Origin of the sequence: Streptomyces sp. NPDC051561, assembly GCF_044454195.1 — a bacterium.
Lineage (GTDB): Bacteria > Actinomycetota > Actinomycetes > Streptomycetales > Streptomycetaceae > Streptomyces.
Genome location: NZ_JBITDM010000005.1, coordinates 173,014 through 284,828, shown reverse-complemented (window position 1 = coordinate 284,828; position 111,815 = coordinate 173,014). Strand labels below are relative to the sequence as shown.

Sequence of the window (111,815 nt, the reverse complement as noted above, 5' to 3'; positions counted from 1 at the left end):
GCGCACATCGCGTGGCGCGGGCGCGGCCACGGGGAGGATCCGCGCTACGCGAAGATGCTGGCCAAGGCGCCGGAGGGCCGCCGCAACCTGTATGCGTTCCGGATGGTGTACCTGCTCCAAGGGGCACTGGTGTGGCTGGTGTCGCTGCCGGTGCAGATGGCCATGTATGTGCCGACCGGGCTCGGGTGGGTCGCCTGGGTGGGATGTGCACTGTGGGGAGTGGGGCTGTTCTTCGAGGGGGTGGGGGACCGGCAGATGGCCCGCTTCAAGGCCGACCCCCGCAACAAGGGGAAGATCATGGACCGGGGCCTGTGGAGCCTCACCCGGCATCCGAACTACTTCGGTGACTTCTGCGTCTGGTGGGGCATCTTCCTCGCCGCCGCGGGGAGTTGGACGGTCGCCGGGGCGAGCGTGGTCGGCCCGCTGATGATGAGCTATCTGCTGATCTTCGGGAGCGGCAAGCGGCTCCTTGAGCGCAGCATGGCGGACCGGCCGGGCTTCGCGGAGTACGCGGCGCGGACCAGCGGGTTCTTTCCGTGGGTACCCAGGGGGTAGGCGGGAGGGGGGACCGCGCCGGGCGGGCCCCACCCGCACGGGTCGCGCAGTACGGACCGTGGGGCCCGCCCGGCGCGGCCGTCCCTCACTCCCGCGCCCGCTCGAACCTGGCCCGTGCCTCCGCCAGGTCCACGATCGGGTCCGGGTAGTCGAAGCGGGCCCGCTCCGGACCCTCCAGCCGCCACGGCTGATGCACCGCCGAGCCCTCGAACATTGCCAACTCCGGTACCCAGCGCCGCACATAGTCCCCGTGCGGGTCGAACCGCTTGGCCTGGGCGAGCGGGTTGAGGATGCGGTTGGGGCGGGTGTCGGTGCCGGTGCCCGCCGCCCACTGCCAGTTCATCTGGTTGTTCGCGAGGTCGCCGTCGACCAGCAGCGACAGGAAGTGGCGGGCGCCCACCCGCCAGTCCACGTACAGCGTCTTGGTCAGGAAGCTCGCCACCAGGAGCCGCCCCCGGTTGTGCATCCACCCCTCGTGCGCGAGCTGCCGCATCGCCGCGTCGACCACCGGGAACCCGGTCAGCCCCGCCTTCCAGGCCGCGATCTCCTGCGCGTCCGAGCGCCAGCGGTCGTGCCGCTCACGGTAGTTGGACCAGGCGGCCGCGGGCCGGGCCGCCAGTACCTGGTGGTGGAAGTCCCGCCAGGCCAGCTGCCGTACGAACGCCTCCGCACCCGCACCGCCCTTGTGTTCCGCCCGGTGCACCGCCTCCACCGGCGACAGACAGCCGAAGTGGAGGTGCGGGGAGAGCTTGGAGGTGGCGTCGCCCGAAAGGTCGTCGTGCCGGTTCTCGTACGCCTCGATGCCCGAGCTGCCGTGCGCCAGCCAGGCGCTGAACTGCTTGCGGGCCGCCCGCTCGCCGCCGGCCGCCAGGCCCGGCGAGGTGTCCGCCACCTTCTTCCGCGCCGGTACGGGATCGCTCGCCACCGCCTTTGGCACCCGCACCACCCTCGGCGCCGCCAGCACCGCACGCCGCCGGGCCGCCGCCCACCGGCGGTGGTACGGGGTGAACACCGCGAAGTGATCCCGGTCGGAACCCGTCGGCGTCTCCGCACCCGGCGGCAGCACCGTGATCACCTCATCGTGCACGGCCAGTTCGCAGCCGTACGGGGACAACGCCTCCCGCAGCCGCTGCTCACGGCGCAGCGCGTACCCACTGACCCCGCCCGCCACATGCACCACCGTGGCCCCGGTGTCCGCGACCACCTTGGCCGTCTCCCGGACCACCTCACCGCTGCGGACGACCAGCCGGCCACCCCGCTCGCGCAGCGCCGCATCCAGGTCGGACAGGCAGTCGGCGAGGAACGCGCGCCGGTTGGGCGCCGCGAAGCCCGCCTCCCGTACCCCCTCGTCCAGCACGAACAGCGGCACCACCTCCTCGGACCCGCGCAACGCGGCCCGCAGCACCGGCTGGTCGTGGACGCGCAGATCGGAGGTGAACAGGACGACCGCGGTCCGTGCGGTGTCCGCGGGCTTGCTCGTGCTCATGCGGGGAGCTCCATGGGTGCGACAGTCTTGCGGGTGCTCTTGCGGGTGCTCTTGTGAGTGTTCGTACGGGTGCTCGTCGGGGTGCCCGTAACGGCGCTCGTACGGTTGCTCACGCGGGGAAGTCCATCAGTGCCACCGGATCGGATGTCGGAGCGGGCGAACCACCGGCGGGTTCGACGGTGATGCCCATGCCGGACGCCGAGCCGACCGGCCCGTCCATCAGTACGGAGTCGGTGCGGGCCGCCGGGTTCAGCAGCCCCGCCGCGCGCATCGCGCCGCCGTCGTTGAACCACAGCTGGTAGACCTTGCCCGCCGGAGGCTGCGGCAGCCCGGCCGCCACGAACGCCGCCCGGTTCAGGCTGCGGGAGACCACCACCGTCGCCGAGGCTCCGTCCGCCACCTTGCCGGTGGTCGCCTTCGCGTCCGGGGCGGCCAGCACGGCGGCCAGCGCCTCCGCCTGCAACTGGGAGGCCTCGGCCTGCTGCCTGGCGTCCTGGGCCTCCTGGTGCTGCCACACCGCGACCCCGCCGAACCCGGCCGCGGCGACCAGACAGGCGGCCAGCGTGAAGCGGGAAGCGGCCCGGCCGTAGCGGCCCCGCACCCGCCCCTGTCGTGCCGTCACCGGCGGATCCTGGCGCTCCACGGCGATCCGCCGCAGCACCTCCGCCTTCATCCGCTCCGGTGGTGTCTCGGTCATCGCACGCCCCAACCGGGCCGTGGTGGAGGCAAGTTCGGCCACCTCCTGGGTGCAGGAGGGGCAGTCCGCGAGATGCCGCTCGAAAGCGGCGCGCTCGTCCTCGGGCAGCGCGTGCAGGGCGTACGCCCCGGTCAGCGTGTGCAGTTCGGCGGTACTCATGCGCCCACCCCCAAGCAGTCGCGCAGCCGGATCAGACCGTCGCGCATCCGGGTCTTGACCGTCCCCAGGGGCACGGAGAGGAGTTCGGCGACCTCGCGGTAGGCGAGGCCCCGGTAGTACGCCAGGGTCACCGACTGGCGCTGCAACTCGGTGAGGGTGCGCAGACAGCGGCGTACCTGCTCACGTTCCAAACGGGCCTCCACCTGTTCGGTGACTTCGTCGTACGCGGGCGTACGGTCGAGCAGCGCGGCCCGCTGCTCCCGGTCGGTGGATGCCTGCGCCGCACGCACCCTGTCCACCGCCCGCCGGTGCGCCAGGGTGAGCACCCAGGTCATCCCGCTGCCCCTGGCCGGCTGGAAGCGGGCGGCCGTCCGCCACACCTCCACCAGCACCTCCTGGGTGACCTCCTCGGACTGCGCCGGATCGCGCAGTACGCTGCGGACCAGACCCAGGATCGGCCCACTGACCAGGTCGTACACCCGGCCGAAGGCCTCTTGGTCACCCCGGGCGACCCGGCTGATGAGCTCCTGGAGATCCGGCCCCGGCGGGATCGCTCCACTGAGCTGGACGGCTTCATTCACGCGGGTCGAACCTTCTTTCTGACGTCACGGACACTGAGAGCCTGGGCCCGGACCCCGGCCGGGGTACAGACACAGGCTCCGACTCCCACAGGGCATTCGGAGCCGGAGCGCATCCGGATTGGTCAGCCTGCCGCACCTTTCGTGCGGAGGTCCGCAGGGCCGCCCCGGTGTGTCCGCGCGCCGCCGGACTTCGCCGCCCGTACCGCCAGGAAGATCAGCAGGCCGATCGGCGAGAGCAGGATCGTCAGCACCAGCAACGGGCCCATCAGCAGCGGATGCAGGCCCAGCCGGCGGGCTTCCAGGAACATCCACTGGCCGAGCAGCAGGTCCCAGGCGATGACCTGCGCCCAGATCGCCCCGGCCCCGTCCGCCAGGACCATCAGTGCGCGGAACCCGTCCAGGCTCGGGCTGCTGACCGCCGCCCACAACTGGGGGAAGACCGGGATCGCCATCGCCAGATAGACGGTGAGGATCGGCAGGACGGTCAGCGGCGAGCGGGCGGCCTTCAGCGTCCAGCTCCAGCGTGGTGCGAAGACCATCAGCAGCCAGAAGGGGGCGGCGAGGAGAAAGGCCAGGTCGAAGAGGGTGGGGGTCATGCCGCGAGCTCCTTGTCCTGCTGCGTCTGGGACACTGGGCCGGGTCGCAGGGCGTAGAGCACGCCGGCCGCCGCGGCCAGGACGAGGCCGCCCGCCGCGCTCAGGGTCGTGACGTCCGGGCTGACCGGCGCCTGGCCTCGCAGTGCCTGCCAGGTGACCAGGCCGAGCAGGGCGGCGTACGACCCGGAGGCGACCGCGGTCAGCCGCAGCCGCACCCGGGGGTCGGCGAGACGGGCGACGCGCGGGGCCAGCGCGAGCAGCAACAGGGCCACCAGTGGCAGGAGTTGCAGCGAGTGCATGCCGACGAAGTGCGGGATGCGCAGATCGCCGCCGGTGGTCGCCCAGCCGGTCACGGCCATCGAGGGGCCGCCGTCGGGGACGCCCACGCCGTGTGCGCCGGCCGTGTCGGTGATGCCCGCCCTCAGTTGGGCGGCGGTGGGCCGGGTCATCAGGAAGCCGAGGCCCGTCCCGGCGAGGGCGAGGACCGTGCCCGCCTTCACGGCCAGCGAGGTGGCCCGGTCCAGGATCTTCGTCCGCAGCAGCAGGAGGGCGATCGCCAGGCTGCCGAGCCACAGGATCACCACCGTGACGCCCATGACCGCGAACACCGTGGTGTCCAGCGGGGTTTCGACATTGAAGTGGCTGCGCTTGCCGCGGGCGGCCTGGCCCACGATCAGCACCATCTCCGCCAGGCTCGCCACCGCGACCACCGTCCCGGCCCACCGGCCGATCCGGGCCCGCCTGCCGTCCGGGATCAGCGAGAGCATCCAGGCCAGTGACAGGCCGTACGCGGCGAACGACACCGAGAACTTGAAGGGCTTGAACCAGACCGGCGAGTTGCTGACCGTCCGCCCGTCGAGAAGGAGGCCGAGTCCGGTGGCCACGGTTAAGAAGAGCATCAGGGCAGCGAAGACGACCAGCGGCCGGTGCCAGGTGCGCCAAGTGTGCATGAGAGTCCCCAAGTCGAATGGAATGGATAGTGGCACTTGCCGCTATCGATAGGGGAACTATCCATGAGAGGATGGGTGCTGGCAAGAGGGATTCCCGGGAACGCCCGGATCGCTGGATTCGGCACGCTGGAAGGTGAACGCGCGGTGCGCATAGGGGAGTTGAGTCGCAGGACCGGGGTGCCGGTGCCGACGATCAAGTACTACGTCCGCGAAGGGCTGCTGCCGTCGGGGGAGTTGACCAGCCCGAACCAGGCGAGTTACGACGACGCGCACGAGCGCCGACTGCGGCTGATCCGCGCACTCCTCGGCGCGGGCGGGCTCCCGCTGGCGCGGATCGCGAAGGTGCTGGAGGCGGTCGACGACACCTCGCAGCCGGCGCACAAGCTGCTCGGGACGGTGGCGGGGTCGGTGGCCGCACCGCTGGTGCCGCCCACGGGCGGCAGCGAGGAGCCCTCGGAGCGTGCGCGTCAACGAGTGGCGGAACTGGCCGAACGCCGGGGCTGGCTGGTCCCCCCGGGGAACCCGGACGGCGACGCGCTCGCCCTCACGCTGTCCGAGGCGGAGCGCCTGGGCCACGAGGAATTCGCGGGCACGCTGGATGCGTATGCCGAGGCGGCGGAGAAGGTGGCCGGGGCGGATCTGGCCTATGTCACCGGGCGGGGAGCGTTCGAGGACGTGCTGGAGAGTGTGGTGGTGGGGATGGTGCTGGGGGATGCGATGTTCGGGTCGCTGAGGAGGATCGCGCAGGCGGAGGAGTCGCGGAGGGTGCTGGGGGGCGGCGGGGAGTAGAGGGCGGCTGCGCCTGCGGTGGGCTTCTGCCCCGCCCCGCCCCTTCCCTGAACCGCTCGCCGCGGGGCGGGTTTGGGGCGGTGCCCCCGGTTTCGGGGAGGGGCGGGGTGGGGGAGAGGCCCGCGCGAGCGGGATGGTGCCGGGCCCGTGCCGTCAGCCCGCTTCCTGCTCCCGTTCGACCTGCTCGTTCCATTCGCGCTTGACCGCGCGCCACGAATCGTCGTCCTGGCCCAGGCGCCAGTAGCCGGAGATGGAGAGGCGTTCGCGCGGGATCTCACGATCGATGCGCAGATGGCGGCGCAGCTCCTTCACGAAGCCCGCCTCGCCGTGGACGAAGGCGTGGACGTCACCGGCCGGGAAGGCCAAGTCCCGCACCGCCGCGACCAGTTGCTCGCCGACCGGCCGGTCGTCACGGTGCAGCCAGGTGACCGTGACCCCGTCAGGGGTGACGATCTTCTGCTCCTCCGCGGCGTCCTGCACCTCGATGAAGGCGTACGCGACCGCCCCCTGGGGCATCCGCTCCAGAGAGGCCGCGATCGCCGGCAGCGCACTCTCGTCGCCGACGAGGAGGTGCCAGTCGGCGGCCGGGTCCGGGGCGTATCCGCCGCCGGGGCCCAGGAAGCGGACGGTCTCGCCGGGCCGGACCCCGGCCGCCCACGGTCCGGCCAGGCCCTCGTCGCCGTGGACCACGAAGTCGATGGCCAGTTCGCGGGCCTCGGGGTCCCAGCTGCGGACCGTGTAGGTGCGGTTGACCGGCCACTGCTCCGCGGGGAACTCCTCGCGGATGCGGGCCATGTCGAAGGGCTCCGGGTAGGTCACCCCGGGTGCCGGGAAGAGCACCTTGACGTAGTGGTCGGTGAACTCGTCGGCGCCGAGCGTCGCGAGCGCCTCGCCGCCGAGGACGACGCGCACCATGTGCGGAGTGATCCGCTCGGTGCGCACCACCGTCGCCTCATGGGCTCGCGGTGCCTTACGGGCCGGTCGTTCTGCCACGGTGCTCTCCCCAGGTACGACTACATGTGCTTAGGCTTACCTAAGCTAGCAGTTCACTTCTGGAGTACCGAGAGCAGCCGCTGCAAAGAACCTCCCAAGCCCCACCGCTCTGCGAGCGCGTCCAGCGCGGCCGGGTCGTGCGGCGCGGAGGGCAGCGCCGGGTTGAAGGGCGGCAGCGGTACGTCGTCGGCCACCCGCACCACCTTCGGCGCCACCGCGATGTACGGCCGGGCCTCGTCGAGGCGCTTGCGCTGGGACGGGGTGAGCTTGGCGGCGGGGTCGTCGACGGCGGCCATGATCCCGGCCAGGTCCCCGTACGCGTCGAGCAGCTTGGCGGCGGTCTTCTCGCCGATGCCGGGGACGCCCGGCAGGCCGTCACTCGGGTCCCCCCGGAGCAGGGCCAGGTCGACGTACCCCGGACCGTCCACCCCGTACCGCTCGCGGAGCCACGCCTCGTCGGTGAGCTGGAGGGTGCCGACGCCCTTGATCGGGTAGAGGATGCGGCGCTCGCGGGCGTCGTCGACCAGCTGGAAGAGGTCGCGGTCGCCGGTGACGACGTCGACCGGGCCCTTGGCGAGGTGGGTGAGGGTGCCGATGACGTCGTCCGCCTCGTACCCGTCCGCGCCGACGCGGGCGATGCCGAGCGCGGCCAGCACCTCCACGATCACCGGGACCTGCGGGGAGAGCGTGTCGGGGGTCTCCTCCGCGTCCGGGGCGCCCTCGATCTCCTCGGCGACGCGGTGCGCCTTGTAGGAGGGGATCAGGTCGACCCGCCACTGCGGGCGCCAGTCGTTGTCCCAGCAGGCCACCAGGTCGTCGGGGCGGTGGTCCTGGACGAGGCGGGCAATGAAGTCGAGCAGGCCGCGGACCGCGTTGACGGGCGTACCGTCCGGGGCCCTGACCGAGTCCGGAACCCCGAAGTAGGCGCGGTAGTAGAGGGAGGCGGTGTCGAGAAGCATCAGGCGTCGGGTCACGTTCCCGATGATGCCGTACGGCACTGACAGCGGCCCGGAGCGAAGCCGCACCGGGCCGCCGACCAGGGCGGATGGCGCGTAGGTGTCCCATAAGTGAACTGGATCACTTTCCGTTTGCCTCGTGTCACCACGGGCAGGGGCGCACTCGGAGCGGACCTCGTCCGAAGTTCAACATTTGGAAGGGTTAAGCGGGCCGAATCCGCGCCACTCCACGACCTGCCCACGGGGGTGGCCGGTCGTCATCGGTTCAATACGTGAGGTGTATGTGTCCAGGCTCCAGGCCGAGAACCTGTACAAGGTGTTCGGCAGACGACCCGGCGAGGCGGTCAAGCGGCTCGAAAGCGGCACCGACCGCGACGAGCTGCGCGCCGAAGGTACGACCGCTGCGGTGATCGACGCCTCGTTCAGCGTCGAGCCCGGCCAGATATTCGTGGTGATGGGGCTCTCCGGCTCCGGCAAGTCCACGCTGCTGCGCATGCTCAACGGTCTGCTCGACCCGACCGCCGGTCGTGTGCTCTTCGACGGGCAGGACCTGACCGCCCTGTCCGACAAGGATCTGCGCGAGGTCCGGGCCAAGAAGATCTCCATGGTCTTCCAGCACTTCGCGCTCTTCCCGCACCGCAGTGTGCTGGAGAACGCCGCGTACGGTCTCGAAGTCCAGGGCGTCCCGCGCGAACAGCGCGAGAAGAAGGCCACCGAGGCACTGGAGATGGCCGGCCTCAAGGGCTGGGAGAAGTCCTGGCCCGACGAGCTGTCCGGCGGTATGCAGCAGCGTGTGGGCCTGGCCCGCGCGCTCGCCACCGACGCCGACCTGCTCCTCATGGACGAGTCCTTCTCGGCGCTCGACCCGCTGATCCGCCGCGACATGCAGGACCAGCTGCTGGAGCTCCAGAAGTCGCTGAAGAAGACCATCGTCTTCATCACCCACGACCTCAACGAGGCCATGCGTCTGGGTGACAACATCGCTGTCATGCGGGACGGCCGTATCGTCCAGCAGGGCACCGCCGAGGACATCCTGGTCACGCCGGCCAACGAGTACGTCGCCTCCTTCACCCAGGACGTCGACCGCTCCCGCGTGCTGACGGCCGGCGCCATCATGGCCGAGCCGCACACCGCTGTCGGCACCAAGGACGACGCCGGCAAGGAACTGCGCAGCGCGCAGGACGTGCTGGCCGCCGCACCCGCGAAGGTCTCCGCGGACACCCCGATCATCGAGCTGTTCACGCCGTGCTCGACCAGCGGCGTGCCGGTCGCGGTGACCGACGCGAAGGGCTCCCTGATCGGCGTCGTACCGTGCGCCCGGCTGCTCGCCGTGCTCGGCGAGCCGATGGAGCCCACGGATTCCGCGCCCTTCAAGGACGCAGCGGAGAAGGACAAGAAGACCGTGAACGCGAAGAAGGTGGCAGCCGATGCCTAGGCTGAACCTCGGCCAGTGGGTCGACTCCGCCGTCGACTGGCTCACCGCCAACCTCGGTTGGCTCTTCGACTTCATCTCCACCGTCGTCGGTGGCATGCAGGAGGGCATCTACGCCGTCCTCGGCGCCCCCAACGCACTGCTGATGGCGGGCATCTTCGCCGTCATCGCGTTCTGGCTGCGCGGTCTCACCGCCGGTGTGCTGTCCTTCGCGGGCTTCGCGCTGATCGACTCCATCGAGCTGTGGGACGACGCCATGTCGACCCTCTCGCTGGTCCTGGTCGCCACCATCATCACGATGATCATCGCGATCCCGCTGGGCATCTGGGCCGCGCGCTCGGACAAGGTCAGCGCCGTGGTCCGGCCGGTCATGGACTTCATGCAGACCATGCCCGCCATGGTCTACCTGATCCCCGGCATCCTCTTCTTCGGCGTCGGCGCCGTCCCCGGCATCATCGCCACCATCATCTTCTCGCTGCCCCCGGGCGTGCGCATGACCGAGCTGGGCATCCGGCAGGTCGACGGTGAACTGGTCGAGGCGGCCGAGGCGTTCGGCACCAAGCCCGGTAACATCCTGCGCCGCATCCAGCTGCCGCTGGCCCTGCCGACGATCATGGCGGGCATCAACCAGAAGATCATGCTCTGCCTCTCGATGGTCGTCATCGCGGGCATGGTCGGCGCCGGCGGCCTCGGTGGCGCGGTCTACCGCGCCATCGGCAACGTCGACATCGGCCTCGGCTTCGAGGCGGGCATCTCCATCGTCATCCTGGCGATGTACCTGGACCGCATGACCAGCTCGCTGGGCACCGCCGTCTCCCCGGTGGGCCGCCGCGCGCTGGCCAAGGCACGCGCCATGGCCGGTGGGTCGAAGTTCCTGACGTACCGCCCCCAGCCTGCTCTCGCCATCTCGGGCATCGTGATCCTCGCGCTGATCGCGGGCAGCATGAGCATGTTCGGCGGCAAGAGCTCCGAGACGGCGGGCAGCGACCCGTCGCAGATCGGCAAGGGCAAGAAGATCTCCATGGGTTACATCCCGTGGGACGAGGGCATCGCCTCCACCTTCCTCTGGAAGGAGATCCTGGAGCAGCGCGGCTTCGAGGTCGACGCCAAGCAGTACGAGGCGGGCGCCCTCTACACCGGTCAGTCCACGGGTCAGATCGACCTCAACACGGACGCCTGGCTGCCCACCACGCACGCCCAGTACTGGTCCAAGTACAAGGACAAGCTGGAGGACATGGGCGCCTGGTACAGCCCGACCTCGCTGGAGCTCTCGGTCCCGGAGTACATGACCGGCATCGACTCCATGGAGGACCTCAAGGGCCAGGCCGACAAGTTCGGCGGCAAGATCATCGGCATCGAGCCCAGCGCCGGTGAGATGGGCCTGCTCAAGGACAAGGTCCTCGGCGCCTACGGCCTCGACAAGGAGTACAAGCTCGTCGAGGGCTCCACGCCGGGCATGCTGGCCGAGCTGAAGCGCGCGTACGCCAAGAAGGAGCCCATCGTGGTTCCGCTCTGGTCGCCGCACTGGGCGTACAACGACTACAAGCTCAAGAAGCTCAAGGACCCCAAGGGTGCCTGGGGCAAGGGCGACGGGGTCCACACGCTGGCCGCCAAGGGCTTCTCGGAGAAGAACCCCGAGGTCGCCAAGTGGATCAAGGACTTCAAGCTGGACGAGAAGCAGCTCACCAGCCTGGAAGCGCAGATCGTGAAGTCCGGCAAGGGCCAGGAGCAGGAGGCCGTCCGCACCTGGCTCAAGTCCCAGCCCGGTCTGGTCGACAAGCTGGCCCCGGTCGCCAAGACGCCCAAGGCCTCCAACGGCAAGGACGAGCGGGACCGTGCGGTCGAGATGGGCTGGTTCCCCTGGGAAGAGGACATCGCCGCCACGTACCTGTGGAAGAACGTCCTGGAGCAGCGCGGCTACAAGATCAACCTCAAGCAGTTCGAGGTCGGTCCGATGTACGCGGCCCTCGCCGCCGGTGATGTCGATGTCCAGCTGGACGGCTGGCTGCCCTACACGCAGAAGAACTACTGGGACAAGTACAAGGACAAGCTGACCGACGTCGGCTCCTGGTACGGACCCACCTCCATCGAGGTCGCCGTCCCGTCCTACGTCAAGGACGTGAAGTCCCTGGAGGACCTCAAGGGCAAGGCGGACAAGTTCAAGGGGAAGATCATCGGCATCGAGGCGGGCACCGCCACGATGAAGAACCTCAAGGAGAACGTCCTGCCGGGCTACGGCCTGGACAAGGAGTACGAGGTCGTCGACAGCTCCACGCCGGGCATGCTGGCCGAGCTGAAGCGCGCGTACGCCAAGAAGGAGCCGGTCGCCGTACTGCTGTGGACGCCGCACTGGGCGTACAACGCGTACGACATGACCAAGCTGAAGGACTCCAAGAAGCTCTTCGGTGAGGGCGACCGCCTGCACATCATCGGGAACAAGGACTTCGGGTCCAACTACCCGCAGCTCACCAAGTGGTTCAAGGACTTCAAGCTGAACGAGAAGCAGCTCGCCAGCCTGGAGGACGAGATCCAGAAGCGCGGCACCGGCCACGAGCCGGAGGCCGTCGAGGCCTGGATGAAGGTCAACCCGGGAATCGCCGAGAAGATGGCGCCTGCGGCAGGCTGAGAGCCAACTGCCCCAGTGGGCCCCTCCGTTCGCGACTGGCGAGCGGAGGGGCCCACTTTTTCGCGGGTGCGGTCCAAGACCTTCGCCCCTGCACGGTCCCCGCCCGGGTCCTGAGAGGCACCCCTTCCCCGTACACGATCGACAGCCTTGCGCAACGCAGGTGTGACATGTGTACGAAACGATGGCGTGAAGCTGCGTAGTCTGCTGTGCGTCGGTGGAAGAACGCTCTGGGGAAGGGAGACGGGCCGCTGTGATGTCGAAGGGCGAGAAGGCAGTGACATCTGAGGCAGTGACATCCGAGCCAGTGACATCCGAGGCGTCGACGTCGAAGGCAGTGACGCCGAAGGACGAGAAGGACGACAAGGAGATCCTCCGGGTCGGTACGGCCGTCCGCAGGCGCCGTCGTGCACTGGAGCTCACCCTCGCCGTGGTCGCACGGCGCAGCGGACTGTCCGTGCCCTTCCTCAGCCAGATAGAGAACGAGCGTGCCCGCCCCAGCCTCCGCTCGCTCCAGCGGGTCGCCGAGGCCCTGGAGACCACCACCGACAAACTGCTCGCCGCCGCCGACTCCGCGCTCTCCGTGGATCTCGTACGGGCCGCCGAGGACCCGGGCCTCGAACCGGGTTCGGGGGTACGTCCGCTGGTGCGCGGCCACCACCAGCTGCACGCCCTGGAGTTCACCGGCATGCAGGACGCGGGCCGCGAGTACCAGCACCGCAACGACGAGCTGATGTACGTCGCGGACGGCGCGGTCGAGGTCGAGGCGGAGGGCCGCGCCTACCGGCTCTCGCGCGGCGACTCCCTGCACCTCTCCGGCGGGGTGCGTCACCGGTGGCGGGCCACCGAGCCGGACACCCGGCTGGTGATCGTCGCGGTCGGCGAACACATCGACGCGGCGGACGACTCCCGGCGGTGACCGCGCGGGGGTGCCGCTGTCAGCCGAGCGCGGGCCGGACCGGACGCGGTGCGGCGAGCAGCGTCCCGCCGGCCAGGCCCCGTACGGTACGGATGGCCGTCACCGCCCACGCCAGGACCAGCAGCACGTACAGCCCCGCCGCCAGCCATCCCAGCGCGTCCAGCCCGGTGTGCCTGGCCAGTCCCGCCGCACCTGTCACACAGGTGCCGACGGGGAAGGTGAACCCCCACCAGGTCATCGCGAACGGCATCCCGGCCCGCGCCGCCCGCACCACCAACGCCGTCGCCAGCGCCAGCCACAGCAGCGCGAAGCCGAGCACCGGGATCCCGTAGACCACCGCGAAGGCCTGGAAGCCGTGGGCGTACGTCGCACCTATCGCGCCCGGCGCGACATCGGCGAGCTGGTTGACCGCGGTGGTCGACTGGCCGAGCGGGCCGAGCACCAGGAACAGCGTCGGGGTCAGTGCCAGCGGCAGCGGGCCGTGCACCAGCAGCCGGGTCAGCACCAGGGGGAGCAGCAGCAGACTCGCGAGCAGGCTCAGCCCGAACATCGCGTAGCAGCCGAGCAGCATCGCCGTCCGCCCCTGCCCCTGGGGCAGATGCGGGATCAGCTGCGGCCCCAGCGCGGCCGAGACCATCGGCGCGACCACCGGCAGCAGCCAGACCGGCGAGGCGCTGTGCGCGCCGTCGATCCGGTGCCGGACGACCATCAGATACGGGATCCCGGCGGCGGCCAGCAGCGACAGCACGGTCCCCACGCTCCAGAGCGCGGCGCCCATGACGAGCGCCGCCCCCTCACCGATGACGTCCGGCCCGACGGCCAGGGTCGCCCCGCCGACGGCGAGCACGGCCATCGCGAGACAGCCGTAGAAGGGGGCCACCGCCGGGTCCAGCAGATGGGTCCGTGCCTGGTCGCGATGGCGCCGCCAGTGCAGGGCGCGGCTCACCAGGATGACGGCCAGGAGAGCGACCGCGAGTATCCAGACGCCGGTCAGCGCGGTGCGCGCGGCGGGGGAGTGGTACGGGAGGGCGGTACCCGCGGTGACCAGGATGGCAGTGCCCATGACGGTCGCGTACCAGTTGGGACCGAGATGACGCAGCGCGGAATCGGCGGGGGCGGGGACGGGCGTGGGAGTGGGGGCGATGACGGTGCGGGTGGGGGGCTGCGTGCTGGTGACCATGCTGAGAGCTTGCGCGATCGGTGGGGCTCCCACCAGGGACTATGACTCTATGAGGGCATAACCTGAACTTATGAGCACCGACCCCGCTCCCTCCTCCTCTTCCTCCTCCTCGTCTGCGTCCCCCCTTCCCGCCGCCTCCTCGTTGCTGTCCCACCGGGTGCCGGACCTGGCCGCCGTGGAACTGCTGCTGGCCGTGGCCAAGCTGGGCAGTCTGGGGCGGGCCGCAAGGGAGGTGGGCATCTCGCAGCCCGCCGCGAGCGCCCGGATCCGCTCGATGGAACGGCAGCTCGGAGTCACCCTGGTGGAGCGTTCGCCACGCGGTTCCCGGCTGACCGAGGCGGGCGCGCTGGTCACGGACTGGGCGCGGCGCATCGTGGAGGCGGCCGAGGCCTTCGACGCGGGGGTACGGGCGCTGCGCGGCCGGCGCGATTCGCGGCTGCGGGTGGCGGCGAGCATGACCATCGCGGAGTACCTGCTCCCCGGCTGGCTGGTCGCGCTCCAGTCCCAGCGCCCGGGGACGGCGGTCTCGCTGCTCGCGGGCAACTCGGCGGCGGTCGCCCGCCAGGTGCTCGACGGTACGGCGGACCTCGGTTTCGTCGAGGGGGTGGCGGCGCCGGAGGGGCTGGACGGGGTGGTCATCGGGCACGACCGCCTGGTGGTGGTGGCGGCACCCGGCCATGTCTGGGCGCGCCGCCGGCATCCGCTCGACGCGAGCGAGTTGGCGGATACGTCTCTGATCCTCCGGGAGGAGGGATCGGGAACCCGGCAGGTGCTGGACGCGGCGCTGGTCGCCCACGGCGGGTTGAGTACCCCGCTCCTGGAGTTCTCCTCGACCACGGCGGTCAAGGCGGCGGCGGTGAGTGGGGCGGGGCCGAGCGTCCTGAGTGAACTCGCCGTACGCGAGGAGATCGCGGCGGGACGGCTGGTGCGGGTGCCTGTCGAGGGCGTCCGGCTTCGACGGGACCTGCGCGCGGTGTGGCCGGTGGGGCCGGGACCGGTGGGGCCGGCGCGGGATCTGCTGGGGCTGACTCGGCGGGGTTGAGGGGGGGCGCCATCCCCGGTCGGTGCTGGCGGCGGGGGACTTCGCGCACGACGCAATCATCACCTCGTCCACGACCGGAGACGTACAGGACTCGCTCCGAGAGCATGCGTGCGAACCCGCAAAGCGTTCACCCGTGGTTGTTTGTGGTGCTCACTAGCGGTTACCCGCAGGCCATGACCACACAGAATCCGAACGCCAAGTCCACTGCCGCCGACGCCAAGGCCACCGCGGCCAAGGCCACCGCCTCCGACGCGAAGAAGACCGCCGCCGGTGCCACCACCCAGGCCAAGGGTGCCGCCGACAAGGCGAAGGAGGCCACCGGGAAGGCCGGCGGTGCGGCCCAGACCGCGACCACCGCCGGTCTCAAGGGTGTCCAGGCGGGCAAGCAGGCCCTGGAATCCGCTTCCGGGAAGGTGGTCTCGACGGCCACCACCGCATGGACGCTGATCGCCAACCGCAAGGCCATCGTCGCCGGAGCGGGTGCCGGTGTCGTCGCGCTCGGCGCCGTCTCCTTCGCCGCCGGCCGCAAGGCCGAGCAGGCCAGCCACGGCCCGCTCACCAAGCTCCTCGCGGGCGGGAAGCTCTGAGGGCCGGTGCTCCTGATCCCCGGCCCGCCCGTGCGGACCCCCGGTGACGGACGGCCGCGACCCGGCACGACGTACCGCAGAAGACGCACTTCGCGTCGCTGAGGTGACGTCGCCGGTCGCGGCCGGCGTGCCGTCCTGGCGGCCTTCCCTACCTGACGTGCTCGCCGCCGTGCGGTGCTCCCTACGCGCTCGCCGCCGCAGCGATGTTGCGCACCATCCCGCCGAAGACCACCCCGTGGAACGGCGCCACGCTCCACCAGTACGCGTGCCCGGCCAGCCCGTGCGGATGGAACACCGCCCGCTGCCGGTACACGGTGCGGCCCTTGTCGTCCTGCTCGACCCGCAGCTCCAGCCAGGCCAGGCCAGGCACCCTCATCTCGGCGCGCAGACGCAGCAGCCGACCGGGCACGATCTCCTCGACCCGCCAGAAGTCGAGCGAGTCACCTACCCGCAGCCGGGCCTTGTCCCGTCGCCCGCGCCGCAGTCCCACTCCGCCGGCCAGCCGGTCCATCCAGCCGCGCACCGCCCAGGCCAGTGGGAACGAGTACCAGCCGTTCTCGCCGCCGATCCCCTCGATCACCCGCCACAACCGCTCGGGCGAGGCCTCCACGACCGCTTCCCGCACGTCGGTGTAGAGGCTGCCGCCCGCCCAGTCCGGGTCGGTGGGCAGCGGGTCGCTGGGTGCGCCCGGCACCGAGGCCGACGACCAGCGGGTGGCCACATCGGCGTCCTGGACGCGGCGCAGCGCCAGCTCCACCGCCCGGTCGAAGCCGACCGGCCCCTCGGCGGGGCCCGGCACACAGGTGTCGATGTCGTGCTCGGCGCACACCACCTCGTGCCGCAGCGACTCCGCGAGCGGACGGGCGATGGAGGCGGGCACCGGGGTCACCAGGCCCACCCAGTGGCTGGACAGGGCCGGGGTGAGCACCGGCACGGGCAGGATCAGCCGCCGCGGGAGACCGGCCGCGCGGGCGTAGCGCTGCATCATGTCGCGGTAGGTCAGGATGTCGGGGCCGCCGACGTCGAAGGTGCGGTTGAGGTCCTCGGGAAGCTTGGCGCAGCCGACCAGCAGGCGCAGTACGTCGCGTACGGCGACCGGCTGGATCCGGGTACGGACCCAACTGGGCGTCACCATCAGCGGCAGCCGTTCGGTCAGATACCGCAGCATCTCGAAGGAAGCGGAACCGGAACCGATGATGACCGCCGCGCGCAGGGCCGCCGTCGGCACCCCGGAGTCCAGCAGGATCCGCCCGACCTCCGCGCGCGAGCGCAGATGCGGGGACAGCTCGCGCTCGGGGACCCCGGCAGGGGTGAGCCCGCCCAGGTAGACCAGCCGGCCGACACCGGCCCGGTGCGCCTGCTCGCCGAAGGTACGGGCGGCCTCGCGGTCGGTCCGCTCGAAGTTCTTGCCGGTGCCCAGGGCGTGCACCAGGTAGTACGCGACGTCGATGCCCGCCAGCGCCTCACCGGTCGACTCCGGGTCCGTCACGTCGCCCCGTACGATCTCGACCTCACCCGCCCACGGAAAGTCCCGCAGCTTCGCCGGGGTGCGCGCCAGACAGCGGACCTGATGGCCCGCCGCCAGCAGTTCCGGCACCAGCCGTCCTCCGATGTAGCCACTCGCCCCGGTCACCAGACACCGCATGCAGTCCTCCTCGTTCCTTCCACTGTGCCCTCCTGCCCCGGATCGGCCCGTGGTGACGCCGCCGGACGGGTGGTCATGCGAAATACCTTGCGCGGTGGGCCGCCCGGCGCCGAACATGAGCCATGGAGACACCGTCATCGCAGGTCACAGCCCCTCCCGCGGCAGGGGTGCGGTACGAGTGGCAGGCCCTTCCGGCCCAGGTCCGCGCCCGTGTCGGCGAACTGCTCGGCTCGCCGGTCGTCGAGGCCGTCACCCAGCGCGGCGGATTCTCGCCCGGTGTCGCCGCCCGCGTCCGGTGCGCCGACGGACGGCGGGCCTTCGTCAAGGCCGTCAGCGCCGCGCTCAACCCGCACTCCCCGTCCCTGCACCGGGCCGAGGCCCGCAACACCGCCGCACTGCCGCCCGGCGTCCCCGCGCCGCGACTGCTCGGCTCGTACGACGACGGGGACTGGGTGGCGCTGGTCCTCGACGACATCGAGGGCACCCAGCCCCGCATTCCGTGGCGGCGCGAGGAGCTCGACCGGGTGCTGGACGCGCTGACCCGGCTCAGCGCCACGCTCACCCCCGCCCCGTACGACGCACCGCGCACGGAGGACGTCGACGCGCGGATGTTCCAGGGGTGGCAGCGGAGACTCGACTCGGGTGCGGTGGCGGGGCTGGATCCCTGGGTGGCCGGCCAACTGCCCCGGCTGGCCGAACTCGCCTCGCGCTGGGACGAGTTCGCGCACGGCGAGACGCTGGTGCACGGGGATCTGCGGGCCGACAACATCCTGCTCACCGCCGACGGCGGGGCCGTCTTCGTCGACTGGCCGCACGCGGTGCGCGGCGCCCCGTGGTTCGATCTGCTGCTGATGCTGCCGTCGGTGGCGGCACAGGGCGGGCCGGACCCGCAGGAACTGTTCACCGCGCATCCGCTGGGCAGGGCCGCCGACCCGGAAGGCGTCACCGTCGTACTCGCCGCGCTCGCGGGCTACTTCGTCCACCAGTCGCTGAAGCCGGCCCCGCCGGGACTGCCGACGCTTCGCCCCTTCCAGGCGGCCCAGGGGGCGGCGGCTGTCGCATGGTTGCGGCGGCGACTGGGGGAGGCCGGGTGAGAAGCGGAAGGGGATCATGTGCGCGGCCGATGACCGGACGGTGAGATACGGACAGTGACGGGACCCGGCGCAGCGCGCACCGGGGCACCTCCCTAGGTTCATGACAACTGTCGTCTGCCGAGGAGTAGTTCCGTGTCGTACCGCACCAGGCTCGCCCTGCGCGCCGCAGCCCCCGTAGCCGTGCTCGCCCTCGCCCTCTCGGGCTGCAACGGCGACGACCAGTCGGGCGCCAAGAGCGACTCCGGCGCGGCCAAGCAGGACGCGGGCAAGGAGACCCCCGGAGAGGCGGCGGAGGGCGGCGACAAGGCCGGCGACTCCGGCGCGGGCGCCGGTTCCGGCAAGAAGGAACTGGCCGCCGGCGAGTCCGTGACCAGCCCCTTCAAGGAGAAGGAGGCCGGCCAGGTCACCTATGACATCGCCGCCCAGAAGGCGGTCGTGGGCACCGAGGCCGACGCCAAGAAGATGATCAGTGACCCGGCGAAGGCCAAGGGTCTGGTCCCGGTCGTCGCCCATGTGAAGTACACCCACAAGGGCGGCAAGCCCGTCGCGTCCTACCCGGACGTCGCCGACAACGTCGAGATCTACGCCGACGGCGCCCGCGGCGGCCTGCTGATCGGCGCCGCCGAGGACGCCAAGGGCTGCGAGGACGACGGCGACATCGAGAACTGGACGCAGGGCCAGAGCCACACCTTCTGCCAGACCTACATGGTGCCGGTGGGCGCCAAGTCGATCGAGGTGCGCTGGGCGGCCGACGAGGACTCCGAGGACCCGTACGTCTGGAAGTTCCCGGGCGCCTGAACCGGTGACCGGGCCGGTTCCTGAACCGGTGACCGCGGCGGGTCCCGTGCCCGGGTTCGGCTAGCCGACCGGGACGGGAGCGGCCTGGGCCCGGCCGGCCGAGGCCCGGTCGGCCGCGGCCGACACCAGGGCCTGCGTCACGCGCAGGTCCTGGCCCATTTCCGGATGCCACTGGACGCCCAGCACCCAGGCGGGGCCCGGGAGTTCGACGGCCTCCACGGTGCCGTCCGCCGCGTGCGCCGACACCACCAGGCCGTTACCGAGGCGGTCGACGGCCTGGTGGTGGTACGCCGGTACGTCGCTCCCGCCGGGCAGGATCTCCGCGCAGCGGGTGCCCGGCACGGTGAGGACCGGGTGCTGTCCGAAGACGCCGACGGACCCGAGGTGGCCGTCGAGGTGCTGGACCAGGGTGCCGTCGAGGGCCACGTTCAGCAGCTGCATGCCCCGGCAGATGCCCAGCAGTGGGGTGCCGCTCGCCAACGCCGCCCGGATCAGCGCGAGTTCCCAGGCGTCCCGCTGCGGGGCGGGCGGGCCGCAGCGTGGCCCGCGCTCGGCGCCGTACCGTACCGGATCCACATCGGGCCCACCCGCGGTCACCAGCCCGTCCAGCCGGGCCACGACCTGGGCCGCGTACTGCGGCTCGTCGGGCGGCAGCATCACGGCGCTGCCGCCCGACGCCTGGACGATCCTCGGATACCCCGCAGGAAGCAGCGCGGCGGGCATCTCCCACACCCCCCACTTCACGGACTCTTCGAGGTAGGTGCTGACGCCGATGAGGGGCTTGATGGGCACGGGCGGATCCTTCTGTGGTGACGTGGGTCTGTGGTGACGTGGGTTCGATCTGCGGGTGGGGCGGGTGGGACGCGGCCGGTGTGGACGGCCTGCTCAAGGAGGAAGTGGGCTCAGCCGCGTTCGAGTTCGGCCTCGGCCGCGGCCAGCGCCGCGAACTCCTCCTCGGGTGCGGACGCGACGAGACGGTGCGACGAGTAGAACGCGAAGTAGGCGAGTGCGACGACGTACACGCCGAGCGCGATGAACGCCGCGTCCTTGTCCACCAGGAACGTCGCCACCAGCGCGAACAGCGCCAGCACGAACGCCGTGGACGAGGTGGCGATGCCGCCGGGCGTGCGGTAGGGGCGCGGGAGTGCGGGCTCGCGGCGGCGCAGCACGATGTGCGAGAGGGCCATCAGGGCGTACGAGATGGTGGCGCCGAAGACCGCGATGTTGAGCATGCGGGCGCCGTTCCCGGTCGACGCGGCGAGCGTGAAGCCGATCGCGCCGGGAATCAGCAGCCCGAGGTACGGGGCCTTGCGGCGGCTGGTCAGGGACAGGAACCGGGGGAGGTATCCGGCCCGGGACAGCGCGAAGAGCTGGCGGGAACCGGCGTAGATGAGCGAGAAGAACGAGGCGACGAGACCGGCCAGACCCGCGTAGTTGACGAAGCGGCTGAGCCCGGTGGCCGGACCGTCACCCTGGAGCGCCACGACCAGCGGATTGCCCGCGTCCATCACGGCGGCCGAGCCGCGCGCACCGGTCGCCGCGAGGAAGGTCAGCATCGCCAGCAGCACCAGGATGCCCATCGAGACCGACAGCGCCCGCGGCATCGACCGCACCGGATCCTTGGCCTCCTCCGCCGCCAGCGGCACGCCCTCCACTCCGAGGAAGAACCACATGCCGAACGGGAACGCGGACCAGATCCCGATCAGCCCGAACGGCAGCCAGGAGTTGGCCCCCAGGGCGTCCTTGTCGACCGGGATGTCATTGAGAGCGTCCGCGTTGAACTCGGCGAACGCGCCCACCGCGAAGATGAGGAGGGCCGCCACGGCGATGGCGGTGACGACGAGGCTGAAGCGGAGCGCCTCGCCCACACCCCACAGATGGATCCCGATGAAGATCACGAAGCAGGCGAGGAAGACCGGCCAGCCGGAGTCGAGCCCGAACAGGTTGAGCGACTCGACGTAGTCGCCGATGAAGATGGAGATCGCGGCGGGCGCCAGGATGTACTCGATCAGGATCGCGGTGCCGGTGAGGAACCCGCCCCAGGTGCCCAGCGCGCGGCGCGCGAAGCCGTAACCGCCACCGGCGGTGGGGAGGATGGCGGACAGTTCGGCGAGCGCGAAGACCAGGCAGGCGTACATCACGCCCATCAGCAGCGTCGCGATGGCCAGCCCGCCGAAACCGCCCTTGGCGAGGCCGACGTTCCACCCCGAGTAGTCCCCGGAGACGACGTACGCGACCCCGAGCCCGGTCAGCAGCAGCCAGCCCGCGCTGCCCCTGCGCAGGGCCCGCCGCTTGAGGTAGTCGGCCTCCGGGCCGGCTGCCGGTTCCGCTGGACTCCTGGGTTGCTCCGTGGCCATGGGCCGCTCCCGCCGTCGCCTGGCAATGGTGTGAGCCCACACCATTGCGGGAGGGGCCGCCGATGCGCAACCCCCTTGCCGTTACGGGGGAGTTACGTCGACCGAGGGGTGGGACGGGCGCACCCCACGCCGCCCCCGTGCCCTCACGCCAGAAACCCCCGCAGCAGTGCCGCCGTCCCCGCGCAGTGCTCGCGCATCACCTCCCGGGCTCCCTCAACGTCCCCCTCCAGCACCGCCTCGACCAGCCCCGCGTGCTGCCGCTGCGAGTGCTCCAGATTCCGTACGAGCAGCGGGATGCAGTCCAGCAGTTCATTCACCTCCGCCCGCACCGCGGCGTACTGCGCGGCCAGCCGCGGCGAGCCCGCGAGCTCCGCCAGCGTCAGGTGCAGCAGCGTGTCCAGCCGCCGGTACTCACCCAGCGGCGCATCGTGCGTGGCGCTCAGCGCGGCCCGCAGCCGCTCTGCCTCCGCACCCGCCAGAGCGCGCTCCGCGCAGAGCCCCGCCGCCCCGACCTCCAGCACCTCCCTGAACCGCAGCGCGTCCTCCACGTCCAAGGACGCCACCCGCCGCCGCAGCTCCACCTCCCCGTGCTCCTCCGCGCGCCGGCACACGAACGTCCCCCCGTACCGCCCCCGTCTGCTCTCCACCAGCCCCTGCTCCTGAAGCACCTTCAGCACCTCGCGGAGCGTCACCCGGCTGATCCGCAGCCGGTCCGCCAACTCCCGCTCGGCAGGCAGCCGTTCACCCACTCCGACCAGCCCCAGCCGCAGCACCTGCAGCACCTGCTCCAGGGCCTCCTCGAATCCGTTCCCCGCCCGCACGGGGCGCAGTATCGGCGTCAACCGGTCGGCCGTCATCTCATCCCTCACGTCATCCGCCATCTGCCCGAACCCCCTTCCCAACCAATGGTCTTGGGTAATACCTTATGGCTCCCGGCCGACCCAGGAGGCATTTCCCGTGGCAGACCGCACACCCCCGCTCCCGCTCGAAGAGCTTCGCGCCCTGGTCGCGAGCGGTGAGATCGACACCGTCGTCCTGGCCTTCCCCGACATGCAGGGCCGGCTCACCGGCAAGCGGTTCGCCGCCCCCTTCTTCCTGGACGACGTCCTCACCAACGGTGCCGAGGGCTGCAACTACCTCCTCGCCGTCGACGTCGACCTCAACACCGTCGACGGCTACGCCATGTCCTCCTGGGACAGCGGTTACGGCGACTTCGGCATGCGCCCCGACCTCGCCACCCTGCGCCGCGTCCCGTGGAACGACGGCACCGTGATGCTGATGGCCGACCTGGTGTGGCACGACGGCTCACCGGTGGTCGCCGCCCCCCGCCAGATCCTCCGCCGCCAGCTGGAGCGCCTCGCCGGACTCGGACTCACCGCCCATGTCGGCACCGAGCTCGAATTCATCGTCTTCAAGGACACCTACGAGCAGGCCTGGGACTCCAACTACCGCCATCTGGAGCCGGTCAACCAGTACAACGTCGACTATTCGATCCTCGGGACCGGGCGGGTCGAGCCCCTGCTGCGACGTATCAGGAACGAGATGGCGGTGGCCGGACTCACCGTCGAGTCCGCCAAGGGCGAGTGCAACCCCGGCCAGCACGAGATCGCCTTCAAGTACGACGAGGCCCTCACCACCTGCGACCAGCACGCCATCTACAAGAACGGTGCCAAGGAGATCGCCGCCCAGGAGGGCGTCTCGCTCACCTTCATGGCGAAGTACAACGAGCGCGAGGGCAACTCCTGTCACATACACCTCAGCCTGCGCGACACCGCCGAGCACAGCGCCATGGCCGGTGACGACCCGCACGGCATGTCCGAGCTGATGCGCCACTTCCTGGCCGGACAGCTCGCGGCGCTGCGTGAGTTCTCCCTGCTGTACGCGCCGAACATCAACTCCTACAAGCGCTTCCAGCCGGGATCGTTCGCGCCGACCGCCGTGGCCTGGGGCAACGACAACCGCACCTGCTCGCTGCGGGTCGTCGGCCACGGCCCGTCGATGCGGTTCGAGAACCGGCTGCCGGGCGGCGACGTCAACCCGTACCTCGCCGTGGCGGGACTGATCGCCGCGGGTCTGCACGGCGTCGAGCAGAAGCTCGAACTTCCCGAGCCCTGCACCGGGAACGCCTACACCGCCGACTACGAGCACGTCCCCACCACCCTGCGCGAGGCCGCCGCACTGTGGGCGGCCAGCCCCATCGCCCGCAGTGCCTTCGGGGAGGACGTGGTCGCGCACTACGGCAACATGGCGCGGATCGAGCTCGAAGCGTTCGACGCCGCGGTGACCGACTGGGAGCTCCGCCGCTCCTTCGAACGCATGTAGGAGCGCATGTTGGAGCGCAGGTAAGAGCCGTGTCCGCACCCTCGTCCAAGGAAGATCCGCCGTTGTGCTGAAGGTTCTCAATCCGGCGACCGAAGAGGTCGTCGCCACCGTCCCCGCCGCGACCCCCGACGACGTCGACAAGGCTGTCGTACGAGCCGTCGCCGCCCAGCGCGCCTGGGCCGCCACCGCCCCCGCCGACCGGGCCCGCGCGCTCCGCCGCTTCGCCGCCACCGTCGACGGGCACCTCGAAGAGCTCGCCCGGCTGGAGGTGCGGGAGGCCGGGCACACCCTCGGCAACGCCCGCTGGGAAGCCGGCAACGTGCGTGACCTCCTCGACTACGCCGCCGGGGGAGCGGAACGCCTCAACGGCACCCAGATCCCCGTCCCCGGCGGCCTCAACGTCACGATCCTCGAACCCCTCGGCGTCGTCGGCGTGATCGCCCCGTGGAACTTCCCCATGCCGATCGCCGCCTGGGCCACCGCCCCCGCCCTCGCCGCGGGCAACGCGGTGCTCCTCAAGCCCGCGGAGACCACCCCCCTCACAGCCCTGCGGCTGGCGGAACTCGCCCTGGAATCCGGCCTCCCCGAGGACCTCTTCCAGGTCCTGCCGGGGGAGGGCGCGGTCACCGGCAACGCGCTGGTCGAGCACCCCGACGTGGCGAAGATCGTGTTCACCGGCTCCACCCGGGTCGGCAAGCAGATCATGGCCAAGTGCGCGGAGCGCGTGAAGCGGGTGACCCTCGAACTCGGCGGCAAGAGCCCCAACATCGTCTTCGCCGACGCCGACCTCGAAGCGGCCGTCGCCGCCACCCCGATGTCCTTCCTGGACAACGCCGGCCAGGACTGCTGCGCCCGCACCCGCATCCTCGTCCAGCGCTCCGTGTACGACCGCTTCCTCGCACTCCTCGCCCCCGCCATCGAGGCGATCGTCGTCGGCGACCCGTCCGACGAGAGGACCCAGATGGGCCCGCTCATCTCCAGGTCCCAGCTGGAGAGGGTCCGTTCGTACGTCGCCGACGACGCCCCCGGCATCCGCGGAACGGCCCCCGCCGGGCCCGGGTTCTACTTCCCGCCGACCGTCCTCACCGGCCTCGAAGCCGACGCGCCCGCCGCCGCCGAGGAGATCTTCGGACCCGTGGCCGTCGTGCTCCCCTTCGAGGACGAACAGGACGCGATCCGGCTGGCCAACGCCACCGCTTACGGCCTCTCCGGCTCGATCTGGACCCGTGACGTGGGCCGCGCCCTGCGCGTCTCGCAGGCGGTACGGGCGGGCAACCTGTCCGTCAACTCCCACTCCAGCGTCCGCTACTGGACCCCCTTCGGCGGCTACGCCCAGTCCGGCCTCGGCCGCGAACTCGGCCCCGACGCACTCACCGCATTCACCGAGACCAAGAACGTCTTCCTGAGCACGGAGGCATGAGAAGCACCATGAGCGACAGCACCACGAGCAACGAGAACGAGATCATCTGCCGCCGCCTGGTCGGCCGCAGCGCCGTCATCACCGGCGCCGGCAGCGGCATCGGCCTGGCCACCGCCCGCCGCCTCGCCTCCGAGGGCGCGAACGTGGTCTGCGCCGACATCGACGAGACGGCCGGAAAGGCCGCCGCCGAAGCGGTCGGCGGCCTCTTCGTCAAGGTCGACGTCACCGACGCCGACCAGGTCGACGCCCTGTTCAAGGCCGCGTACGACACCTACGGCAGCGTCGACATCGCCTTCAACAACGCCGGGATCAGCCCGCCCGACGACGACTCCATCCTCACCACAGGCCTGGAGGCCTGGAAGCGCGTCCAGGACGTCAACCTCACCTCCGTCTATCTCTGCTGCAAGGCCGCCCTCCCCTATATGCGGCGCCAGGGCCGCGGCTCCATCATCAACACCGCCTCCTTCGTGGCGATCATGGGTGCCGCCACCTCGCAGATCTCCTACACCGCCTCCAAGGGCGGCGTGCTCGCCATGTCCCGCGAACTGGGCGTCCAGTTCGCCCGCGAGGGAATCCGGGTCAACGCGCTCTGCCCGGGACCGGTCAACACCCCGCTCCTCCAGGAGCTGTTCGCCTCCGATCCGGAGCGGGCCGCCCGCCGGCTCGTCCACATCCCGCTCGGCCGGTTCGCCGAGGCGAACGAGATCGCGGCAGCCGTCGCCTTCCTCGCCAGTGACGACTCGTCCTTCGTCAACGCCACGGACTTTCTGGTCGACGGAGGCATCTCGGGCGCCTATGTAACCCCCGTATAAGCCTTCCCCTTAAGGTGACGGGATGAGCATGACGACCCCGCCCGGCTGGTACCAGGACCCCAGCGCTCCCACCCAGGAGCGCTGGTGGGACGGGGCTGCCTGGAGCGCCCAGACCCGTGCCCCCGGCGCGCAGCAGCCCCCGCCGCCGCAGCAGTTCGGCCCGGCCCGGCCCACCCAGCCGCAGGGTTACGGATACCCGCAGGGTGCGCCTGGCCAGCCGCAGGGCTACGGCTATCCCCAGGGCGCCCCGCCGGCCCCGCCCGGCGCTCCCGGCAGCGGCGGTGGTGGTCTCGGCGGCAGCAAGCTGATCGTTCTCATCGCGGCCGGGGTCGTGGTGGTCGCCGCGATCGTGCTGGGCGTGATCTTCCTCGGCAAGGACGACTCCCCGCCGCCGGCCCCGGCCCCCACCGTCGCCGGCCCGGCCCCCGGGCAGAGCACCCCCGCCGAGCCGTCCGCCCCCGGCCCCTCGGCCCCTTCGGCGGCGCCCTCGGTTCTCTCCGACCAGCTCAACGGCATCACGCTCCCGCTCCTGGAAGGCTGGGAACTGCCGGACTTCGGCGGCGACCGGGACGCGGCGACCATGACCACCAAGGACACCTACGACTGTCCCGCGGGCGGCGGTTTCTGCCGTCACGGCACAGTCACCTCGCGTACCGCCCCCGCGGGCCAGACCACCGCGGAGGCCGCCGCCAAGGCCGACATCAAGACCGCCACCGACCTCTCCTACGGCAAGGACTACCTGGACCGCGAGCAGTTCGGCGGCGTCAAGTCCCACCAGGAGGTCAAGTCCGAGCCGGTGACGGTCGCGGGCAAGCAGGGCTACCTGGTCCGCTGGAAGGTCGTCACCGGCAAGGGACCCGGCGGCTACGTCCAGTCCCTCGCCTTCCCCAGCAGCATCGGCCCCGGCTCGCTCGTCCTGGTCCGCTTCGCCTTCGACGCGGGGCCCGAAGGACCGCCGCCGGCCGGCATGGACCAGATCACCCAGGGGATCCGCAACGCCAACTGATCCGGCACCGCTTGAGGGCCCGTCCACCGGACGGGCCCTCAGTCGTGGCGCAGGTGGAGAGGCGCTCAGGAGTGCTGCCGGGGCACCTGCAGGAACTTCCGGGGCGCCTACAGGAAGGTGTGCCCCTCACCCCGGTACGTCGGTACGTCGCCGACCACCCGGTCCCCCTCGATCAGGTGCAACTTCTCGAAGCGCTCGCACAGTTCGCCCGCCTTGGCGTGCCGGAACCACACCTTGTCGCCTATCAGCAGATCGTCCGCCGCCGACCCGATCAGCGGCGTCTGCACCTCACCGGCCCCCTCGTTCGCGTCGTACCGGAGTCCCTCGGGCAGGTACGGCACGGGGGAGCGGTCCGCCCCGGCCACCCCGGACGCCGGGTAGCCGCCACCGAGCACCGTCACCACCCCGACGCCCGGACGGCGCACCACCGGCATCGCGAAGAGCGCGGCGGGCCGCCCGCTGAACGCCCGGTAGTGGTCGAAGAGGCGGGGTACGTACAGTCCCGAACCGGCCGCCACCTCCGTCACCGCGTCCTCCGCGACGGTGCTCTCCACGCTGCCGGTGCCGCCGCCGTTCACGAACTCCAGGTCCGGCACGACCGCCCTGACCGCCCGCACCACGGCCGCCCGCCGTTCGGCCAGCTCCCGGCGCGCCGCCCCCTGCATCACCTGCACCATCCGGGACCGGAAGGGCCGGCCCGCGATCATGTCGCCGACGCCGGCCACATGACCCTCGTACGCCATGATCCCGACCAGCCGGAACCCGGGACGCCGGTCGACCGACCTGGCCAGCTCGGCCAGTTGCGCGGCGGAGCGCAGCGGGGAGCGCAGGGAGCCGATCCGTACCCGCCCGCCGAGCAGCCGCAGCGAGGTGTCCAGCTCCAGACAGACCCGGATCTCCTCACGCCCGCCGTCCCGCGCCCGGTCGATCAGCTCCAGGTGGGCCGGGTCGTCGATCATCACGGTCACCGCCGCGGCCAGCTTCGGGTCCGAGGCCAGCTCCGCGTACGCCGCCCGGTCGGCCGACGGATAGGCGAGGAGTACGTCCTCGATCCCGGACTTCGCCAGCCAGATCGACTCGGCCAGGGTGTACGACATCACCCCGGCGAAACCTTCCTTCTCCAGCACCCGGTCCAGCAGCGCCCGGCACCGCACGGACTTGCTCGCGACCCGCACCGGCTTGCCCTGCGCCCGGCGCACCAGGTCGGCGGCGTTGTCGTCGAACGCCTCCAGGTCGACCACGGCGAGCGGTCCGTCGAGATGCGCGGTGGCCCGGTCGTAACGGGAACGGTCGGCGGCCCGGGGAGCGGTGCGGGCAACTGCGCGAGTCACACGGGGAGTCACACGAGGAGTCATGCGCGCAGCTTGCCAGAGTCGTTTACCGACCGGTAGGTCCGGCCGTCCGATCGGCCCACCACTGCGGCCCGGCGACCCTTCCGGGCGTCGCCGGACGCCCTTTGAGGGACGTTCCGGTCAGATCCGTCCCACGGTGCGCTCCGGTTTCCCGCCCCGGCCCGGCAAACCGTAGAGTGACGGAAATCCGCTGGAAGCCCGGGGCGCCGGGGCTGCCGCGGGGCACAAGCCGCGAGTACGCACAGCGACGGACCTGGGGGGCCGGATGACCACCGAACCGCACAGCCCCGCCGCCCCGCCCCACCCTCCGTTCCCGCCCGCCTCGCCCCCCGCGCCCGGCATTCCGAGCCGCCCCGCCCGCCCGACGGCGGAGCCCCGCCAGGGCCCGGGCCGCACCGCACCCCCGCGGCCGCCCGCCCGCCCTGCCGCGTCCTCGCCACGGGAGGAGACGCCGGCCCGGGGAGGGGCCCGGGTACGAGTGGAGCATCAGGTACGGGGAGTGGAGCATCAGGTACGGGGAGTGGCTCCGGTACGAGTGGAGCCTGCGGTACGAGTGGAGCCTGCCGTACGGGAAGGGAGCGCGCCCCGGACCGGTGCCGACGACGTGGGCATCCCGCCCCTCCCCGCGCAGCCTCCCCCCGTACCCCCGCCGCCGCCCGGCGTCCCGGGCTCCTCCCTGCCCCCGCCCCCGTCTCCTTCCCCCTCCCGCCGACGCCCCGTCGGTGCCGTCGACCTGACGCCCCGTGCCGACGGCGCGCAGCCCCTCGCCTTCGCGCCGCCGCAGCACTGGGCCCGCGACGAGGACGACGCCCCCGCGGAGACCACCACCCGGCTGCGGCCCGTCGGGGCCCGCGGGACGGCGCGGATGGCCGCCGTCGCCGCCTGCGTGGTCCTCGGCGGCGGGCTCATCGTCGGTGCGGCGGTGGGGAGTTGGCTCGCGGACGGCAGCGAGACCCCCGTGAGCAGTGGCTTCTCCGACGCCCGTACGGCCTGGCACAGCACCCCCGTCGACACCCTCTTCCCCCGCACCCTCAAGGGCGCCGGCGCCGGCCCGGGCGGCGCCGACCGGGCCTGGACGCGGGTCGCCGTCGCCCCGGACGGTGAGTGCCGGAACGCCCTGGACCCCCTCCTCCTCAAGGCCCTCGGCCCGGTCGGCTGCGAACGTCTGCTGCGCGCCACCTACACCGACGCCACCAGCAGCAGCGTGACCACCGTCGGCATGGTCTTCACCCGCGCCGACGAGAGTGTCACCAACTCCCTGCGCGCCCGCTTCACCCGCGAAAAGCTCACCGAACGAAGCGACCTGATGCCCCGCACCTTCCCGGTACCCGGCACCGTCGCCGCCGGATTCGGCGACCGGCAGCGCGCCAGCTGGACGATCAACGTGCTCAAGGACGCCCCCGTGATCGTGTACGCGGTCTCCGGCTTCGCCGACGGGCGCACCGTCACCGACCCCCAGCCCGCCGGGGCCGCCACCCTCGACGGGGCGACCACCACCCCGGGCCAGTCCGGCCTGGGCCACGAGGCCAAGGGCATCGCCGACCGGATCGAGCGCGGCCTGCGCAAGACGGTCAACCCGCCCACGGAGCAGCCCGGATGAGCCCCCGAAGGCCCCCGCGCCCACCGGCGGACCCCGCCCCGCCCTCCGGCCTGCCGCCCACCGCCGGAACACACCTGGGCTCCCGCCCCGCCGCCTTCCGCCGTACCGCGGCCGCCACCTGCGCCCTCACCACCCTCCTCACCGCCGGAATGCTCGCCGTGCTGCCGGTGTCCGTCGCGCACGCCGACGCCATCCGGGACAAGCAGTGGGGCCTCGCCGCGCTGCACACCCAGGACGCCTGGCGCACCACCAAGGGGGCGGGCATCACGGTCGCCGTCCTGGACACCGGCGTCGACGACCAGCATCCCGACCTGCGGGGCAACGTACTGCCCGGCAACGACCTGGTCGGCTTCGGCGCGAAGAGCGGCGACCGCTCCTGGGCCCGGCACGGCACCGCGATGGCCTCCATCATCGCGGGCCGCGGACACGGCCCCGGCCGGGGCGACGGCGTCCTCGGCATCGCCCCCGAGGCGAAGATCCTGCCCATCCGGGTGATCCTCGAAGGCGGCGACCCGGCCCGCGACAAGGCCCGCGAATCCCGGGGCAACGCCCTTGCCAAGGGCATCCGTTGGGCCGCCGACCACGGCGCCGACGTCATCAACCTCTCGCTCGGGGACGACAGCGAGTCGGCCCACCCGGAGGCCGAGGAGGACGCGGCCGTCCAGTACGCCCTGGGCAAGGGCGCCGTCGTCGTCGCCTCGGCCGGCAACGGCGGCGAGAAGGGTGACCACATCTCCTACCCGGCCGCCTACCCCGGCGTCATCGCCGTCACCGCGGTCAACGAGGCGGGCAGCCGCGCCTCCTTCTCCACCCGCCGCTGGTACGCGACCGTCGCCGCCCCCGGCGTCAACATCGTGATCGCCGATCCCGACCGCAGCTACTACCAGGGCTGGGGGACCAGCGCGGCCTCCGCCTTCGTGTCCGGTGCGGCGGCACTGGTCCGGGCCGCCCACCCCGGCCTGCCCCCGGCCGAGATCAAGCGCCTGCTGGCGGCGACGGCCAGGGATGCCCCGCCGGGCGGCCGGGACGACGCCCGCGGCCACGGCACGGTCGACCCGGCCGCCGCCATCGCCGCGGCCGGACGCGGCACCACCGCCCGCTCCTCGGCCACCGGCTACCCGGGCCGCTACTTCGGCCCCGGCCCCTCGCACGAGGACCCGCCCTCGACCGGTCCCGAGACCTGGGCGTGGGTCGCCGGCGGGATCGGTCTGCTGGTGCTGGGCGTGGGAGTGGTGGTGTGGCGTGGCGGACGCGTGAGGTAAACGGGGCCGGGCCGGGGAGGCCGGCGCTTCCGGGCCGGGGCGGGAGCTTCCGGGCCGGAGATACGGGAGCGTCCGGGCCGAGCAGACCGGACCGGAAGGGACAGGGGCGCCCTGCGGAGGGCCCGGTCCGCAGCGATACCCTCGGGGCGTGCTCAAGAACATTCCGGACCCCGGCTTCTCCGACGACGACGGCACCGCCGACCCCGCCCTGGCCGAGGCCCTCGCCGCCTGGGCGAAGGGCCCCCGGAACGGCCCCGCCGAGCAACGGGTCCTCGACGCGCTCCCCGCCGCCCGCCTCCTCGTCCCCATCGTCGCCGTCCTCGGCGAGGTGGAGACCGACCCGGAGACCGGTCTCAAGCGCGAGAAGACCAGCGACATGGCCGTCCCCACCCTTCGCGCGGGCGACCGCAAGGCCCTGCCCGCGTTCACCTCCATCGAGGCGCTCGCCCTCTGGGACCCGGCCGCCCGCCCCGTCGCCGTACCCCTGCACCAGGCCCTTCGGGCCGCCGCACACGAGCAGGCCGACACCGTGCTGATCGACCTGGCGGGGCCGGCCCCCTACCAGCTGACCGGGCCCGCCCTGCTCGCCCTCGCGGAGGGCCGCAGCAGCGCCAGGCCGATCGACGACCCGGCGGTCATCGAGGCCGTCCGCGCGCTGGTCGCCGCCGAGCCCGCGGTGCTCCGTGCCCATCTCGGCCCCGGCGAGGCGGACGGAGTGCTCGCCCTGGTGCTGACCCCGGACGCGGCCCCCGCCGATGCGGTCCGCCGCCTCGCACAGGGCCTGGCCTCCCACGACGTACTCCGGGCCCGTCTCGTACGAGGTCTGGACCTGGCCCTGCTGCCCGCCGGAGCCACCCCGCCGGGAGAGCCGCTCTTCTCCCGCTGAACAGGCGCCGCACCTCTGAACAGGCGCCGCACCGCTCCCCGGCAGACAATGCGAAGACGGTCCACGATCTTTGGGTCCACGATCTTCGTGAGGTGAGTCATGGACAGACGCACACTCGTCTCCGAGTTCCTCGGGACGCTTCTGCTGGTCTTCTTCGCGGTCGGCTCCGCCGTACTCGCCGAGGCCTACATCGGAACCCTCGGCATCGCACTCGCCTTCGGCTTCACCCTGCTCGCCCTGGCGTACGCACTCGGCCCGATCTCCGGCTGCCACGTCAACCCGGCGGTGACGCTCGGGATGCTGACCGCCGGGCGCATCAACGCCCGTACCGCGGTGGGCTACTGGGTGGCCCAGCTCCTCGGCGGCATCGCCGGAGCGGCACTGCTCTTCCTGCTCGCCAAGCAGGTGCCCGGCCTGCAGACCAGTGGCGCCTTCGGCTCGAACGGGTTCGGCGACCGGTCAGCCGTACACCTCAACATGGGCGGTGCGTTCCTCGCCGAAGTGGTGCTGACGTTCCTGCTGGTGTTCGTGGTGCTGGCGGTCACGCACAAGGTGGCCGTCCTCGGCTTCGACGGGCTGCCGATCGGTCTCGCCCTCGCCGTCATCCACCTGGTGGGCATTCCGCTCACCGGTACCTCGGTCAACCCGGCCCGCAGCCTCGGCCCGGCCCTCTTCGCAGGGGGCGCCGCGCTCTCCCAGCTGTGGCTGTTCCTCGTCGCCCCGCTGGTCGGCGGAGTGCTCGCGGCGCTGGTGCACCGGCTGACCCACCCCACCGACAGCGCCCGCATCCACGCGGACGCCGCCGCGGCGGAGGGGTAAGCACCCCGTCCTCCCCTCCCCGGGAGGGGAGGACGCTTCTCAGCCGTAGACGGGGCCCGTGTACTTCTCGCCCGGGCCCTGCCCCGGCTCGTCCGGCACGATCGACGCCTCGCGGAACGCCAGCTGCAGGGACTTGAGCCCGTCCCGCAGCGGAGCGGCGTGGAAGGAGCTGATCTCGGTCGCGCTGGCCGTGATCAGGCCGGCCAGCGCCTGGATCAGCTTCCGCGCCTCGTCCAGGTCCTTGTGCTTGTCGCCCTCCTCGGCCAGGCCGAGGTTGACGGCGGCGGCGCTCATCAGGTGGACGGCGACCGTGGTGATCACCTCGACCGCGGGGACGTCCGCGATGTCACGGGTCAGGTCGTCGAAGCCGGGGTTGTGCTCATCGTTGCCGTCCGGGACGGCGTTGCTGCTGGTCGCGTCGCTCATGGAGTCCACGATAGGTCCCCGTGCGGACCGGAATTCCACGGCCCCTGAACGGGTGGTTTACCGCGGTTCGCACCGGTGACGCTTGACGGGTATAGTGGTTCGCACGACCGGCCGGACACATCTGTGCCCGGCCCACAAGTGGAGGCTCCGATCTCCCACCTGACCGTCCCCCGGGACGGCGGGTCACCGGTCAGACGGTCCCCATCGTTCCGTACGGACGATGGAACTGTCCGATGTTGCGCCCCCGCGGTTTCAGACGCGGCGGTGCTCCGGTATTTCCAGGAGCCCTGCCTGTGTCCCGTCCGGGGCATTTTTTGTGTTCCGAAGCGGTTGGTCCAAAGAAATAAGACGTTACGTGGCTGTCTGCCAGACAGCCGTGTGGTGCTACTTAGGAGGATCCATCAGCGCCGAGCCCCGCATCAACGACCGGATTCGCGTTCCCGAGGTACGGCTTGTAGGCCCCAGCGGCGAGCAGGTCGGAATCGTTCCCCTCGCAAAGGCCCTTGAGCTGGCGCAGGAGTACGACCTCGACTTGGTCGAGGTCGCGGCGACCGCCCGTCCGCCCGTGTGCAAGCTCATGGACTACGGGAAGTTCAAGTACGAGTCGGCCATGAAGGCCCGTGAGGCGCGCAAGAACCAGGCGCACACGGTCATCAAGGAAATGAAGCTCCGCCCGAAGATCGACCCGCACGACTATGACACCAAGAAGGGTCACGTCGTCCGGTTCCTCAAGCAGGGTGACAAGGTCAAGATCACGATCATGTTCCGTGGTCGTGAGCAGTCCCGTCCCGAGCTTGGCTTCCGGCTGCTTCAGCGACTCGCCTCCGACGTGGAGGAACTGGGCTTCATCGAGTCCAACCCGAAGCAGGACGGCCGGAACATGATCATGGTTCTTGGCCCGCACAAGAAGAAGACCGAAGCAATGGCCGAGGCCCGCGAGGCCCAGGCCGCCCGCAAGGCGGAGCGTCAGGGCGTCACCGCCCAGGACGACGAGCCCGCGGCCGAGGTTGCCGACGTCGCCGCCGAGGCTCCGGCCGAGGCAGCACCTTCCGAGGCGTGATCCACGGGGCCGTCACCCAGACGGCCCCCGGATTTCCACCGGAAACCCCCAAACCACAGACCTGACGCTCCCGAAGTCCGGTGCCCGCACCGGGTGCCGGGGGAGCGGCACTGACGAGGAGATACGGCGCGATGCCGAAGAACAAGACGCACAGCGGTTCCAAGAAGCGCTTCAAGATCACCGGCTCCGGCAAGGTGCTCCGCGAGCGCGCCGGCAAGCGCCACCTGCTCGAACACAAGTCGTCCCGCGTGACGCGCCGCCTCACCGGCACCGTTGAGCTGGCCCCGGGCGACGCCGCGAAGATCAAGAAGCTTCTCGGCAAGTGATCCCGCCGCCCTCGGTGGGTTCACCGCGGGCACTGCTGGATCAAGACCGGGACCAATTCGTTTTCGGGTCGTGTGAATACCCCCCACGGCCCCGCTACAAGGAGTCAAAGTGGCACGCGTCAAGCGCGCAGTAAACGCCCACAAGAAGCGCCGGGCAATCCTCGAAGCCGCCAAGGGCTACCGCGGCCAGCGTTCGCGCCTGTACCGCAAGGCCAAGGAGCAGGTCACCCACTCCCTGGTCTACAACTACAACGACCGCAAGAAGCGCAAGGGCGACTTCCGCCGTCTGTGGATCCAGCGCATCAACGCCGCTGCCCGCGAGAACGGCATGACGTACAACCGCCTCATCCAGGGTCTGAACGCCGCCAACATCGAGGTGGACCGCAAGATCCTCGCCGAGCTGGCCGTCAACGACCCGAACGCGTTCGCCGCGCTCGTCGAGGTCGCCCAGAAGGCGCTTCCGAGCGACGTCAACGCCCCGAAGGCCGCCGCCTAGTCCTCAGGCAGGCAGAGCTCTTCTTGGCTTGAAGCCGGACCCGCAGGCGCATTCCGCGCCTGCGGGTCCGGTGCGTTCCGCCGCCCCTTTTAGTTCAGTTACGTACGAAGAAGTGAGCCGCACGCCCATGGGCACTCCCGAGCTGATCTCCCCGCGTTCCCCCCGCGTCGTCGCCGCCAGACGGCTGGCCAGGCGCAGCTTCCGGGGCAAGGAGCGCCGGTTCATCGCCGAGGGACCGCAGGCCGTGCGGGAGGCCGTCGACCACCGGGGGCCCGACGGTACCCCGACGCTGATCGAGCTGTTCGCGACCGTGGAGACCGCCGAGCGGTACGCCGACATCGTGGAGGCGGCGCTCGCCGCCGGGGCCCGGGTGCACCTCGCCGAGGCGGACGTGCTCGCGGAGATCTCGCAGACCATCACCCCGCAGGGCATCGTCGGCGTCTGCCACTTCCTGGACTCCCCGTTCGAGGAGATCCTCGCCGCCAGGCCGAAGCTGGTCGCGGTCCTCGCGCACGTACGCGACCCCGGGAACGCCGGTACGGTGCTGCGCTGCGCGGACGCGGCGGGTGCCGACGCGGTCGTCCTCACGGACGCCTCCGTCGACCTCTACAACCCCAAGTCGGTGCGGGCGTCGGTCGGTTCGCACTTCCACCTGCCGGTGGCGGTGGGCGTGCCGGTGGAGCAGGCCGTGGCCAAGCTCCAGGGGGCAGGGGTACGGATCCTGGCCGCCGACGGCGCCGGGGACCGCGACCTCGACGACGAGCTGGACGCAGGCACCATGGGCGGCCCCACCGCCTGGGTCTTCGGCAACGAGGCCTGGGGACTGCCGGAGGAGACCCGCGCACTCGCGGACGCCGTGGTGCGCGTCCCGATCCACGGCAAGGCCGAAAGCCTCAACCTCGCCACCGCGGCCGCCGTGTGCCTCTACGCGTCCGCGCGCGCACAGCGGGTACGCACCACTGCCTGAGGGGCCTCCTTGCGGAGTAGGGTGACGTGCTCGGGGGCCCACTGCCTCACGCGGAGAGGTGGGGTACGGGGAGATGGTCGCGGAAGTGTCTGAACAGGCCGTGCGTGCAAGGGAGTTCGACGCGTCCGGGATCGGGGCGGACGACCTCCCCGACGGCCTCGTGGTGGCCGACGACACCGGCCGGGTGGTCTGTTTCAACGCCGCCGCCGCCCGCATCACCGCCGTCCCCGCCGACCTCGCGCTGGGCCGCCCGCTCGTCGACGTACTCCCGCTGGAGGACCTCAAGGGGCGGCGCTGGTGGACGCTCACCGATCCGTACGGCGGACTCGCCATCCGGGGCGGACAGCCGGAGCGGAACCTGCTGCTGCCGGGCGGGCGCGAGGTGCTGGTGTCGGCGCGGTACGTCCGTGCCCAGCCGCGCGGTCCGGTGTGCCGGGTGGTGGTGTCGCTGCGCGGCACCGAGGCGCGCAGGCGCACCGAGCGCAGCCATGCCGAGCTGATCGCGACCGTGGCACACGAGCTGCGCTCGCCGCTGACCTCGGTGAAGGGCTTCACCCGGACCCTGCTGCGGAAGTGGGAGCGCTTCACCGACGCGCAGAAGCAGATGATGCTGGAGACCGTCGACAACGACGCGGACCGTATCGCCCGGCTGATCGCCGAACTGCTGGACATCTCGCGGATCGACGCCGGGCGGCTGGAGCTGAGGCGGCAGCCCGTCGATATCGCGACCGCTGTGGGGCGCAATATCCACGCCCACATCTCCGCAGGTCAGAGCCCTGACAGGTTTCTGGTGCACCTGGCGCACCCGCTGCCCGACCTGTGGGCCGACCCGGACAAGATCGACCAGGTGCTCGGCAACCTGCTGGAAAATGCGGTGCGGCACGGCGAAGGAATGGTCACCATTGAGGTCGCACCCGCGCAGGCCAAGGACGACCGGGAAGGAACCGCCGTGACCGTCAGCGACGAGGGCCCCGGCATCCCCGAGGAGTCGCTCGGCCGTGTCTTCACCCGCTTCTGGCGGGGCTCCAAGCGTGGCGGGACCGGTCTCGGCCTGTACATCGTCAAGGGCATCGTCGAGGCGCACGGCGGCACCATCACGGTCGGCCGCGGCCCCGGCGGCGGCGCCGAATTCCGATTTATCCTGCCCGTGGGGGCCCCGGCCTATCTGGCCTGAGCCGCCCGCGGGCTGCTTCGCATCCTGCGTCCCTTTAGACTCGACCTTTGGCACCTTTGCGTCCTCATGTGTCGAGCGGGGCCGCCCACCAGCCATCGGAAGTACGGGAAGAGATGTCCGCACCCAATAAGTCGTACGACCCTGTCGAGGTCGAGGCGCTGAAACCCGAAGAGATCGAGCGCATGCGGGACGAGGCGCTCGCCGCCTTCGCCGAAGCCGCCGACCTCGACGCGCTGACGCACGCCAAGACCGCGCACACCGGGCCCACCTCGCCGCTGTCCCTCGCCAACCGCGAGATCGGGGCGCTGCCGCCGCAGGCCAAGGCCGAGGCGGGCAAGCGCGTCGGCATGGCCCGCGGTGCCGTCAACAAGGCCCTCGCGGCCCGGCTGACGGTCCTGGAGGCCGAGCGCGACGAGCGCGTACTGGTCGAGGAGGCGGTGGACGTCACGCTGCCGTACGACCGCACGCCCGCCGGCGCCCGCCACCCGCTGACCACCATCATGGAGCGCGTCGCCGACGTCTTCGTGGCGATGGGCTACGAGGTCGCGGAGGGCCCGGAGGTCGAGGCGGAGTGGTTCAACTTCGACGCCCTGAACTTCGTGCCGGACCACCCGGCCCGGCAGATGCAGGACACCTTCTTCGTGCAGGGCAAGGACGGCGCGAAGACCGACGAGTCCGGTGTCGTGCTGCGCACCCACACCTCGCCCGTGCAGGCGCGTGCGCTCCTTGAGCGCCGTGAGCCGCCGGTGTACGTGGTGTGCCCCGGCCGCGTCTACCGCACCGACGAGCTGGACGCCACGCACACCCCGGTCTTCCACCAGATCGAGCTGCTGGCCGTCGACGAGGGCCTCACCATGGCCGACCTCAAGGGCACCCTGGACCACATGGTCCAGGCGCTCTTCGGCGAGGGCATGAAGACCCGGCTGCGCCCCAACTACTTCCCCTTCACCGAGCCGTCCGCCGAGATGGACATGGTCTGCTACGTCTGCCGCGGCGAGTCCGTGGGCAACCCGGACAAGCCCTGCCGCACCTGCGGCAGCGAGGGCTGGATCGAGCTCGGCGGCTGCGGCATGGTCAACCCGAAGGTCCTCACGGCCTGCGGCGTCGACCCGGAGAAGTACAGCGGGTTCGCCTTCGGCTTCGGCATCGAGCGGATGCTGATGTTCCGGCACAACGTGGAAGACATGCGAGACATGGTCGAGGGTGACGTGCGTTTCACTCGGCCCTTCGGGATGGAGATCTGATGCGGGTCCCGCTTTCCTGGCTGCGGGAGTACGTAGACCTCCCCGCCACCGAGACCGGCCGTGACGTACAGGCCAAGCTGGTGTCCGCAGGACTTGAGGTCGAGACGGTCGAGCAGACCGGCGCCGGCCTCAAGGGCCCGCTGGTCGTCGGCCAGGTCCTCACCATCGAGGAGCTGGAGGGCTTCAAGAAGCCGATCCGCTTCTGCACGGTGAACGTCGGCTCCGCCAACGGCACCGGCGAACCGCAGGAGATCGTCTGCGGCGCCCGTAACTTCGCGGTCGGCGACAAGGTCGTCGTGGTCCTGCCGGGCGCGGTGCTGCCCGGCGACTTCGCGATCGCCGCGCGCAAGACGTACGGCAGGACCTCGCACGGCATGATCTGCTCCGGCGACGAGCTGGGCATGGGCGACGACGGCACCGGCGGCATCATCGTGCTGCCGATGGAGTACGAGCCCGGCACCGACGCCATCGAGCTCCTTGAGCTCGTCGACGAGGTGCTGGACATCGCGGTCACCCCCGACCGGGGTTACGCCCTGTCCCTGCGCGGCATCGCCCGCGAGGTGGCCACCGCCTACGGTCTGCCGCTGCGCGACCCGGCACTCCTCGACGTCCCGGCGCCGAACTCGTACGGCTACCCGGTGAAGATCAGCGACCCGCAGGGCTGCGACCGCTTCACCGCCCGCACGGTCACCGGCCTGGACCCCGAGGCCCGCTCGCCGATCTGGATGCAGCGACGCCTCCAGAAGGCCGGCATGCGCGCGATCTCGCTGGCCGTCGACATCACCAACTACGTGATGCTGGAACTCGGTCAGCCGCTGCACGCCTACGACCGCACCAGCATCCAGGGCACCATCGGTGTCCGGCGCGCGGAGCAGGGCGAGAAGTTCACCACCCTCGACGGGGTGAAGCGCACGCTCGACGCCGAGGACCTGGTCATCACCGACGAGCGCGGGCCGATCGGCCTGGCGGGCGTCATGGGCGGTGCCAACACCGAGGTCGCCGACGTCGAGACCGACGCGGAGACCGGCGAGGTCAGGGGCACCACGGAGGTCGTCGTCGAGGCGGCGCACTTCGACGCGCTGACCATCGCGCGCGCCTCCCGCCGCCACAAGCTCACCTCCGAGGCGTCCAAGCGCTTCGAGCGCGGCGTCGACCCCCAGGCCGCGTCCGCCGCGGCCCAGCGGACCGTCGACCTGCTGGTGCTGCTCGCTGGCGGCACCGCCGAGGCCGGGGTCACCGAGGTCATCGCGCCCTCCGCGCCCCGCTCCATCGCCATGAAGGCCGACCACCCGGACCGCGTCGCGGGCGTCGCCTACGGCCGCGAGACCGTGGTGCGCCGCCTCCAGCAGGTCGGCTGCGACGTTTACGGGCAGGACGACCTCACGGTCACCGTGCCGTCCTGGCGCCCCGACCTGGCGTTCCCCAACGACCTCGCCGAAGAGGTCATCCGGCTGGAGGGCTACGAGAACCTGCCCTCCACGCTGCCGACCCCGCCGTCCGGCCGCGGTCTCACCGAGCGCCAGCGGCTGCACCGCCGCGTCGGCCGCGCCCTGGCGGGCGCCGGCTTCGTCGAGGCGCTGAACTACCCGTTCGTCGGGGACGCCGCCTTCGACCAGCTCCAGCTGGCCGCCGACGACGAGCGCCGCACCACCGTCAAGCTGGTCAACCCGCTCGCCGACACGGAGCCCTCGCTCCGTACGACGCTGCTCCCTGGCCTGCTCGGTGCGCTGCGCCGCAACGACGGCCGGGGCAGCCACGACCTGGCGCTCTTCGAGACCGGTCTGGTCTTCCTCCCGTCCGGCGAGGAGACCAAGGCCGTGCGCCTGCCGGTCGACCGCCGCCCGACCGACGAGGAGATCGCCCAGCTCAACGCCTCGCTGCCCGCCCAGCCCCGGCACGCCGCCGTCGTCCTCGCGGGCGCCCGCGAGCAGTCCGGCTGGTGGGGCAAGGGCCGCCCGGCGACCTGGGCCGACGCGATCGAGTCCGCCCGCACGCTGGCCCGCGAGGCCGGTGTCGAGCTGATCGTCGCCACGGGAACCATGGAGCCGTGGCACCCGGGCCGCTGCGCCGTGCTCGCCGTCGTCATCGACGACGCGGTACACAACATCGGCTTCGCCGGTGAACTGCACCCGCGCGTCATCAAGGCGATGAACCTGCCCGAGCGCACCTGCGCGATGGAGCTGGACCTGGACGTGCTGGAGAAGGCCGGTCAGGGTGTCCTCCAGGCGCCCCGGATCTCCGCCTTCCCGGTCGCCACCCAGGACGTCGCGCTGATCGTCGACGCCGACGTCCCGAACATCCGGGTCGAGAGCCTCCTGCGCCAGGGCGCGGGTGAACTCCTGGAGGACATCCGGCTGTTCGACGTCTTCACCGGCGAGCAGCTCGGCGAGGGCAAGAAGTCCCTCGCCTACGCGCTGCGCTTCCGTGCGGGCGACCGCACGCTGACCGTCGAGGAGGCCACCGCCGCCCGCGACGCGGCCGTGGCACTCGCCGCCGAGCACACCGGTGCGGTGCTGCGCGGGGCGTAACGCACAGATGAGCAACCGCTGTTGAGCGCGTTGCGGAGGGGCACATCCGGGACACGGGTGTGCCCCTCACTCATTTGGGTGAGATGTGCGGGCGATGTACCTATCCGGGCGCGAACGCAGAACAGAATCATTCCGGCCGACGGGCCGCAGCAGGTGGTGCGGTGCCGCCGAATCGCTGACCGAGGTGCTCTGAGGGGGCCGTCCGGAATGATCCATGACAGGACGGGGCAGCGCATCCGCCGCCGCACACGGCCCGTTCGGTACGTGCGCGACGCGGTGCTCCTCGGCCTCTGGCTCACCCTGGTCACCGGCTGGGCACTGATCTGCCCGCTGTCCGACGCGGGCGGTCTCGTCCCGGACCTCGTCACCTGCCTGGGTTTCCTGCTGGCCGTTCTCGCTCTGGTGGTGGGGGTACGCCGGGGGCCGCTGCGTGAGCTGCGGCGGGTGACCGAGGTCGCCAGGGCCGCCCAGGACGTACTGCTGCGCCCCCTGCCCGCCCGCCTCGACGGCCTCGCGCTCGCCGCGGGGCAGCTCTCCGCCAGCGAAGGGGCGTCCGTCGGCGGGGACCTGTACGAGGCGATGGCGACCGTGCACGGGGTGCGGGTGGTGATCGGTGACGTACGGGGACACGGGCTGTCCGCCATCGGGGCGGTCGCCGCCCTGCTCGGCAGTTTCCGGGAGGCCGCCCACGACGAGCCCCAACTCGGCGGCGTACTGCGGAGGCTGGAGCGGGCTTTCCAGCGGCAGCTGCGCGAGCGGGCCCGGGACGAGCACCCCTCGTCGGGCGGCGGCGAACCGGACAGCCCGCTCGCCGAGGAGTTCGTCACCGTACTGCTCCTGGAGATCCGGCCCGACGGGGAGGTGCTGGCCCTCAACTGCGGTCACCCGTGGCCCTACCGGCTGCGGGGGAAGGCCGAACCGGTGGGCGTCGGGGAGCCGTTGCCGCCGCTGGGGCCCTTCCCGCTGCCGGCCGAGCTGACGCCGCACCGGTGCGTACGACTGCTGCCGGGTGAGCTGCTGGTGCTGCACACGGACGGGGCCGAGGACGCGCGGGACGCGGACGGGGCGTTCTTCTCGCTGCGCGAGGCGCTCGCCGTGGCCGCCGCCGTACGGCCGCTGTCGCCCGCCGGGATCGTCGACCGGGTGCAGGGTGCCCTGCTGCGGCACACCGGGGGGCGGGTGTCCGACGATGTGGCGCTGCTGGTGCTGCGCAACGACCGGCTGCGGGTGCCGCAGCAGGCGGGCGAGCCCGGTACGGACTCCCGCCGGCCACGCCCCGAACCGTCCCGCCGGTAGCGATCCGCCGGAACCGGCTGCCGGTGGGAGGGCCTGCTCGGTCCGGGGCGCGGCAGCGGCTGCCGTCCGCCCTGCCCGGGGGGATGTCGGGCAGACAGGGCAGGGCGGACGGGGGTGAGAACGGGCCGCCGCGCTTGTGGAGGGGGAGCCGACGGCCCGGCCGCCTCTTGCGAGGCAGTTCAGTCAACCGATTCGGCGCCCGGGGCGGGAGTGGGTGAGGGAGACGGATGCGGGCATTCCGTTCACCCCCCGTGTGAAGACGCCGGTACTACGCTGTCCACGACTTCAGTCAGCCGGAGGCGCAACGACATGCAGCCCAACGCACTCCTCGACGCACTGCTGGACGAGGCCGGAATCTCCCAGGCGGGACTGGCCGCGCACGTCAACCAGGCAGGAAACAAACGCGGGTTGGCGCTGCGCTACGACCACACGGCGGTCCGCCGGTGGCTCAAGGGGCAGCGCCCGCGAGGCCAGGTACCCGACCTGATCTGCGAGGTGCTCACCACCAGGCTGCACCGGCAGGTGGTCCTCGACGACATCGGACTCGGAGGATTCCAGGGCGAGTTGATCTCCCCGAGCAGCGGCGGTGCCGGTTCCACCCTCTCCGGGTTCGTCGAACGGGCTACCGCGCTGTGGCGTTCCGACGAACAGCAGCGCCCGCATGTCCTCGGCGCTCCGGCCGTCACCGGTACGCCCGCCGTGATGCCGGTCTGGGAGTGGGAAAACCCGCCCGAGGACAGCGATGTGTCGCGGTCCGGGCAGACCCCGGTGAATCTCTCGGACATCGAGACCCTCAAGGGTGCCCGGGCACACTACGAGCAGATGTACCGCAAGGCCGGCGGCATCGCGACCCGCTCGCGCATCGTCGGCTTCCTCAACTCCGAGACCGCCCCGCTGCTGCGCGGCGGCTACAACGACGCGACGGGCCGTCAACTCCACCGTGCGACAGGCGGGTTGGTGGCCATCGCGGGGATCTGCGCCTACGACTCCGACGCTCAGGGGCTCGCCCAGCGCTACTTCCACCAGGCGCTGCGGCTGGCCAAGGCGAGCTGCGACCGGGGGCTCGGCGCGTATGTCATCGCCCTGCTGGTCAACCAGTCGCTGTTCATGCGGGAGTACCGGCAGGCGGTCGCCTTCGCCGAGGCCGCCCTGCGCACCGCCGGGCGTGAAATCACCCCGGCGCTGGCCGCCGACCTGTATGCGATGCAGGCCAAGTCGTACGCCCATCTCGGCGACGGCACCAGCGCGTTGGCGTGCATCCGGCGGGCCGAGAAGGCCGCCGACCGTATCCGCCCCGGCCGCGAGCCGGATGAGACCGGCTACGTACAACCGGGGCTGGTCAATGTGCAGGTGGCGGAGGCACTGCTCAGCATGGGGGACCTGTCGACCGCGCGGGAGCACGCGGCGGCGGCGGTCGACACCCGCGCACACGACCGTGGCCGGGTGCACCGGCTCGCGATCCTCACCCATGTCGAACTGCGGCAGGGCGAGGCCGACCGGGCCGTGGCCACCGCGGTCGAGATGGCCGAGCAGGCGCGGGGCATGGAGTCCCAGCGGCTGAGAGACCGGCTGAGGGCCGTGCGTGAACACCTGGCGGCCAGCGGTTGCGCCCAGGCCGACGAGGCGGCCGAAATGATCGACGGAGCTCTGCGCATTCCCCTGTAGGTATCCCTGCAAGGAGCTGCGCATTCCGCCGTAAAGCTCCACCGGGCGCTGGTTCCCCCAGCGTGCCCCTGCTGCGATGTTGCCATCTACGTGCATTCAATTGCCGGAAGGTGGCAGAAACGTGCAGTGGACGAACCTAAACGAACAAACTGTGTATGAAAACCCGTGGTTCCGGGTCAATCTCGCGGACGTCGAACTCCCGAACGGCCGACACCTGGACCACTTCCTCATCCGCCTCCGCGCGGTCGCCGTGGCGACCGCCGTCAACGAGGCGAACGAGGTGCTGATGCTCTGGCGCCATCGCTTCATCACCGACAGCTGGGGCTGGGAACTTGCCGCGGGTGTCGTCGAGGACGGCGAGGACGTCGAGGAGGCCGCGGCGCGCGAGATGGAGGAGGAGACGGGGTGGCGGCCGGGGCCGCTGCGCCACCTTCTCACCGTCGAACCGTCCAACGGCCTCACCGATGCCCGGCACCACCTCTACTGGGCGGAGGGGGCCACCTACACCGGCTACCCGCAGGACGACTTCGAGTCCTCGCGCCGCGAGTGGGTACCGCTCAAACTGATCCCCGACATGATCGCCAGGGGAGAGGTCCCGGCCGCCAACATGGCGGCCGGGCTGCTGATGCTGCATCACCTGCGGCTGGGGTAGCAGGAGTTGACCTCACCATGGGTGGCTAATGCCCGAAGGCCTGCCACACGGCGACGGCCAGCGCGCCGAGCGCGGCGAGTGCCGCCACCGCCGGCAACGGCCAGCGGGAGTGCTCCAGGGCACTGACGCGGACGATCAGATCGGCAAGATCCTTGTCGTTCTGATCGTCACGCAGGGTGTGCAGATCGAGCCGTCCCTCGATGCGGGCCATACCCACATCGAGGTGGCGGCGTACGTAGGCGAGCTCTTCTACGACCACGTTCTGCTCGGGGTCGGTGGTCACGGCTTCCGCTCCTTCGGGGACAGTCGACTCGAATGTTGTGACGGTGAGTCAACTCCCTTTGCCTGTAAGGCGGGAGAGTGTGTGCGGGGCATATGCGGGCACACCCCGCACACCGCGCGCGCCCCCGCACACTCCGTGCGAATCAGGAGTGCGGACGGGGGCGCGGCGGGGCGGTCACACTGAGTGGGACGCCGGTGGGGTCGGCCGTGGGTCAGCCGTACGGGTAGAAGCCCGAGCCGGTCTTGCGGCCGAGGCGGCCCGCGTCGACCATCCGCTGGAGCAGCGGCGGGGCGGCGTACAGCGGCTCCTTGAACTCGTCGTACATCGAGTCGGCAACCGAGGCGACGGTGTCCAGGCCGATCAGGTCCGCGAGCTTCAGCGGGCCCATCGGGTGGGCGCAGCCCAGCTCCATGCCGTTGTCGATGTCCTCGCGCGAGGCGATGCCCGACTCGAACATCCGGATCGCGGAGAGCAGGTAGGGGATCAGCAGCGCGTTCACCACGAAGCCCGAGCGGTCCTGGGCGCGGATCGCGTGCTTGCCGAGGATCTTCTCCACCATGGAGTGCGCCCGGCTGATGGTGCCCTCGGAGGTGGTGAGCGCGGGGATCAGCTCGACCAGCTTCTGCACCGGCGCCGGGTTGAAGAAGTGGATGCCGATGACGGCGTCAGGGCGGGACGTGGCGACGGCCAGCTTCACCAGCGGAATGGAGGAGGTGTTGGACGCCAGGATCGCGTCCGGGCGGGTCACCACCTGGTCCAGGACCTGGAAGATCTCCGTCTTTACCTGCTCGTTCTCGACGACGGCCTCGATCACCAGGTCGCGGTCGGCGAACTCACCGAGGTCGGTGGTGAAGCTGAGGCGGCCCAGCGTCGCGTCGCGCTCCTCCTCGGAGATCTTGCCGCGCTCGGCAGCCTTCGAGAGGGAGTTGTAGAGGCGCGTGCGGCCGATCTCCAGGGCCTCGCCCGTGGTCTCGGCGACCTTGACCTCAAGGCCGCTGCGGGCGCACACCTCCGCGATGCCGGCGCCCATCTGGCCGCAGCCCACCACTCCGACGCGTTCGATGTCGGTCACATCGTGCCTTTCGCTCTACGGTCAGCTCAACGCCGGGCTTCTCGGTCTCTTCGCCGAAAATCCCGGACTTCTCGGTCCCGGCGGGCCCGCCCGGTGTCTCCGTCGGCCCTGCCACGAATCCCCGACGTTACTCCGAGCCTGCACGGTGATGACGGGGAGGGGCGGGCATGCTGTCCCCGAAAGCAGGTCCGGACGGACAGTGTGAGGACGGTTTTGTGGGACATGTCGCACGAAGAAGGATTCTGGCGGGCGCGGCCGGAGTGCTCTCCGCGATGACGCTCGGCGGGAGCGCGGCGGCGCGTGAGGAGGGCGGCGGAGCCCACCGGATGCGAGGGGTCTGGCTGGCCACCGTCGCCAACCGGGACTGGCCCTCCCGCAAGGGGCTCAGCGCCGCCGAACAACGCGCTGAGCTGCTGGTTCACCTGGACAACGCGGTCAAGGCACGGCTGACCGCGGTGGTCCTCCAGGTGCGCCCGACCGCCGACGCGCTGTGGCCCTCGCGGTACGAGCCCTGGGCCCAGTGCCTCACCGGCGAGCAGGGCCGCGACCCCGGCTGGGACCCCCTCGCGGTGGCCGTCGAGGAGGCCCACCGGCGGGGTCTGGAACTCCACGCCTGGTTCAACCCCTACCGGGTGGCGAATCACACAGACGTCAACCGTCTTTCCGCAGCTCATCCTGCCCGGCTGCACCCCGAGTGGGTGGTCCCGTACGGCGGCAGGCTCTATTACCACCCCGGGCTGCCGGAGGTCCGCCGCTTCGTGCAGGACGCGATGCTGGACGCGGTCCGCCGCTACGAGCTGGACGCCGTCCACTTCGACGACTACTTCTACCCGTACCCGGTGGCGGGCAAGGTCTTCGACGACGCGGACGCCTACGCGCGGTACGGGGCCGACTTCGCGGACCTGGGCGACTGGCGCCGCCACAACACGGAGCTGCTGGTACGGGAGATGGGCGAGCGGATCCGCGAGGTCCGCCCCGGGGTGCGCTTCGGCGTCAGCCCCTTCGGGGTGTGGCGCAACGCGTCGGCGGACCCGGAGGGCTCGCGGACGCGGGCGGGTGTCGGCACCTACGACGACCTCTTCGCGGACACCCGCAAGTGGGTGCGCGAGGGGTGGGTGGACTACATCTGCCCCCAGTTGTACTGGCACGTGGGCCTGCCGGAGGCGGACTACGCGGAGCTGGTGCGGTGGTGGGCCCAGGCGGTGCGGGGAACGGGCGTGGACCTGTACGTCGGTGAAGCCCTCTACAAGGCGGGCGACCCCGCCCAGCCGGCGGCCTGGCAGGACCCGGCCGAGCTCTCCCGCCACCTCACCCTGGCCTCGGACTTCCCTGAGGTCGGGGGCCATGTCTTCTTCGCGGGCAGGGAGCTGGCGAAGGACCGGATCGGGGCGATGGGGAGGGTGGTGCGGGACCACTACGCGTAGGGGGCGGCTGCCGGGGGCCGGACCTCGGACGCGCATGCCCGTGGCCCGCTCCGGTGGCGGCGGGGCCGCGCCCCTTCCGTTCTCCGGCCCCCGGTCCGCCTACGCCCCGATACCCAGCCCCGCGCACGCCGTGCGCAGCCTCCGTACCCCCTCCGTGATCTCGCTCGTGCTCGCCACCGCCGCGAAGCTCAGCCGGAGGTGCCCGGCGGGGGGTTCCGCACTGAAGTAGGGGCGGCCGGGGGTGACGGCGACGCCGGCCAGGAGCGCGGCGGACACCACCGAGGGCTCGTCCGTGCCGTCGGGCAGCCGCAGCCACAGGTGGTATCCGCCGGACGGGACGTGGGCGGGCGCGAGGCCCGGCAGGTCACGGCGGAGCGCGGCGGTCAGGGTGTCCCGGCGGGATCTCAACTCGGTTGCCACGGTACGCAGATGGCGCGGCCAGGCGGGCGTGCCGACCAGCTCCGTCGCCGCCTCCTGGAGGGGGCGTGGCACGAAGAAGTTCTCCACCACCTGGATGGCCCGCAGTCTCTCCAGGACCGGCCCCCGGGCGACCAGCGCGCTGACCCGGAAGCTCGGCGAGGTCGCCTTGGTGAGCGAGCAGACATGGACCACGACCCCGTCGTGGTCGTCGGTGGCCAGCGGACGCGGCAGCGGCCCGGCGTCCTCGTGGACCAGCCGGCGTACGAAGTCGTCCTCGACCACGAACGCCCCCGCCGCGCGTGCGATCCGCAGCACCTCGGGCCGCCGTTCGGCGGACAGCACCGCCCCGGTCGGATTCTGGAACAGCGGCTGGCAGACGAAGACCCGCGCCCCGGTCGCCCGGAACGCCTCTTCGAGCAGCTCGGGGCGCACTCCGTCCCTGTCCACCGGTACCGGCACCGGACGCAGTCCGGCGGCCCGGGCGATGGCGAGCATGCCGGGGTACGTCGGCGACTCGACCAGTACCGGTGCGCCGGGCGGCGCGAGCGCCCGCAGCGTGGTGGTGAGGGCGCTCTGGCCGCCCGAGGCGATCAGTACGTCGGCGGCGGTGATCGCCCCGCCGATGCCCCGGGCGAACCACTCGCGCAGCTCGGGGATGCCGTCGATGGGCGGCCTGCCCCAGGCCCCGGGGCGCCGCCCGGCCCGGGCGAGGGCGGCTGCCAGGGCCTGCTCGGGCTGGAGCGAGGCGTGCAGATAACCGGCGTTGAACTCGATGACCCCGGGGGAGGGCTGGGCGAGCGTGACCAGCACCCCGGACGCGTCGACCGTGCGCGGCACGAGATCGCAGGCCCCGTCGGCGCTCAGTGACACCTCCTGCCAGGAGGTGTCACCCGGAGCCCGGGACTCCGCGGGAGCCTCGGCCCGGAACGCACCGGCGCCCGGCCGGGTGACGACCAGCCCCTCGGCGGCGAGCCTGGCCAGCGCGCGGGAGACGGTCACGGGGCTGACCCGATGAGCCTCGACCAGGGCGCGACTCGACGGCAGCTTTCCACCAGGTGAGTAGCGGTGGAGATCCCGCCGGAGGACTTCTGCCAGTTCGGAGACACTGCTACGCTCGTGCATGACAGCACAGAATAGCGCTACTCCCGCTCGATCGATAGCAGTTGAGGTGCCGGTACGGGTACCGGCCGACTCCACCCGGGCCGGCTCCACGCAGGCCGGTTCGGTGCCGAGCGGTGCGACCCGGGCCGGTTCGGCTCAGCCCCGTAACGGCACGCTGCTCGCCGCTCTCGGCATCGTCGCCTTCTCGCTCACCTTTCCCGCGACCGTGTGGGGTCTCGACGGATTCGGGCCGTGGACGCTGGTCTCGGTGCGCAGTGTGCTCGCCGCGACGGTGGCGGGGGGTGCGCTGCTCGCGCTGCGGGTGCGGGTGCCCGCGCGGCGGCACTGGGCGGCTCTGGCCGTCGTCGGTATCGGCACGGTGCTCGGCTTCCCGATGCTGACCACGCTCGCCCTGGAGACGTCCACGACGTCGCACGCGGCGGTGGTGGTGGGGCTGTTGCCGCTCACGACAGCGGTGATCTCGGCCGTACGCACCGGCAATCGGCCCTCACGCGCCTTCTGGGCGGCGGCACTTGTCGGTGCCGCCGTCGTGATCGGCTTTACGGTGCAGCAGAGCGGCGGCGCCGTCTCGACCAGCGATCTGTATCTGTTCGCGGCGCTGCTGGTGTGCGCGGCCGGGTACACCGAGGGCGGGCGGCTGGCCAGGGAGATGCCGGGCTGGCAGGTCATCGGGTGGGCGCTGATCATGTGCCTGCCGGTGGCGGTCCCGGTGGCGGCGGTGGCGCTGGTGGCCGAGCCCTTGCAGTGGACGGTGCACGGGGTGGCCGGGCTGGTGTGGGTGGCGGTCGGATCGCAGTTCCTGGGGCTGGTGGTGTGGTACCGGGGGATGGCGGAGATCGGGGTGTCCAGGGCCAGTCAACTGCAGCTGGCGCAGCCCCTATTGACACTGGTGTGGTCGGTGCTGCTGCTGGGGGAGGTGCTGCCGGTGGCGGCGCCGGTGGCGGCGGTGGGGGTGCTGGTGTGCATTGCGGTGACGCAGCGGGTGCGAAGCTGACGGGCCGGGGGAAGGGCTGCTTTCAGTAGGGGTCAACTTCCCTGCACAGTCCTAGAATTGGCTCCTCATTGCCGACCTTGGGAGGCCATGTCCTATGCAGGCGAAGGTGGGAGACCAGTTGCTGATGCACGGCAGGATCGTGGGTCAGCGGGACCGGGTCGCGGAGATCGTCGAGGTGCTGGGGGCCAACGGAGGGCCGCCGTACCGGGTGCGGTTCGAGGACGGGCGGGAGGCGGTCATGTCGCCTGGGCCGGACACGGTGGTCAGGGCGCGGGGGGCCGGCGCGTAGACGGGCAGTCTCCGTAGTGGGACGTTCCCGCCGCACACACGGGCAACCGGACGGGCCCGCGCCTCAGTAGAAGTGCCGCAGTCGTGGCCAGAGCTTGGACCAGGGTTCGCGGGTCCCGCCGCACAGGAGCACCGCCGCGCCCTGCTCCTCGTTGTCCAGGTCCTTGCCGTTGTCGACCCGTCCGACCTGGTGGCAGTCCCGGAAGAACGTCCCGGTGTTCGCCCCCGTGCCCCGCTGCTGGAGCAGCAGCACCCGTCCGGTGGAGGCGTCCGGCGGCGGACCCCAGTCCGCGAAACTCATGTGCCCGGAGTACGGCGCCGGGAGGCCGCGCGCGGGGCCGTACCGTACGAGCGCCCCCGCCTGCCCGTAGTTCTGAGCGAAGACCACCGAAGAGGCTCGCTCGGCAGCCGGGATCCGCTGCCAGCCCGCCGCGACCGCGTCCGTCAGCTCGGGCCAGCCGACCTGCTCGCCCTGCTCCGGATTGATCGCACCGATCGGCCCCGGCGTACCCGGCGGCAGCACCGGCAGCCCCACCGCCAAGCTCATCGCCGCCGTCAGCGTGAGCGCCCCGGCGAACAGCCCGCGCCGTACCCGCCGCGCCCCCCGCCCCAGCCAGGTCAGCGCCGGAACGCAGCCCGCCGCCAGCAGCACCAGCAGCAACGGCAGCGCGTAGTACGGCTTTCCGCCCGCCCCGATCACCTGCACGCACAGCAGGGGGTACGCCACGGCCACCGCCCGCGCCCACCCCACCTCCCGGTCCCGCCACAGCCGCAGCCACCCCGCGACGCACACCGGGACGTACAGCGGAGACAGGAAGAGCAGCTGCTGCGGTACGAACAGGAGCCGGTTCTCGGTGCCGTCGTCGGCCACGATGCCGCCCGCCACGGTGAGCTGGGGCCAGCCGTGCTGCTCCTGCCACCAGAGGTTCGGCCAGATGATCAGGACGGCGGTCGCGACCCCCACCCCCAGCCACCAGCTGCGCAGCAGCCCGCGCGGCCCGGCCACCGCGAGTCCGCCGAGCAGGGCGGCCACCAGCATCGCCACCAGGTACTTGTTCTGCAGGCCGACCCCGGCGGCCGCCCCGACCGCCACCCACCACCTGGGATCACCGGAGCGCAGCAGCCGCAGGAAGAGCCAGCTGACCGCCAGCCAGGCCACCAGGTCGTACGTCGCCGTCGACACCATGTGCCCCACGGCCAGCACGAAGGTCGAGGTCGCCGCGCACACCGCCGCCAGGAGCTGCGCCCGCCGGTCGCCGCCCAGCTCCCGGGCGACGGCGGTGACCAGCAGGATCAACAGAACACAGGCGAGCGTTCCGGCGACCCGCAGCCCGGCCGGGCTGTCCCCGAAGACGGTGCTGGAGGCCTTGGCGATCAGCGGGGTCAGCGGCGGTTGGTCGACATAACCCCAGGCCGGGTGGTCGCCCGCGACGAGGAAGTACAGCTCGTCGCGGTGGTAGCCGTACCGCCCGGAGAGGGCGGTGAGCAGCGCGGCCGCGACGGCACAGACCGTGGCGGCGGGAACGGAGGCGAAAGCGTGGAGCGGGCGGGACTCACCCATGTCGTACACGGCAGGAGCGTACGGCCGGACACCGGCCCGCCAGAAGACCTCGTACCGCAACGAATCGGTCAACTCGGATGCGGGGGGGGGGGGGGCGGTGCGCGCCCCGGGCGCCGCGTCCGGGTTACCTCGCCCCTAGCACTACCCCGCCCCGAGCATCCGTCGGAACAGCGCCCGGATCTCCTCCGCCAGCTCCGGGACCGGCCCCTCGACCACGATGTGCGGCACCACCTGCTCCACCGGAAGAATCGTCAGCGGCGGCTTCGGAGCGCCCAACTCGCCGAGCCAGCCCATCAGTTGCTCGGAGGACGAGGCGTACGAGATCCGGCCGAGCCCCACCCAGCCGTGCGCGGCGGCGCACATCGTGCAGTGCTCGCTGGAGGTGAAGACGGTGGCTGCCTTCCGTTCCTCGGGGGTGAGGTGCGCGGCGGCCCAGCGGGCGAGCGCGAACTCGGGGTGCTGGGTGTGGTCGCCGCCGCCCACCCGGTTGCGGTCCTCGGTGAGCACGGTGCCGTCGGCGCCGACGAGGACCGAGCCGAAGGGCTGGTCGCCGGCTGCCAGGGCTTCGGTGGCGAGCTGTACGCAGCGGCGCAGGTGGGTCAGTTCGGTCTCGGTTGCCATGCGGGGTCTCCCGGTGGGTCGTGAGGTGTGGGCCGTGATCCGTGTGCTGGGTGCTGGGTGCTGGGTGCTGGGTGCTGGGTGCCGTGGGTCGGGTGCGGGTGATCAATTCCCTGGATGGTATTTCGCCGGAGGGCTACCGTGACCGGACACCGACACACGGAGTCCGCCCCACATGCCCGAAGCGCCGCATCCCGAGGTCCTCAGCACCCGCCGCCTCGACCTCCTTCCGCTGGCCGTCGCGCACGCGCCCGAGATGGCGCAGGTCCTCGCCGACCCCGCCCTGCACACCTTCACCGGTGGCGCACCGCTGTCCGCCGACGCCCTGCGCGCACGCTACGAACGCCTGGTGCGCGGTGCCCCCGACCCGGACACCACCTGGCTGAACTGGGTCGTCCGGGTGCGCGACGAAGACCGTCCGGCCGGAACGGTGCAGGCGACCATCACCGGTGAAGTCGCCGAACTGGCCTGGGTGGTGGGCACCGACTGGCAGGGCCGGGGCATCGCCACCGAGGCGGCCGGAGCGTTGGCCGACCGGTTGGCCGCCCGGCCCCGTATCCGCGAACTCCGCGCCCACATCCACCCGGACCACCCGGCCTCCCAGGCAGTCGCCCGAGCCGCCGGGCTCCTGCCCACGGACGTACGGCAGGACGGCGAGGTGCGCTGGGTGCGCGCGGTGGGGCACCGGGGGAGTGGCGTGACGGACGCCTCCGGGTCCGAAGCGCGCAGCGCCGGAGAGCCCTTGGCCGACGCCTCCTCCACCGCAGACGCTCCCACCGCAGACGCCTCCACCACAGACGCCCCCACCGCGGAGTTTCCCACGGCCGACACCACCGCCGGCCGGGTCCGGGGCCTGCGCCCCGCCCCCGGCACCGCCGCCTACCTCGGCATCCCGTACGCCGCCCCGCCCTTCGGCCCGCGCCGCTTCCACGCACCGCAGCCGCCCGAACCCTGGGACGGCACCCGCGCCTGCACCGCCTTCGGCCCGGTCTCCCCGCAGTCGGCGCAGCTGCCCGGCGCCCCGTCCTGGGCGCCCGGCGACGAGGACATCCTCACCCTCAACATCTGGGCGCCGGAGGGGAGTCCGGACGACCCGGCCGGCCTTCCGGTGCTGGTATGGATCCACGGCGGGGCGTACACCTTCGGCTCGTCCGCCCAGCCCGACTTCGACGGTACGGTGCTGGCCCGCGCCGGACTGGTCGTGGTGACCGTCAACTACCGCATCGGATTCGAGGGGTTCGGGCACCTCCCCGGCGGGGGCCCCGGCACCCCGTACCCGGAGAACCGCGGCCTCCTCGACCAGGCGGCGGCCCTCGCCTGGGTGCGGACGAACATCCCGGCCTTCGGCGGCGACCCGCAGCGCGTCACCGTCGCCGGGCAGTCGGCCGGAGCGACCTCCGCCGTCTCCCTGATGCTGATCGGCGAGGCGCGCGGACTGTTCCGCCGGGTCGTCGCGCACAGCGCCGTCGGCCCCTGCTTCTCGCCCGCCACCGCTGACCGGAACACCCGCTGGATCGCCGCCGCAGCCGGTGTCCCCGCCACCGTGGACGGGCTGCTGTCCGCGTCCCCGCAGGCGCTGGTCGCCGCCTCCGACCAGGTTGCCGACACCCTCCAGCACGACCCCGGTTCCGGCGCCCGCCACTACAACGCCGTCCTCTACGGGCCGGTCGCCGACGGTACGGTGCTGCCCGCCGACCCACTCGCCGCACAGGCCACGGCCCCCCTCGCCGGCATCGACCTGCTGGTCTGCCACACCACCGAGGAATACTGGCTGATGGACGCGGTCGGGCAGAGTCCGAAGATCGCGGACGAGGCCCAACTGGCCGCTTTCTGCGCCGCGTTCGGCCTTCCCTGCGCGCTCGTCGAGGGGTATCGGCTGCGCATGCCCGGCGCCCGTGCTCACGATCTCTACCTCGCCCTCGCCGGAGACTTCTTCTTCGCCGAGTACAGCAGCCGCGTCGCCGACGCCCACGTGGGCGCCGGGGGCCGTACCTTCCACTCCCGGTTCGCCCGGCGGCGTACCGACGCGGACGGAACACCCGAGGCGCGCGCCTGGCACTGTGCGGACGTCCCCTTCGCCTTCGGCAACCACCACGACCCGTACCTGGAGTTCCTGATCGGCGGGCCGCCCCTCCCCGGTGACGACGCGCTGGCCGCCCAACTGGTGCGCGCCTGGGCCGACTTCGCAGCCACCGGTGACCCGGGCTGGCAGCCGTACGACCCGGCCGACGAGGCGGCGACGGTACGGATCTGGGGTGCGCCCGACGCGAGCGGTCCGCCCCGCGAGCTGTGGCGCGCGGTGGATTACGACCCCGAGTGCGCTGACCGGCCCGGCGGCGTACTACCTCCGGGGTAATCGACCCCGCGCCGACTCCGGGAGACCGTAAGCGTGTTGTACACGGAGTGACCCCCGCACCCACGACGAGAGGCCCGACCATGAGCGCCGACTTCACCACCGCACTCCAGCGCTACTTCGCCGCCTGGAACACCACCACCGGCCCCGACGACCTGGCCAAGGCCGTCGCGGCCGCCTTCACCGAGGACGCCGCCTACACCGACCCGGTGGCCGAGGTGCGCGGGCACGACGAGATCACGGCGATGATCGCCGGGGCGCTCGCCCAGTTCCCCGGCATGGAATTCCGGCTCGACGGTGAGCCGGACGGACACCACGACATCGTGCGCTTCGGCTGGGAGCTGGTCTCGGTGGCCGATGGTTCCGCGCCGGTGGCGGGCTTCGACGTCGCCACGCTCGCCGAGGACGGCCGGGTCTCCTCGGTGAAGGGCTTCCTGGACCGGGTGCCCGGCGCCTGACGGGGGAGAGCGGCGGGGGTGGCGGCCGGGGGCGGGAGCGCGCTTCCTATGGTTGCTTCCCATGTGGCAAGGACATCAGGGGCAGCAGGGACAGTCAGGTCAGCAGGGGCAGCAGTTCGGGCCCGGTCAGTACCCACCGCAGCACCAGCCGGACAACCCCTACCTCCAGCCGGCTCCCCGCGCACCGGCCCCGCCCCCGGCCGGCGGCCCCGGCGGCGGTGATGACGGCGGCCGCCGCACCCGCACCACCGTCGTCATCGCCGCCGCCGTGGTCGTCGTCGCCTGCGCCACCACCGTGATCCTGGTCCGGGGCGGCGCACAGGACGACACCAGGAAGGACGACCAGGCGGTCACTACTCCCTCCGCCACCACCCCGCAGACCCCCGCCCCCGACTCCGGCCGGCAGAAGTCGGGCGACCCGAAGCCGGTCGTCGCGGGCTGGAAGACCGTGGTCAACCCCAAGCTCGGACTCGCCTTCGACGTACCTCCCGAGTGGGACCGCAAGTCGACGGACTGGGCGAGCTACGTCGCCGAGAACGAGGACCCCGAGGAGAAGCCCCTCGTCGGTTTCGCCGCACCCGGCATGCTCAAGGAGAAGTGGTGCGTCGCCGACGGCAACGAGAACGGCGGCGCGGGCAGCACCGCCCTGGCCACCGCCGGCTCGCGGGGTGAACGCAAGTACACGAACGCCGGTGAGGCCGCACGCAACAACGCGAGCCAGTGGCTCTACGGCGCCTACACCCAGCCCGACCGCGCCAAGGCGAAGGCGGGCCCCGCCCAGCCCTTCACCACCGCCTCCGGCCTCCGGGGCAGCCTGGTCACGGCCGCCTCCACCGGCGCAGCGAAGAAGGAGAAGTGCAGCAGCGACGGCAAGGTCACCGCCTTCGCCTTCGCGCGCCCGGACGGCGCACTGGCCTCCTGGACCTTCGTGGGCGCCAAGGGAGTGGCGGACGAGGTGCCGGACGCCACGGTCCGCAAAATCGCGAGCACGGTACGGCTGGTGCAGCCCACGTCGTAGCGGCCGGCGCGGCCCACGTCACAACGATGGCCACCGCCCACGCCACAGGGGCGGCCACGGCCCCGCCGGAGCGGTTGCCGTGACCCACGTCACAGGGCCTGCCGTGACCGAACCCGCCCCCGTCGCCACCCCACCCCCCGTACGAGATATCTTGACGTCAAGCAATGTTGCAGACGTGGAGCGGAGTACCCGGTGACTGACTCGACCATCATCTATACGCACACCGACGAGGCCCCGGCCCTCGCGACGTATTCGTTCCTGCCCGTCGTCGAGGCCTACGCCTCCACGGCCGGTGTCACGGTCGAAAGCCGCGACATCTCGCTGGCCGGCCGCATCATCGCGAGCTTCCCGGAGTTCCTCAAGGAGGAGCAGCGTATTGATGACGCACTCGCCGAGCTCGGCGAGCTGGCCAAGACGCCCGGCGCCAACATCATCAAGCTGCCCAACATCTCGGCCTCGATCCCGCAGCTGAAGGCCGCGGTCGCCGAGCTCCAGGGCCAGGGCTACGCCCTCCCGGACTACCCGGACGACCCGCAGTCCGACCAGGACAAGGACGTCCGCGCCCGCTACGACAAGGTCAAGGGCAGCGCCGTCAACCCGGTCCTGCGCGAGGGCAACTCCGACCGCCGCGCCCCCGCCTCGGTGAAGAACTACGCCAAGGCCCACCCCCACCGCATGGGCAAGTGGACCCCCGAGTCGAAGACGAACGTCGCCACCATGGGCGCCGACGACTTCCGCTCCACCGAGAAGTCCGTCACCCTCGCCGAGGCGGGCTCGCTCCGCATCGAGCTGGTCGGCGACGACGGCGCCACCACCGTGCTGCGCGAGTCGGTCCCGGTCCTCGCCGGTGAGGTCGTCGACGCCTCCGTGATGCGCGTCGCCGCCCTGCGCGAGTTCTTCACCGCGCAGCTCGCCCGCGCCAAGTCCGAGGGTGTGCTCTTCTCCGTGCACCTCAAGGCCACCATGATGAAGGTCTCCGACCCGATCATCTTCGGCCACGTGGTCCGCGCCTTCTTCCCGAAGACCTTCGCCAAGTACGGCGAGGTGCTCATCGCGGCCGGTCTCACCCCGAACGACGGCCTCGGCGGCATCTACAAGGGCCTGGAGTCCATGCCGCACATCGGCGAGGAGATCAAGGCGTCCTTCGACGCCGAGCTCGCCGAGGGCCCGGAGCTGGCCATGGTCGACTCCGACAAGGGCATCTCCAACCTGCACGTGCCGTCCGACGTCATCGTCGACGCCTCGATGCCGGCCATGATCCGCACCTCCGGCCACATGTGGGGCCCGGACGGCGGCGAGGCCGACACGCTCGCCGTGATCCCGGACTCCTCCTACGCCGGCATCTACCAGGTCGTCATCGACGACTGCCGCGCCAACGGTGCCTACGACCCCTCCACCATGGGTTCGGTACCCAACGTCGGTCTGATGGCGCAGAAGGCCGAGGAGTACGGCAGCCACGACAAGACCTTCGAGATCCCGGCCACCGGCACCGTCCGCGTCGTCGACGCGTCCGGCACCGCGGTCATCGAGCAGGTCGTCGGCGCCGGTGACATCTTCCGGATGTGCCAGACCAAGGACCTCCCGATCCAGGACTGGGTCAAGCTGGCCGTCACCCGCGCCCGCGCCACCGGCGTCCCGGCCCTGTTCTGGCTGGACGAGACCCGCGCTCACGACGCGCAGCTCATCGCCAAGGTCAAGACGTACCTCGCCGACCACGACACGGACGGCCTGACCATCGAGATCCTGGCGCCGGAGAAGGCCATCGCCTACTCCCTGGAGCGGATCCGCCGCGGCGAGGACACCATCTCGGTGACCGGCAACGTGCTGCGTGACTACCTCACCGACCTCTTCCCCATCCTGGAGCTGGGCACCAGCGCCAAGATGCTCTCGGTGGTCCCGCTGATGAACGGTGGCGGCCTCTTCGAGACCGGCGCCGGCGGCTCCGCCCCCAAGCACGTCCAGCAGCTCGTCAAGGAGAACTACCTCCGCTGGGACTCCCTCGGTGAGTTCCTGGCGCTGGCCGTCTCCTTCGAGCACCTCGCCACCACCACGGGCAACGCGCGCGCCCAGGTGCTCGCCGACACCCTGGACCGTGCCACGGGCTCCTTCCTCAACGAGGACAAGTCCCCGAGCCGCAAGCTCGGCGGCATCGACAACCGTGGCAGCCACTTCTACCTGGCCAAGTTCTGGGCCCAGGAGCTGGCCGCGCAGACCTCCGACGCCAAGCTGGCGGAGGCCTTCGGTCCGGTCGCCAACCAGCTCGCCGAGCAGGAGGAGACCATCGTCGCCGAGCTCATCGCGGTGCAGGGCTCCCCGGCCGAGATCGGTGGCTACTACCAGCCCGACCCGGCCAAGGCCGCCGCGGTCATGCGTCCGTCGAAGACGCTGAACGAGACGCTGTCGCTGCTCGTCTGAGAGTCGCCGCACTTTCACTGACGTCACGTCAGAAGCACTGCCCCGCCCGGCAGTTCACGCCGGGCGGGGCAGTGTTGTTTCCGGTGCGTCGCTCAGGCCGGGCGGGCAACACTGTCTCCGGTACGTCGATCAGGCCGCCAGTGCCCATGCCCCGGCCGCCACCACCGCCACCCCGTACGCCCACACCCCGGCGCGCACCACTCGCTCCCGTACCTCAGCACTCCACGCCGTGCGCACCGACATCAGCCAGGCCGCCGCGGGCAGTACCAGCACCGCGTGCAGGCCGACCCCGTGCAGGGGCTTGAGCGGGGCGGTCGAGGCGTAGGCGTCCAGCTGGTGCCCCGTCCGGTTGAGGACCACTCCGCGGGCGATCATCGCCGCCCCGGACGCCAGCCCCACCAGCAGAATCGCGAAACCGGCCCGCAGCGCGAGCGGCATCCCCGCAGGTCCGGCAGGCTGCCGCCGGAACGACACCACGGCCAGCGTGGTCAGCAGCACCACCAGAAGCCCGCCGCCCCCGGCCAGGGCCATGGACACCGCCGAGTCGAAGGCCGTCTCCATGTTCAGGTGCGAGGGCACGTGCCGCCACGCCTGGAGGGTGATCCCGCCGACCTCCAGCACACAGTCCGCCGCGAACAGCCCGAGCACCACCGCCCGCGTCCGCTCACCGATCCGCAGATACGACGCCACCCAGGCCACCGCCAGCAGCGTCACCCCGAAGGACAGCCCGAAGGTCACCGGCTTCCGCCAGGACACCGGCCCGGTCCACGGCCCGCCGTCCACCGCGAACACCAGAAGATGCCCCACCCCCGACAGCAACAGCAACCCCGCGACCACCACGGACACCCGCTCGACGGGTCGCAGCGCGCGGTACGCGGTCATGGGCGTCGGCCTGGACGTATGCGTCATGGTCATGCGGTACAGCCTCCCGGCCCGGGCAGCCCCCGTCGTCGTCCTCCCGAAGGCAGCGCACCTGCTCCACCCGCAGTACGCGCACGACTGTCCGGCCACTCCCCCTTCTGTTAGGTTCGCCTAACCCAAGCAGGTCGGACGGGTCGGCAGCGGATCGTGGGGTGGGTCAAGTCATGGCCAGGGAGAGCAAGTTCAGGAAGCCCGAACAGCGTGAATTCCTCGTCGCGCAGGTGCGGGCACGCAAGGAGATCAGCCCGAATTTCGTACGGGTCACCATCGGCGGCCCGGCCCTCGCCTCCTTCCGGCCGATGGGCTACGACCACTGGTTCCGTCTCTTCCTCCCCACCGCCAAGGGCCTGCGGCTGCCCAGGCGCACCGGCGGCCTCTGGATGGCCGAGTACTTCCTGATGCCCAAGGACACCCGCCCCATCGGCCGCAACTACACCGTGCGCCACCACCGTGCGCAGGGCACGTACGGCGAGGGTCCAGAGATCGACATCGACTTCCTCCTCCACGAGAACGCCGACGGCACCCTCGGCCCCGCCTCCGCCTGGGCCCGCGACGCCGCCCCCGGCGACGAACTGGGCATCTACGACGAGGGCATCACCTTCCTGCCGCCGGTCACCACCGACTGGCGCCTGCTCGTCGGCGACGAAAGCGCGCTCCCCGCCATCCTCGGGATCCTCGCCTCGACCACCGACGACCTCCGCACCGAGGTGTTCGTCGAGCTCTCCCACCCCGACGACGCCCAGTGCGCCGACACCCGTGATGGCACCACCCTGCGCTGGCTGACCAGGCCCAAGGACGCAACCGTCGGTGAGACGGTCCTGACCGCACTGCGTGCCGCCGACCTTCCCGGTACCCCGGGCTACGCCTGGACGGCCGGCGGCCAGAAGCTTGCCTCCGGAGTCCGCCGCCACCTCGTCACCCAGCGGGGCTTCGGCAAGGACGCGGTGACCTTCACGGGGTACTGGCGCTGAACCGCCGGGCGCCGGCGCCGGGCGGGGGCACTCGGACGGCCGGACGCCCCCTGTTCCGTCAGCAGGGCTTGACGGTCCAGACCGGGTCCCAGTCGTAGTTCGCGTGGAAGCTCGGTGCGCCGCCCGTCGTCCAGATGACGGCGCCGCTCTGGTTCTTGAACTGGGCCTTGGTGCCCGGCGTCTGGCGGTTGTAGTAGGAGCCGGTGCCGACCCAGTTGGTCAGGCCGTAGTTCTGGCACTTGTACAGGGCCAGCCGGTCGCCGGTGCCATTGGTGCCCCGGTACATACAGAAGTACTCGTAGTCGCATTCCCAGGCCAGCGCGCTCTGCCTGCCCGGCGTCGCCAGGTCCCGCGCGTACTTCTCGCCGGGCACCGCGACCAGCAGGCTCGCCCCCGGCAGGGCGATCTCGTTCGCCGAGACCTGGCGTCCGCCCTGCTGGGCGATCCGGCTCTCCACCCGCTCCTGGAGCGCGGTGGCCTGGCCCTCGGTCAGTCCGGCCTGCTGGGCCTGGGCGCCGAAGCTACTGCCTTTTGCGCCGGGCCCGGAATCGGCGGCTGCGGGCACCGCCATACCTAACGTGACCAGCGCAGCGGCTGCCACCGCACTCGCTATCCGTCCGCTGAACATCGGTGTTCCACCTTGTCCTCGGGGGTACGACGTGTGCACTTTTGCACCGCCGCGCGCCGGGCGGCAAGGCTGCTTCGGCCCGCCCGCCCCGGAACCGGACACCTCCACTTCCCCGCCGTGCCCTCGGGGGATTTCGCACCGGCCGCAGCCCAGCACACCCGCCAACGGGTCGGCATTTCGCCCACCGGCCGCCGCCGAGTTGACCGAATCCCGCGAGGTGGGACCGGGTGGCACACGATGGCCGGATCCAGCAGGGGCGAGATCCCGCATTCTCTTTGCATAAAACTGCGTCGAAACGTATAGTCATGCCATCGACGAGGAGGATTTCCGATGGTGGTAAGGGCAGCAGTCGCCGGGGCGAGTGGATATGCAGGGGGTGAGCTCCTGCGCTTCCTCCTCGTGCACCCCGACGTGGAGATCGGAGCCCTGACCGCGCACTCCCAGGCGGGACAGCCGCTCGGCACCGTCCAGCCGCACCTCGCGCCGCTCGCCGACCGGATCCTGGAGCCGACCACCGCCGAGGTCCTCGCCGGGCACGATGTCGTCTTCCTCGCACTGCCGCACGGACAGTCCGCCGCGGTCGCCGAGCAGCTCGGCGAAGAGGTCCTGGTCGTCGACCTCGGGGCCGACTTCCGACTGACGGACGCCGCCGACTGGGAGCAGTTCTACGGCTCCCCGCACGCCGGGACCTGGCCCTACGGCCTGCCCGAACTGCCGGGCGCCCGCGCCGCGTTGGCAGGCTCCAAGCGCATCGCGGTGCCCGGCTGCTACCCGACGGCCGTCTCCCTCGGACTCTTCCCGGCGTACGCCGCGGGGCTGGCCGAGCCGGAAGCCGTGATCGTCGCCGCGTCCGGCACCTCCGGCGCGGGCAAGGCCGCCAAGCCGCATCTGCTCGGCTCCGAGGTGATGGGCAGCATGTCGTCGTACGGAGTGGGCGGCGGTCACCGGCACACCCCGGAGATGATCCAGAACCTCAGCGCCGTCGCGGGGGAGCGGGTCACCGTCTCCTTCACGCCGACGCTCGCCCCGATGCCCCGCGGCATCCTGGCCACCAGCAGCGCGAAGGCGAAGCCCGGGGTGAGTGCGGCAGACGTACGGGCCGCATACGAGAAGGCGTACGCGGACGAACCGTTCGTACGCCTGCTGCCCGAGGGGCAGTGGCCCGCCACCGCGGCCGTGTGCGGCTCCAACGCCGTACAGATCCAGGTCGCGTACGACGCCGCGGCCCACCGCGTCATCGTCGTCAGCGCCCTCGACAACCTCGCCAAGGGCACCGCCGGCGGCGCGGTGCAGAGCATGAACCTCGCCCTCGGACTGGATGAGTCGACGGGCCTCAACACGATCGGAGTCGCACCGTGAGCGTCACGGCAGCACAGGGATTCACGGCGGCGGGCATCGCCGCCGGGATCAAGGCCAACGGCAACCCGGACCTGGCCCTCGTGGTCAACACCGGGCCGCGCCGAGCCGCCGCGGGCGTCTTCACCTCCAACCGCGTCAAGGCCGCCCCGGTCCTCTGGTCCGAGCAGGTCGTCAAGACCGGCGAGATCACCGCGGTCGTCCTCAACTCCGGTGGCGCCAACGCCTGTACGGGACCCAAGGGTTTCCAGGACACCCACGCCACCGCCGAGAAGGCCGGCCAGGTGCTGGAGATCGGCGCGGGCGAGGTCGCGGTCGCGTCGACCGGGCTGATCGGCGTACTGCTGCCCATGGACAAGCTGCTCCCCGGCATCGAGAAGGCCGCCACCGAGCTGTCCCCGCACGGCGGCGAGAAGGCCGCCATCGCCATCAAGACCACCGACTCCGTGCACAAGACCGCGGTCGTGACCCGCGAGGGCTGGACCGTCGGCGGCATGGCGAAGGGTGCGGGCATGCTCGCGCCGGGCCTGGCCACGATGCTGGTCGTGCTCACCACGGACGCCGACCTCGAAGCCTCCGTACTCGACAAGGCGCTGCGCGACGCCACCCGGCAGACCTTCGACCGGGTCGACTCGGACGGCTGCATGTCGACCAACGACACGGTGCTGCTGCTCGCCTCGGGTGCCTCTCAAGCGGTCCCGGAGTACGACGCGTTCGCGGAGGCCGTACGCACCGTCTGCGACGACCTCGCCCGGCAGCTGATCGGTGACGCCGAGGGTGCCAGCAAGGACATCCGGATCGAGGTGATCAACGCGGCCACCGAGGACGACGCCGTCGAGGTCGGCCGGTCCATCGCCCGCAACAACCTCCTCAAGTGCGCCCTGCACGGCGAGGACCCCAACTGGGGCCGGGTGCTCTCCGCGATCGGCACGACGAAGGCCGCCTTCGACCCGGACGCGCTCAATGTCGCCATCAACGGCGTCTGGGTCTGCAAGAAGGGCTCCGTCGGCGACGACCGCGACCTGGTCGACATGCGGTACCGGGAAATCAAGATCACCGCCGACCTCTCCGAGGGCACCGAGTCCGCCGTCATCTGGGCCAACGACCTCACCGCCGATTACGTCCACGAGAACAGCGCGTACTCCTCATGAGCACCAACACCCCCGCCAAGCCCACGGCGCGCAAGCACACCGCCCTCCCCAAGGCGCAGATCCTCATCGAGGCGCTGCCCTGGCTGACCCGGCACCAGGGCAAGACCGTCGTCATCAAGTTCGGCGGCAACGCCATGGTGGACGAGGAGCTGAAGGCGGCCTTCGCCCAGGACGTCGTCTTCCTGCACCACGCCGGACTCAAGCCGGTCGTCGTGCACGGCGGCGGCCCGCAGATCAGCAAGCAGCTGGACGCGGCGGGCATCGTGAGTGAGTTCAAGGCCGGCCTGCGGGTCACCACGCCGGAGGCCATGGACGTCGTACGGATGGTTCTCGCAGGTCAGGTGCAGCGCGAGCTGGTCGGGCTGCTCAACCAGCACGGCCCGCTCGCCGTCGGCCTCACCGGCGAGGACGCGCACACCATCACCGCCACCCAGCACTTCCCGCAGATCGACGGCGCAGCAGTCGACATCGGCCGGGTCGGGGAGATCACCGCGATCGACACCGGCGCGATCGAAGCACTGCTCGCCGACGGCCGGATCCCGGTCGTCTCCTCGATCGCCCGCTCCCAGGACGACGGACATGTCTACAACGTCAATGCTGATACGGCGGCTGCGGCACTCGCTGCGGCGCTGGACGCCGAAACCCTGATGGTCCTCACCGACGTCGAGGGCCTCTACGAGGACTGGCCGAACAGCGACGACGTCATCAGCCGCCTCACCGCCACCCAGCTGGAGAAACTCCTGCCCGAGCTGGCCAGCGGCATGGTGCCCAAGATGCGGGGCTGCCTGCACGCGGTCCGCAACGGGGTGCACACCGCCCGCGTCATCGACGGACGGGTCCCGCACTCGATCCTGCTGGAGATCTTCACCGACGAGGGCATCGGCACCATGGTCGTGCCCGACGCCCACAGCGACGTACAGCCACTCGTACAGGGGGAATCATGAGCAACGCCGACCTCATCGGACGGTGGCAGGGCGCCCTGACCGACAACTACGGCACCCCGGGCCTGGCCCTGGTCCGCGGCGAGGGCTCCCACCTCTGGGACGCCGACGGCAAGAAATACGCCGATTTCGTCGGCGGCATCGCGGTCAACGCCCTCGGCCACGCCCACCCGGCCGTCGTCGAAGCGGTCTCCCAGCAGATCGCCTCCCTCGGTCATGTCGCCAACCTCTTCATCGCCGAGCCGCCCGTCGCGCTCGCCGAGCGGCTGATCGAGATCTCCGGCCGCCCGGGGCGGGTCTACTTCTGCAACTCCGGTGCCGAGGCCATCGAGGCCGCCTTCAAGATCGGCCGGCTCACCGGGCGCTCCCACATGGTCGCCACCACCGGCGGCTTCCACGGCCGCACCATGGGCGCCCTCGCCCTCACCGGCCAGCAGGGCAAGCGGGAGCCCTTCCTGCCGCTGCCGGGCGACGTCACCCACGTACCGTACGGAGACGTCGAAGCCCTGCGCGAAGCCGTCACCGAGGACACCGCACTGCTGGTCATCGAGCCCATCCAGGGCGAGATCGGCGTCGTCGTCCCCCCGGCCGGCTACCTGAGGGCGGCCCGCGAGATCACCCGCGCCACCGGCACCCTGCTCGTCCTCGACGAGGTACAGACCGGCATCGGCCGTACCGGCCACTGGTTCGCCCACCAGGCCGAGGACGGCATCGACCCGGACATCGTCACCCTCGCCAAGGGCATCGGCGGCGGCCTCCCGCTCGGCGCGACCCTCGCCCACGGGGCAGCCGCGGACCTCCTCAAGCCCGGCCACCACGGCTCCACCTTCGGCGGCAACCCGGTCTGCTGCGCCGCCGGAATCGCCGTCCTGAACACCATCACCGCCGAAGGTCTCCTCGACGGGACCAAGCGCAAGGGCGGCAGACTCCGTGACGGAATCCAGTCACTCGGCCACCCACTGGTCTCCCACGTCCGGGGTGAGGGCCTGCTCCTGGGTATCGTCATGTCCGAGTCCCTCGCTCCCCAGGTGCAGCAGGCGGCTCAGGACGCCGGATTCCTGGTGAACGCGCCCGCCCCCGATGTCGTACGGCTGATGCCCGCTCTGACCGTCGGCGACGAGGTGGTGGACGCATTCCTCCAGGCTCTGCCCGGCATCCTCGACGAGGTGTACGCCGCAGCACACGGGGACCAACGATCCGGAGAATGACGCAGATGACCGAGGCGCAGGCGCGGGACAACGAACACGGCAACGGCGGGCCCGCGGTACCGCAGACCCGGACCGCACGCCACCGCCGGATCGTGGACATCCTCAACCGGCAGCCGGTGCGCTCGCAGAGCCAGCTGGCCAAACTGCTCAGCGACGACGGGCTGAGCGTCACCCAGGCGACGCTCAGCCGGGACCTCGACGAGCTCGGCGCGGTGAAGATCCGCAACACCGGCGGCGAGCTGATCTACGCGGTGCCCAGCGAGGGCGGCTTCCGCACCCCGCAGGCGCCGCTCGGTGAGTCGGCCAAGGAGGAGCGGATGAGCCGCCTCGCCGCCGAACTGCTGATCTCCGCCGAGGCCTCCGCCAACCTGGTGGTGCTGCGCACCCCGCCGGGCGCCGCCCAATTCCTGGCCTCGGCCATCGACCAGGCGGAGCTGCGCGCGATCCTGGGCACCATCGCGGGTGACGACACGCTGATGCTGATCAGCCGCGACCCGGCGGGCGGCCAGGCACTGGCCGATCACCTGCTGAGGCTGGCCCAGAAGGAACGTTAGGCCCGGGTCCTGGAAAGGGACGGGGCCCTGGAAAGGGACCGGGTGTCCCGGACGCAGGCTCTCAGAGCCTGCGTCCGCTCCCTCAGGCCCGAGAGGCCGTGGTCTCCGCGGAGGCCGCGGCCGCTTTCTCCTCCTGCTTGCGGCTGCGGTACGACATCCAGGCCGCGACCAGCGCACCCGAGACGTTGTGCCACACCGAGAACACGGCCGACGGCAGCGCGGCCAGCGGGCTGAAGTGGGCGGTGGCCAGCGAGGCGGCCAGCCCGGAGTTCTGCATCCCGACCTCGAAGGCCATCGCCCGGCTCGCGGGCTGCCCGAGCCGGGCCAGCTTTCCGGCCCCGTAACCCAGCGCCAGCCCGAGCCCGTTGTGCAGCACCACGGCGACGAGGACGAGCAGCGCGGCCGACTTGATGGCCGCGGCGCTGCCCGCCACCACCACCGCCACGATCACCGCGATGGTCGCCGCGGACAGCCAGGGCAGCGCGCCCAGCACCCGGTCCACGTACCTGCCCGCCAGCAGCCGCACCACCAGACCGGCGATCACCGGCAGCAGCACGGTCTTGAGGATGTCCTCGACCATCGACCCCGCGTCCACCGGCAGGTACTCACCCGCCAGCAGCAGTGTCAGCGGCGGCGTGACGAGCGGAGCGAGCACGGTGGACACCGTCGCCACGGACACCGACAGCGCCACGTCACCCCGGGCCAGATACGTCACCACATTGGACGCGGTGCCGCTCGGCGCACATCCCACCAGGATCACGCCGGCGGCCAACTGCGGCGGCAGGTTCAGCGCATGGGCGATGATCCAGCCGAGCCCCGGCATGATCACGTAATGGGCGACCAGCCCGAGTGCCACCGCCCACGGCCGCTGGGCGACGCCCTTGAAGTCCAGCGGGGTCATCGTCAGGCCCATGCAGAACATCACGACGCCGAGCAGATACGGCACGGAGGTCTTCCACCCGGTGAAGGCGTCCGGTACGAGAAGCCCCAGTACGCCCGCCACGAGGACGAGTACGGGGAAGACGGTGACGGCCCGGCGGGCGGCCCGGTCGGTGCCGCTCGGGCTGTCCTTCCTGTGGTCGTCCGTGTTGGCATTCTTGCTGGTCGGGGCGGTGCGGGGTTCGGTACTCACGGCGTGATGCAACGCCTCGCCGGGCGGCACGCGCAACACCGTCTCGGTATGTGGTCCCTGCATCGATTCTCGTATCAATCACTCAATAACGGGTGATGTCGGTAGCACCGGACCGCGTTCCGACCGCGAGGTGCGGCGCGCGTGCCGGATCGGCCCAGGCCAGGATCCGGCGCATGGCACCGGCGGGTACCGACACACAACCGGCCGTCGCCCCACGCCCGTTGATGTGCAGGAAGATGCCCGCGCCCCGGCCCCTTACCGGTTCCGCGTAATTGAAATCGATCACCAGCGCGTGCGCGTACTGCGTCCCGTACGCGCCCAGCTTCTCCGCCTCGGCGGCCCGGCAGTCGGCCGGAAGCCCCTCCACCCACCGGTTGTACGCCCGCGACGCGTTGTCCTGGCACCACCACGAACGCGGACCTGCCCGCCGGTACTCCACCCGGGTCCCGCCGGGTGCCGCCGCCACTCCGAACCCGTACGGCAGCCCGTACAGCCCCGTGGGCGTGGTGCTCGTGTTCTGTCTCCGCACCCCGCCCTCTGCCAGCCCCTTCGCCCCGAACCGCGCCGGAGCCGACCCCACGGCCACCCACTTCCCGCCCGGCCGCCGGTCCCACCAGGTCAGCGTGCCGGTGGTGGCGGTGGTCCGGTCCGCCACGGCGGTGATCAGCTGACTGCCGCCGCCGGTGTCGGCCATCCGTGCGGGCAACGGCACCTCCCGTGACCCCGAGGGCTCCCGTGCACCTGAGGGCTCCCGTGCACCTGAGGGCTCCCGTGCACCTGAGGGCTCCCGTGCACCTGAGGGAACGACAAGCGCGAGCGAGAGCAGGACCGGACCGGCGGCACGCAGCAGGATCATGCTCAGACGCTACGAGGGGGGAGCGTCAGCGGCACCCCGGGAAGCCCGTCCGGGGCGGCCCCGGAGCCAAGGAGGCCCGGCCTGCACGGGCTCGGAGCCAAGCCCGTGCAGGCCGGCTCAGATCCTCAGGCCGTCCCCGCGTTCAGCATCGCGCTGTGTTCCCGGACCTCTTCGGCGGACAGATAGGCCTTCGTCCGTTCGAAGTCCTGGAGGGTCTTGGGGCGGCTGTCCTGGAAGTCGGTGCGGACGAAGTCGTCGCCGGCGACCGCGTTGAGGCCCCAGTTGACCAGGACGCGGGTGCGGGCGGTGAAGGTCGGCAGGGCCATCACGTGGTAGCCGCGGGCCACCACCTGGGCCGGGAGGCCGTGGAGTTCGATGCCCAGCGGCTTGGAGACGGCGTCCGCGCCGCCCAGGTCGACGACCAGGCCGAGGTCCTTGTGGTGGTACGGCTTCAGCGGGGCACCCGTCATGTTCGCGACGATGTTGTCGGCGAGGACCTTGCCCTGGCGCTGCGCGTGCTGGGCGGTCGGCGGGCAGATGGCGTCGCCGCCCTTGGCGTCGTCCGGGACGGCGGCCACGTCGCCGGCCGCGTACAGGCCCTCGAAGCCGGGGACGGTGAGCTGGTTGGTGGCGGTGATGCGGCCGCGTACCGTCTCCGCGCCGATCGTCCCGACCAGCGGGCTGGCCGCGACACCGGCGGTCCAGATCAGCGTCCTGGAGGGCAGGGTACGGCCGTCGGTGAGCTTGACGGTGGTCTCGTCGACGGCGGCGACCGAGGTGCCCAGCGAGAACTCGATGCCCCGCTCGCGCAGCATGGCCATGGCCTTGACGCCGAGGCGTTCACCGAGTTCGGGCAGGAGGCGGGGGGCCACGTCCACCAGGTGCCAGCGGACCAGGGTGGGGTCCAGCCGGGGGTAGCGCTTGAGGGCGTTGGTGGTCAGGCGTTGCAGGCAGGCGGCCGTCTCCACGCCCGCGTATCCGCCGCCGACGACCACGAACTGGAGGCGGGCGGCCCGCTCCTCCTGGTCGACGGTGGCCGCGGCCAGGTCCAGCTGGGCGATCACGTGGTCGCGGATGTACGCGGCCTGGGCGAGGGTCTTGACGCCCAGTGCGTGATCGGTGAGGCCGGGGATGTCGAAGGTGCGGGTGGTGGATCCGGCGGCGATGACCAGGTGGTCGTACGGCTTCACCGTGACCTCGCCCGTGCTCCGGCGGACGACGCACACCTTGGCCTTGGCGTCGATGCCGATGGCCACACCGGGGACGATCTTGGTGCGTCGCAGCCGGCGGCGGAGCGAGACCGCGACGGACTGCGGGGTGAGGACTCCTGCCGCCACATGGGGGAGGAGGGGGAGGTAGAGCTGGTAGTCCTGCGGGGAGATCAGGATCAGTTCGGCGTCGCGCGGGGCGAGTTTGCGCTCCAACCGGTGCAGGCACTCGATGCCGACGAAGCCTGCGCCGACCACCACAATCCTCGGTCGCGTCATGGTGTCCACCGCTCCTTCGCCTCTGTCCGACGTCCGCAGGTCTTCGTGTCCCGGGTGCACAGTCGGTCCGTGTGTGCGTGTGTTCGTGGATCTCTCCCACGGAACCTGCCCGGGATCCTTCCCAGCATTACGGCAGACCTGCCCGCCCGCCTCCTGAGGGCCTCCGGGGTGGTGCGTACGGGCGGGAGGGCTCCGACGGTCCAGCTTTGACAATCCATACAGGGCACTGCATAGTTATGCCTACCAACGCATGAACCCTCACCTCTGTACGACTTCAACCACGGCGCGACCTGGCCCGAGGGCCGCTCGTTGGACCTGCCGTACGAGAGGTGAATCCGCCGTACGCGACCTGCCTCCTCCCCGTTCCTCCGTGCGGGGAGGAGGCGGCACCACCACCCTTCCGCGAGTTCCCGAGGAGCAACAGCTGTGAGCAGCAACACCGGTGATGTACGGCTCTGGGGCGGCCGGTTCGCCGACGGTCCGGCCGAGGCCCTGGCCAAGCTCTCCGCGTCCGTCCACTTCGACTGGCGGCTCGCCCCGTACGACATCGCGGGCTCCCGCGCCCACGCCCGCGTCCTGCACAAGGCGGACCTGCTCACCGCCGACGAGCTGACCCGGATGCTCGCCGGACTCGACCGGCTCGAAGCAGACGTCGCCGACGGCTCCTTCACCGGCACCATCGCGGACGAGGACGTCCACACCGCCCTGGAGCGGGGTCTCCTGGAGCGCCTCGGTGCCGACCTCGGCGGCAAGCTCCGCGCCGGCCGGTCCCGCAACGACCAGGTCGCCACCCTCTTCCGGATGTACCTCCGCGACCACGCCCGGATCATCGGCGGCCTGATCGCCGAACTCCAGGACGCCCTGGTCGGCCTCGCCGAGGCCCACCCGAACGTCGCGATGCCCGGCCGCACCCACCTCCAGCACGCCCAGCCGGTCCTCTTCGCGCACCACATCCTGGCCCACGTCCAGCCGCTGGCCCGGGACGCCGAGCGGCTGCGGCAGTGGGACGAGCGGACCGCCGTATCGCCCTACGGATCGGGTGCGCTGGCCGGATCCTCGCTCGGTCTCGACCCCGAGGCGGTCGCCGCCGACCTCGGCTTCGAGCACGGCTCGGTCGGCAACTCCATCGACGGCACGGCTTCGCGCGACTTCGTCGCCGAGTTCGCCTTCATCACCGCGATGATCGGGATCAACCTCTCCCGGATCGCGGAGGAGATCATCATCTGGAACACGAAGGAGTTCTCCTTCGTCACCCTGCACGACGCCTTCTCCACCGGCTCCTCGATCATGCCGCAGAAGAAGAACCCGGACATCGCCGAGCTGGCGCGCGGCAAGTCCGGCCGCCTGATCGGCAACCTGACCGGGCTGATGGCGACCCTCAAGGCCCTCCCGCTCGCGTACAACCGCGACCTCCAGGAGGACAAGGAGCCGGTCTTCGACTCCTGCGACACCCTCGAAGTGCTGCTGCCCGCCTTCACCGGCATGATGGCCACCCTCACCGTGCACCGCGACCGGATGGAGGAGCTGGCCCCGGCGGGCTTCTCGCTCGCCACCGACATCGCGGAGTGGCTGGTCAAGCAGGGGGTGCCGTTCCGGGTCGCGCACGAGGTCGCGGGGGAGTGCGTCAAGGAGTGCGAGGCGCAGGACATCGAGCTGGACGAACTCACCGACGCCCAGTTCGCGAAGATCTCCGAGCATCTGACCCCGGAGGTCCGCACGGTCCTCAACGTTCCCGGAGCGCTGGCCTCCCGCGACGGCCGCGGGGGCACCGCACCCTCGGCCGTCGCGACCCAACTGGCCGAGCTGAAGGCCGACTTGGCCGCCCAGCACGCATGGGCCACCGCCAAGCAGTAGGTTCCCCCGCCGGTACGGCACCCTGGCCCGGCCCCCTCAACACCTGAGGGGGCCGGGCCCTTTTCGGCGCCCGCACACCCCGTCATCCCCCATCCGGCCCCCGTGTGAGACATTTACGTCTCACACGGTCTATGGTTGTCTCATGACTGTCGACCGCGAGCAGGTCCTGCGCACCGCCGCCGCCCTCCTCACGCGCAAGGCCACCGCCACCATGGACGAGGTGGCCAGAGCCGCCGGAATCGGACGCGCCACCCTGCACCGGCACTTCGCCGGGCGGGACGCCCTGATCAAGGCGCTGGAGGGATTCTGCCTCCAGGAGATCCAGGAAGCGACGGACGCCGCCCGGATCGACGAGGGAACGGCCGAGGACGCGGTGCGCAGGCTGGTCGCCGCCGTCGAGCCCAGCGCGGGCCTGATGTCGTTCCTGATCACCGAGAACCAGCTCTTCGAAGGCGACCAGAACGAGGGCTGGGACCGCCTCGACGCCCGGATGGCCACCCTCTTCCGGCGCGGCCAGGAGAGCGGCGAGTTCCGGATCGACCTCAGCCCGGCCTGGCTGACCGACGCCCTGTACGGGCTGGTCTCGTCCGCCGCCTGGTCCATCCAGGACGGCCGCAGCGCCAAGAAGGACTTCCAGAACATGATCGTCGAGTTGCTGCTCGGCGGCGCACGACGGAGCGTGGAGAAATGACAAGCACAGAGCGGCGCGCGCACGGGGCCAACGGTGCGGGCGGAGCAGTGCCGGAGCCCATAGCCCGCCCCGGCCGCTGGCTCGCCCTCGCCGTCCTCGTCTTCGCCGTGCTCCTGGTCGCCGTCGACGCCACCGTGCTGGGCCTCGCCACCCCGTTCCTGAGCGAGGACCTCAAGCCGTCCGGCACCCAGCTCTTGTGGATCGGCGACGTCTACTCGTTCATCATCGCGGGCCTGCTGGTCTCGATGGGCAGCCTCGGCGACCGTATCGGCCGCAAGAAACTGCTGCTCACAGGTGCTGTCGCATTCGGTGCGGTGTCCGTGCTCAACGCGTACGCGAGCAGCCCCGAGATGATGATCGTGGCCCGTGCGCTGCTCGGCGTGGCCGGTGCGACCCTGATGCCGTCCACCCTGGCGCTGATCCGCAACATCTTCCACGACCCCAAGGAGCGCAGCCTCGCCGTCGGTATCTGGGGCGCCGCGGCCTCGGCCGGTGCGGCCGTAGGCCCGGTCGTCGGCGGATTCCTCCTCGAACACTTCTGGTGGGGTTCGGTCTTCCTGATCAACCTGCCCGTGATGGCGGTCCTCGTCGTCGTCGGCATCAAGCTGCTCCCCGAGTCCAAGGACCCCAACCCCGGCCCGTGGGACCTGCTCAGCGTGGCGCTCTCCCTGGTCGGCATGGTCGCCGTCGTGTACTCCATCAAGGAAGCGGCGGTACACGGCTTCCGCTGGGACATCGCGGTCACGGCCGTGATCGGCGTGGGTGCGCTGTACTGGTTCGTACGGCGCCAACGCTCGCTGCCCTCCCCGCTCCTGGACATGCGGCTCTTCCAGCACAAGGGCTTCTCCGGCGCGGTACTGGCCGACCTGCTGACCATCCTGGGCCTGGCCGGACTGGTCTTCTTCCTCTCCCAGTTCCTGCAACTGGTGCAGGGCCGCTCGCCGCTGAACGCCGGCCTGATCGAACTCCCGGCAGCCGTCGGCGCGGTGCTCGCGGGCCTGAGCGCCGGATACTTCGCCCGGCGGGTGTCCGTACGCAGCGCCGTCTCCGGCGGTCTGGTCGCCGTCGGCCTCGCTCTGGGCGCCTGTACGGTCCTCACCGCCGACACCAGCGAGGTGGCCCTCGGCTGCGCACTCTTCCTGGGCGGACTCGGCGCAGGACTGGCCTTCACCGTCACCGCCGACGTCATCCTCTCCAGCGTCCCCAAGGAGCAGGCGGGCGCCGCGTCCGCCGTCTCCGAGACGGCCTACGAGCTCGGCGCGGCACTCGGCATCGCGCTGCTCGGCTCCATCGTCACCGGCATCTACCGGGGCTTCCCGGTCCCGGCCGGGGTCCCCGCCGACGTATCGGCAGCCGCCCACGACTCGCTCGGCGGGGCCGTCGAATCCGCCCGGGTGCTGCCGCCGGAACAGGCGACCGCGCTGCTCGACTCCGCCCGGGACGCCTTCACCGACGGCTTCCAGACCTCGGCACTGATCGGCGCCCTGGTGCTGTTCGCGACGGCGATCGCCGCCTGGTTCATGCTGCGCGGCCAGAAACTCGAAGACGGCATCGAGCACTGAGGGCCCAGCACGCAGCACCGTGTATACGACGGGGGCCCCGCCGGATCACTCCGGCGGGGCCCCTCCTCGTCAGTTCGGCCGCGGTCAGGCCGCCTTCGCCTTCGTCGCGTACATGTCCACGTACTCCTGGCCCGACAACTGCATGACCTCGGCCATCACCGAGTCCGTCACCGCACGCAGCACGTACCGGTCGCGGTCCATGCCCTCGTAGCGGGAGAACTCCATCGGCTCACCGAAGCGCACCGTCACCTTGCCGGGACGCGGCAGGCCCGCGCCGCCCGGCTGGATCTTGTCGGTGCCGATCATCGCGAACGGGACCACCGGGGCGCCCGTCATCAGCGTCAGGCGCGCGATGCCGGTACGGCCGCGGTAGAGGCGGCCGTCGGGGGAGCGGGTGCCCTCCGGGTAGATGGAGAACATCTTGCCCTCCTCCAGCACCCGGCGGCCCGTCATCAGCGCCGCGACGCCACCGCGCCCGCCGTCCCGGTCGACGGGGATCATGCCGCAGCTGGTGAAGAACCAGGCCATCAGCCGGCCCTTGATCCCCTTGCCGGTGACGTACTCGTCCTTGCCGATGTAGTGCACGGGCCGGTCCAGGCAGATCGGCATGATCATGGAGTCGATGAAGGTCAGGTGGTTTCCGGCGAGGATCACCGGGCCCGTCCCCGGGATGTTCTCGGCGCCTTCCACCTGGGGGCGGAACATCAGGCGCAGGATCGGTCCGAGCACTGCCTTGATGAGCGCGAGACGGGACAACGGTTCCTCCGAAGTCGTAATTCTTTGGGTGGTCCGACGCCTTTACTCGGGTCGGTGCAGGTGAGGACGATACTCGCGGGTCGGTGGTGATCGCACATCGGGTTCACCAAGTGGATACGCAGTGTTGACGTGCGTTTCCGGTGCGCAACGTCCAGGGCCCCCAGTCTTTACGTCGTAGACCTCTCACCACCAAGGAGTTTCGATGACCCCAGGGACGACACAAGGCGCACACTCCGGCCCCGGCCGCAGAGCCCTGCTCGGTGCGGCGGCGCTGGGCGCGGGCGGCGCGGTGCTCGGCGCCTCCGGTACGGCTTCCGCGGCCGGGCGCGGGCACGGCGGCGGGTACAGGAGCCTGCCCGTACCGACCGTCGTCGGCCACCGGGGCGCCAGCGGCTACCGCCCCGAGCACACCCTCGGCTCCTACCAGCTCGCCCTCGACCTGGGCGCGCACATCGTCGAGCAGGACGTCGTCCCCACCAAGGACGGCCATCTGGTCTGCCGGCACGAGAACGACATCACCGGCACCACGGACGTCTCCGCCCACCCCGAGTTCGCCTCCCGCAAGGTGACCAAGAAGGTCGACGGCGTCGCGATAACCGGCTGGTTCACCGAGGACTTCACCCTCGCCGAGCTGAAGACCCTGCGCGCCAAGGAGCGCATCCCGGCCGTCCGCCAGCGCAACACCCTCTACGACGGCCGCTGGCAGATCCCCACTCTGGAGGAGGTGCTGCGCTGGGCGGACAAGGAGGGCCGCAAGCGCGGCCGCCCGGTCTGGCTGCACATCGAGACCAAGCACCCCACCTACTTCCGGAGCCTGGGCCTGGGCACGGAGGAGCCGCTCGCCCGTCTGCTCCGCACGTACGGCCGCCACCGGAAGAACTCTCCGACCTTCCTCCAGTCCTTCGAGCCCACCAGCATCCAGCGCCTCGCCAAGCTGGTGGACGCCCCGCGCGTGGTCCTCCTCGACGGCTCCCTCACCTCGCGCCCCTACGACTTCGTCACCACCCAGGACCCGCGCACCGTCGCCGACCTGATCAAGCCCGAGGGCCTGAAGTGGATTTCCGGCTTCGCGCAGGGAATCGGCCCCTCCCTCACCCTGGTCATCCCGCTGGACGCCGCGGGCAAGCTGGGCAAGCCCACCACCCTGGTCCGGGACGCCCACGCCAAGGGCCTGATCCTGCACCCCTACACCGCGCGCAACGAGAACAGCTTCCTGCCCGTCGACTTCCGCAGGGGCACCGACCCGGCCGCCTACGGCGACGTCTTCGGCGCCCTGAAGACGTACTTCGCCACCGGCATCGACGGCATCTTCTCCGACAACCCGGACACGGCGCTGCTGGCGGCGGCCGACTTCACCGCATAGCCACGCCGCTTCCTTCTCGTACGGGTGAGACGTGGCCGGACCGGCAACCGCGGCCGCGCCCGGCCGCGTCCCGCCCGGCATGGACCTACTGCTGCAAGAAGTGCAGGCCCTCACCCCGCTGCTCGCCGCCGAGGCCGAGGCCGAGGCGCCGGGGGCGGGCATGGAGGCGGCCGACCTCGAACAGGCCGTCTGGGTGAGGCTGCTGGAGCACGACGGGGGTGTGCCCGAGGAGCCCGCCGGGTGGTTGCGCAGTGCGGTACGGGCCGAGGCGCGGCTCGGCAGGCGCCGCACCCTGCGCGAGGAGCCGTACGCCGCCGAGCCGCCGACGGCGTACGAAGCGGGCCCCGAGCCGGTGCTGCTCGCCGCCGAACGGCGCCGGGTGCTGCGGGCGGCGGTCCGCCGTCTCCCGGCGCGCTGCCGTCCGCTGCTGGCTCTGTTGTTGTCCCCGAGCGACCCCACCTACCGGGAAATCGCAGGGGAGTTGGGAATGTCACAAGGGAGTTTGGGGCCCATGCGTTCCCGTTGCCTGGGATGCCTGCGCAGAATGCTGGCGGCGGAGGTTGCGGCCCCCGGCAGCAGGGGAAATGAGCCGTAGACCGGCCGGTCGGGCAGCGGGCGAGCGGGAGGCACACACATGGGCACAAGCGTGATCATCTCTGCGGCAGCGGGCGCATCGGACGCCGAGCAGATCCTCAAACTCCAGTACCTCTGCTACCAGAGCGAGGCGGAACTCTACGGCGACTACGGCATCGAGCCACTGACTCAGACGCTGGCGGAAACTGCGAGCCGAACTGGAGGTGGGCCACGCTCTGGTGGCCCGGCTCGGGGACGAGGTGGTCGCTTCGGTACGGGCGACGGTCGACCCGGACGGCACGGCACGCATAGCGAAGCTGATCGTCCACCCGCGGATGCGGCGCCACGGTCTGGGCGGCCGGCTGCTGACCGCGATCGAGGACCACGTGGCGTCCTCGACCTCCGCCAAACGCTTCCGCCTCTCGACGGGACACCGCAGCGAGGCCAACCTCCGCCTCTACCGGAGCCGGGGTTACGCGCAGACGTCCAGCTCGGTGGCGAGCCCCCGCCTGACCATGATCACCCTGGAGAAGGAACGGGTGGGGGCGTACGTGGCGAGCGCGTAACCCGTGGGGGAGCGGCCCGCGACGACGCGGCCGCTCCCCTCTGCCCCCCTCCTATCGGCGCCCCCGCAGCCACAGCAGTCCCGTCACCGGCAGGATCACCGGGATGAGCAAATACCCCGCGCCGTACTTGGACCACACGGTCGCGTCCGGGAACGAGTCCGGCGAGATCAGCGTCCAGGTGCCGACCACCAGCACCCCCACCAGCTCCACCGCACAGCACACCAGCGCGATCCTCCGCGCCGTCTCCCCGCCCCGCACCAGCGTGTACGTGATGAAGGCGTAGACCACCGCCGCCACCGCCGACAGCGTGTACGCCAGCGGCGCCCGGTCGAACTCCGTCGCGATCTGGTACGCCGAGCGCGACACCGCGCCGACCGACATCACCCCGTACAGCCACACCAGCAGCATCCCGGGGCCCTTGACCAGCCGCTTCTTCTCGCTGGTGGGCATCTCGGCCATCTCAGCCGCTCCAGATGTCGTAGAGACGCACTTCGAGGACCGCGAGGACGACCGCGCCGGCGGCCACCGTGATGGACCCCCACTTGGTCCGTTCGGCCAGCGACATGAACCCGGCCGCGGGCACCGCCGCGAACGACCCGACCAAGTACGACACGAAGATCACGTTGCCCTCGGCCGGCTTCTCGCCGCGCGCCAGCTGCACGATGCCGATGATCAGCTGGGCGAGTGCGAGGACCGTCACCACGGCCATGCCGATGAAGTGCCAGTCCTTGGTGGGCTGGTCGCGGAAGGCGGCGTAACCGCACCAGGCGGCGAGGGCGAGCGCGGCCACGGAAATCAGAGCCGTCAGGGCGTCAAGCATGAGAAGGAGCGTATCGGGCGGTCCGGGACGGCGGACTGGTGCCCCCGGTGGGTACACCCGGCGTGGCGTTGGCCACACCGGGCGCGCCGGAAGCCGTGCAGGGGCAGGGGCGGGGGCTGCCGGGTATCCACTGGACGGACATCCGGTGTCCGGTATTCGGACAGGCGTGATCGCCTCGTACGGGCGTCTGGTTTACTCGTTCCCATGACCACGACGAGCAGCCGCACCCTTGCGACCGAGGCGATGATGACGCCCGGTGCTCGCTGTATGTGTCGAATGTGCGACTTCTGAGGGCCCCTGCCTGAGCCTCGCGCCCCGAAGCGAGGACCGGTTGTGGCCGCGTACGTACGAAGGACGCCTCACACCGTTCCCGTACGTTCCGCGCCCGCCCCGCGCGCCCCCGGCTCCGTAACCCGCTGGTCCGGAGCCGAGCTGTGCCGCGCCCCCCCGGACGACCTGCCCCGTGCCGGCGGACACCACCACGCCGCCGCGCACTCGACAACAGTGATGGAAACCCTGTGATCACCACTACTGGCCTGACCAAGGTCTACCAGTCGCGCGGCCGTGAGGTCACCGCCCTCGACGGCGTCGACCTGCACGTCCGTGAGGGCGAGGTGTACGGCGTCATCGGCCAGAGCGGCGCCGGCAAGTCCTCGCTCATCCGCTGCGTCAACCTCCTGGAGCGCCCCACCTCGGGCACCGTGACCGTCGACGGAGTCGACCTCACCGCACTCGCCGGACGCTCGAACCGGGCCGGCAAGGAACTGCGCGAGGCCCGCAGCCGTATCGGCATGGTCTTCCAGCACTTCAACCTGCTGTCCTCGCGCACCGTGCAGGGCAATGTCGAGCTGCCGCTGGAGATCCTCGGCATCTCCGGCAAGGAGCGCTCGCGCAAGGCACTGGAGCTGCTGGACCTGGTCGGGCTCGCCGACAAGGCGAAGTCCTACCCCGGACAGCTCTCCGGTGGCCAGAAGCAGCGCGTCGGCATCGCCCGCGCACTCGCCGGCGACCCCAAGGTGCTGCTCTCCGACGAGGCCACCAGCGCGCTCGACCCGGAGACCACCCGCTCCATCCTCCAGCTGCTGCGCGACCTCAACCAGCAGCTGGGTCTGACCGTCCTGCTCATCACGCACGAGATGGACGTCGTCAAGACGGTCTGCGACTCGGCGGCGCTGATGCGGAGCGGCCGGGTCATCGAGTCGGGAACGGTGAGCGAGCTGCTCGCGACCCCCGGCTCCGAACTGGCGCAGGAGCTGTTCCCGGTCACCGGGCACGCGACCGGCCCCGGACGCACCGTCGTCGACGTGACCTTCCACGGTGAGGCGGCCGGCCGGCCCGTCGTCTCGCAGCTCTCCCGGACGTACAACATCGACATCTCCATCCTGGGCGCCGCGATGGACACCGTCGCCGGCAAGCAGGTCGGCCGGATGCGCATCGAGCTGCCCGGTCAGTACGAGGAGAACGTCGTCCCGGTGGGCTTCCTGCGCGAGCAGGGACTCCAGGTCGACGTGGTCGACGACGCGGACGAGCCCGAGGACGCACCGGCGCAGTTTCCCGCCCTGGTCAAGGAGAGTGGCAAGTGACCTGGTCAGAAATGGAGCCGCTGCTGACGCAGGGCATCATCGACACGCTGTACATGGTGCTGTGGTCCACCCTCGTCTCGGTGGCCGTCGGCCTGCCGCTCGGAGTCTTCCTGGTCCTCACCGACAAGGGCGGGCTGCTCCAGAACACGGCCGTCAACAAGGTCGTCGGCGTGATCGTGAACATCGGCCGGTCGCTGCCGTTCATCGTGCTGCTGATCGCGCTGATCCCCTTCACGACGCTCCTCATGGGCACCTTCATCGGCCCCAGCGCGATGGTCGTGCCGCTCGCCATCGGTGCGATCCCGTTCTTCGCGCGGCTCGTCGAGACCGCGGTACGCGAGGTCGACCGCGGGCTGGTCGAGGCCGCCCAGGCGATGGGCGGCGGGGTGCCGACGATCGTCTTCAAGGTGCTGCTGCCGCAGGCCCTGCCGTCCCTGATCTCCTCCGTCACCACCACCTTCATCGTGCTCATCGGGTACTCCGCGATGGCCGGTGCGGTCGGCGGCGGCGGGCTGGGCAGCGTGGCCGTCACCTACGGGTACCAGCGGTTCGAGACCCAGTTCATGATCATCACCGTCGTGGTCCTGGTGGTCCTGGTGTCCCTCGCCCAGCTGATCGGCGACGGCGCGGTGCGCCTGCTCGCGCGCCGGGGCCGTACCTCCTGAACTTTTCCTCCCCCGAGCCCGCACTCCTTGTCCGGGCGTACCACCCGCAAGATCAAGAAAGAGGCACTTTTCGTGCGTAAGAACATCAAGATCTCCCTGGCCGCCGCCACCGTCACCGCCCTCGCCCTGGGCGCCACCGCCTGCGGCACGGCCTCCGACCCCGCCAAGAAGTCCGAGGCCGGCAAGGTCGACGAGTCCAAGGCACTCGTCGTCGCCGCGTCCCCGACGCCGCACGGCGACATCCTCAACTACGTGAAGACCGAGCTGGCCGCCAAGGCCGGACTCAAGCTGGAGGTGAAGGAGTTCTCGGACTACGTCCTGCCGAACACCGCCACCCAGTCCGGCGAGGTCGACGCCAACTTCTTCCAGCACAAGCCCTACCTCGACGACTTCAACAAGAAGCAGAAGACCGACATCGTCCCGGTCGCCAACGTCGAGCTGGAGCCGCTCGCCCTGTACTCCAAGACCGTCAAGGACCTGGGGGACCTCAAGGCCGGCCAGACCGTCGCGGTGCCCAATGACACCACCAACGAGGGCCGCGCGCTGCACCTGCTCGCCGACAACGGCGTGATCGTCCTCAAGGACGGCGTGGGCACCGACGCCAAGCTCTCCGACATCAAGGACAAGAAGGGCCTGGAGTTCAAGGAGCTGGAGGCGGCCACCCTGCCCCGCGCGCTGGCCGACGTCGACGCCGCGGTCATCAACGGCAACTTCGCCCTCCAGGCCGACCTCAAGCCCGCCAAGGACTCGCTGGCGATCGAGAAGGCCGACGGCAACCCGTACGCCAACTTCCTCGCCGTCAAGAAGGGCAACGAGAAGGACCCCCGCGTGGAGAAGCTCGCCAAGCTCCTGCAGTCCGACGAGGTCAAGAAGTTCATCGAGGGCAAGTACGACGGCGCCGTCGTCCCGTCCTTCGGCCCGGTCAAGTAACCGACCGGCTCGCCACGACGGGCCAAGTGGCCCCTTGCGTAGGGCGGTTGACACCGAAGCCCCGTACTCCCGCGCGGAGTACGGGGCTTCGGCCCGTCCCGTACGGGTGACCCGGAGCATGGACCCGGTCATGCGTGGCAGGTGCACCATGCTGCATGCTGTGCGTTCACGCACGACGACTGTTCCTGTAGGCAGGATGTACGACGGCCTTCGGTATCTCGGCATTTCGGTATGGAGTTGCGCATGACCACGACCTTCCCGGACGTCTCCATCAGCACGGACCGCCTGGTGCTGCGTCCGTACGAGGAGGCCGATGCCCCCGCGCACATCGAGATGATGAACGACGAGGCCGTCACCGCCTGGACCACCGCGCCGCACCCCTATACCGCGCGCGACGCCGAGCGCTGGATCCGCCGCATCGCCCCCACCGAGCGAACCCAGGGCCGCGGCATCGTCCTCGCCGTCACCGAATTCCTCACCCAGCGCCTGGTGGGCCTCGTCCACCTCTCCCGTACCGACTGGCACATCCGGTCCACCGAGATCTCCTATCTCACCGCCCCCTGGGCCCGCGGCGAGGGATACGCCACCGAGGCCGTGCTCGCCGCCGCCCAGTGGCTCTTCCGCGACCAGCGCTTCGAGCGCATCGAGCTGCGCACCCCGGCCGACAACACCGCGGGCCAGCAGGTCGCCCAGAAGATCGGCTGCATCAGCGAGGGGGTGCTCCGCAACGCCTGGATAGCCCGCACCCGTACCGAGAACGGCACCGACGGGGGCTGGACGGACATCCGCACCGACCTCATCGTCTGGAGCCTGCTCCCGGAGGACCTGGAGGGCGTCGCCGACCAGATGGCGGACGCGGGCGGCTACGCCTCCGCGTACACCGACTGGAACTGAGCGCGAGGGCGGGACCGCGAGTGGTCTGTACCAGGTACGCTCAGCCTGCCCCGCCCCCGTTGCCTCCCCGCTGACCTGGACCGCCCCGCCCCGACCTCCCCGCCCCCGTTCGCGCTTCAGGAGAGACACCACGATGGCCGACCGCGTCACGGTGATCGGCTGGGACGGCTCGCCCCTCACCGCGGCGGCCAGGTCCGCCCTCGGCGCGGCCACCCTGGTCGCGGGCGCCGCCCATCACCTGGCCCTGCCCGAGATCCCGCCCGGCGCCGAACGCATCCGCCTGGGCAGCGTCGACCTCGCCGCGCGCCGGATCGCCGGACACCGGGGCACTGCCGTGGTCATGGCCGACGGGGACCCCGGCTTCTTCGGCGTCGTACGGGCGCTGCGCGCACCCGAGCACGGCCTGGAGGTCGAGGTGGTGCCCGCGGTCTCCGCCGTCGCCACCGCCTTCGCGCGGGCCGCGATGCCCTGGGACGACGCCCAGGTGGTCGTCGCCCAGCGTCGCACCCTGCGCCGCGCGGTCAACGTCATCCGGGCCCACACCAAGGTCGCCGTCCTCACCTCGCCCGGCGCGGGCCCCGCCGAACTCGCCCTGCTCCTCGACGGAGTGCACCGCACCTTCGTGATCTGCGAGGAACTCGGCACCGACCGCGAGCGCATCACCGTCCTCACCTCGGACAAGGCCGCCGACCACGCCTGGCGCGACCCCAATGTGGTCATCGCCATCGGCGGCACCCAGCCCCCCGCCCGGGGCACCGGCTGGCTGGCCGGACGCGAACCCGGCTACCCGCAGGAGCTGCGCGGCTGGGCGCTGACCTCGGGGGAGTACGGCGAGGACCTGATCTCCGGCGACGCCCCCGGACTGCGCTCCGCCCAACTGGCCAGGCTCGGGCCCCGTACCGGGGACCTGGTGTGGGACATCGGCACGGGACCGGGGGCGTTCGCCGTGGAGGCGGCCAGGTTCGGTGCGGCGGTCATCGCCGTCGATGCCAGTGCGGACTCCTGCGTCCGGACCGCCGCCGCCGCGCGCCGCTTCGGCGTTCAGCTCCAGGTGGTGCACGGCCGCGCGCCGCACGTCCTGGAGGACCTGCCCGAACCGGATGTCGTGCGTATCGGCGGAGGCGGCGCCCCCGTCGTCGAGGCCTGCGTCGACCGCCGGCCCGAACGGATCGTCACCCACGCCCACACCCGCGACGAGGCCGAGGCGATCGGCCTGGTCCTCACCGAGGGCGGTTACGCCGCCGAGTGCGCGCTCTTCCAGACGGTCGACCTCGATACGGCCGGGGACTGGGCGGAACGGACACGCTCGGTGGTCTTCCTGGTGACCGGACGCCGCAAGGACCGGGCGACGCGGGACGCACGGGGCTGACCCGGGCTGGCCCGGGCGCCGGAGGCCCGGATTCCGGCGGGCCGGGCCCCGGGGGCTCGGTCCCCGTACCCGATCCGGCCCCGCGTACGACGTGATTCGGGACCCTCGTACCCGATCCGGTGGGACCATCTCCCCCTCTTCGCGCGGATGTTCTGCCGATCGCTCCCCAGGGCGAGCGCTGTCGGTGGCGCGGGGTAGGCTGGCCGATCGTTGTACCGCAGATGGGCGGTTGGTGGAACGTTCGCCAATGTCCGGAAAAGAGGCCCTCTTTGGGACTCTGTGCGATACGGCGGACCCGGGACGCGCGCGACGTGGCGCAGCCCACAGTGGGCCGTGGCTGTTCTTCCTGCCCCGGTCCCGAAGGGCCGCGACAATGCTTGGTGTCCGCGGAACCTTTCGTGCCGCGCGGCACCCCCGCTCGTTCAACCACTGACGGGCGCGGTCGTGTCGAGCGGTCGTTCCGGGCGACGGGGCCCTGCCGGCGAGAGGCGGGTGGGCCGAAGAAGCGCTGGCGCTACAGATGGGCGAGGGGTACGCATGACTGACACCGGCCAGGTCCCGGGCGAGGGACTGCCGGAGAACGCAGGCATGGTGGAGCAGCCGGGCATCCCCGCCCCAGGCGCCTACACCTTCCTCGACCCCTCCGATCCTTCAGGGCACTCCGCGGAAACCGTCATCGAGGACGACGACCTCCTGCTGATGCCCGCCTCGCAGGGCGCGTGGAGCGACCCGCAGGTGGTGCCCGCCCAGGCGCCCGCCGCGCATGCCGCGGCTCCGGCCGCCGCCCCGGCCCCGCAGTTCGCGGAGCCCTCCCTGGACCTCGCGGAGGCCGGTGCGCACGAGGCCGGTGGGCGGGACTCCGGTTCCGTGGACCTGTCCGGTGTCCGGATGCCCTCGCCCCAGGCACCCGCTGCCGCGTCGATGGGCGCCGGTACGTCCGTGCCCGCGCCCTCCACCGCGCCGACCCCGCCGCCGTCGCGGCGGCCGCTGCACATGGGCCCGCCCGTGCCGGACGCTTCCGGCGGGGTCGTACGGTCACTGGCCGACCGGGGGCCGGCGGCGCAGACTCCCGTGGGGGGCCCTGGGGTAGCGCAGCAGGGGGCGGTGCAGGGCGGGATGCCCGGTGCGGGCCCCGGCCGGTTCCCGACGCCGGCGGCCACGCCGGTGCGTCATGCGGGACCGCCGACCACGGGTCCCGAGTACCTCGATGTTCCGCGCGACGATTCCATGATCATGCCGGGTCCGCAGCTGGGCGAGATCCCGTCGCAGGGCCCGACGCCGTGGACACCGCAGGCGCCCGCGCCGGTGCGGGCGGCGGCGCAGGCCGGGCAGCCGGTGGCGGCTCATCGGATGCAGGCGCCGCAGGGGCAGGTGCCTCAGATGCAGGCGCCCCAGGTGCAGCTGCCGCCGCAGATGTCTCAGGTGCCGCAGGCGCAGGAGGCCGGGCAGGCGTCGCAGGCGGGGGCTCAGCAGGTGCAGGTCGCGCAGGTGCAGGTCGCGCCGGTGCCGGCCCAGGGGCAGTCGCAGGCGGAGACGCATGTGCAGGTCCAGGCCGTTGCCGAGAGTGTGTCGTCGCAGTCACTGGCGCACCAGGAGTCCCAGGAGAGTGCAGCAGAAACGGTCGTTCCGGAGCAGGTCGTTCCGGAGCGGGTCCCTCCGGAAGCTGTCGTTTCGGAAGCTGCTGTTCCGGCGGGTGGAGTTGTTGAGGAGGCCGCTCCTGCGGGCGCTGTCGCTCCGGAGGTCGTAACTCCGGTTGCTGTGGCTCCGGATGCCGTCGGCGCCGGGGGAGTGGCGGCGGAAGCTGCGGTTCCGGCAGGCGACGCCGCGGAGGCAGCCGCTGACGTGACGGCGGCCGCTCCGGTGGAAGGGGGCACTCCGTCGGCAGGTGTTCCGGCGGGTGCCGTGCCCGAGGGTGCTGCCCAGGCAGGTGGCGTACAGCCGGTCGTGCTCATGAGCGTTCCGGCTTCCGAGAACCCCTCTCCCGAGAACTCCTCGGGCCCGAGCCCGGTGGCCGTGGCCCCGGAGTCCGTGCCGGCCGCTGCCGAAACCCCGGCCGCTGAACCGGCCGAGCCCGTCGAATCCGCCGCCGTGCGCCCGGTGTTCCAGCCCGGTCCCGCCCACGCCACCCCGACGGCGCCGGTTCCCGGCCAGGGGGCGACGCCGCCCCAGGGGCAGTTCGTGCAGGTGGAGGGCTCGGTTCCGGACGGTACGCGGCTGGCGCCGACGCCGGTGCCGCACGTGACGGGGATGCCGACGCCGATGCAGGAGGCGCCGGCCCCGGCCGCGCTCGGGCAGACGGTGGCCGCAGCGCAGGTCGCCGCGCCCGCGCCCGTATCCGCGCCCATGGCCCCGCCCGTCCCGGCTCAGGCCGAAGAGGCCCAGCCGCAGCCCGAGTCGCAGGCACCGGTGCAGCCCGTGTCGCAGGCACCGGTGCAGGCCGAGCCCGGCGTCGTACCTCCGGCTCAGGAATCGGGGTCCGGCGCCGTACGGGCGGATGCCGCAGCGTCCGCCGTGCAGCCGACGCCGCCCGGCACGGCCGAGGTGGCCGGACCGGTCGAGCCCGGCGCCGTATCGCAGGAGACCGAGCAGTCCGCGCCGACCGGAGAGGCCGCCGTCATGGCGCCTGCCGCGGAAGCCGCGGACGAGCAGCCGGCTTCCGGGCAACTCGCCGAAATCCCCGCCGAGCCGGCCGCCACGGTGCCCGCACCGCGCGACGGCGGCACGAGCACCCAACCGGTCGCGCAGCAGGAGCCGGTGGCCGACGGGGCCGGTACCGCCGGGGCCGCTGGGACCTCCGGGACGGGTGAAGCCGCAGAGACGATTGAGACCGCCGAGATCATCGAGACACAGGAACAGGCCGAGCCCGGCCGGGACGAGACCGTGGCCGCCGAAGCGGACGCCTCCGTACCGGGCGCCGCCGCCGCGTACGCCGGGACGGACACCCCCGCCGAGCCCGCCACCGTCCCCGAACCCGTCGCTGCTTCCGAGGTCGCCCCCGAACCCGTCGCCGACGAGCAGCCGGAGGCCCCCGCGGTCCCCGCCGCCCCCGGTTACGACGACGCCGAGCGCGAAGCCGTCCTGCGCGTCATGCGCGAGCGCCGCGACATCCGCAACGGGTTCCGCAGCGACCCCATCCCGCACGAGGTCCTGCTCCGCGTCCTGGAAGCCGCGCACCACGCGCCAAGCGTCGGCCACTCCCAGCCCTGGGACTTCGTGGTCATCCGCTCGGCCGAGACCCGCCGGGCGATGCACGAACTGGCCGCCCGCCAGCGCGACGCGTACGCCAAGTCGCTTCCCAAGGCCCGGGCCAAGCAGTTCAAGGAACTGAAGATCGAGGCCATCCTCGACACCCCGGTCAACATCGTCGTCACCGCCGACCCGACCCGCGGCGGCCGCCACACCCTCGGCCGCCACACCCAGCCGCAGATGGCCCCGTACTCCTCGGCGCTCGCCGTCGAGAACCTCTGGCTCGCGGCCCGCGCCGAGGGCCTCGGCGTCGGCTGGGTCAGCTTCTTCGACGAGCGCGAGATGGTCCGTGCGCTGGGCCTGCCCGAGCACCTCGAAGTCGTCGCGTACCTCTGCGTCGGTTACGTCGACGAGTTCCCCGAGGAGCCCGAACTCCTCCAGGCGGGCTGGTCCAAGCGCCGCCCCCTGTCGTGGGTCGTCCACGAGGAGACGTACGGCCGCCGCGCGCTGCCCGGCGAGGAGCCGCACGACCTCCTCCAGGAGACGATCGCGGGCATCCGCCCGCTGGACGCCAAGGCGCTCGGCGAGGCTTGGGAACGCCAGAAGCGGATGACCAAGCCCGCCGGTGCGCTCGGCATGCTGGAGATCATCTCCGCGCAGCTCAGCGGTCTCTCCCGGGCCTGCCCGCCGCCGATCCCGGAGCCCGCGGCCGTCGCGATCTTCGCGGGCGACCACGGTGTGCACGCCCAGGGCGTCACCGCCTGGCCCCAGGAAGTCACCTCCCAGATGGTGGCCAACTTCCTCGGCGGGGGAGCGGTCTGCAACGCGTTCGCCAACCAGGTCGGTGCGGAGGTCTGCGTCATCGACGTCGGCGTCGCGGGTGAACTCCCGGCCACCCCGGGCCTGTTGCCCCGCAAGGTGCGCGCCGGAACGGCCGACTTCACCACCGGCCCCGCGCTCTCCCGGGACGAGGTCCTGGCCGCGATCGAGGTGGGCATCGAGACCGCCCGCGACCTGGTCGCCGCAGGCAACAAGGCCCTCCTCACCGGCGAGATGGGCATCGCCAACACCACCGTCTCCGCCGCCCTGATCTCCGTCTACACGGGTCAGGACCCGGCCGAGATCACCGGTCGGGGCACCGGAATCAACGACGAGATGCACGCCCGCAAGGTCGATGTCGTACGCCGTGCCCTCGACCTCCACAAGCCGGACCCCGCCGATCCCATCGGCGTACTGTCCGCGGTCGGCGGCCTCGAACATGCCGCGCTGGTCGGTTTCCTGCTCGGTGGAGCCTCTCTCCGTACGCCGGTGATCCTGGACGGCGTGAGTGCCGGCGCCGCGGCCCTGGTCGCCCGCGCGATCGCGCCGGAGGCGCTGGCGGCCTGCATCTCGGGTCACCGCAGCGCGGAGCCCGGCCATGTCGCCGCGCTCAACAAGCTGGGCCTTCGCCCCCTGGTCGACCTGGACCTCCGCCTCGGCGAGGGCACCGGCGCCCTGCTCGCCCTCCCGGTCGTCCAGTGCGCGGCCCGCGCCATGCACGAGGTAGCCACCTTCGACTCAGCCGGCGTCACCGAAAAGTAGCCTCCCGGGGGGCGGGAGTGGAGTCACACCACTCGCCCCCTCCCGTCCCGGTGAAGCACCGGCACCGGGGGGCCACTACTCGCCCCTTCCTGGCGAAGTAGCCCCTTCCGTCCCGTCGAAGTACCGGCACCGGGGGCGGGGTTCCGCTGCGCGGCGCTTGCCCCACCCCGCCCCTTCCCGAAACCGGGGCTCCGCCCCGGGCCCCGGGTGGCGCGCCCTCCTGAGCGAGGCGGGGACGTGCGGCCTCACCGTGGCCGCTCGCGCAGTTCCCCGCGCCCCTAACGGGGCACGGCCCCCCAAAAAAGACCACCCTCCCCACGCACCCCGGCCCCCTGGTGCCCCGCAGGGGCATTCCAGGCGCGCGGGGAACTGCGCGAGCAACCACGACGCACCCGCACTACTCCCCAGCCCCGCAGCCAGCGGTTCAGGGAAGGGGCGGGGAGGGGTAATGCGCCGCAGGCAACCCCACCCCCCGCTTCCCCACACCCGCCCGTAAGCTAATGCCCCAAGGCCGTGAACCTGCCAAACCCCGCCCCACCAGCACCGCACCACCCCCGCAAGACCCCACACCTGCACCGCTCCACCGCCGCAGCGGTCATCGCCCTCCCGCCCGCCCGGGACCTCCCCGCCCGCCCTCCCGAGGAGCCGCACGCCATGACCGCGCACGCCGCAGGCGACCCAACCGCCCCCACCCACACCAGCCCCACCGCAGGCGACCCAACCGGCCCCACCCCCGCCGAGCCCGCCGCAGGCGAGAGCACTCCCGCCTACCCCGTAGGCCTCCGCCTCACCAACCGCCGCACCGTGGTCCTCGGCGGCGGCCAAGTCGCCCAGCGCCGCCTCCCCGCCCTCATCGCCGCCGGCGCCGACATCACCCTGATCTCCCCCTCGGCCACCCCCTCCGTGGAGGCCATGGCCGAAGCCGGCGAGATCACCTGGGAGCGCCGCCGCTACCAGGAAGGCGACCTCGCCGACACCTGGTACGCGCTGGTCGCCTCCAGCGACCCCGTCGCCAACACCGCCGCCTCCGCCGAAGCCGAGCGCACCCGCACCTGGTGCGTCCGCTCCGACGACGCCGAGGCGGCCACCGCCTGGACCCCCGCCACCGGCCGCTCCGACGGCGTCACCGTCGCGATCCTCACCGGCCACGACCCCCGCCGCTCCGCCGCCGTCCGCGACGCCGTCGTCGAGGGCCTGCGCAACGGCACCCTCGCCGCCCCCCGCCACCGCAAGGCCGACAGCGCACCCCGCGTCGCCCTGGTCGGTGGCGGCCCCGGCGACCCCGACCTCATCACCGTGCGAGGCCGCCGCCTCCTCGCCGAGGCCGACGTCGTGATCGCCGACCGCCTCGGTCCGCGTGACCTCCTCGACGAACTCCCCCCGCATGTCGAGGTGATCGACGCCGCGAAGATCCCGTACGGCCGCTTCATGGCCCAGGAGGCCATCAACCAGGCCTTGATCGACCACGCCAAGCAGGGCAAGTCCGTCGTACGTCTCAAGGGTGGCGACCCCTTCGTCTTCGGCCGCGGTATGGAGGAGGCGCAGGCGCTCGCCGCCGAGGGCATCGCCTGTACCGTCGTCCCCGGCATCTCCAGCACCATCAGCGTCCCCGGCGCGGCGGGCATCCCGGTCACCCACCGCGGCGTCGCCCATGAGTTCACCGTGGTCAGCGGCCATGTCGCCCCCGACGACCCGCGCTCCCTGGTCGACTGGGAAGCCCTCGCCAAGCTGCGCGGCACGCTGGTCCTGCTCATGGCGGTCGAGCGGATCGCCCCCATCGCCGAGGCTCTCGTCGCCCACGGCCGCGCCCCCGAAACCCCTGTCGCGATCATCCAGGAGGGCACCATGGCGACCCAGCGCCGGGTGGACGCCACCCTGGCCACGGTGGGGGAGCGGGCCAAGTCCGAAAACGTCCGCCCGCCCGCGGTCATCGTCATCGGCGACGTCGTCTCGGTGAACGCCCTGTCACCCACTCATCAGTAACCGGCGGTAACCAACCCTTCCGCCCCCGTTGGCACCGCACCCACGACAAGGCAGTATCACCCTGTGGCCGATCTCCTCACCATCGACGACCCCGACGACCCGCGCCTGAGCGACTACACGAACCTGACCGACGTGGAACTCCGGCGCCGCCGCGAGCCCGCCGAGGGCCTGTTCATCGCGGAGGGCGAGAAGGTCATCCGCCGCGCCCGCCAGGCCGGGTACGACATGCGGTCGATGCTGCTGTCCGCCAAGTGGATCGACGTCATGCGCGACGTCATCGACGAGGTCCCGGCCCCGGTGTACGCCGTCAGCCCGGACCTCGCCGAGCGGGTCACCGGGTACCACGTGCACCGCGGCGCCCTCGCCTCCATGCAGCGCAAGCCGCTCCCGGACCCTGCCCAGATCCTCGGCAACGAAGCCGCCCCGGTCCGCCGGGTCGCCGTCTTCGAAGACATCGTCGACCACGCCAACCTGGGCGCGGCGTTCCGCAACGCGGCGGCCCTGGGCGTCGACGCCGTCCTCCTCACCCCCCGCTGTGCCGACCCCTTCTACCGCCGCGCGGTGAAGGTCTCCATGGGCGCCGTCTTCCAGGTCCCCTGGACCCGTCTGGAGTCCTGGCCACAGGACATCGGCCTGATGCGCGAAGCCGGCTTCACCACCGCGGCCCTCTGCCTGAGCGACCAGGCCATCACCCTCGACGAACTCGCCGCCCGCGACGACGAGAAGCTCGCCCTGATCTTCGGTACCGAGGGCGACGGCCTCACCGCCGAGGCCCTCATCGGCGCCGACGAACACGTCCGCATCCCGATGGAAGCCGGTGTCGACTCCCTCAACGTGGCCGCCGCCTCCGCCGTCGCCTTCTACGCGACCCGCCCCCGCCGCCCCTGACACACCTGTGGCCCGGGTCGTCCGCGGAGAACAACACCGCGCACGACCCGGGCCACAGCTACACCCACCTCTGCCTGCGCATCCCTACGCACAGCCACCTCCGCGCCACCGGTGGCCCGGCAGCACCGATGCGCATTACTCACGCTGCTGCGAGCCGTCCCCCATCCCCGCTATGACCTCACGCGGCACCTCGGGACCCAGCCCCCGCGAGGGTCCCTGACAGCCCTGTGCCGCCGCGATCCCGAGCGCCACCAGCAGCGTCACCACCACGAACACCACCAGCCGCTGCCGCAGCAACCGCGGGTTCGCGGGCCGCAGCCTGCCCCCCGAGGTCGGGCGCGCCCCGGGCCGGGTGCCCTTGCGGGTCGCCCCGGACCGGGTGGTGTTCCGGCCGCCGGACGGCGGGCCGTTCCGCGCGGAGGAGTTACGGGGCTGTGAGCCGCGCGGCGGCTGCGCGGAAGTCCCGCGTCCCTCCGACGGCTGCCCCGCCCCTTCCGCCCGCTGTCCCTCGGTGCGCCGCGGCTGGGTGCTCCGCTGGGTCCGCTGGTCGGCGTACGCGTCACCGTCCGCCTCCCGCTGAGCGGGCGTCCGCTTCTCCGGTCCGCCGCCCTGCGCCTCCCGCGCGGCGATCTCCTTCAACCGCATCGACAGCTGGAGGGTGCTGGGACGTTCCTCCTGATCCTTCGCCAGACAGGCCCGCACCAGCGGCGCCAACGCGTCCGGGACGCCGTCCAGCAAGGGCTCCTCGTGTACCACGCGGTAGAGCATCACCTCGGAACTGCCCTGACCGAACGGGGAGTCGGCGGTCGCCGCGTACGCGAGCGTCGCCCCGAGCGCGAACACATCCGTCGCGGGCGTCACCGCAGCCCCTCGGACCTGCTCGGGCGCCAGGAACCCGGGGGAGCCCACCGCGGTCCCCACATGGGTCAGGGTGCTCGCCCCGGTCGCCCACGCGATGCCGAAGTCGATGATCCGCGGCCCCTTGGGGGACAGCAGGATGTTCGACGGCTTCAGGTCCCGGTGCACGACCCCTGCCTCGTGAACGGCGACCAGCCCCTCCGCCAGCGCCGCTCCGATCGCCGCCACCTCGGCCGCGATCAGCGGACCTTCCTCGGCCACCCGGTCGTGCAGGGAGGGCCCGGGAACGTACTGCGTCGCGAACCACGGCCGCTCCGCGTCCAGGTCGGCGGCCACCAGTCGGGCCGTACAACCGCCTCTGATCCGCCGGGCCGCCGACACCTCGCGCGCGAAGCGCGACCGGAATTCCTGATCCTCCGCCAGATCCGGCCGGATCACCTTCAGCGCGACCCGCTGGCCCCGCCGGTCCGAGCCCAGATAGACGACACCCATGCCGCCCGCACCGAGCCGCCGGTGAATCCTGAACGAGCCGACGAGACGCGGGTCCTCGCGCCGGAGCCGCATCATCGCCATGTCCGTCCCCTACCTCCGGTGGGGCCTCCCCCACCCCACTGCTGACCGGTCCGTTCGACGTGGCACAGCTTACGTACCCGTGGCGCGGTGTGCTCATAGGCCACACCCTCACGGATCGATCCGTTGTCAGTGCCGGGTGAGAAACTTGAAGCACGGTCAGGGAACGTACGTTCCCATGCTCCTGACCCCTGCTCATTCTCAACGGGCAGCAGCAGAAGGGGGATTGGATCAGTGAAAGGCGATCGAGTCGAGATAGTGGTGGATGCCGGAGACACCACTCGGACGTACGAAATGGTGGCCAGCAGAGCCGGCCGCAGGGTGGAGACGGCGGTCCGCAGGGGGGTGGTGGAAGTGAGTGAAGTCACCCGCAGCGGCAGCGTGGTGCGCACCGCTCGTTTCATGGCCACCCGAGTCCTTGCGCTGGTGGAACAGCCGGTGCCCAGGGAGGACGCCTCCGAACGGCGCGCCACCGAGGGCTGATCACCCGGCGGACCCCCGAAGGGCCCCCGTCCGACCCTTCGGGGAAGTCCCCGAGTCCTCCACCCACCTCTCCACCCAGGGGAGTACACCGTCACCCGGTAGCTCATCCTCCGGGAGGCCGGTCAATCGGTACGAGGGCATGACGACCCGCCCCTCACCCGCCCCTAATCTTGAAATCAAGCGGTGGGTGCAGCACTCGTCCCCCGAGGTCAAGCACCCACCGCTTCCTACACGACAGGAGAGGGACCATGGCGGACACGGCATCGAGGACGATCAGCCGCAACGCCGCGATCCGCGGCCAGGGACGGCGCGCCTTCGCGCTGTTCGGCGGCCGCAATTCGGGCCCGCGCCACCCCCTGGTGGCAACGGCGATGGTTCTTCCCCTGGCGGCCCTGCTGCTCTTCCTCTTCGGAGGCTGGGAAGCGGTGGTCACGCAAGCGTCGTCCGTGGGTATGTTGCTGGGGCGCTGAAAGGCGCCCCGGTCCGGGAGAGCGGCCCGGACCGAAAGCAACACCACGCCCATCAGCCCCGTGGGGACGGGGGTGCGGCGGACGACTGAGTTTGCCCGGACAGCTGGGGAGCTGTCCGGGCAAACGTGTGTCCGGACGCGGACGACGCCGGACCTCAGGGCTGTGCAAGTGTGTGGCTCCGCCCATGCGGCGCTCCGCCGGAGGCATGCGGCGGTACGGGGACCAAGCCTCATCCCATCTCCCGGGGGACCCATGACCGGCACCACCACCCTCACCGAAGCCCTTACCGCCCTGGCCGCCGCCACCGCCCACCCCCCTTCCCCGGCGGAACCCCCCTGCCCCCACGCCCGGGACACCCTCCACCTCCTGGCCGACCGCCCCGACGGCACCGTCGTCCGCCACGGCCCCCTCGTCACCAAGGCGCACGCCCCGGACACCGACCCCGCCGCCCTGGACCTCCGTATCGCCGTAGCCGCCCACCCGCTCCTCGACGGCATCCTCCTCCCGCCGCTCCCGCTCCCCACCGCACCCGCCCGTTCCCACGGCCGCCCCCTCTCCGCCTGGCCCTACGGCACCCCGGTCGACCCCGAGGATCCGGACGCCGCCCCCTGGGAGGAAGCCGCCACCCTCCTCGCCCGCCTGCACCGCACCGACCCGGCCGGCCTCCCCGGCCCCCTGGCGCCCATGCGCGGCCCGGCCAAGGCCGCCCGCGCCGTGGCCCGCATGCGGGCCACCCGCCCCCACCCGACGGTGCTGGCCGCCTGGCACGACCTCCCCGCCTGGGCCCGCGACGAGGCCCCCGCCCCCCGGCGCACCCTCTGCCACGGCGACCTCCACCTCGGCCAACTCGTCCGCCACCCCGCCCCGGGCGGCCCCTGGCACCTCATCGACATCGACGATCTCGGCCTGGGCGACCCCACTTGGGACCTGGCCCGCCCGGCCGCCTGGTACGCCGCCGGCCTGCTGTCCCCGGACATCTGGCAACGCTTCCTCGACGCGTACCGCACCGCGGGCGGCCCCGCCGTACCGCCCGAGGGTGACCCGTGGCCCCAACTCGACGTCGCCGCCCGCGCCCTGACGGTGCAGACGGCCGCGCTCGCCCTCGCCAAAGCCACCACCGAGGGCCGCCCCCTCGACGAGGTGGAGGAGTTGATGCTGGACTCCTGCGGCAGAATCGCCGCGCTCCGCCCCGCGCCCGACGCCGTGCCTCCGCCGTAGGGTGAATCCCCGCCCACCGGGCATGCATCCCGGCGACGTACCACCGGGAGCGCCACCGCCCCCAGCCATCGGAGGAGCAAGCCACATGCAATGTCCCAAGTGCCACGCCCCCATGCACACCTACAACCGCAACGGCGTCCAGATCGAGCAGTGCAGCAACTGCCGGGGCATATTCCTGGACTACGGCGAACTGGAATCCCTCACCCGCCTGGAATCCCAGTGGTCCCAGCAGCCCCCGCCCCCCGCCGGCCCCCAGGGCTACCCCACCGCCCCGGCCCCCGCCTGGGGCGCACCCCAACACGGCGGCCACGGAGGTCACGGAGGCCACCACGGCAGTCACCACCGCCAAAAGGGCTTCGGCCGCATGCTCTTCTCCTCCTGACCACCCCCGCCCCGCCGCAATCGCCACCCCAGCCCGCTTGGGCGGCGGGGCCCCCGGGGGCGGAACGGGCGGGCAAGGGGGCGGCCCAGCCAAGGAATCGCACCCCACCCGCCCCGGCCCACCCCGCCCCCCCCGTACCACCCACCCCCACCACATCCCCTCCCCCCGGCCCGCCGCCTGCCCCAACACCCCCACCCCTCACCTATCGTTCGACCCCATGACCCTGACCTTCCTCGACAGGTCCCGCACCGTCGCCCCACCCGGCTGGAGCCGTTGGCTGGTACCCCCCGCCGCCCTGGCCGTCCACCTCTCCATCGGCCAGGCCTACGCCTGGAGCGTCTTCAAGCCCCCACTCGAAACCTCCCTCGGTCTCTCCGGCACCGCCAGCGCCCTCCCCTTCCAGCTCGGCATCGTCATGCTCGGCCTCTCCGCCGCCTTCGGCGGCACCCTCGTCGAGCGCAACGGCCCCCGCTGGGCCATGTTCGTCTCCCTCGTCTGCTTCTCCTCCGGCTTCCTGATCTCCGCCCTCGGCGCCGCCACCCACCAGTTCTGGCTGATCGTCCTGGGCTACGGCTTCGTCGGCGGCATCGGCCTGGGCATCGGCTACATCTCCCCTGTCTCCACCCTGATGAAGTGGTTCCCGGACAGGCCCGGCATGGCCACCGGCATCGCCATCATGGGCTTCGGCGGCGGCGCTCTCATCGCCTCGCCCTGGTCCTCCCAGATGCTCGAAGCCTTCGGCGGCGACGCACCCGACGGCGACGCCGGGATCGCCACCACCTTCCTGGTGATGGGCCTGTCGTACGCCGTCTTCATGTCACTCGGCGTCCTGCTCGTCCGCGTACCGCCCGACAACTGGAAACCGGCCGGCTGGCAGCCCTCCGCCACACCCCGCGCCCTGGTCACCACCGCCAACGTCTCGGCCCGCAACGCCCTGCGCACCCCACAGTTCTGGTGCCTGTGGGTGGTCCTGTGCCTCAACGTCACCGCGGGCATCGGCATCCTCGAAAAAGCCGCCCCCATGGTCAAGGACTACTTCGCCGACACCCCCACCCCCGTCTCGGCCTCGGCCGCCGCGGGCTTCGTCGCTCTGCTCTCCCTCGCGAACATGACCGGCCGCATCCTGTGGGCCTCCACCTCCGACCTCATCGGGCGCAAGTCCATGTACCGGATCTACCTGGGCGTCGGTGCCCTCATGTACTTCGCGATCATCCACCTGGGCAACGACTCCAAGCCGCTGTTCATCCTCTGCGCCCTGGTGATCCTGTCCTTCTACGGCGGCGGCTTCGCCACCATTCCCGCCTACCTCAAGGACCTCTTCGGCACCTACCAGGTCGGCGCCATCCACGGCCGCCTGCTCACCGCCTGGTCCACCGCCGGAGTCCTCGGCCCCCTGATCGTCAACAAGGTCGCCGACAGCCAGGAACAGGCCGGTCACAGCGGCCCCAGCCTCTACACGGCCTCGCTCTACATCATGATCGGCCTGCTCCTGGTGGGCTTCGTCGCCAACGAGCTGGTCCGCCCGGTCAACCCGCGCTTCCACGAACCGACGTCCGCCCCGGCAGGCAGCCCCGCCCCAGAAGGAGAGCCCACCCATGCACCCCAGCAGTAGTCACCGCAGGGCGCTCGCCGTCGCCGTCTGGCTCTGGGTCCTGCTGCCCTTCGCCTACGGCCTCTACGAACTCATCCGCAAGGCCACCCAGCTCTTCACGGGCTGACCGGGGGAGAACACGACGAAGCCCCCGGCCGAGAACCGGCCGGGGGCTTCAACTGCGGTGCGCGATACTGGGATTGAACCAGTGACCTCTTCCGTGTCAGGGAAGCGCTCTCCCGCTGAGCTAATCGCGCGGGGGTACTGCACAAGCGTACAAGCGCTGCTTGTTACTGCTACTGCTTGCTGCTGCGTGCGCGATACTGGGATTGAACCAGTGACCTCTTCCGTGTCAGGGAAGCGCTCTCCCGCTGAGCTAATCGCGCGGGATGGTCCAAGCGGACCGTATCTGTTCAGTTGTTCTGCGTGCGCGATACTGGGATTGAACCAGTGACCTCTTCCGTGTCAGGGAAGCGCTCTCCCGCTGAGCTAATCGCGCTTGGAGGTGGAGACGGGATTTGAACCCGTGTAGACGGCTTTGCAGGCCGTTGCCTCGCCTCTCGGCCACTCCACCAGGAGTGTGCAGCAAGGGTATCGGGATGATTCCCCCACTATCGAGCGGACGACGAGATTCGAACTCGCGACATCCACCTTGGCAAGGTGGTGCTCTACCAGCTGAGCTACGTCCGCTTGTCTGCTGCCGTTTCACTTGCGTGTCCCGGCGACGTGTTGAACTCTAGCGGATTCCCGGGCCAGTACAAAAACGCGTTTGTGCAGCGTGCTGCGCTCTCCCCGGCATCGGACCCGGTCATCGCCCCCGTCGCCTCCCCGGTCGCTCCCCGCCGGGTCGCCGTCGCTGTCCCTGCCCAGGTGAGCGGCCTGCGCCCGCCATAGACTCGGAGCCGTGCACGACCTCCCCCCTCTGGCCCGCTTCGGCGGCCTTGTCGCCTCCGATCTGCGCGACGTGACCCACGATGCGGCCTCCCTCGACTCCAGCGGCTTCTGGGCCGTCGCCGCCGACTTCGAAGGCCGGCTCGTCTGCGCCCGCTTCGGCGACGTCCGCAGGGAGCCGGTGCCGCCCGCCGCCCCGGGTGGCTGGCGCGGGCCCGCCACCGACAGCTGGACCACCTCGCTCGACCGCACCGCCTACACCGCGGGCGTACGCCGCATCCGCGAGCACATCGCCAGGGGCGAGGTCTACCAGGCCAACCTCTGCCGCGTACTGAGCGCACCCGTCGACCCCGGTGCCGACGTCGACGCGCTCACCTCCCTCCTGGCCCGCGGCAACCCGGCCCCGTACGCCGGAACGATCAGGTTGCCCGCGTACGGCGTCGAGATAGCCACCGCCTCGCCCGAGCTCTACCTCCGCCGGGACGGGCAGGTCATCGAGTCGGGCCCCATCAAGGGGACCGGCAGGACCGCCGCCGACCTCCTGGAGAAGGACCACGCGGAGAACGTGATGATCGTCGACCTGGTCCGCAACGACCTGGGCCGCGTCGCCGTCACCGGCAGTGTCACCGTCCCGCAGCTCTGTGCCGTCGAACCGCACCCGGGCCTCGTCCACCTGGTCTCCACCGTCCGCGCCGAGCTGCGTCCGCAAGCGGGATGGGCCGAGCTGCTCGCCGCGACCTTCCCGCCCGGTTCCGTCACCGGCGCCCCCAAGTCCAGCGCTCTGAAGATCATCGAAGCGCTGGAGACCTCGCCGCGCGGCCCCTACTGCGGCGGCATCGGCTGGGTCGACGCCGACCGCGGCACCGGCGAGCTGGCCGTCGGCATCCGAACCTTCTGGATCGACCGTACGGCGCCGGGCGGACCCGCCCTGAAGTTCGGCACCGGGGCGGGCATCACCTGGGGTTCCGACCCCGAGCGGGAGTGGGCGGAGACCGAGCTGAAGGCTTCCCGGCTGCTCGCGGTAGCGTCGGGTGCGTACGACGCAACGGTGAGTGCAAGCGGAAGGGCCGGTTCATGAATCAGCTTTGGGTCAACGGGGGACTGACCGACGCCGACTCGGCGCGGGTCTCGGTCCTGGACCACGGGATGACCGTCGGCGACGGCGTCTTCGAGACCATGAAGGCGACCGACGGGCACGCCTTCGCGCTCACCCGCCACCTCGACCGGCTCACCACCTCCGCGCGCGGCCTCGGCCTGCCCGACCCCGACCTCGACGAGGTGCGCCGCGCCTGCGCCGCCGTACTCGAAGCCAACCCGATGCCGCTCGGCCGGCTCCGCGTCACCTACACCGGCGGCGTCTCGCCCCTCGGCTCCGACCGGGGGGACGCGGCCCCGACGCTGATCGTCGCGCTCGGCGCATCCACCCGCCGCCCCGACACCACCCCGGTCATCACCGTCCCCTGGACCCGCAACGAGCGCGGCGCCCTCACCGGCCTCAAGACCACCTCGTACGCCGAGAACGTCGTCGCACTCGCCCGCGCCCGCCATCACGGCGCCTCCGAGGCCCTGTTCGCCAACACCGTCGGACAGCTCTGCGAGGGCACCGGGTCCAACGTCTTCGTCGTCCTCGACGGTGAACTGCTCACCCCGCCGGTCGCCTCCGGGTGCCTGGCCGGCATCACCCGCGCGCTGACCGTCGAATGGACCGGCGCCCAGGAGCGCGACCTGCCGCTGGACGTGCTGGAGCGGGCCGACGAGATCTTCCTGACGTCCACCCTGCGCGACGTCCAGGCCGTCCACCGGGTCGACGCCCGCGACCTGCCCGCCACCCCCGGGCCGGTCACCGCGAAGGCGATGCGGGTCTTCGCCGAACGCGCCGCGGACGACCTCGATCCGTAAGCCCGCCGGTAAACCCTGATGACGCGGCGGCCGCAGGTGGGTACAACTCCCTTGATGACGACGACCCTACGGCCGACCGGGCCGCTCCAGACCGGCGCCGACGGCGCGCGCTCACGCAGCTACGACGTGTGTGTGAACAGCCGCCCCGTCGGTACCGCAGAGATCGCCACCGAGCCAGCCTTCGGGCCCACGCTCGGCCGGATCCGCTCGCTGCGGATCAACGAGCCGGACCGTCGCCGGGGCCGCGGCACGGTCGCCGCGCTGGCCGCCGAGGAGGTGCTGCGCGGCTGGCGCTGCGACCAGGTCGCCGTGACCGTACCGGCGGACGCACAACCGGCGGTGCGGATGGTCACCGCCCTCGGATACGTCGAGCGCAGCCGCAACATGCTGAAGGACCTGCCGCCCGAGCCCCCCGCCCTCCCCGCGGGCTTCACGGTCCGGCCCATGACGCCGCAGGAGTACGAGGGGTGGCGGCGCCACTCCCGGGCGGGGTTCGAACGGAGCTGGATCGAACGGGGCTTCTCCGCCGAGCAGGCGAGGGCCAAGGCGGAGGCCGGCGACCGCCAGTTCCTGCCGGACGGCCTCGCGACCGCGCACACGTCGATCAGCCAGCTGCTGCACGACGGCGAGAAGGTCGGCTTCCTGTGGACCGGCCGCCACGAGGTCCAGCCGGGCGAGCAGGTGCCCTTCGTGTTCGACGTCGAGGTCGACGTGGCGCACCGGGGCAGGGGATACGGGCGGGCCCTGATGACACAGGCCGAGCGGGTCGCCCTGGAGAGCGGCGGAACCCGGCTCGGCCTGCATGTGTTCGCGGGAAACACCCCGGCCCTGCGCCTCTACGAATCCCTCGGGTACCGCACGACGCACCTCAACTCCTTCAAGGCCCTGCTCTAGGCGGACGGGCCCTGCTGGGGCGCGCTCCGGTCCGCGAGCAGCCGGTCCGCGATCTCCTCGATGCGCGTCCGCAGCCCGGTCTGGTCCTTGCTGCCGTCGAGGAGCTCTCCGCCGATCTCGTACGTCGGCGTGCCCGTCACCTTGATCGCCTTGCCCTCCGCCTGGTCGGCGTCGACGATCAGCAGATGCCGGCCGTCGATCAGCGCGGTGTCGAACTCCTCGGCGTCCAGGCCGAGTTCACCCGCGACCTCCAGCAGCAGCTGCTGTCCCCGCTCGCCCAGCTCCTCGGTACGGCCGAGCACCGCCTCCACGTACGCCCAGCCCTTGCCCTGCTCGTACGCCTCCTCGACGGCCTGCGCCGCGTCGTACGCGTACTTGTGCTTCTCCAGCGGGAAGTGCCGCAGCCGGATGTCGAGCAGGTCGCCGTACCGGGCGCGCAGCGCGGCCAGGTCACCGAGGGCGGTGGTGCAGTCGGGGCACTGGAGCTCGCACCAGACGTCCAGGACGACGGGGGAGGCGGGGGCGGAGGGAGAGGGGTTGCTCATGGGGCCAGTCTCCCAGTCGTAGTCGTACGCGAAGCGCCCCAACCGGGACCTGGGGAGGAGTCGCGCCCCGGAGATCTCCCTGAGACCGGGCCCGAGGATGGCCGCACCCGTGCACGGGGGTGCAGGATGGAGGGGACCTGCACTTCCCACTGCTGGAGGACCGATGCTGCTGGTTGAGACCATCTGTTCCGCGGTGTCCGCGGCCGGCCTGGGCATCGCCGCGATCACGGCGTACCGGAAGCGGTTCCTCACCGCCACCCGCCTGGCCGCCTACTCACTGGTGCCGGTCGGCCTGGTGATGACGGGCGCGGTGGGCTGGATCTCCGGCATGGTGTTCAAGCCCGTGGTCTGGGCGGGCTTCGGCGTGCTCGGCATCGCCTGGCTGCTTTTCATGATCACCCGCGTGGTGGAGCGGCGCAGCGGCGTCGGCACCCGCAAGGAGCGCAAGGCCGCGAAGGCGGCCCAGCGCGACGCGGTCGCCCCCGCGGCCTCGGCACCCTCGCTGGGCGCGGGCCGCCCGACGGCCGCACCCGCCGCGGCACCGGCACCGGCAGCCGGTGCCGCCAGGCCGAGGAAGGCCGCCGACGAGGACTTCTCCGACATCGAAGCGATCCTGAAGAAGCACGGCATCTGAGCCCCCCGGGACTCACCGAAGCCCTTGTCCGCCCGGAGTCGGCCCCGGCGCGGACAAGGGTTTCGTCATGAGGGGCACGCCCCTCGAAAGCCTGGCAGTCAGAACAACGGAACGATTGTGGATTAACACGGAATTCGACGAACTGCCGCCGAAAGTGGGCGTGTTGGTCATTCCGTACCACCGGGCTGCGCCATCATCGGCCCGAGATGCTCCAGACCTCCCCGGACGAAGCCCCGGTACCCGCGCCCGTCGAAGAAGCGCGCGGTTGCCTCTTCGCGCTTTCCCAGCCGCCCCTGATGATCTTCCTCGCGCTGATCGGCGCGCTGCTCATGATGGGAGCGGTCCATGACCTGTTTCTCGACTGAGAGCCTGTCGGTCGCGGGCTCCGACGGCCCGCCGCCCCGGCCCGGGGCGGACGCTCAGCCCGAGGCTTCCTTACGCCGGGCCCGGTACGCCGCCACGTGCAGGCGGTTCCCGCAGGTGCGGCTGTCGCAGTAGCGGCGCGACCGGTTGCGCGACAGGTCGACGAACGCGCGCCGGCAGTCCGGCGCCTCGCAGCGCCGCAGCCGCTCCTGCTCGCCGGAGACCACGATGAAGGCCAGCGCCATCCCGCAGTCCGCCGCCAGATGGTCCGCCATCGAGGCGCCGGGCGCGAAGTAGTGCACATGCCAGTCGAAGCCGTCGTGGTCGGTCAGCCGGGGCGTCGTCCCTGCCGCGGCCACCAGCTGATTGATCAGCTCGGCGGCGGCGTGCGGGTCCGGCGCCGCGAACACCTCCGCGAAACGCGCGCGCACGTCCCGTACGGCGCGCAGATCGTCCTCGCCGAGCCGGCCCACGTCGCTCACGTCGTGCAGCGCCACGAAGGCGTCCAGCGCCTCCAGGTCCGCGAGGCGGTCGGTGGGCTCGCTCTCCGGTGCGGTGTTCACCAGATCGACGACCACGTCGAGGGCTTTCCGGGTGTCGTGGGGGATCAGCACGGTTTGCTCCCTGGCCTGCTGCGGGCCGGTGCCCGCCGATGCCGGTCGACTCTAGTCGTACCCGCCGCACGCACAGCGGCGCCGTCGCCGCGGTGGATTCCGCGACGACGGCGCCGATGGCTGCCTTATGAAGTTGTCCCTATGGGGTTGTCCGTACCGCGCCGTCGCCCCGAGTCGGACGGCGAGGAACGACTCTCGACCTGGCTCAGCTCTCGGCCAGGATGTGAGAGAGCTCCGTGTCGAGGTCGAAGTGCCGGTGTTCGGTACCTGGTGGTACCGCGGCATCCGTCCTCTTCAGGAACGACTCAAGCGCCCGCGCCGGGGCTTCGAGCAGGGCCTCGCCCTCCGGTGAGCTCAGGGCGATGCACGCAACGCCCTGACCGTGGCTCCGGGACGGCCAGACTCGGACGTCGCCGGTTCCGGTGGGCCGGTGCAGGCCCTCGGCGAGGAGATCGCGGGCGAAGACCCACTCGACCGTTTCCTCGGCTCCGGTGTGGAAGGTGGCATGCACGGCATAGGGATCGGCCGTGTCGTACCGCAGGCCCGCGGGTACAGGCAGTGATGACTCGCTCGACACAACGAGGCGCAGGTGCAGCTCGCAGCTGACCGTGGTGTTCATAAGCGCCAGGGCCTTTCGCTCAGTGTGCGCTCGGGGATTCGCACGTCGGCGAAATCGACATGCCACCTCTGGGACTGTTGTAAACCCTTGTGAGTGTTTTAAGTCGCTTGAGGTAGCTCGTACGGCCGAGTCATGGTTTGACTCGTACGGCTATTCCAGTGAAGGGATTCCCCCCGGTAGGCTGGCCTCCATGAATGCGGAGAGTGACGGACGGGACGGCGGCGTCGCAGCGACGACGGCCGATCCCGCCACGGGGGACGTGAAGGGCGACGAGCGCGAGCTCGGGTCGCGGGCGCCGCAGTACATCCAGGCGCGCAGGACGCTGCATCTCAGCTGGCAGGTCGGCGTCTTCGTCGTCGGCCTCGCGGTGGTGATCGCGGGCATCATCATGCTGCCGCTGCCGGGCCCCGGCTGGGTGGTGATCTTCGGCGGCATGGCGATCTGGGCGACCGAGTTCGTCTGGGCGCAGCTGGTGATGCGCTGGACCAAGCGGAAACTCACCGAGGCGGCGCAGAAGGCGCTCGACCCGAAGGTGCGCAGGCGGAACATCATCCTGACCACGATCGGGCTGGTCATCGTGGCCGTGCTGGTCGGCATCTACGTCTGGAAGTTCGGCATCGTGATGCCCTGGAAGATCGACGAGTGACCTCGGGGGAGTGACCGGAATATGGTCGGGGGCACGCGCTGACATGCGGTAATGTTCTGTCTGTGCCCGGGCGATTAGCTCAGTGGGAGAGCACTTCGTTCACACCGAAGGGGTCACTGGTTCGAACCCAGTATCGCCCACCCGGGATCAGAGGCCCGAGAGACGCAAAGTCTCTCGGGCCTCTGGCGTTTCTCAGCCCAGTCGGCCGAGCCGGGTGCGCAGGCGGCGGGCGTCGTGCAGGCGCTTCTCGTACGTGGCGCCGACGGCCAGCAGCAGCAGGCCGGCCAGGGCCGGGGGCAGCCAGCGGGGGAGCGCGCCGACCACCTGGATCACATACGGGGCGAGCTCGTGCACGGCGACCAGGCAGAGCGTGACGCCGCCGAGCAGCAGCGGGGCGCCGAGCCGGCGGTGGGCGCCCAGCAGGGTCACCGCGAGGGCCGCGCAGCCCAGCAGCAGCGGACGCAGCCAGTGCGGATCCGCCCAGGCGGCGACCAGGCTCGGCAGGAGGGTCGTGGACAGACCCGGGCCGTACGCCGTCCAGGAGGAGGTGGCCGGGTGGGCACGGCGGTGCAGGAAGCCCACGCCCAGCGCCAGGACGGTCGCCGGCAGGGTGTACGCCTCGGGGCCGTCCACCCCCGAGGCGGCGAGCCGGACCCAGGTGGCCAGCAGGAACAGGGCGGCCGCCACCCAGCGGGCCTCCCGTCGGCCCGGGCGCAGCGCGGTCCCGGCGGCGATCACCGCGCACAGCGCAAGCACCAGGGCCAGCGTCGGCAGGTGCGTCGCCGCCAGGACGACGGCCAGCAGGGCGGGGACGGTCGCGGCGTACTCGGCGGGGGCGCACCGGACGCGCGCGGCGAGCAGGGCGACGGCCGCCGGCACGGCGAGTACCAGGAACGCGGCGTGCCGCGGCGGGAGCTCCAGTGCGGCGGCGGAGGCCACGGCCAGCCCGGTCGCGTACCCGACGGCGGCGACCGCACCCACCGCTCCGGCGACTCCGGTGGGGGTACGGGCGGCCAGCAGCACGCACATCGCCAGCAGCGCGCCCAGGACTCCGAAGGTGGTCTCCCGGGAGGCGAGCGCCAGACACGTCGCCGCGAGGGCGGCGACCGCACCGGTCGCCAGGGCCGTGTACGAGAGGGCGGTGGGGGCGGCCTTCCCGGTGGGCGCCTTCCCGGCGAACGCGGCGGTGCGGGATGCCAAAGCCAGGGTGCCGGCGCCCAGGGCGACGTAGAGCACCAGCGCCGCGACGTAAGGGAGGTTCAGGGCGGTCGGCAGGAGGAGGACGCCGACGGCGGCCACGGCGAGCGCTCCGGCGGCGGTGGCGGGGCGTGGGGCGCGGCGGTGAGCCAGGGCGAGGGCGGCGGCGATCGCCAAGGCGATCAGCGGGCCGGTCGCCGTTCGGTCCCACGGGAAGTCGAGCTCCGTCGTGGCGCGGGCGGTGGCGGGCAGGCCCTGCCACGGATCGACGGCGCGGGACAGCGGACCGGTGAGGACGGTGAGAGCCAGTGCGGGCATCACCGTCAGGAGCGCGCCGCCGCCGACCAGCCCGGCGGCCCAGCGCAGACCGTGGCGCAGCGGGGCGAGGCGGGGGCCGCCGCTCAGGACGGGAGCCGAGGCCGGGGCCAGGACGGCGCAGGCACAGAGGAGGTACGCGGGGGCCACCCACGCGACCGGCAGGGACGGGTACATCGCCCCGCCCACCGAGGCCACGGCGGCCAGCCCGGCCACCAGGGCGGGTGCGAAGCGTGGGCGCAGCAGGGTGGCGGCGAGGGCGAGCGCCGCCCCCGCGAGGAGCAGTGCGCAGGCCGGGAGGGCTTCGGGGGTGGTCGTGGAGCCGACGGAGCGGACCAGTGCGATCAGGAGTGCGATACCGCCGGTGGCCCGAGCGGTGACTTCGGCGAGTGGGCCCAGAGGGGAGAGGGCGCGGGACCGTGGGGTGCGGGGGTCGGGGTGGTGGGGAACGGTGGCCGAAGCCGTGGGCGCCGGGGAATTGGTAGCGGCGGGGAGTCTGTGGCGGAAGGTGAGCACGGCCAGGGCGGTGTCGAGGACGGCGGTGGCCAGCAGGGCCCAGGCGAGGGTGAGCGGGGTCGCCGAGGTGGACAACGCCCACAGGTACAGCGGGAGTTGGGCCAGCAGCACGGCGGCCGGGAGCGGGGTGCGCAGGCGGGGGAGGGCCAGGCCGTAGGCGGCCCAGAGGAGGGCGAGGAAGGTGGTGGCGGCGGCCGTGTAGGCGGCCGCACCGGTGTTCTCGAAGGCAACCTCGTGGAGCGCGTAGGCGTCCAGGGCGGTCAGCAGCAGGGCCAGTACGCCCACCGACTCCGCGGTGGCGACGAGCCGCCGACGTACCAGAAGGGCGGGCGCCGCGAGGGCGGCGAGTGTGACCAGCGTCAGCACCGCCGAGCGCCCGGCGATGCCCAGTTGCCCCCAGCCGACCAGGGTGAAGGCCAGCGCCGCGGTCGCCAGCAGGATGCCGCCCAGGGTCAGCAGCACGTTCTGGGCGCTCCGGGACGACGGCGCGGGAGTCTCCGCGGCCCGCGGGGCGGGCCCCTGCCGGGGCCCGGCAGGCGGCGTCGCGGCCGGTGGCAGCGGCCGGTTGAGAACCTGCAGCAGCCAGGCGCGGCGGTGCAGCAACTGGCCCCGGCGGGCGTCGAGGTGAGCCAGCTCGCGGTCGATGAGCACCAGCTCTTCGGCGGGCGCGGGCGGCGGGACGTTGGTCATGGACGGAGTGTGCGGGTACGGGCCGGCCAGTGTCATGGGCATGGGTACTCAGAGGAGGTACTCAGACGCGGGGTGAGTAGGCGGCCCGCCCCCCCGGCCGGGGCAAGACCGGTGCGGTGACGCAGACTTGGGGGATGGACTGGTGTCACTACCGATTTCGCAGCATCTGGGAGCTGGCCGCCGCGCCCGCCGACGTCTACGCCGTACTGGAGAACGCCGAGGAGTACCCGCGCTGGTGGCCGCAGGTGCGCGAGGTGACCCCGGTCGACGACCGCACCGGCACCGCGCGCTTCCGGTCGTTCCTCCCGTACGACCTGGTGGTCACCGCACAGGAACGGCGGCGCGACCCGGACACCCGGACGCTGGAGATCGGCATGACGGGGGATCTGGAGGGGTGGGTGCGCTGGACGGTCCGGCCCGCGCGGCTCGGGGCGGTGCACGGCACCCGGGCGTTCTACGAGCAGGTGGTCGACGTACACAAGCCGCTGCTGCGGCATGTCGCCGTCCCCGGACGGCCCGTCTTCCTCGCCAACCACGCCTGGATGATGCGCTCGGGGCGGCGCGGGCTGGCCGCCGCACTCGCCCGATGAGTCCCGACGAGCGGGGCGCGGGCAGGGTGCGCGCGCGGTTTGAACGAAACCCGGGAAGCGCTGTATGGTTCAACCCGTTCCCGGGCGATTAGCTCAGTGGGAGAGCACTTCGTTCACACCGAAGGGGTCACTGGTTCGAACCCAGTATCGCCCACCCCGGGAGAGCCGGTCCGTCACAGACGGACCGGCTTTTCGCATTCCTGTGCCGGAGCGCGTCGGCACCTTCAGGTGTACTTGGCACCACCCATGAAGGGGGGCTCGCTCCCTCGTGCCGGGGCCGTGGAATTCCTAACGTGGTCGGTGCACGGACAACCGCGCGAGAGACGACCGAGAAGACAGGGCCCCGATGAACACCATGATCAAGTCGATGCTGTGGATGCTGCTGGCCGTTGCCGTGGCCGCCAACGTGTTTCTCGGCTTCGCGGCGACCGGTGCACTGCACCTCGTGCTCAGTGTGCTGACGGGCCTCGTCGGACTCGGGGCCGTGGTGGGGCTGGTAGCCGTCCACCGGACCCAGCGGGCGCACCCCGCCGGCTGAGCGTCACGCCGCCTCCGCGCGCACCTCCGGCCGCAGTGGCCACGCCGGGTCGACCGCCTCGTCGGACCCGTTGCGCGCGAACCACGCCTGGAGCCCGCGTGCCTGGGCCGCGTGCCACACCGCCTGGAGCGTGTGCAGTTCGGCGGGGGAGAGGCGCTCCAGACGGGCCGAGAACCGGCGGCCCACCGCCCGTACCAGCTCCAGCGAGGCCGTCGCGTCCGCCGCCGCGTCGTGCGCCTCGTCCAGCTCCACGCCGTAGTGCGCGCAGAGGTCGGTCAGGGTGCGCCGGCCCTTGCGGTAGCGGTCCAGGTGCTTGTCCAGCACCCGGGGGTCGATGACCTGCAACGGCCTGGCCTCCAGGTAGCGGGAGAGCGAGGAGTTGCGGTGGCGCCTCAACTCCCGGTCCAGCATGGTCAGATCGAACGGCGCGTTCATGATGACCAGCGGCCTGCCCGCCGCACACTGCTCGGCTATCGCCCGCGCCATCTCCTCCATCACCGGCGACGGCCAGCGGCCGTTGCGCTGAAGGTGATCGTCGGTGAGGCCGTGTATCTCGGTGGCACCGGCCGGAACCGGAATGCCCGGGTTGATCAGCCAGCGGGTGGCGCGAAAGCGTGCACCGGCCGCGTCCTGCACCACGAGGGCGGCGGAGACGATCCGGTCACCCTCCACGTCCACGCCCGTGGTCTCCGTGTCGAAGGCTGCCAAGGGCCCTTCGTACCAGCACGTCATGTCCCAACTCCTCTTGCTCCTCCGGCAGATGGCGTGCTCCACGGAATCGGCCCGGTGCGCTTTCTGCCCGAAGCGGTGATACCCGGGCCGTTTACGCCATAAGCCGCACGGAGACAACACAGGTGACAGACCGAGAAGTTGACGGTCCGTCGATCACCGGCAGACAACCGGAACGATCAGAACCGATCAGCACAGCCCGGAAGGCACACGTCAGCCATGGCGCTCGCGCAGCCCGAACCGGGCGGGCTGCTGCCCGAGCGGACCTCTCCGCCACGGGGCGCACTCGCCACCACCGCCTGCATGGAGACACTCCAGGTGGGCTATCTGCACGCAGTCGCGGCAGCCGCCGGCTGCTCGCTCTCCCAGCCCTTTCCGGACAACGGCATCGACTGGCACGTGAGTCACGGATCCCCCGTGCACACCATCGACGACGAAGTGACGATCAAGGTGCAGCTCAAGTGCACCTACCAGATCGCCCCGCACCCACCCGGCTCCGCCTTCTCCTTCACCCTCGACAACGACCACCTGGTGAAGCTGGCCCGCACTCCCGTCTCCGTGCACAAGATCCTGGTCGTCATGATCGTGCCCAGGACCAGGGACGACTGGCTGCGCGCCGGGCACGACCGGCTCGACCTCAGGCACTGCTGCTACTGGATCAACCTGGCGGGACACCCCGTGACCGGCAGGTACAGGACCAATGTGCGGGTCCCCACCTCGCGGATATTCGACGACCGAGCGCTCTGCGAGATGATGACCCGCGTCGGGGCGGGAGGGAAACCCTGATGCACCGGTACCGGCCGATCGACGATCCCGGACGACCTCATCCCGCCGAGACGGCCGGAGCCTGGGACGGCGGCGGGCCCGAACCCTCCCAGGTCGACCCCGCCGTGCTCGGCGCACTGCTCGCCCGGCACGGGTGGCGCAGGCGCGGCGGAGCACCGGGGCGCTACGCGCGCTGGACGCCACCGGGCGTCACGGGTGGGGGCACCAGCCTGCTCGTACCGGAATCCAGGGCCTTTCCCGACAGCGGGGATCTGCTCGGTGAGGCGCTCGCGGCGCTGGAGCGCTGCCCGGCGCCGTCCGCGCGCGAGGTGCTGGTGCAGCTGGCGGTGGACAGTGACGAGATCCGCTGGTGGCGCGATGTACCGGAGGAAATTCCCGGGGCGGCGGCCTGGCCGGCCGAGGAGCAGCTGCGGTCGGCGGCGCGGCAGATGCTGCTCGCGGGGGCGCTGGCCGCGCGGGGCCGGGCCGGGTACTACGGGGCGCGGCACCGTCGGCAGGCGCAGACCGCGCTGGAAGGGGTGCTGGTCGGGGCCGGGGCGGGCGGGCGCCGGCTCACCGCCTTCGTGCCCGTCGGCACCGGACGCGGCACCGTCGTACGTCTGCATCACGCGCTGCACGCGGCGCGCGAGGCGGCCGACTACCAGCGGGCGACGGGTGGGATGGAGGCGTTCGACGCGGCGGTGGAGGCCGGGGTCAGCCATGAACTGACCGAGGCGGTCGTGGCGTTGGTGCAGGGGACGGAGGGAGCGCGGATCGCGTTGGACTGGGCGCCGGCGGCCGGAGTGCCGGCGGGGTGCGCGGCGCGGCCCGAGGTGGTGGAGTTCTCGCCGGGGGATCTGCCCGCGCTGCGGTCGGCGGGGGCCAGGTACCTGCGGGAGGAGCCTTCGGTGCCGGTGCGGATCACCGGGGCGGTGGTACGGATGAGGAGGTCGGCGCCGCGCGGTGGAGGGACGGTGCGGCTGCGGGTGCTGGTGGGGGCGGAGGTGCCGCATGTGCGGGTGGTGCTGGACGAGGAGGCCTACCGGATCGCGGGGCACGCGCATCTGGTGGGGCTGCCGATCCAGGTGGGCGGGCGGTTGGAGCGGCGGGGCGGATTCCGGCGGCTGACCGGGGCGCACGGCGTCGTACCCGTACAGGTGGACGAGGCGGAACGGGACCGGCTGATGAAGGCGCTGCACGAGAATCTGGACTTCTTCGAGGAGGCGTGCAGCGGGGAGGAGTGAGGGGAGGGGGCGCAGGGACGGATAACCGTTTCGCGTGCGGGCCCGGGGGCTCGGTACGATTCGGTTTGCGTGCCGCTTTCCCAGGCGCGCACCCCCTCAGTCAGGAGAGACCGGTGTCAGACGTCCGTGTGTTCATCCATCGCGATTCCGAGCGGGAAGAGCGCGTGGTGACGACGGGCACCACGGCGGCCGAGCTCTTCACCGGCGAGCGCTCGATCGTCGCCGCCCGCATCGCGGGTGAGCTGAAGGACCTGTCCTACGAGGTGCGGGACGGCGAGGAGGTGGAGCCGGTCGAGATCTCGTCCCCGGACGGGCTCAGCATCCTGCGCCACTCCACCGCGCACGTGATGGCGCAGGCCGTGCAGGAGCTGTTCCCGGAGGCCAAGCTGGGCATCGGCCCGCCGGTCGAGAACGGTTTCTACTACGACTTCGACGTCGCAAGGCCCTTCACCCCGGAGGACCTCAAGGCGATCGAGAAGAAGATGCAGGAGATCCAGAAGCGCGGACAGAAGTTCTCCCGCCGGGTGGTCTCCGACGAGGCGGCCCGCGAGGAGCTCGCCGACGAGCCGTACAAGCTGGAGCTCATCGGCATCAAGGGCTCCGCGTCCAGCGACGACGGCGCGGACGTCGAGGTGGGCGGCGGCGAGCTGACCATCTACGACAACCTCGACGCCAAGACCGGTGACCTGTGCTGGAAGGACCTCTGCCGGGGTCCGCACCTGCCGAGCACTCGCAGCATCCCGGCCTTCAAGCTGATGCGCAACGCCGCCGCCTACTGGCGCGGCAGCGAGAAGAACCCGATGCTCCAGCGCATCTACGGCACCGCGTGGCCGACCAAGGACGAGCTGAAGGCATACCTGGAGTTCCTCGCCGAGGCCGAGAAGCGCGACCACCGCAAGCTCGGCAGCGAGCTGGACCTCTTCTCGATCCCGGAGCAGATCGGCTCCGGCCTCGCGGTCTTCCACCCCAAGGGCGGCATCATCCGCCGGGTCATGGAGGACTACTCGCGCCGCAGGCACGAGGAAGAGGGGTACGAGTTCGTCTACACCCCGCACGCCACCAAGGGGAAGCTCTTCGAGACCTCGGGCCACCTGGACTGGTACGCCGACGGCATGTACCCGCCCATGCAGCTCGACGAGGGCACGGACTACTACCTCAAGCCCATGAACTGCCCGATGCACAACCTGATCTTCGATGCGAGGGGGCGTTCGTACCGTGAACTGCCGCTGAGGCTCTTCGAGTTCGGCACGGTGTACCGGTACGAGAAATCGGGTGTGGTGCACGGTCTGACCCGTGCGCGGGGCTTC

General features: G+C 71.5%; 102 protein-coding genes, 7 tRNA genes and 5 pseudogenes (2 of these 114 only partly in view). 75 read left to right on the top strand and 39 right to left on the bottom strand.

What is annotated here, in order from left to right:
* On the top strand, positions 1-555 hold the 3' portion of the coding sequence (locus ACIA73_RS14780; RefSeq protein WP_399438838.1) for a DUF1295 domain-containing protein. It extends 264 nt beyond the left edge of the window; the window shows 555 of its 819 coding nt (coding positions 265-819); its start codon lies off the left edge, out of view; its stop codon occupies positions 553-555.
* A gap of 85 nt (positions 556-640) precedes the next feature.
* On the opposite strand, the gene ACIA73_RS14775 is transcribed toward ACIA73_RS14780, so the two are convergent.
* The 5 genes from ACIA73_RS14775 to ACIA73_RS14755 form a co-directional block, all read right to left on the bottom strand.
* Positions 641-2,041: a cryptochrome/photolyase family protein gene (locus ACIA73_RS14775; RefSeq protein ID WP_399438837.1), complete on the bottom strand. Its 1,401-nt coding sequence runs from the start codon at positions 2,039-2,041 to the stop codon at positions 641-643.
* Between the two features lie 109 nt (positions 2,042-2,150).
* Complete coding sequence (locus ACIA73_RS14770) at positions 2,151-2,897, bottom strand: anti-sigma factor domain-containing protein (protein WP_399438836.1); 747 nt, start codon at positions 2,895-2,897, stop codon at positions 2,151-2,153.
* Entirely contained in the window at positions 2,894-3,478 is a 585-nt protein-coding gene (locus ACIA73_RS14765; protein WP_399438835.1) for a sigma-70 family RNA polymerase sigma factor, read from the bottom strand. Before ACIA73_RS14765 ends, ACIA73_RS14770 begins: the two co-directional genes overlap by 4 nt.
* A gap of 122 nt (positions 3,479-3,600) precedes the next feature.
* Complete coding sequence (locus ACIA73_RS14760) at positions 3,601-4,074, bottom strand: ABA4-like family protein (RefSeq protein ID WP_399438834.1); 474 nt, start codon at positions 4,072-4,074, stop codon at positions 3,601-3,603.
* Positions 4,071-5,024 carry a hypothetical protein gene (locus ACIA73_RS14755; RefSeq protein WP_399438833.1) on the bottom strand — a complete coding sequence of 318 codons (954 nt, stop codon included), beginning with the start codon at positions 5,022-5,024 and terminating at the stop codon, positions 4,071-4,073. Before ACIA73_RS14755 ends, ACIA73_RS14760 begins: the two co-directional genes overlap by 4 nt.
* A gap of 63 nt (positions 5,025-5,087) precedes the next feature.
* Between ACIA73_RS14755 and ACIA73_RS14750 the strand changes: the two genes are divergently transcribed.
* The gene (locus ACIA73_RS14750; RefSeq protein WP_399438832.1) at positions 5,088-5,813 is read left to right on the top strand and encodes a MerR family transcriptional regulator; all 726 of its coding nucleotides are present in this window, start codon (positions 5,088-5,090) and stop codon (positions 5,811-5,813) included.
* Between the two features lie 153 nt (positions 5,814-5,966).
* On the opposite strand, the gene ACIA73_RS14745 is transcribed toward ACIA73_RS14750, so the two are convergent.
* Both ACIA73_RS14745 and ACIA73_RS14740 read right to left on the bottom strand, forming a co-directional pair.
* Positions 5,967-6,806 (bottom strand): siderophore-interacting protein, encoded by an 840-nt coding sequence (locus ACIA73_RS14745; RefSeq protein WP_399438831.1) that lies wholly within the window; start codon positions 6,804-6,806, stop codon positions 5,967-5,969.
* A gap of 53 nt (positions 6,807-6,859) precedes the next feature.
* Complete coding sequence (locus ACIA73_RS14740) at positions 6,860-7,765, bottom strand: 5'-3' exonuclease H3TH domain-containing protein (protein ID WP_399439042.1); 906 nt, start codon at positions 7,763-7,765, stop codon at positions 6,860-6,862.
* 280 nt (positions 7,766-8,045) lie between these two features.
* On the opposite strand from ACIA73_RS14740, the gene ACIA73_RS14735 reads away from it, so the two are divergent.
* The 3 genes from ACIA73_RS14735 (at position 8,046) to ACIA73_RS14725 (ending at position 12,736) form a co-directional block, all read left to right on the top strand.
* Positions 8,046-9,197, top strand: coding sequence for a glycine betaine/L-proline ABC transporter ATP-binding protein (locus ACIA73_RS14735; RefSeq protein ID WP_399438830.1), 1,152 nt, complete (start codon positions 8,046-8,048; stop codon positions 9,195-9,197).
* Complete coding sequence (locus ACIA73_RS14730; RefSeq protein ID WP_399438829.1) at positions 9,190-11,820, top strand: ABC transporter permease/substrate binding protein; 2,631 nt, start codon at positions 9,190-9,192, stop codon at positions 11,818-11,820. Before ACIA73_RS14735 ends, ACIA73_RS14730 begins: the two co-directional genes overlap by 8 nt.
* A 334-nt stretch (positions 11,821-12,154) precedes the next feature.
* Entirely contained in the window at positions 12,155-12,736 is a 582-nt protein-coding gene (locus ACIA73_RS14725) for a helix-turn-helix domain-containing protein (RefSeq protein WP_399439041.1), read from the top strand.
* Positions 12,737-12,755: 19 nt separating this feature from the next.
* Here ACIA73_RS14725 and ACIA73_RS14720 read toward each other — a convergent pair whose 3' ends face one another.
* Entirely contained in the window at positions 12,756-13,916 is a 1,161-nt protein-coding gene (locus ACIA73_RS14720; RefSeq protein WP_399438828.1) for a TDT family transporter, read from the bottom strand.
* 70 nt (positions 13,917-13,986) lie between these two features.
* On the opposite strand from ACIA73_RS14720, the gene ACIA73_RS14715 reads away from it, so the two are divergent.
* Complete coding sequence (locus tag ACIA73_RS14715; protein WP_399438827.1) at positions 13,987-14,958, top strand: LysR family transcriptional regulator; 972 nt, start codon at positions 13,987-13,989, stop codon at positions 14,956-14,958.
* Positions 14,959-15,131: 173 nt separating this feature from the next.
* The gene (locus ACIA73_RS14710; protein ID WP_399438826.1) at positions 15,132-15,545 is read left to right on the top strand and encodes a hypothetical protein; all 414 of its coding nucleotides are present in this window, start codon (positions 15,132-15,134) and stop codon (positions 15,543-15,545) included.
* 181 nt (positions 15,546-15,726) lie between these two features.
* Here ACIA73_RS14710 and ACIA73_RS14705 read toward each other — a convergent pair whose 3' ends face one another.
* Entirely contained in the window at positions 15,727-17,190 is a 1,464-nt protein-coding gene (locus ACIA73_RS14705; RefSeq protein WP_399438824.1) for an SDR family oxidoreductase, read from the bottom strand.
* A gap of 122 nt (positions 17,191-17,312) precedes the next feature.
* Between ACIA73_RS14705 and ACIA73_RS14700 the strand changes: the two genes are divergently transcribed.
* Complete coding sequence (locus tag ACIA73_RS14700; protein ID WP_399438823.1) at positions 17,313-18,284, top strand: phosphotransferase family protein; 972 nt, start codon at positions 17,313-17,315, stop codon at positions 18,282-18,284.
* 132 nt (positions 18,285-18,416) lie between these two features.
* Positions 18,417-19,082, top strand: a complete 666-nt coding sequence (locus ACIA73_RS14695) for a hypothetical protein (protein ID WP_399438822.1) — start codon at positions 18,417-18,419, stop codon at positions 19,080-19,082.
* A 60-nt stretch (positions 19,083-19,142) separates the two neighbouring features.
* Here ACIA73_RS14695 and ACIA73_RS14690 read toward each other — a convergent pair whose 3' ends face one another.
* The 3 genes from ACIA73_RS14690 to ACIA73_RS14680 form a co-directional block, all read right to left on the bottom strand.
* Positions 19,143-19,874 carry a gamma-glutamyl-gamma-aminobutyrate hydrolase family protein gene (locus ACIA73_RS14690; RefSeq protein ID WP_399438821.1) on the bottom strand — a complete coding sequence of 244 codons (732 nt, stop codon included), beginning with the start codon at positions 19,872-19,874 and terminating at the stop codon, positions 19,143-19,145.
* Between the two features lie 110 nt (positions 19,875-19,984).
* Complete coding sequence (eat, locus tag ACIA73_RS14685; RefSeq protein WP_399438820.1) at positions 19,985-21,439, bottom strand: ethanolamine permease; 1,455 nt, start codon at positions 21,437-21,439, stop codon at positions 19,985-19,987.
* A gap of 143 nt (positions 21,440-21,582) precedes the next feature.
* Positions 21,583-22,320 carry a FadR/GntR family transcriptional regulator gene (locus tag ACIA73_RS14680; RefSeq protein WP_399438818.1) on the bottom strand — a complete coding sequence of 246 codons (738 nt, stop codon included), beginning with the start codon at positions 22,318-22,320 and terminating at the stop codon, positions 21,583-21,585.
* A 76-nt stretch (positions 22,321-22,396) separates the two neighbouring features.
* On the opposite strand from ACIA73_RS14680, the gene ACIA73_RS14675 reads away from it, so the two are divergent.
* The 4 genes from ACIA73_RS14675 to ACIA73_RS14660 all read left to right on the top strand — a co-directional run bounded on the left by ACIA73_RS14675 (position 22,397) and on the right by ACIA73_RS14660 (position 26,999).
* Positions 22,397-23,761, top strand: coding sequence for a glutamine synthetase family protein (locus ACIA73_RS14675; protein ID WP_399438817.1), 1,365 nt, complete (start codon positions 22,397-22,399; stop codon positions 23,759-23,761).
* A 64-nt stretch (positions 23,762-23,825) separates the two neighbouring features.
* Positions 23,826-25,181, top strand: a complete 1,356-nt coding sequence (locus ACIA73_RS14670) for an aldehyde dehydrogenase family protein (RefSeq protein WP_399438816.1) — start codon at positions 23,826-23,828, stop codon at positions 25,179-25,181.
* 8 nt (positions 25,182-25,189) lie between these two features.
* Complete coding sequence (locus ACIA73_RS14665) at positions 25,190-25,993, top strand: 3-oxoacyl-ACP reductase (protein ID WP_399438815.1); 804 nt, start codon at positions 25,190-25,192, stop codon at positions 25,991-25,993.
* Positions 25,994-26,015: 22 nt separating this feature from the next.
* Positions 26,016-26,999 (top strand): DUF2510 domain-containing protein, encoded by a 984-nt coding sequence (locus ACIA73_RS14660; RefSeq protein ID WP_399438814.1) that lies wholly within the window; start codon positions 26,016-26,018, stop codon positions 26,997-26,999.
* A 107-nt stretch (positions 27,000-27,106) separates the two neighbouring features.
* Here ACIA73_RS14660 and ACIA73_RS14655 read toward each other — a convergent pair whose 3' ends face one another.
* Positions 27,107-28,330, bottom strand: coding sequence for an amino acid deaminase/aldolase (locus ACIA73_RS14655; protein WP_399438813.1), 1,224 nt, complete (start codon positions 28,328-28,330; stop codon positions 27,107-27,109).
* 520 nt (positions 28,331-28,850) lie between these two features.
* On the opposite strand from ACIA73_RS14655, the gene ACIA73_RS14650 reads away from it, so the two are divergent.
* The 4 genes from ACIA73_RS14650 (at position 28,851) to ACIA73_RS14635 (ending at position 32,918) form a co-directional block, all read left to right on the top strand.
* Entirely contained in the window at positions 28,851-29,951 is a 1,101-nt protein-coding gene (locus ACIA73_RS14650; protein WP_399438812.1) for a hypothetical protein, read from the top strand.
* On the top strand, positions 29,948-31,213 hold the full coding sequence (gene mycP, locus ACIA73_RS14645) for a type VII secretion-associated serine protease mycosin (RefSeq protein ID WP_399438811.1): 1,266 nt from the start codon (positions 29,948-29,950) through the stop codon (positions 31,211-31,213). Before ACIA73_RS14650 ends, mycP begins: the two co-directional genes overlap by 4 nt.
* 148 nt (positions 31,214-31,361) lie before the next feature.
* Entirely contained in the window at positions 31,362-32,099 is a 738-nt protein-coding gene (locus ACIA73_RS14640; RefSeq protein WP_399438810.1) for an SseB family protein, read from the top strand.
* Between the two features lie 99 nt (positions 32,100-32,198).
* Positions 32,199-32,918 carry an MIP family channel protein gene (locus ACIA73_RS14635; RefSeq protein ID WP_399438809.1) on the top strand — a complete coding sequence of 240 codons (720 nt, stop codon included), beginning with the start codon at positions 32,199-32,201 and terminating at the stop codon, positions 32,916-32,918.
* Positions 32,919-32,957: 39 nt separating this feature from the next.
* Here the strand turns inward: ACIA73_RS14635 and ACIA73_RS14630 are convergent, their stop codons facing one another.
* Positions 32,958-33,344: a DUF1844 domain-containing protein gene (locus ACIA73_RS14630; protein ID WP_399438808.1), complete on the bottom strand. Its 387-nt coding sequence runs from the start codon at positions 33,342-33,344 to the stop codon at positions 32,958-32,960.
* A 376-nt stretch (positions 33,345-33,720) separates the two neighbouring features.
* Between ACIA73_RS14630 and infC the strand changes: the two genes are divergently transcribed.
* The 10 genes from infC (at position 33,721) to ACIA73_RS14580 (ending at position 44,752) form a co-directional block, all read left to right on the top strand.
* A complete protein-coding gene (gene infC / locus ACIA73_RS14625) occupies positions 33,721-34,404 on the top strand; it encodes a translation initiation factor IF-3 (RefSeq protein WP_399439040.1) in 684 nt (227 codons plus the stop codon).
* Between the two features lie 131 nt (positions 34,405-34,535).
* The gene (gene rpmI / locus ACIA73_RS14620) at positions 34,536-34,730 is read left to right on the top strand and encodes a 50S ribosomal protein L35 (protein ID WP_189827454.1); all 195 of its coding nucleotides are present in this window, start codon (positions 34,536-34,538) and stop codon (positions 34,728-34,730) included.
* A 109-nt stretch (positions 34,731-34,839) separates the two neighbouring features.
* Positions 34,840-35,226 carry a 50S ribosomal protein L20 gene (gene rplT / locus ACIA73_RS14615; RefSeq protein ID WP_266655864.1) on the top strand — a complete coding sequence of 129 codons (387 nt, stop codon included), beginning with the start codon at positions 34,840-34,842 and terminating at the stop codon, positions 35,224-35,226.
* 127 nt (positions 35,227-35,353) lie between these two features.
* Positions 35,354-36,193, top strand: a complete 840-nt coding sequence (locus ACIA73_RS14610) for a TrmH family RNA methyltransferase (RefSeq protein ID WP_399439039.1) — start codon at positions 35,354-35,356, stop codon at positions 36,191-36,193.
* A 73-nt stretch (positions 36,194-36,266) separates the two neighbouring features.
* Entirely contained in the window at positions 36,267-37,367 is a 1,101-nt protein-coding gene (locus ACIA73_RS14605) for an ATP-binding protein (protein ID WP_399438807.1), read from the top strand.
* Between the two features lie 113 nt (positions 37,368-37,480).
* Complete coding sequence (gene pheS, locus ACIA73_RS14600; protein ID WP_399438806.1) at positions 37,481-38,611, top strand: phenylalanine--tRNA ligase subunit alpha; 1,131 nt, start codon at positions 37,481-37,483, stop codon at positions 38,609-38,611.
* On the top strand, positions 38,611-41,139 hold the full coding sequence (gene pheT, locus ACIA73_RS14595; protein ID WP_399438805.1) for a phenylalanine--tRNA ligase subunit beta: 2,529 nt from the start codon (positions 38,611-38,613) through the stop codon (positions 41,137-41,139). Before pheS ends, pheT begins: the two co-directional genes overlap by 1 nt.
* A 207-nt stretch (positions 41,140-41,346) precedes the next feature.
* Positions 41,347-42,435: a PP2C family protein-serine/threonine phosphatase gene (locus tag ACIA73_RS14590; RefSeq protein WP_399438804.1), complete on the top strand. Its 1,089-nt coding sequence runs from the start codon at positions 41,347-41,349 to the stop codon at positions 42,433-42,435.
* Between the two features lie 309 nt (positions 42,436-42,744).
* Positions 42,745-44,100 carry a transcriptional regulator gene (locus ACIA73_RS14585; protein WP_399438803.1) on the top strand — a complete coding sequence of 452 codons (1,356 nt, stop codon included), beginning with the start codon at positions 42,745-42,747 and terminating at the stop codon, positions 44,098-44,100.
* A 121-nt stretch (positions 44,101-44,221) separates the two neighbouring features.
* Positions 44,222-44,752 (top strand): NUDIX hydrolase, encoded by a 531-nt coding sequence (locus ACIA73_RS14580; RefSeq protein ID WP_399438802.1) that lies wholly within the window; start codon positions 44,222-44,224, stop codon positions 44,750-44,752.
* Positions 44,753-44,777: 25 nt separating this feature from the next.
* Here ACIA73_RS14580 and ACIA73_RS14575 read toward each other — a convergent pair whose 3' ends face one another.
* Together ACIA73_RS14575 and ACIA73_RS14570 are read right to left on the bottom strand one after the other, a co-directional pair.
* A complete protein-coding gene (locus ACIA73_RS14575) occupies positions 44,778-45,035 on the bottom strand; it encodes a hypothetical protein (protein WP_399438801.1) in 258 nt (85 codons plus the stop codon).
* Positions 45,036-45,246: 211 nt separating this feature from the next.
* Positions 45,247-46,107, bottom strand: a complete 861-nt coding sequence (locus ACIA73_RS14570) for a 3-hydroxybutyryl-CoA dehydrogenase (RefSeq protein ID WP_399438800.1) — start codon at positions 46,105-46,107, stop codon at positions 45,247-45,249.
* A 272-nt stretch (positions 46,108-46,379) separates the two neighbouring features.
* On the opposite strand from ACIA73_RS14570, the gene ACIA73_RS14565 reads away from it, so the two are divergent.
* On the top strand, positions 46,380-47,531 hold the full coding sequence (locus ACIA73_RS14565) for a glycoside hydrolase family 10 protein (protein WP_399439038.1): 1,152 nt from the start codon (positions 46,380-46,382) through the stop codon (positions 47,529-47,531).
* Positions 47,532-47,630: 99 nt separating this feature from the next.
* Here the strand turns inward: ACIA73_RS14565 and ACIA73_RS14560 are convergent, their stop codons facing one another.
* Positions 47,631-48,761, bottom strand: coding sequence for a PLP-dependent aminotransferase family protein (locus ACIA73_RS14560; protein WP_399439037.1), 1,131 nt, complete (start codon positions 48,759-48,761; stop codon positions 47,631-47,633).
* Positions 48,762-48,824: 63 nt separating this feature from the next.
* On the opposite strand from ACIA73_RS14560, the pseudogene ACIA73_RS14555 reads away from it, so the two are divergent.
* Positions 48,825-48,908 (top strand): annotated as a pseudogene (locus ACIA73_RS14555) (hypothetical protein); the annotation flags it as partial.
* On the opposite strand, the pseudogene ACIA73_RS14550 reads toward ACIA73_RS14555, so the two are convergent.
* A pseudogene (locus tag ACIA73_RS14550) lies at positions 48,888-49,073 on the bottom strand (GntR family transcriptional regulator); the annotation flags it as partial. The pseudogenes ACIA73_RS14555 and ACIA73_RS14550 overlap by 21 nt on opposite strands.
* Between ACIA73_RS14550 and ACIA73_RS14545 the strand changes: the two are divergent.
* Complete coding sequence (locus ACIA73_RS14545) at positions 49,072-50,067, top strand: DMT family transporter (RefSeq protein ID WP_399438799.1); 996 nt, start codon at positions 49,072-49,074, stop codon at positions 50,065-50,067. The pseudogene ACIA73_RS14550 and the gene ACIA73_RS14545 overlap by 2 nt on opposite strands.
* A gap of 94 nt (positions 50,068-50,161) precedes the next feature.
* Complete coding sequence (locus ACIA73_RS14540) at positions 50,162-50,356, top strand: DUF1918 domain-containing protein (RefSeq protein WP_399438798.1); 195 nt, start codon at positions 50,162-50,164, stop codon at positions 50,354-50,356.
* A gap of 63 nt (positions 50,357-50,419) precedes the next feature.
* On the opposite strand, the gene ACIA73_RS14535 is transcribed toward ACIA73_RS14540, so the two are convergent.
* The gene (locus ACIA73_RS14535; RefSeq protein WP_399439036.1) at positions 50,420-51,916 is read right to left on the bottom strand and encodes a glycosyltransferase family 39 protein; all 1,497 of its coding nucleotides are present in this window, start codon (positions 51,914-51,916) and stop codon (positions 50,420-50,422) included.
* A 141-nt stretch (positions 51,917-52,057) separates the two neighbouring features.
* Positions 52,058-52,537, bottom strand: a complete 480-nt coding sequence (locus ACIA73_RS14530; RefSeq protein ID WP_399438797.1) for a nucleoside deaminase — start codon at positions 52,535-52,537, stop codon at positions 52,058-52,060.
* A gap of 172 nt (positions 52,538-52,709) precedes the next feature.
* Here ACIA73_RS14530 and ACIA73_RS14525 point away from each other — a divergent pair.
* From ACIA73_RS14525 to ACIA73_RS14505, 5 genes and pseudogenes are all read left to right on the top strand, one after another.
* Positions 52,710-53,150, top strand: a pseudogene (locus ACIA73_RS14525) (GNAT family N-acetyltransferase); the annotation flags it as partial.
* A gap of 210 nt (positions 53,151-53,360) precedes the next feature.
* A pseudogene (locus ACIA73_RS14520) lies at positions 53,361-54,890 on the top strand (carboxylesterase/lipase family protein); the annotation flags it as partial.
* A gap of 80 nt (positions 54,891-54,970) precedes the next feature.
* On the top strand, positions 54,971-55,345 hold the full coding sequence (locus tag ACIA73_RS14515; RefSeq protein WP_399438796.1) for a nuclear transport factor 2 family protein: 375 nt from the start codon (positions 54,971-54,973) through the stop codon (positions 55,343-55,345).
* 61 nt (positions 55,346-55,406) lie between these two features.
* Positions 55,407-56,363: a hypothetical protein gene (locus tag ACIA73_RS14510; RefSeq protein ID WP_399438795.1), complete on the top strand. Its 957-nt coding sequence runs from the start codon at positions 55,407-55,409 to the stop codon at positions 56,361-56,363.
* A gap of 192 nt (positions 56,364-56,555) precedes the next feature.
* Positions 56,556-58,778 (top strand): NADP-dependent isocitrate dehydrogenase, encoded by a 2,223-nt coding sequence (locus tag ACIA73_RS14505; protein WP_399438793.1) that lies wholly within the window; start codon positions 56,556-56,558, stop codon positions 58,776-58,778.
* Positions 58,779-58,907: 129 nt separating this feature from the next.
* Here the strand turns inward: ACIA73_RS14505 and ACIA73_RS14500 are convergent, their stop codons facing one another.
* A complete protein-coding gene (locus ACIA73_RS14500) occupies positions 58,908-59,693 on the bottom strand; it encodes a hypothetical protein (protein WP_399438792.1) in 786 nt (261 codons plus the stop codon).
* Between the two features lie 170 nt (positions 59,694-59,863).
* On the opposite strand from ACIA73_RS14500, the gene ACIA73_RS14495 reads away from it, so the two are divergent.
* Entirely contained in the window at positions 59,864-60,670 is an 807-nt protein-coding gene (locus ACIA73_RS14495) for a siderophore-interacting protein (RefSeq protein ID WP_399438791.1), read from the top strand.
* A 58-nt stretch (positions 60,671-60,728) separates the two neighbouring features.
* Here the strand turns inward: ACIA73_RS14495 and ACIA73_RS14490 are convergent, their stop codons facing one another.
* Positions 60,729-61,298: a peptidase inhibitor family I36 protein gene (locus ACIA73_RS14490; protein WP_399438790.1), complete on the bottom strand. Its 570-nt coding sequence runs from the start codon at positions 61,296-61,298 to the stop codon at positions 60,729-60,731.
* Between the two features lie 330 nt (positions 61,299-61,628).
* Here ACIA73_RS14490 and argC point away from each other — a divergent pair, with 330 nt between their 5' ends.
* Genes argC through ACIA73_RS14465 form a run of 5 tightly spaced genes read left to right on the top strand, consistent with a single transcriptional unit; the run spans position 61,629 to position 66,508 of the window.
* The gene (gene argC / locus ACIA73_RS14485) at positions 61,629-62,657 is read left to right on the top strand and encodes an N-acetyl-gamma-glutamyl-phosphate reductase (RefSeq protein ID WP_399438789.1); all 1,029 of its coding nucleotides are present in this window, start codon (positions 61,629-61,631) and stop codon (positions 62,655-62,657) included.
* Positions 62,654-63,805, top strand: coding sequence for a bifunctional glutamate N-acetyltransferase/amino-acid acetyltransferase ArgJ (gene argJ / locus ACIA73_RS14480; RefSeq protein WP_399438788.1), 1,152 nt, complete (start codon positions 62,654-62,656; stop codon positions 63,803-63,805). The genes argC and argJ overlap by 4 nt, the downstream gene beginning before the upstream one ends.
* Positions 63,802-64,749: an acetylglutamate kinase gene (gene argB / locus ACIA73_RS14475; RefSeq protein WP_399438787.1), complete on the top strand. Its 948-nt coding sequence runs from the start codon at positions 63,802-63,804 to the stop codon at positions 64,747-64,749. Before argJ ends, argB begins: the two co-directional genes overlap by 4 nt.
* Positions 64,746-65,954 carry an acetylornithine transaminase gene (locus ACIA73_RS14470; RefSeq protein WP_399438786.1) on the top strand — a complete coding sequence of 403 codons (1,209 nt, stop codon included), beginning with the start codon at positions 64,746-64,748 and terminating at the stop codon, positions 65,952-65,954. Before argB ends, ACIA73_RS14470 begins: the two co-directional genes overlap by 4 nt.
* 5 nt (positions 65,955-65,959) lie before the next feature.
* A complete protein-coding gene (locus ACIA73_RS14465; RefSeq protein WP_362425458.1) occupies positions 65,960-66,508 on the top strand; it encodes an arginine repressor in 549 nt (182 codons plus the stop codon).
* A gap of 82 nt (positions 66,509-66,590) precedes the next feature.
* Here ACIA73_RS14465 and ACIA73_RS14460 read toward each other — a convergent pair whose 3' ends face one another.
* The 3 genes from ACIA73_RS14460 to ACIA73_RS14450 form a co-directional block, all read right to left on the bottom strand.
* Complete coding sequence (locus tag ACIA73_RS14460; RefSeq protein WP_399438785.1) at positions 66,591-67,640, bottom strand: bile acid:sodium symporter family protein; 1,050 nt, start codon at positions 67,638-67,640, stop codon at positions 66,591-66,593.
* 82 nt (positions 67,641-67,722) lie between these two features.
* Entirely contained in the window at positions 67,723-68,496 is a 774-nt protein-coding gene (locus tag ACIA73_RS14455; protein WP_399438784.1) for a L,D-transpeptidase family protein, read from the bottom strand.
* A gap of 125 nt (positions 68,497-68,621) precedes the next feature.
* The gene (locus tag ACIA73_RS14450) at positions 68,622-69,983 is read right to left on the bottom strand and encodes an NAD(P)/FAD-dependent oxidoreductase (RefSeq protein WP_399438783.1); all 1,362 of its coding nucleotides are present in this window, start codon (positions 69,981-69,983) and stop codon (positions 68,622-68,624) included.
* Between the two features lie 426 nt (positions 69,984-70,409).
* Here ACIA73_RS14450 and argH point away from each other — a divergent pair, with 426 nt between their 5' ends.
* The 3 genes from argH to ACIA73_RS14435 all read left to right on the top strand — a co-directional run bounded on the left by argH (position 70,410) and on the right by ACIA73_RS14435 (position 74,090).
* On the top strand, positions 70,410-71,837 hold the full coding sequence (gene argH / locus ACIA73_RS14445; protein ID WP_399438782.1) for an argininosuccinate lyase: 1,428 nt from the start codon (positions 70,410-70,412) through the stop codon (positions 71,835-71,837).
* 142 nt (positions 71,838-71,979) lie between these two features.
* On the top strand, positions 71,980-72,528 hold the full coding sequence (locus tag ACIA73_RS14440; protein ID WP_399438781.1) for a TetR/AcrR family transcriptional regulator: 549 nt from the start codon (positions 71,980-71,982) through the stop codon (positions 72,526-72,528).
* A complete protein-coding gene (locus ACIA73_RS14435; protein WP_399438780.1) occupies positions 72,525-74,090 on the top strand; it encodes an MFS transporter in 1,566 nt (521 codons plus the stop codon). The genes ACIA73_RS14440 and ACIA73_RS14435 overlap by 4 nt, the downstream gene beginning before the upstream one ends.
* A gap of 84 nt (positions 74,091-74,174) precedes the next feature.
* On the opposite strand, the gene ACIA73_RS14430 is transcribed toward ACIA73_RS14435, so the two are convergent.
* Positions 74,175-74,846, bottom strand: a complete 672-nt coding sequence (locus ACIA73_RS14430; protein WP_399438778.1) for a lysophospholipid acyltransferase family protein — start codon at positions 74,844-74,846, stop codon at positions 74,175-74,177.
* 202 nt (positions 74,847-75,048) lie between these two features.
* Here ACIA73_RS14430 and ACIA73_RS14425 point away from each other — a divergent pair, with 202 nt between their 5' ends.
* The 3 genes and pseudogenes from ACIA73_RS14425 (at position 75,049) to ACIA73_RS14415 (ending at position 77,348) form a co-directional block, all read left to right on the top strand.
* Positions 75,049-76,209, top strand: coding sequence for a glycerophosphodiester phosphodiesterase (locus ACIA73_RS14425; RefSeq protein ID WP_399438777.1), 1,161 nt, complete (start codon positions 75,049-75,051; stop codon positions 76,207-76,209).
* Between the two features lie 79 nt (positions 76,210-76,288).
* A complete protein-coding gene (locus tag ACIA73_RS14420) occupies positions 76,289-76,804 on the top strand; it encodes an RNA polymerase sigma factor (RefSeq protein ID WP_399439035.1) in 516 nt (171 codons plus the stop codon).
* Positions 76,805-76,843: 39 nt separating this feature from the next.
* Positions 76,844-77,348 (top strand): annotated as a pseudogene (locus ACIA73_RS14415) (GNAT family N-acetyltransferase).
* A gap of 51 nt (positions 77,349-77,399) precedes the next feature.
* Here the strand turns inward: ACIA73_RS14415 and ACIA73_RS14410 are convergent.
* Together ACIA73_RS14410 and ACIA73_RS14405 are read right to left on the bottom strand one after the other, a co-directional pair.
* On the bottom strand, positions 77,400-77,807 hold the full coding sequence (locus ACIA73_RS14410; RefSeq protein WP_399438776.1) for a hypothetical protein: 408 nt from the start codon (positions 77,805-77,807) through the stop codon (positions 77,400-77,402).
* 1 nt (position 77,808) lies between these two features.
* The gene (locus ACIA73_RS14405; RefSeq protein WP_399438775.1) at positions 77,809-78,168 is read right to left on the bottom strand and encodes a hypothetical protein; all 360 of its coding nucleotides are present in this window, start codon (positions 78,166-78,168) and stop codon (positions 77,809-77,811) included.
* Between the two features lie 518 nt (positions 78,169-78,686).
* On the opposite strand from ACIA73_RS14405, the gene ACIA73_RS14400 reads away from it, so the two are divergent.
* The 8 genes from ACIA73_RS14400 (at position 78,687) to ACIA73_RS14365 (ending at position 91,247) form a co-directional block, all read left to right on the top strand.
* The gene (locus ACIA73_RS14400; protein WP_399438774.1) at positions 78,687-79,751 is read left to right on the top strand and encodes a methionine ABC transporter ATP-binding protein; all 1,065 of its coding nucleotides are present in this window, start codon (positions 78,687-78,689) and stop codon (positions 79,749-79,751) included.
* Positions 79,748-80,416: a methionine ABC transporter permease gene (locus ACIA73_RS14395; RefSeq protein WP_399438773.1), complete on the top strand. Its 669-nt coding sequence runs from the start codon at positions 79,748-79,750 to the stop codon at positions 80,414-80,416. The genes ACIA73_RS14400 and ACIA73_RS14395 overlap by 4 nt, the downstream gene beginning before the upstream one ends.
* 72 nt (positions 80,417-80,488) lie before the next feature.
* Positions 80,489-81,346: a MetQ/NlpA family ABC transporter substrate-binding protein gene (locus tag ACIA73_RS14390; RefSeq protein WP_399438772.1), complete on the top strand. Its 858-nt coding sequence runs from the start codon at positions 80,489-80,491 to the stop codon at positions 81,344-81,346.
* Positions 81,347-81,589: 243 nt separating this feature from the next.
* Complete coding sequence (locus tag ACIA73_RS14385; RefSeq protein WP_399438771.1) at positions 81,590-82,240, top strand: GNAT family N-acetyltransferase; 651 nt, start codon at positions 81,590-81,592, stop codon at positions 82,238-82,240.
* A 133-nt stretch (positions 82,241-82,373) separates the two neighbouring features.
* Positions 82,374-83,609: a precorrin-6y C5,15-methyltransferase (decarboxylating) subunit CbiE gene (gene cbiE / locus ACIA73_RS14380; RefSeq protein ID WP_399438769.1), complete on the top strand. Its 1,236-nt coding sequence runs from the start codon at positions 82,374-82,376 to the stop codon at positions 83,607-83,609.
* A gap of 537 nt (positions 83,610-84,146) precedes the next feature.
* Positions 84,147-88,376 carry a nicotinate-nucleotide--dimethylbenzimidazole phosphoribosyltransferase gene (cobT, locus tag ACIA73_RS14375; protein WP_399438768.1) on the top strand — a complete coding sequence of 1,410 codons (4,230 nt, stop codon included), beginning with the start codon at positions 84,147-84,149 and terminating at the stop codon, positions 88,374-88,376.
* A 513-nt stretch (positions 88,377-88,889) separates the two neighbouring features.
* The gene (gene cobA / locus ACIA73_RS14370; protein WP_399438767.1) at positions 88,890-90,359 is read left to right on the top strand and encodes a uroporphyrinogen-III C-methyltransferase; all 1,470 of its coding nucleotides are present in this window, start codon (positions 88,890-88,892) and stop codon (positions 90,357-90,359) included.
* A 63-nt stretch (positions 90,360-90,422) separates the two neighbouring features.
* The gene (locus tag ACIA73_RS14365) at positions 90,423-91,247 is read left to right on the top strand and encodes a TrmH family RNA methyltransferase (RefSeq protein ID WP_399438766.1); all 825 of its coding nucleotides are present in this window, start codon (positions 90,423-90,425) and stop codon (positions 91,245-91,247) included.
* 135 nt (positions 91,248-91,382) lie between these two features.
* Here the strand turns inward: ACIA73_RS14365 and ACIA73_RS14360 are convergent, their stop codons facing one another.
* Positions 91,383-92,678, bottom strand: coding sequence for a serine/threonine-protein kinase (locus ACIA73_RS14360; RefSeq protein WP_399438765.1), 1,296 nt, complete (start codon positions 92,676-92,678; stop codon positions 91,383-91,385).
* A gap of 231 nt (positions 92,679-92,909) precedes the next feature.
* Between ACIA73_RS14360 and ACIA73_RS14355 the strand changes: the two genes are divergently transcribed.
* From ACIA73_RS14355 to ACIA73_RS14330, 6 genes are all read left to right on the top strand, one after another.
* The gene (locus ACIA73_RS14355) at positions 92,910-93,158 is read left to right on the top strand and encodes a hypothetical protein (RefSeq protein ID WP_399438764.1); all 249 of its coding nucleotides are present in this window, start codon (positions 92,910-92,912) and stop codon (positions 93,156-93,158) included.
* A 248-nt stretch (positions 93,159-93,406) separates the two neighbouring features.
* On the top strand, positions 93,407-93,628 hold the full coding sequence (locus ACIA73_RS14350; RefSeq protein ID WP_399438763.1) for a hypothetical protein: 222 nt from the start codon (positions 93,407-93,409) through the stop codon (positions 93,626-93,628).
* Positions 93,629-93,880: 252 nt separating this feature from the next.
* Positions 93,881-94,846, top strand: a complete 966-nt coding sequence (locus ACIA73_RS14345) for a phosphotransferase family protein (protein WP_399438762.1) — start codon at positions 93,881-93,883, stop codon at positions 94,844-94,846.
* An 85-nt stretch (positions 94,847-94,931) separates the two neighbouring features.
* Positions 94,932-95,228, top strand: a complete 297-nt coding sequence (locus ACIA73_RS14340; protein WP_399438761.1) for a zf-TFIIB domain-containing protein — start codon at positions 94,932-94,934, stop codon at positions 95,226-95,228.
* 217 nt (positions 95,229-95,445) lie between these two features.
* On the top strand, positions 95,446-96,840 hold the full coding sequence (locus ACIA73_RS14335) for an OFA family MFS transporter (RefSeq protein ID WP_399438760.1): 1,395 nt from the start codon (positions 95,446-95,448) through the stop codon (positions 96,838-96,840).
* Complete coding sequence (locus ACIA73_RS14330) at positions 96,824-96,946, top strand: hypothetical protein (protein ID WP_399438759.1); 123 nt, start codon at positions 96,824-96,826, stop codon at positions 96,944-96,946. The genes ACIA73_RS14335 and ACIA73_RS14330 overlap by 17 nt, the downstream gene beginning before the upstream one ends.
* A gap of 58 nt (positions 96,947-97,004) precedes the next feature.
* Here the strand turns inward: ACIA73_RS14330 and ACIA73_RS14325 are convergent.
* From ACIA73_RS14325 to ACIA73_RS14305, 5 genes are all read right to left on the bottom strand, one after another.
* Positions 97,005-97,076, bottom strand: a tRNA-Val gene (locus ACIA73_RS14325).
* 57 nt (positions 97,077-97,133) lie between these two features.
* Positions 97,134-97,205: transfer RNA gene (locus tag ACIA73_RS14320), tRNA-Val, on the bottom strand.
* Positions 97,206-97,246: 41 nt separating this feature from the next.
* Positions 97,247-97,318, bottom strand: a tRNA-Val gene (locus tag ACIA73_RS14315).
* A 1-nt stretch (position 97,319) separates the two neighbouring features.
* A tRNA-Cys gene (locus ACIA73_RS14310) sits at positions 97,320-97,393 on the bottom strand.
* A 43-nt stretch (positions 97,394-97,436) separates the two neighbouring features.
* Positions 97,437-97,509 (bottom strand) — tRNA-Gly (locus ACIA73_RS14305).
* Positions 97,510-97,723: 214 nt separating this feature from the next.
* On the opposite strand from ACIA73_RS14305, the gene ACIA73_RS14300 reads away from it, so the two are divergent.
* Genes ACIA73_RS14300 through ACIA73_RS14290 form a run of 3 tightly spaced genes read left to right on the top strand, consistent with a single transcriptional unit; the run spans position 97,724 to position 100,503 of the window.
* Complete coding sequence (locus ACIA73_RS14300; protein ID WP_399438758.1) at positions 97,724-98,788, top strand: chorismate-binding protein; 1,065 nt, start codon at positions 97,724-97,726, stop codon at positions 98,786-98,788.
* On the top strand, positions 98,785-99,609 hold the full coding sequence (locus tag ACIA73_RS14295; protein WP_399438757.1) for an aminotransferase class IV: 825 nt from the start codon (positions 98,785-98,787) through the stop codon (positions 99,607-99,609). Before ACIA73_RS14300 ends, ACIA73_RS14295 begins: the two co-directional genes overlap by 4 nt.
* Positions 99,610-99,663: 54 nt before the next feature.
* Entirely contained in the window at positions 99,664-100,503 is an 840-nt protein-coding gene (locus ACIA73_RS14290) for a GNAT family N-acetyltransferase (protein WP_399438756.1), read from the top strand.
* Here ACIA73_RS14290 and ACIA73_RS14285 read toward each other — a convergent pair.
* Positions 100,500-101,048, bottom strand: coding sequence for a DsbA family protein (locus tag ACIA73_RS14285; protein ID WP_399438755.1), 549 nt, complete (start codon positions 101,046-101,048; stop codon positions 100,500-100,502). The genes ACIA73_RS14290 and ACIA73_RS14285 overlap by 4 nt on opposite strands.
* Before the next feature lie 166 nt (positions 101,049-101,214).
* On the opposite strand from ACIA73_RS14285, the gene ACIA73_RS14280 reads away from it, so the two are divergent.
* Positions 101,215-101,682 (top strand): hypothetical protein, encoded by a 468-nt coding sequence (locus tag ACIA73_RS14280; protein WP_399439034.1) that lies wholly within the window; start codon positions 101,215-101,217, stop codon positions 101,680-101,682.
* 206 nt (positions 101,683-101,888) lie between these two features.
* Positions 101,889-102,047 (top strand): hypothetical protein, encoded by a 159-nt coding sequence (locus ACIA73_RS14275; RefSeq protein ID WP_399438754.1) that lies wholly within the window; start codon positions 101,889-101,891, stop codon positions 102,045-102,047.
* Positions 102,048-102,101: 54 nt separating this feature from the next.
* Here ACIA73_RS14275 and ACIA73_RS14270 read toward each other — a convergent pair whose 3' ends face one another.
* Together ACIA73_RS14270 and ACIA73_RS14265 are read right to left on the bottom strand one after the other, a co-directional pair.
* Positions 102,102-102,659: a CGNR zinc finger domain-containing protein gene (locus tag ACIA73_RS14270; RefSeq protein WP_399438753.1), complete on the bottom strand. Its 558-nt coding sequence runs from the start codon at positions 102,657-102,659 to the stop codon at positions 102,102-102,104.
* A gap of 205 nt (positions 102,660-102,864) precedes the next feature.
* Positions 102,865-103,278: an SsgA family sporulation/cell division regulator gene (locus tag ACIA73_RS14265; RefSeq protein ID WP_016905455.1), complete on the bottom strand. Its 414-nt coding sequence runs from the start codon at positions 103,276-103,278 to the stop codon at positions 102,865-102,867.
* Between the two features lie 190 nt (positions 103,279-103,468).
* Between ACIA73_RS14265 and ACIA73_RS14260 the strand changes: the two genes are divergently transcribed.
* Positions 103,469-103,924, top strand: a complete 456-nt coding sequence (locus ACIA73_RS14260) for a TIGR02611 family protein (protein WP_399438752.1) — start codon at positions 103,469-103,471, stop codon at positions 103,922-103,924.
* Between the two features lie 68 nt (positions 103,925-103,992).
* Positions 103,993-104,064, top strand: a tRNA-Val gene (locus tag ACIA73_RS14255).
* 52 nt (positions 104,065-104,116) lie between these two features.
* Here ACIA73_RS14255 and ACIA73_RS14250 read toward each other — a convergent pair.
* On the bottom strand, positions 104,117-106,642 hold the full coding sequence (locus ACIA73_RS14250) for an SCO7613 C-terminal domain-containing membrane protein (RefSeq protein ID WP_399438751.1): 2,526 nt from the start codon (positions 106,640-106,642) through the stop codon (positions 104,117-104,119).
* Positions 106,643-106,776: 134 nt separating this feature from the next.
* Here ACIA73_RS14250 and ACIA73_RS14245 point away from each other — a divergent pair, with 134 nt between their 5' ends.
* The 3 genes from ACIA73_RS14245 (at position 106,777) to ACIA73_RS14235 (ending at position 107,770) form a co-directional block, all read left to right on the top strand.
* Positions 106,777-107,232 (top strand): SRPBCC family protein, encoded by a 456-nt coding sequence (locus tag ACIA73_RS14245; protein WP_399438750.1) that lies wholly within the window; start codon positions 106,777-106,779, stop codon positions 107,230-107,232.
* 82 nt (positions 107,233-107,314) lie between these two features.
* Positions 107,315-107,386: transfer RNA gene (locus ACIA73_RS14240), tRNA-Val, on the top strand.
* 192 nt (positions 107,387-107,578) lie between these two features.
* Positions 107,579-107,770 carry a hypothetical protein gene (locus ACIA73_RS14235; protein ID WP_399438749.1) on the top strand — a complete coding sequence of 64 codons (192 nt, stop codon included), beginning with the start codon at positions 107,579-107,581 and terminating at the stop codon, positions 107,768-107,770.
* A gap of 3 nt (positions 107,771-107,773) precedes the next feature.
* On the opposite strand, the gene ACIA73_RS14230 is transcribed toward ACIA73_RS14235, so the two are convergent.
* Positions 107,774-108,502 (bottom strand): 3'-5' exonuclease, encoded by a 729-nt coding sequence (locus tag ACIA73_RS14230; protein WP_399438748.1) that lies wholly within the window; start codon positions 108,500-108,502, stop codon positions 107,774-107,776.
* A gap of 216 nt (positions 108,503-108,718) precedes the next feature.
* Between ACIA73_RS14230 and ACIA73_RS14225 the strand changes: the two genes are divergently transcribed.
* The 3 genes from ACIA73_RS14225 to thrS form a co-directional block, all read left to right on the top strand.
* A complete protein-coding gene (locus ACIA73_RS14225) occupies positions 108,719-109,285 on the top strand; it encodes a DUF4365 domain-containing protein (RefSeq protein WP_399438747.1) in 567 nt (188 codons plus the stop codon).
* Positions 109,285-110,508 carry a hypothetical protein gene (locus ACIA73_RS14220; protein ID WP_399438746.1) on the top strand — a complete coding sequence of 408 codons (1,224 nt, stop codon included), beginning with the start codon at positions 109,285-109,287 and terminating at the stop codon, positions 110,506-110,508. Before ACIA73_RS14225 ends, ACIA73_RS14220 begins: the two co-directional genes overlap by 1 nt.
* 113 nt (positions 110,509-110,621) lie before the next feature.
* Positions 110,622-111,815, top strand: partial view of a threonine--tRNA ligase gene (gene thrS, locus ACIA73_RS14215; RefSeq protein ID WP_399438745.1) — the 5' portion only. The gene runs 783 nt beyond the window's last position; only the first 1,194 of its 1,977 coding nucleotides appear in the window; its start codon is at positions 110,622-110,624; the stop codon falls past the right edge of the window.

What these genes read in the sequence shown, in the direction of transcription:
- ACIA73_RS14330 (WP_399438759.1), top strand. Translation starts at nt 96,824, where the DNA reads ATGCACCCCAGCAGTAGTCACCGCAGGGCGCTCGCCGTCGCCGTCTGG.
- ACIA73_RS14630 (WP_399438808.1), bottom strand. Translation starts at nt 33,344, where the DNA reads ATGAGCGACGCGACCAGCAGCAACGCCGTCCCGGACGGCAACGATGAG.
- ACIA73_RS14495 (WP_399438791.1), top strand. Translation starts at nt 59,864, where the DNA reads ATGGCCAGGGAGAGCAAGTTCAGGAAGCCCGAACAGCGTGAATTCCTC.
- ACIA73_RS14260 (WP_399438752.1), top strand. Translation starts at nt 103,469, where the DNA reads ATGAATGCGGAGAGTGACGGACGGGACGGCGGCGTCGCAGCGACGACG.
- ACIA73_RS14290 (WP_399438756.1), top strand. Translation starts at nt 99,664, where the DNA reads ATGACGACGACCCTACGGCCGACCGGGCCGCTCCAGACCGGCGCCGAC.
- ACIA73_RS14340 (WP_399438761.1), top strand. Translation starts at nt 94,932, where the DNA reads ATGCAATGTCCCAAGTGCCACGCCCCCATGCACACCTACAACCGCAAC.
- ACIA73_RS14635 (WP_399438809.1), top strand. Translation starts at nt 32,199, where the DNA reads ATGGACAGACGCACACTCGTCTCCGAGTTCCTCGGGACGCTTCTGCTG.
- ACIA73_RS14265 (WP_016905455.1), bottom strand. Translation starts at nt 103,278, where the DNA reads ATGAACACCACGGTCAGCTGCGAGCTGCACCTGCGCCTCGTTGTGTCG.
- mycP (WP_399438811.1), top strand. Translation starts at nt 29,948, where the DNA reads ATGAGCCCCCGAAGGCCCCCGCGCCCACCGGCGGACCCCGCCCCGCCC.
- pheS (WP_399438806.1), top strand. Translation starts at nt 37,481, where the DNA reads ATGTCCGCACCCAATAAGTCGTACGACCCTGTCGAGGTCGAGGCGCTG.
- ACIA73_RS14350 (WP_399438763.1), top strand. Translation starts at nt 93,407, where the DNA reads ATGGCGGACACGGCATCGAGGACGATCAGCCGCAACGCCGCGATCCGC.
- ACIA73_RS14410 (WP_399438776.1), bottom strand. Translation starts at nt 77,807, where the DNA reads ATGGCCGAGATGCCCACCAGCGAGAAGAAGCGGCTGGTCAAGGGCCCC.
- ACIA73_RS14775 (WP_399438837.1), bottom strand. Translation starts at nt 2,041, where the DNA reads ATGAGCACGAGCAAGCCCGCGGACACCGCACGGACCGCGGTCGTCCTG.
- ACIA73_RS14385 (WP_399438771.1), top strand. Translation starts at nt 81,590, where the DNA reads ATGACCACGACCTTCCCGGACGTCTCCATCAGCACGGACCGCCTGGTG.
- cobT (WP_399438768.1), top strand. Translation starts at nt 84,147, where the DNA reads ATGACTGACACCGGCCAGGTCCCGGGCGAGGGACTGCCGGAGAACGCA.
- ACIA73_RS14585 (WP_399438803.1), top strand. Translation starts at nt 42,745, where the DNA reads ATGCAGCCCAACGCACTCCTCGACGCACTGCTGGACGAGGCCGGAATC.
- ACIA73_RS14285 (WP_399438755.1), bottom strand. Translation starts at nt 101,048, where the DNA reads ATGAGCAACCCCTCTCCCTCCGCCCCCGCCTCCCCCGTCGTCCTGGAC.
- ACIA73_RS14275 (WP_399438754.1), top strand. Translation starts at nt 101,889, where the DNA reads ATGCTCCAGACCTCCCCGGACGAAGCCCCGGTACCCGCGCCCGTCGAA.
- ACIA73_RS14455 (WP_399438784.1), bottom strand. Translation starts at nt 68,496, where the DNA reads ATGATCCTGCTGCGTGCCGCCGGTCCGGTCCTGCTCTCGCTCGCGCTT.
- eat (WP_399438820.1), bottom strand. Translation starts at nt 21,439, where the DNA reads ATGGCCACGGAGCAACCCAGGAGTCCAGCGGAACCGGCAGCCGGCCCG.
- ACIA73_RS14605 (WP_399438807.1), top strand. Translation starts at nt 36,267, where the DNA reads ATGGTCGCGGAAGTGTCTGAACAGGCCGTGCGTGCAAGGGAGTTCGAC.
- ACIA73_RS14760 (WP_399438834.1), bottom strand. Translation starts at nt 4,074, where the DNA reads ATGACCCCCACCCTCTTCGACCTGGCCTTTCTCCTCGCCGCCCCCTTC.
- ACIA73_RS14345 (WP_399438762.1), top strand. Translation starts at nt 93,881, where the DNA reads ATGACCGGCACCACCACCCTCACCGAAGCCCTTACCGCCCTGGCCGCC.
- ACIA73_RS14755 (WP_399438833.1), bottom strand. Translation starts at nt 5,024, where the DNA reads ATGCACACTTGGCGCACCTGGCACCGGCCGCTGGTCGTCTTCGCTGCC.
- ACIA73_RS14250 (WP_399438751.1), bottom strand. Translation starts at nt 106,642, where the DNA reads ATGACCAACGTCCCGCCGCCCGCGCCCGCCGAAGAGCTGGTGCTCATC.
- ACIA73_RS14425 (WP_399438777.1), top strand. Translation starts at nt 75,049, where the DNA reads ATGACCCCAGGGACGACACAAGGCGCACACTCCGGCCCCGGCCGCAGA.
- ACIA73_RS14420 (WP_399439035.1), top strand. Translation starts at nt 76,289, where the DNA reads ATGGACCTACTGCTGCAAGAAGTGCAGGCCCTCACCCCGCTGCTCGCC.
- ACIA73_RS14515 (WP_399438796.1), top strand. Translation starts at nt 54,971, where the DNA reads ATGAGCGCCGACTTCACCACCGCACTCCAGCGCTACTTCGCCGCCTGG.
- ACIA73_RS14535 (WP_399439036.1), bottom strand. Translation starts at nt 51,916, where the DNA reads ATGGGTGAGTCCCGCCCGCTCCACGCTTTCGCCTCCGTTCCCGCCGCC.
- ACIA73_RS14565 (WP_399439038.1), top strand. Translation starts at nt 46,380, where the DNA reads ATGACGCTCGGCGGGAGCGCGGCGGCGCGTGAGGAGGGCGGCGGAGCC.
- ACIA73_RS14705 (WP_399438824.1), bottom strand. Translation starts at nt 17,190, where the DNA reads ATGCGGTGTCTGGTGACCGGGGCGAGTGGCTACATCGGAGGACGGCTG.
- ACIA73_RS14405 (WP_399438775.1), bottom strand. Translation starts at nt 78,168, where the DNA reads ATGCTTGACGCCCTGACGGCTCTGATTTCCGTGGCCGCGCTCGCCCTC.
- ACIA73_RS14545 (WP_399438799.1), top strand. Translation starts at nt 49,072, where the DNA reads ATGACAGCACAGAATAGCGCTACTCCCGCTCGATCGATAGCAGTTGAG.
- ACIA73_RS14335 (WP_399438760.1), top strand. Translation starts at nt 95,446, where the DNA reads ATGACCCTGACCTTCCTCGACAGGTCCCGCACCGTCGCCCCACCCGGC.
- ACIA73_RS14750 (WP_399438832.1), top strand. Translation starts at nt 5,088, where the DNA reads ATGAGAGGATGGGTGCTGGCAAGAGGGATTCCCGGGAACGCCCGGATC.
- ACIA73_RS14295 (WP_399438757.1), top strand. Translation starts at nt 98,785, where the DNA reads ATGAATCAGCTTTGGGTCAACGGGGGACTGACCGACGCCGACTCGGCG.
- ACIA73_RS14610 (WP_399439039.1), top strand. Translation starts at nt 35,354, where the DNA reads ATGGGCACTCCCGAGCTGATCTCCCCGCGTTCCCCCCGCGTCGTCGCC.
- ACIA73_RS14530 (WP_399438797.1), bottom strand. Translation starts at nt 52,537, where the DNA reads ATGGCAACCGAGACCGAACTGACCCACCTGCGCCGCTGCGTACAGCTC.
- ACIA73_RS14465 (WP_362425458.1), top strand. Translation starts at nt 65,960, where the DNA reads ATGACCGAGGCGCAGGCGCGGGACAACGAACACGGCAACGGCGGGCCC.
- ACIA73_RS14590 (WP_399438804.1), top strand. Translation starts at nt 41,347, where the DNA reads ATGATCCATGACAGGACGGGGCAGCGCATCCGCCGCCGCACACGGCCC.
- ACIA73_RS14710 (WP_399438826.1), top strand. Translation starts at nt 15,132, where the DNA reads ATGACCACACAGAATCCGAACGCCAAGTCCACTGCCGCCGACGCCAAG.
- ACIA73_RS14665 (WP_399438815.1), top strand. Translation starts at nt 25,190, where the DNA reads ATGAGCGACAGCACCACGAGCAACGAGAACGAGATCATCTGCCGCCGC.
- ACIA73_RS14230 (WP_399438748.1), bottom strand. Translation starts at nt 108,502, where the DNA reads ATGACGTGCTGGTACGAAGGGCCCTTGGCAGCCTTCGACACGGAGACC.
- ACIA73_RS14720 (WP_399438828.1), bottom strand. Translation starts at nt 13,916, where the DNA reads ATGGTCACCAGCACGCAGCCCCCCACCCGCACCGTCATCGCCCCCACT.
- ACIA73_RS14730 (WP_399438829.1), top strand. Translation starts at nt 9,190, where the DNA reads ATGCCTAGGCTGAACCTCGGCCAGTGGGTCGACTCCGCCGTCGACTGG.
- ACIA73_RS14225 (WP_399438747.1), top strand. Translation starts at nt 108,719, where the DNA reads ATGGCGCTCGCGCAGCCCGAACCGGGCGGGCTGCTGCCCGAGCGGACC.
- ACIA73_RS14440 (WP_399438781.1), top strand. Translation starts at nt 71,980, where the DNA reads ATGACTGTCGACCGCGAGCAGGTCCTGCGCACCGCCGCCGCCCTCCTC.
- rpmI (WP_189827454.1), top strand. Translation starts at nt 34,536, where the DNA reads ATGCCGAAGAACAAGACGCACAGCGGTTCCAAGAAGCGCTTCAAGATC.
- ACIA73_RS14245 (WP_399438750.1), top strand. Translation starts at nt 106,777, where the DNA reads ATGGACTGGTGTCACTACCGATTTCGCAGCATCTGGGAGCTGGCCGCC.
- ACIA73_RS14470 (WP_399438786.1), top strand. Translation starts at nt 64,746, where the DNA reads ATGAGCAACGCCGACCTCATCGGACGGTGGCAGGGCGCCCTGACCGAC.
- ACIA73_RS14660 (WP_399438814.1), top strand. Translation starts at nt 26,016, where the DNA reads ATGAGCATGACGACCCCGCCCGGCTGGTACCAGGACCCCAGCGCTCCC.
- ACIA73_RS14235 (WP_399438749.1), top strand. Translation starts at nt 107,579, where the DNA reads ATGAACACCATGATCAAGTCGATGCTGTGGATGCTGCTGGCCGTTGCC.
- pheT (WP_399438805.1), top strand. Translation starts at nt 38,611, where the DNA reads ATGCGGGTCCCGCTTTCCTGGCTGCGGGAGTACGTAGACCTCCCCGCC.
- ACIA73_RS14360 (WP_399438765.1), bottom strand. Translation starts at nt 92,678, where the DNA reads ATGGCGATGATGCGGCTCCGGCGCGAGGACCCGCGTCTCGTCGGCTCG.
- ACIA73_RS14770 (WP_399438836.1), bottom strand. Translation starts at nt 2,897, where the DNA reads ATGAGTACCGCCGAACTGCACACGCTGACCGGGGCGTACGCCCTGCAC.
- ACIA73_RS14450 (WP_399438783.1), bottom strand. Translation starts at nt 69,983, where the DNA reads ATGACGCGACCGAGGATTGTGGTGGTCGGCGCAGGCTTCGTCGGCATC.
- ACIA73_RS14715 (WP_399438827.1), top strand. Translation starts at nt 13,987, where the DNA reads ATGAGCACCGACCCCGCTCCCTCCTCCTCTTCCTCCTCCTCGTCTGCG.
- cbiE (WP_399438769.1), top strand. Translation starts at nt 82,374, where the DNA reads ATGGCCGACCGCGTCACGGTGATCGGCTGGGACGGCTCGCCCCTCACC.
- ACIA73_RS14700 (WP_399438823.1), top strand. Translation starts at nt 17,313, where the DNA reads ATGGAGACACCGTCATCGCAGGTCACAGCCCCTCCCGCGGCAGGGGTG.
- argC (WP_399438789.1), top strand. Translation starts at nt 61,629, where the DNA reads ATGGTGGTAAGGGCAGCAGTCGCCGGGGCGAGTGGATATGCAGGGGGT.
- ACIA73_RS14220 (WP_399438746.1), top strand. Translation starts at nt 109,285, where the DNA reads ATGCACCGGTACCGGCCGATCGACGATCCCGGACGACCTCATCCCGCC.
- ACIA73_RS14500 (WP_399438792.1), bottom strand. Translation starts at nt 59,693, where the DNA reads ATGACCATGACGCATACGTCCAGGCCGACGCCCATGACCGCGTACCGC.
- ACIA73_RS14740 (WP_399439042.1), bottom strand. Translation starts at nt 7,765, where the DNA reads ATGCTTCTCGACACCGCCTCCCTCTACTACCGCGCCTACTTCGGGGTT.
- ACIA73_RS14490 (WP_399438790.1), bottom strand. Translation starts at nt 61,298, where the DNA reads ATGTTCAGCGGACGGATAGCGAGTGCGGTGGCAGCCGCTGCGCTGGTC.
- ACIA73_RS14435 (WP_399438780.1), top strand. Translation starts at nt 72,525, where the DNA reads ATGACAAGCACAGAGCGGCGCGCGCACGGGGCCAACGGTGCGGGCGGA.
- argB (WP_399438787.1), top strand. Translation starts at nt 63,802, where the DNA reads ATGAGCACCAACACCCCCGCCAAGCCCACGGCGCGCAAGCACACCGCC.
- ACIA73_RS14540 (WP_399438798.1), top strand. Translation starts at nt 50,162, where the DNA reads ATGCAGGCGAAGGTGGGAGACCAGTTGCTGATGCACGGCAGGATCGTG.
- ACIA73_RS14510 (WP_399438795.1), top strand. Translation starts at nt 55,407, where the DNA reads ATGTGGCAAGGACATCAGGGGCAGCAGGGACAGTCAGGTCAGCAGGGG.
- ACIA73_RS14680 (WP_399438818.1), bottom strand. Translation starts at nt 22,320, where the DNA reads ATGGCGGATGACGTGAGGGATGAGATGACGGCCGACCGGTTGACGCCG.